This window comes from Stenotrophomonas sp. 112478_Sma, from assembly GCF_056479905.1.
The window spans coordinates 2,122,924-2,237,925 of the sequence record NZ_CM151072.1 but is presented as its reverse complement, the minus strand read 5'-3'; the positions used below and the strand labels follow the sequence as shown (position 1 = coordinate 2,237,925).

Here is a 115,002-nt window from a genome sequence, read left to right as displayed (position 1 = left end):
AGGGCGGCAAGATCACCTCCTACGACGGAGATCGTGTCATGGGCATCTGGGTGGGTGACCGGCAAGCCACGCCGGCGGCTAAGGCCGGGTTGAAAATCAACTATGCGGTCAAGATGATCGTCATGCCAGCGTTGAAACAGCAGTACCCCGACTGGACAGGTACCGTGAGGCATGTCGTCGGAATCGACAGCAGCCCAATCCGAGCTGCTCGCACGGGTATTCGAGGCGGCAACGACATCGTCTGGGTTGGACGCGCGGCCAATCATGCGGCCAAGCTCACGGACCTGGACCTTGCCCCGTCAACCTGGATTACCGATGAGGTGTTCATCCGGTTGGCTGATGAGTTGAAGTACGGTGGAACGCCGCCGACTCTGATGTGGGAGGCGTTCCGCTGGAACCGGCAGGGTGGTCGCCGCATTCACGGATCAGACTGGGCTTGGCGCGTCTAAAGCGCCCTCTGCGGACCCGGCATTCGCAGGGCCAGCATGGCAGGGAAAGGGCGCACTGTTAGAGGCCGATTTCATGGCGCGGGAGTCAGGCAGCCGAGTCCTGCCCTCCGATGAGTGCGCGCCGGGAGAGGAACCCGCTGCCATTGCGGAGCTCTGGCAGAGGTTCATCTACGCACCGGCCCCTAGCGCCGCATTGATCTCAGCGAAGGCCTTCTCAAAGCGCTCCAGCGTTTCATTGATGGCCGTAGTTTCCGCGGCCAGCACGTGCTGATTCTGGATGAGCCAGTTGGCGGGAGTGAAATGATCCAGGGGCGGAACGGAAGCCCCCATGACATTAAACAGTGCTTCGGCCTGTTTGACCTGGCGCGTCAGGGCACCGTCTTGGCTGAACTGCCGGGCGGAAATTTGCCCTTTTCCCTTCAGACCGTAGGCACCGTTGAGGATGTCGGCGAAGACGGCGGGTGCGAAGAAGTCCTCAATGTCGCTCTCCGCCTTTCCGGTGAAATCCGTGGCTACCAAGACGCCGGAAGTCTTCATGATCTGAGACTCCCTCAGCCGCTGCACCTTGCCTTTATCGCCATTGCCGTAGTCACACAAGGCGACCATGTGGATGCCCTTGCCAGAGAAGAGCGAGGCGAACGATTGCACTTTGTCTATGCCGCCTGTGGGGCAGATCACCCACCGGCTGTCCAAGCCTTGGCGCTTGCGTTGCTTGAGCGCGTGCGATGCCGCCTGAAGATAGAGCACATCCGAAGGTCCTTCGACCAACAGGGTATGCGCTCCCACAAACAGGCTTTGGGTAACCTCGTAACCGAGATGGGCCTGAAGGGGGAACAGCGTGTCCTGATCGACGCTCAGGACGTCCGCGGAGACCTGTGTGCCCTTAACGGTGGGGCGGCGACGCTGGTCGTAGGTGACAACGTCCTCGACGACGCGAACGTCCGCAAGACGATCGGCCGGCACCATAAAGGGCGAGTGGGTGCTGTAGATGACCTGGTGGTCGGGGAGTAGACGCTCAATGATGTAGCGGAGCAGATCAGCTTGCGCCTTTCCATGTAGCGTCAATCCAGGCTCATCCAGAAGGATGATCGCACCGGGGTTCCTCTTTCGCATCTGCTTGAACTGCGACAGGAAGGAGAAGAACCAGACGAATCCGGCGCTGCGCTCAGACAGGGGCACCGAAACCTTGTGGTTGTCATTCCGAATGCGGATTTTGGCAACAGTCCCGCTATTGAAGGGGGCGGGATCCTCGGAGAGGCCTTGGGCAAGCGCTATCTCTACACTGAGCGCGTCGTTCTGACTCCAAAACTCGAAGATCTCATCGGTAATTTCATTGGAGGCGGCTTGGCAACGTGCGTTGAGCTCTTCCAGGCGTGTGCTGGACTGCAATTCGCTGACCGACGTCCCGGCGTACTCGAGGAAGTCGAGGAAAATCTGGTCACCCGGGGAGATCGTCGCGCCGCTTTGGGTGTCACGAGACAGCTTGTCCAGCGATATCTCCCCGGACATGCGATCAAAGTGAGAGGTATAGAAGAACGCCGGCATCCTTTTCTGCAGGATATCGATGGCCGCCAGCACTGGTTTCCCCTTGCGGAAGCCGCTGATGGACCGCTTGACCGCCTGCAATTGGTCAGACGGCTCGGGGTGCGCATCTATCTCGACCACGAGTCGATCCAGCAATATCTTGGAAAACTTCTCCCGCTCTTCGCCTGCCACACCGTGCTGGTCGAGCAGAAACGCGCGCACCACGTTGGGATCGACGTGAATGCTCCAAGTGCTGTGGCCACTGTAATCTGTCGTTACGTCAACGGTCGTACTACTTAACGCGCCGGCACCCAGGACGTCGGCGACCGCCTTTTGGTCTTCGTGGCTGAGCTCCCAGGTCAGGGTGGCAACCGGTGCGGGTTCGTCGTCGTGGCGTTCCTCATACCGCGTGAGGAAGCGGCGGGGGTAATCGCGCACCGTGTCGTAAGCAAACTGGTCGGCGATGGGACGGGTACCAAACAACGCCGTCAGAATTGCAGTCTTGCCCGCCTCGTTCTTACCGACCAAGCAGGTCAGCTCTCCGACATCGAACGTTCCGGAATCCTCTGCAGAACGGAAGTTTCGGATCCGTGCCTTGACTAGCTTCATGCTGCCCCCTGATTCCTGCCGTGGATGGTGCGCGTCTTGTGCAGGATAGGGCCCGAGCGGGGCACATTCAACGCGCACTGCTGGCAGCTCGGGCCGGAGGCTCAGTCCTCATCCATCAGGCGCGCGGCGGGGTTGCTGCCGACGCCGCCCTGCTGGAAATATCCGATCACGCTGGCCACGGAGCGGTGATCGGTCATCGCCATCAGCGCCGGCAGGGCCACCCCACGCCGCGCACCTTCGGTAACAAAGCCCGAGCGCAGGCTGTGGCCGGCAAAGTCCCCGTCCAGACCGGCCAACCGCGCCCGGTCCTTAACGATGGCGGCGACCGCCTTGCCGCTGAGCGCGCCGCCCAATGACCGTGGCCAGACGCGCCGGAACAGGGGGCCGTCGGTAATCTCGGCCACGTCCAGCCAGTCCTGCAGTGCGGTGGCTGCCTCTCCCAGGATGGGCTTGTCGGGGCTGCTGCCAACCACTGGCCCGGACTGCAAGGTTTTTCCGTGATCCAAGCGATAGGTGTAGCCGCCTTCGGGCAGTCGGGTGAGGTGATTCACCGTCGCCTCGGCGACTTCGCTGCGGCGGCGCCCGCCGCTAGCAAAGGCAAAGTAGAGCAGGGCGCGATCGCGCTTCCCCTTGAGCGAGGTGTCGCAGGTGGCCGCCATTGCGCGCAGATCTGCGGCTGACAGCGCGGTCTTCTTGGCCGGGCGCTCGCCTCGTTTGTGAGAAGCCCTGCGCCCCTTGGACAGTAGGGTCCTCACGGCGCGATCCTCGCAAGGGTTGTCTTGGCGGGCCTGCTTGTGGGCCGCCGACAAGACCGCCACCCGGTGGACCAGGCTGGAGAACGCCAGCGGCCCAGGCTTCTTCTTCAGGCCCGCATGCACCAAGGCACTATCCAAGTCTGCAGGCAGATCCCAACGAAGCCCCAAATCGCCTGAGCGCCCCATGTGATCCACGATGAACTGAACCACTGCCGCCGGGGGGACGGGTAGGGCGATGGGCCTGCCATAGCGCCCTTCGAACCAGCCCGCCCAATAGCGCAGGGCGCCGGCGTAGCTGCGAATGGTGTTAGGCGCTTCGGCCTCCTGCAGGATGTCTCGCACCGCTTCTGCGGCGGAAGTGGCCAGCCGCTCCGGAACCAGCCCCGAAACGAGTTCCCCTGACGCAGCAGTGATATTATTCATATGTACTATGTATTGTGCACTATGATTAGGTTGAGCTACATCTGATAAATATGCCTTATCAGACATGGCCTGCCAATTCTCACCGTTCCGCAGAAGGACACCCAATGGCCAAGGGCATCAGCGAACTGGATGTGCACCAGGCAGCGGACGACATCATCGCCGCCGGCGAACGTCCCACCGTCGAGCGAATCCGAGCCCACTTGGGCACCGGCTCGCCCAACACCGTCACGCGTTGGCTGGAGACCTGGTGGCAGACCGTAGGCTTTCGCCTGCGCCAGCGCGCCATTGAGGCGGCGGTTCCAGGCATCCCAGAGCGGGTAGCTCACCTGAGCCAGCGTTTGTGGCAGGCCGCGCTGCAGGATGCCGGCGAGCTCGCTCAGACCCAGCTGGAGTCGACCAGGCACGCACTGGAGGAACGCGAGCGCCTGCTGGAGGAGGACCGGGTGGCCCTGACGCTGGCGATTGAGGCCAGCCAGAAGCGCGAAAGGGAGGCTCAGGTCCAGACTCAGGCCGCCGCCACCACCGCGGAGCAGTTGGCGGCACAGGTCTCCCAGATGACGGCACAAGTACAAGACCTGCTGCGCCAACGCGATGGAGCCTATGGACGGGCGGAGCGACTCGAGCAGGAACTGGATGCCGTACGCCGCAGTCTGGGCGAGGCCGCGGCCGCTCACGAAGAAGAGAGGAGGGCGCTCCAGGCGCACGTCAGGGCAGTGGAGGATCGTGCCCATACGGAGGTTGACCGGCATCGCCAGGCGTTGCGGTCAGCCGAGCAGGAGTGGGGGCGGGAGCGCATGGCCTTGGCCACCTCATTGCGAGAGAGCGAGCAACAAGCCATTGCTGCTGCCAACCGCGAGCAACAGGCATTGCGCCGACTGGAAGGCGTGAACGCGCGGGCTGATGGCTTGGAGGCGCAGCTGACGTCACTGAAGGAAACCACTCGGCAAGTTACCGAGGCACTCCGACAAGGGAGAGCGAACACGGCAACGCCAAGCAGGCAAAGCAAGCCACGCCGCACCGCGCCCAGAAGAGTGGGCGAGCCGACACAAGAATCCAATAGCAGGAAATCTAAGACTTGAGGCCATCCATTCGATCAAGGCTTCTTTCCCCGAAAGACTTGGAGGACGTACACGCCCCCCCCCCAAAGTTCATCCTCGACCGCGCCCGAGAGCACGGCGCGACAGGCCCCGTACGAACGGTAGAAACCAGCACGCCGGAGGAGGAACGCCATGAAGCAGGGAAGAACTGACAGAGATTGGGCGGTGGTCGCTGTGATGACCTTTGCCGCAGGAGCCGTCTTGACTTGGGCACTCATGAGCAAGCCGAGTCCCAAATCCGCCACGTTAGCGCTTGACTGGCCGGCGTGGGTGCAAGCGATCGGCAGCATCGCAGCCATCATCGCCGCGGGACTGATCCCCCTTTGGCACGCCAGAGTCAGGAGACGGGAGGTCACACAGTCCCTCATAGAGCTGATTTCCTATGCGCGATTTCCAGCGACACTGATGCTGGCGCAGTTCGAGGGAGGATTCGGCGGCCCCCGGCTGATCTTGGCGCATCTGACCCAGCTTCATAAGGCTTTCGATTCAGTCAACTATGTTGACGTGCCGAACCGATCCTTGGCGATTGCGCTGCAGCAATCAGCAACGGCTGTGAGTGCACTTAAGGAGATCCAGGAACTCTTTCTGAGAAAAGAAGAGATGAAAAAGGGGCGGGGGAGCGAGATCGTTAAAAAGTACCTGCTCATGCTCGATAGAGCCGTCGAAGAAGCAATCAAGGCAACCGGTCAGCGGCCTCGAGACTTCAACTACGACACAATCGTGCTGCCTAATGAATAGCCCATGCAAATGCTGTTCGTTACAACTACGCGGTAATCCACGCATGATGAACGTCAAGTCGATCGGCAGACCCGGGCTCACCGGCCCAGCCATGCCAAGCGATCCGGCCCGGACCCTCGGAGGTAGGAGCCTCATGCTCGACGCATTGAGCCTCCACGGGGAAGCCAAAGGTTTCAAAGTAGAATCGATCCCCGTTTCGCAACAGAGGGCCGGCGCCATCGTGGAAGCGCACATTGGCTGAATTTCCGTAGTAGGTCGGCCACAGACGTGGCTCTTCAAGCAACGGCCAAACATCAGCTGCGGCAAGGCCGAGGACGATCAGCTCATTCGAGACAAAGTTTTCGGTGTAACCAGGAAGGTAGCCTTCCGGCCAACGAATGCCGTTCATTTTCATCATATGCTCCTTAGGGCTAGCGGCGCGGCTCGCCGATGAATCGTTAAAATTACGTTCGCCAGCTTCTAACTTGCAGACCTCTGACTTCTACAGCCGAGACACTTGCTCCGTACCGTCGTGTCTCAGTTTGGCGAGGACTGCCTGGCAGTCGAAAGCTGGCTGAGGGTGTGCGTGGAGCTAGACGTACGCGCCAGCTGAATACGTAAGCTCGTAGCTGTGGCTGTAGATCTCCAGGATGTTGCCCAGCGGATCCTCCATGTAAACCATCCGATAGGGCTTCTCCCCTGGGAAGTACTCTCGAACCGGCATTCGCTGCTTTCCACCAGCTGCCACAATCCGAGCGGCCAGGCCTTCAACGTCCGGATCCTGAATACAGAAGTGGAAGACGCCCGACTTCCAGTACTCGAAGTTGTTCGCGGGACGCTCGGCGTTATTGAACTGGAAGATTTCGACTCCAACCCGGTCACCAGTGGATAGATGTGCAATGCGGAAGCTGCCCCATCCAGGCCCAAACACATCCGTGCACATCACGCCAATTGCGCTTTCGTCTTCAGCAATCCTGGTCGGCGGCATGACGAGGTACCAGCCCAAGACTTCTGTATAGAAGGAAACCGCGGCATCGAGATCGGTAACAGACAGGCCGATGTGGGAGAAGGCGCGAGGGTAGGGAGGGGGTAGGGCAGGCACGGCACACCACTGAAGAGAGGGGTAGCCGCAAGATTAGACCCTGCAACTCAACCATGATCTGATCCATTTTTATCAGATTGATAAAATATTCTTATGCTGAATGAGCATTGGCTCCGATCCTTTCGGGCTATCGCAGAGGTCGGGAGCTTTACCAGGGCCGCAGGCCAGCTGCAGCTCACCCAGGCTGCGGTCAGTCAGCATGTACGTCATCTTGAGCAACAGCTGGGTGCCCTGTTTCTGCGCAGACCACGATTTATTGAACTGACGCCGGCGGGAATGGCTCTATTGCAGTACTGCCAAGAGATGGATTCGGCCGATCGCCGGCTTCAAGCCAAGCTCGCGAGCGCGGACAGCGATCAGGGGGAGTTTGCGCTGATAACCCCCGGGAGTGTTGGCCTTGCTCTTTACCCGGTGTTGCTGGACTTCCAGCGCACCCATCCCGGCTTGATCATTCGTCATCGCTTCTCGCCGGACCCAGAAATCCTATCGGCGGTACTGGAGAAGAAGTACGAGGTGGGTCTACTTGCACTTCGGCCGGATGACCCTCGGCTGCGGGCTGAGCCCTTCACCGAGGAGGCGCTTGAGCTGGTAGTTCCGAGAGGTGCCTGCGCGGACAGCTGGGCGGATCTTCAAAAGTTGGGTTTCGTTGATCATCCAGATGGCCAGGCTATGGCCACCCGCCTTCTCGCCCGCAAGTTCCCAGGAAATCCAGGCGTACGCGCGCTTCCTATACACGGCTTCACCAATCAGGTTGCGCTCATCCTTGAGCCGGTATCGCTCGGGCTGGGATTCACTGTCATTCCGCGACACGCCCGTGAATCCTTCGCTCGGCAAGACGCAATTGAGGTGGTTGACTGTGGATCTCCGGTGGTTGACACCCTCTGGATGATCCATCGATCCGAATGGCCACTGTCTGGGCCAGCTAAATGGTTGACCCAACAGCTTCGAGGCCTGCCTCGATTCAGCGGGAGGAGGGCTCCACCTCTCGCTGGAGCGGACTGAGGCCCCTTCTATACTGGTCTGGGGTCCGGCCAGAGTGTCGCTTGAACATCTCACTGAAAGACGTTGAGTTTGCATAGCCCAGATCGTCTGCAATCTGCGTAATTGATCGGTCTGAACCCAAGGCATCAATTGCCCTCAGAAAACGAAGCCGACTGCGCCACTCTCCGAACCCCATCCCTAGCTCGCGCTTTGCCAAGCGCTCAAGCGATAGCCTTTGCGTCTCGAAGCTTGTGTAGGGCGCAATCCTCCACGTCAGACAGTCGCGCCGAAAGGGTATAGGCCCCGCGACAAGCCCATCGGAGGCATTTAGGGGTTCGCTTTAGCGACCTGTGGAGCTGCTGTGGAGTGGGCCGGAGAAATGTCTTCACATCAACAACTGTAAAGACGTCGCTTCACCCGGATCTACACGAGGGTTCAGACCCCACGGTTCCACAAAACAGCCTAAAGTTTCGACCCGGCACGCCGAGGCCGATCTACGTCAGGGATTTCCGGCAGGGCGTGCCCCTTCCATCCGGTTGGCCGTCTGTCACTGGCGTGTGCGCCTGGTCCCGACCGGCCGGCAAGAAGCGCGAACCTACCGCTACACCCTAAGGGGCTTTAGCCTTTGATTCGCTTCTCAAAGTTTGTGATCAACTTGCCCAGCGAAAGGCCTGTCAGGCGGGCGATATCTCTCAGCTCCACCACATCAACCCTTCTCTTGCCTGTTTCGACGTCGCTGATGAATGACTGGCTGCGGCCCAGCATGCTGGACACCTGGGCCTGGGTCAGACCGGCAGCTAGCCGCGCCTCGCGAACAGCCTCAATGAGGGCAGCGTACTCTTTTCGATGGATGGACTTCGACACGACCGCGCCTTGGCTGAGCGGCCTAGAAAGCTATATCCAGTTCTCCGATATCTAAAAACCCGATATTCTGTCTTCTTCATTGACAGGGGGACGCATGAGCGAACAGCCATACCGCTTCATCACCGCGGCCAGAAGCAGAGCAACACTGATCCTGGCAGCATCAGCACTGCTAGCTGCCTGCAGCGGTCCGACAGACAAGAAGATGGTTACGAATGGAACCCAGCAGCAATACCGGCAGTCAATTGACGCTATCGACGCGGAACTCAATGCCCACGAAAGAGCGGCCTTCAACTGGGCAGTCGCTGGGATGAACCTTGAAGAGGGTCGGCAGGGAATCATTACGTACAGGGCCAAAAGCTGCCTAAGCGACTGAATTTCAAAGTTGATTGCTCGTCTCTCGATCAGGTTCTCCCCATCTATGGGGTCTGTTCAAGCACCTTGGCTGTGTAGCTCAGCGGCGCCACTTCCCTTTCAAGATCCAGGTGGTAGTCGCCGAAGCGATTGATGTGGCTGGTCCGATAAGGCGACAGGCCGGCCAGGATCTCGGGCGTCAGTTCAATCCCCTCCTTCCTCATCTCGGCCAAGGTCCGGCTCATGCCTTCCACGTTGTGGAGGATGATCATGTTGGCCACCAGCTGGCTGTACTTGATGATCTTGCGCTGCTCGTGTTGGACGTTCTCAGCAATGATCCCCTGGCTGCCAAAGAACACCCATTTCACGAAGCCGTTGTATTCCTCGCTCTTGTTGGTGGCAGCATGGATCGTTTTGCGGATCTCATTGTCATCAATGTAGCGCAGCAAGAACAGCGTTCGAACGGCCTTGCCAAGTTCCCGGAAGGCGAAGTACAGCTTGTTCTTCCGGCTGTAGGTGCCCAGCCGGCGCAGGATCGAGGACGCGGTGATCTTGCCCAATCGGAGATCACCACCCGCAGCATGTCGTGGAGATGGGTGGCGATCAGTTGCCAGTCGATGCTGTCCCCGAACAGTGCCTGGATGTTCTTATAAGCCCTACCCGGTTCGGGCCGAAAGAATGTCAGGTCCTTGATGTTCCGGATCCGGGGCATCAGCTGGATGCCCAGCATGTGGGCCAGGCCGAAGACCGGATAGCTTTGGGCCTGCGTGTCGCCATGGACGATCTCAGGCTGGATGTCGGAAGTGTTGGCCAACAGACCGTCGAGGATGTAGATGCCCTCGTGCACGCCACAGGGAATGAAGTGGCTGAACGGCGCTACGTATTTGTCGGACACGTGGCAGTAGCCGATGCCACCGTAGCCGCCGTAGCGGATGTGATACTCCGACAGCAGGTTGTCCTCGTAGACGCTCCACTTCGTGCCATCAGCTGATGCGCTCTTGCCGCTGCCCCAATAGCCAGGCAGGTCGAATTTGTTGTAGGTATTGATGACCTCCACGATGGCCTTCTCAAGCACATCCTCGGTCACGTATTTCAGGTTGAGCCAAGCGACTTGGCGCCGGCTGAAGCCCTTGATCGACCGCGCCGTCTGCGTCGGCCCCAGGTTGCAGCCATAGCAGAATAGCGTGGTGATCACACGTCGGGGCAGATCTTCGACCTGGCTCTCGGTGCCGGCGATCGGGCGGAAGAAACGGTGCAGATCCAGCCATTGGCTGGCATCGATCAGGACATCGACGATGCTGGATTCTGGAAGCCGTTCGGCGATGAGGCGATCCACCGTGGTAATCGCGCTGGAGACTTCGGCGCGTTGCCCCTTCCGCAGCACCAGGCGCCCATCCAGGATGTCCGCATGTACGTTCTCCGGGAAACGCGCGTCGACCTCATCGGCCAGGGAGGTCAGTTGTGCACGTAATCCCGCCACGAAAGACTCGGCGTCGGTGGGCAGGCCTGACACCTGGCCGTAGGCTTCCAGTTCCTGGGCCAAGGTGGCTTCATCGACCAGCTGCTCACGGTAGTCATCAAACCGTTCGCTGCTGGGAATGAAGAGATCTCCGGACTTCAGTTCGTCCTTGACCTGCACCAGCACGGCCAGCTCGAAGTACTTACGGTGCATCCAGCCGGCGCCGGCTGCACTGGCCCGCTTGCCGAACACGTGCTGACACCAGAGCTTGGACATCCAGTCAAAGTCCTTTTCCGGGTCCAAACCGAGGGAGGCGACCTCGATCAGCTCACGGCGCTGGTTGCGCAGCGAGAGCACCGCTGCGATCAGCGGCTCCATGCCGGCGTCGTGGCTGGTCGCCCGAAGTTTCATCAGCTCCAGCCCATTGAACAGCAGCGGCCTGACCGCGCCATAGGGCTGCAGCATGAAAGGCAGGTAGTTCTTCCCGGCGTAGGCCATATGTTCTTCGCATTCGGCCAGCAAGGTCGACACTTCCGCTTCCAGGCTGTTGTCGATGGCATCCACGCGCTGACTATCGCTGCCGTCTAGCTGATAGGCCTGCAGGATTTCCTTGAGCTGGCCGATGAGGAAGTCGGCCCGTTTGGCATGTTCGAGCTGGTAGGCCAGCAATTTCTGCTGGGCCGTGTTCTCCAGCCCGCGCACCTGCTTGATGAACAACTCGGCTGCATCATCCAGTGTCTTGGCATGCTGGGCGCGAATGAAGATGGTGGCCAGCGCATAGCGCTTGTCCGGAGCCAGTTCGGCCAGCTCGCTGGCGTCATAGGCCCGAGCCATTGCACGGAACTGCTTGAGCTTGGGCACCGGCACATCGATGGGAGGCAGCTGGTCGGCCAACTGCTGCAGCATGCGGATGTGCTGCAGGTAGAACCGAACTTCCTTGTTGGTGGGCCGGCCGGGCTCGCGCTTGAGTGATTGCCAGCCGGTGAACCTGGACCCTTCCGGTGCGCGCAGCAGTTCGTCGATGAGCGTGCGCGTGGCAGGCGTCAGCGCGTGGCTGATGCTGCGGTAGTAGCCCAGATTGACCCGCTCACGGGCGCCGATGGCGGCCAGCTCCAGAGTGCGGAACCCGAGCAGCACCAGCGCTCGGTCTCGTTGATGGCGCAGCGCCGCCGGCCCATCGCCCCGGGCATGTGCCGCAGCGATCGCCGCGGCCAGCCAGTCATCGAGCTCGACCAGCCGCCGAATCTGGAGCGGCGCGGCTTGCTTGACCTGGCCCGGGTGCAGGGTCTGGATGCCTTTGAGCACCTTGCGCACCAGCGGCGATCGGGTCGGGTCGACAAAGCCGTGGTCGCGGTGCCAAGAGGCGATGGCCGCCAGACGTTGGCGGAGGGTGCTGGTCGCCAAGGTCTGCGCATAAGCGGCCAGGTACCGGGCCACGCTGTCAGGTGTCGCTGGGAGGTGGCCTTGCCATTCAACCTCGAAGTGCCGCAGCGCCGACGCATAGCTGCGCACCGTGTTCTGGCGCGTGGCCGCATCGAGGTAGCGGTCCAGTTCGGTCACTGGCGCGTGGCCTCCACCGAGGTCGTCTGGCGCAGCGTCGACAGGATGGTGCATTCCGCCCGCTGCCCGCCATGGCAACTGGCAATCACCCGTTCCAGCTCGCTGGCCATGCGCTGCAGGTCGGCCATGCGGGCGCGCACGTCGGCCAGATGGCTGCGGGCCAACCGGTCCACGTCCCCGCACGAAAGCTCCTCATCGCCGGCCAGCTGCAGCAGGCTGCGGACCTCCTCCAGGCTGAAGCCCAGGTCCCGGCCACGCGCAATGAAGCGCAGCCGCTCGATGTCGGCCGGGCCATAGACCCGGTAGCCGTTGCCCGTGCGCCCCGGGCGCGGCAGCAACCCGATCCGCTCGTAATAGCGAATCGTCTCCAAGTGGCATCCGCTGGCGTCGGCAGCCTCACTGATTTTCATTCGTAGTACGCTTGACTCCGTAGTAGCTACGGACTTTACGCTGAACCCGTATCCGCCGCCACTCCGGCCGCGGCGCTGCATGTGACGACCATGCCACTGCCCATCGCCTTGATTCGCTACTGCCTGATTGCCTTGCTGATCGGCTGGGTTCTGCCCGCTTCTGCTCAGGCGGAGCCTGCCGCAGCAGACCTGCGCCAAACCTGGCAGATGCTCGATTACATCGCGGTCGACTACCCCGGCGCGGTCCAGGCCGGTCGCGTAATTGCCCCCAACGAATACGCCGAAATGAGCGAGTTTGCCGGCGCCGTGCGCAGTCAGCTGGCAGCATTGCCCGGTGGCCAGAACCAGCAGGAGCTGACGGCCCAGGCCGACCGCCTGGTCCAGGCGGTGGCAGAGAAGGCCGACCCGGCGCAAGTGGCAACGTTGGCGCGCGGGCTCGGCACGACGCTGTTGGCCCGCTACCCGATCGGCGCTGTTCCGGCGAGCGCGCCGAAGACCTCCCAGGCCGCGTCCATCTACAGCCAGCAGTGCGCGGCCTGTCACGGCCCCACAGGTCACGGTGATGGCCCCGCCGCGCAAGCGTTAAGTCCGCCGCCGATCGCGTTCACCGATGCCACTCGCGCCGCGCAGCGAACGCCGCTGTCGTTGTACGAGGTCATTTCCCAGGGTGTGCCGGGTACCGGCATGGTCAGCTTCTCTGGGCTGTCAGAAAGTGATCGCTGGGCGTTGGCATTCTATGTGGGCAGCTTGGGGTACTCCTCGCAAGCCAAGGCTCAAGGTGAGGCGTTATGGCGCACCAGTGCCGAGGCCCATACGCACATTCCCTCGCTCGAAGCGCTGACACGCACGCGAGAGGCCGATCTTGCCACCACGATGCCCGCCGATCAGGCAAACGCGATCATCGCCTACCTGCGTTCGCAGCCACAGGCAGTAAACGAAGCGGTACCAGGAGCCGATCGCTTTGCGGTGGCGCGGCAGCGACTGGCCGCCAGCCAGCGCGCTTACGCTGATGAGGACCTGGCTCAAGCCAAAAAGCTTGCGCTCTCGTCCTATCTGGATGGTGTAGAGCCGCTTGAACCCACGCTGGCCACGCGCAATCCGTCATTGCTGCGAGAGATCGAGACGGCCATGGCAGGCTACCGCGCGCAGCTGGATCAGCATGCGCCCGCGGCTGACGTTGCCGGGCAGGCAGCGCAAATTGCCCAGCTGTTTGATCGCGCGGACGTGGCGCTGCAGGACACCCGAATAGGCGCCAGCACCGCGTTTCTAGGCAGCTTTACCATCTTGGTACGCGAAGGACTGGAAGCGCTGCTGATCGTGATTGGTATCGTGGCGTTCTTGCGTAAAGCCGAGCGGTCTGATGTGTTGCCGTATGTGCATGCGGGTTGGATCTGCGCGTTGTTGGCAGGCGCAGCTACCTGGGCAGTGGCCACTTACTTTGTTGATATCAGCGGTGCGAACCGGGAAGTCACTGAGGGCGTCTCGGCCTTGTTCGCTGCCGCTGTCCTGCTCAGCGTAGGCATCTGGATGCACCAAAAGAGCCTTGCAGGGCGGTGGCAGGAGTACCTGCACGCCAAGCTGACGACTGCGCTGACACGGCGCTCGGCTGTTTTCCTGTTCATGCTGGCCTTTGTCGCGGTGTACCGCGAGGTGTTTGAGACGATCTTGTTCTACATCGCGATGTGGAGCGATCAGGCGTCCACCGCCATCCTCGCAGGCCTGGTGGCGGGAATCGCGGTGTTGGCTGCGGTGGCGTACTGGATGCTGCGCATGAGCAGGCGGCTGCCGATTGGCCGGTTCTTTTCGATCAGCTCGATTCTCATCGCGGTGATGGCGGTCATCCTGATCGGTAAAGGCGTGGCCGCGTTGCAGGAAGCGGGCTGGATCTCTCAAACACCGCTCGCGTTGCCGCGCATCGAGTGGATCGGCCTGTATCCCACCTGGCAGTCGCTGCTGGCGCAGGTATTGGTAGGCACCGCCGCCATCGTGGGGTTCCTCGCCAATGCCCGTTCCGGTGTGCGTAGACAGCCAGGCGCAAACAAGCAATGAAACAACACAGCAGAGGACCAAGACATGAGTGATTGCGGGTGCCACCACGAAGCCAAGAACAAGGAGGAGCGACGCATCCTCTGGATCGCCTTGGTCCTGAATGCAGCGATGGCCGTGATCGGCGGCATTGCCGGCTGGATTGCCCATTCCACCGGGCTGCTGGCTGACGCGCTGGACATGCTGTCTGACGCCACCGCCTATGCCATTGGCCTGGTCGCTATCGGGCGCACGGCGCGCTTCAAGGCCAACGCCGCGTGGGTCAGTGGCAGCGTGCTGCTGGTGCTGGGCGTAGGCGTGCTGGTCGAAGTCGGCCGCCGGGTGATGTACGGCGCCGAGCCGGTCAGCGGTTGGATGATCGGTACCGCTCTGGTCTCGCTGGCCGTGAACCTGAAGGTGCTCCGTATGCTCGCCCCCTTGAAGTCTGGCGAAGTGCATCTGCGAGCGACCTGGCTGTTTACCCGCGCCGATGTGGTGGCCAACGTTGGGGTGATTCTGGCCGGCCTGTTGGTGTGGTGGCTGGCCAGCCCCTACCCGGATTTCGTGATCGGCGCCCTGATCGGCCTGTATGTGATCAAGGAGGCTTTCGAGATCTTGGGTGATGCTCGCCGGGCGCGTGCCGACGCGCGCAAAACGCCTGCATGACAGCGCTTGGCCGGCTGAGCTGTGGCCTGCGCTGGCTGCTGCTGGCGCACTTGGCCGTGGGCCTTGTGACGCAGCCGGTGCTGGCAGTGGTTGGCGAGCTCCATGCTCAAACCCATCTGGCCGCGGCCGACCATGACCCGGCAGTGGCATCACCAGCTTCCGAGCGTGGCGTAGACGCCGCGCTGCACCGGCTACAGCAGCTGGTGCTGTGCTGTAGCCAGGCCGCGCCGGCTCCAGAAATAGTGTTGGCCATTGCTCATATCGGCCGGCATTGGCCGTCGGCGACAGCCCATGCGGACAGATATCGGCATGAGCACCTGCTCGCGCCGTTCCGGCCGCCGGTCGCAGGGTGATGCGCGCCGGCGTGCGCCGGATCCCTGTTGGCTATCGAAAATTCTGGAGTACTTCATGCATGTGCGATTGGCGGCCCTGGCCGCGTGGCTACTGTTGAGCGCGGCGGCAACGCCGGCGACAGCAGAAGAGCTGATGACCTTGGACGACGCGTTTGCACGCGTGGCCCAAACCCACCCCGAGCTGCGCCTGGTCGATGCGCGAGCCACGGTGCTCGCTGCCGAGCGCGACCAGGCCGTGCAGCGGCCACCGTGGACGTTGGGGGCGGAGGTTGAAAATGCGCTGGGCACGGGCGCGGCCCGTGGCCTGGACAGCGCGGAGTTGACCTTGAGCCTGAGCTCGGTCCTGGAGCGCGGCGGCAAGCTCGACGCCCGCCGCACCTTGGCCCAAAGCCGGATTGATGCACTGGCCGTGCAGCGCGAGACCGGGCGGCTGGACCTGCTCGCCGAGACGGCGCAGCGCTATTTGGCCGTTGTCGGTGCCGACCGGCAACGCAGCCTGGCGAACATGGATGTCGGCCAGCGCCAGCGGACCGTCGCCGCTGCCCGGCAGCGCCTGCAGGCTGGCGCGTCTCCCGAATCGGTGATGCTCACCGCACAAGCAGCACTGGCGAGAGCAGAATTGACCCGTGATCGGGCCGAGCAGCAGCGCATTGCCGCCCGGCAGCACCTTGCTGCCCTCTGGGGCGAACGTGCTCCGAGCTTCGAGGTGGCCGCGGCGGATCCCATGACCCTGCCGGCGATCGCGTCCATGCAGTCGCTGGCCGAGGAATTGGAGCGCACTCCCGAGTTGGCGCAGTTTGCCGATGCCCGCCGGATCGCGCAGGCACGACTGCAGCTGGCGCGTTCGGCGGCCTCGCCGGACTTGTCGTGGCAGCTGGGCGTGCGCCGCCTGCAGGAGACTGACGACACCGCGCTGGTGGCCAGCCTGTCCATGCCACTGGGCAGCCGCAGCCGCGCGCAGCCGGAGATCCGCGCCGGCGAAGCCGAGCTGGAGGTTCTGACGATCGAGCGCGAGGCCAAGGGCCTGTCGCTGTATTCCACGCTGGTCGAAGCCCATGGTCGCTACACCGTGGCGCAGGCCGAGGTGGCACGGCTGCAAGGCGAGGTGCTGCCGAAGTTGGCCCGGGCTGAGCAGGCCGCCGAGCGCGCCTATCGCGCCGGCGCGATCAGCTACCTGGAATGGGCACAGCTGCAGTCCGAACGCACGGCCATGGCCCAGCAGCAGCTGGACGTGGCGCTCGATGCGCAGCGCGCCCTGATCGAAATTCAACGCCTGACCGGCCAGGCGCTTGTCGCGCCGCCGGCGGCTGCTTCCACCGGAGAGACCCCATGAATCGCTTTTCCTGGACCGCACTGGGCATGGCCCTGATGATGCTGGCCGCCTGCAACGCGTCGGCCCCCAACGAAGCGTCCGAAGGCGGCGCCGCCGCTGAGGGCGAAGAGCACGGCGAGCACGAGGAAGCGCCGCTGGAAACCAAGATTGCCGCCAAAGCTGCGCAGGCAGCGGGTATCCAGGTCGCACCGGCAGGCCCCGGTGAGATTGCTGACGAGCATGAGGTGCAAGGGCTGTTGACCCCGATTGACGGTCGCATCGCGCAGGTCACGGCACGCTTCCCCGGACCGGTCCGCTCCGTGCGTGCGGGCGTGGGTGATCAGGTACGGGCCGGCCAGGCACTGGCCACGGTAGAGAGCAACCTGAGCCTGACCACCTATACCGTCACCGCGCCGATCAGTGGCGTGGTCATGGCGCGCACGGCCGCCGTAGGCATGGCCGCCGCTGAGGGCGCGCCGCTGTTTGAGGTCGCCGACCTGTCCACGCTGTGGGTGGACCTGCACATCTTCGGCGCCGACGCCCAGCACATCGGTGCTGGCGTGCCGGTGACGGTTACCCGCTTGAGCGATGGCGTCACCGCACAGACCACCTTGGAGCGCGTCCTGCCCGGCACCGCCACCGCCAGCCAAAGCACCATTGCGCGCGGCACGGTGGCCAACACCGATGGCCTGTGGCGGCCGGGGTCGGCGGTCAAGGCGCGGGTCACCGTGGATCGCCAATCGGCAGCGTTGGTGGTGCCGATCACGGCGCTGCAGACCGCAGAAGACCAGGACGTGGTCTACGTGCAGCAGGGCGAAACCTACCACACCCGGCCGGTGAAGCTGGGGCGCCGCGACGCCGAACGCGCCGAAGTGCTGGAAGGCCTCAAGGCCGGTGAACAGGTGGTGGTGGCCCAAAGCTTCCTGATCAAGGCCGACATCGAAAAGTCCACCGTGGAAGAAGAATGAGGCCCGCCATGCTCGAACGCCTCATTGGGCTGTCCATCCGCCATCGCTGGCTGACGCTAGTGCTCACCGCTGCGCTGGTTGCGCTGGGCGTGTGGAGCTACCGTCACCTTTCCATTGACGCCACACCCGACATCACCAACGTCCAGGTCCAGATCAACACCCAGGCCCCGGGTTACTCGCCGCTGGAGGCCGAACAACGGGTCACCTTTGCCATCGAAACGGCCATGGCCGGTCTGCCCAAGCTGGACTACAGCCGCTCGCTGTCGCGCTACGGGCTTTCGCAGGTCACCGTCGTCTTCAAGGACGGCACCGACCTGTACTTTGCCCGCCAGCAGGTCGCCGAGCGCCTGCAGCAGATCGCCTCCCAGCTTCCCGAAGGGTTGGACCCGGAAATGGGGCCGATCTCCACCGGGTTGGGCGAGATCTTCATGTACACCGTGGAGGCCGAGCCCAACGCTCGCAAGCCCGACGGCACCCCGTACACGGCCACGGACCTGCGCACCCTGCAGGACTGGGTGATCCGGCCGCAGCTGCGCACCACGCCCGGCGTCACCGAGGTCAACACCATCGGCGGCTTCGAGCGGCAGATCCACATCACTCCCGATCCAGCTCAGTTGGTGGCGCTGGGCTTCACGTTGAACGACGTGGTCGCCGCGGTCATGCGCAACAACCAGAACATCGGCGCCGGCTACATCGAGCGCAACGGACAGCAGTTCCTGGTGCGCGTGCCGGGCCAGCTAGCCAATCTGGAGGCAATCGGCAACATCGTGCTGGACCGGCGCGATGGCGTGCCCATTCGGGTGCGCGACGTCGCTAGCGTGGGCGAAGGCAAGGAGCTGCGCACGGGCGCGGCCACCCAGAATGGCCACGAGGTCGTGGTCGGTACCGCCTTCATGTTGTTCGGCGCCAACAGCCGGGAAGTCTCCCAGGCGGCCGCGGCCAAGCTGGATGCCGCCAACGCCAGCCTGCCTGCCGGCGTCCATGCCAAGGCCGTCTATGACCGCACCGCACTGGTGGATCGCACCATCGGCACGGTGTCCAAGAACCTGATCGAGGGCGCGCTGCTGGTGGTGGTGGTGCTGTTCCTGCTGCTGGGCAATGTGCGCGCCTCGTTGATCACCGCGGCGGTGATCCCGTTGGCGATGCTGTTCACCATCATCGGCATGGTGCGTGGCGGCGTGTCGGGCAACCTGATGAGCCTGGGCGCGCTGGACTTCGGCCTGATCGTGGACGGGGCGGTGATCATCATCGAGAACTGTCTGCGCCGGTTCGGCGAGGCGCAGCACGCGCTGGGCCGCCAGCTCAACGATGAAGAGCGCTATGACCTGACCGCCTCGGCCACCGCCGAGGTGATCCGTCCCAGCTTGTTTGGCCTGGGCATCATCGCCGCGGTCTACCTGCCGATCTTCGCGCTGTCCGGGGTAGAAGGAAAAATGTTCCACCCGATGGCGATCACGGTGGTGCTGGCCCTGACCGGCGCCATGGTGTTGTCGCTGACCTTCGTGCCGGCGGCGATCGCCAGCTTCCTGCGCGGCCGTGTGGCTGAGCACGACAACCGCCTGATGCGCTGGTCGCGTGCCCGTTATACGCCGCTGCTGGATTGGGCCCTGCGTCGGCGCGTGGTGGTGCTGGCCGGCGCGGCCGTGCTGGTGGTGGGCTGTGGCGTGCTGGCCACCCGCTTGGGTTCGGAGTTCGTGCCGAGCCTGGATGAGGGCGACATCACCTTGCAGCCCATGCGTATTCCCGGCACCAGCTTGGAGCAGTCGGTGGCCATGCAGGAAACGCTGGAGAAGCGCCTGGCCCAGTTCCCGGAGGTGGCCAACATCTTCTCAAAGATCGGCACCGCCGAGGTGGCCACCGATCCTATGCCGCCGTCGATGGCCGACACCTTCCTGATGCTCAAGCCCCGCGACCAGTGGCCCGACCCGCGCAAGCCCAAGGCCGAGCTGGTGGAAGAGCTGGAGGCGGCGGCCAAGGAAATCCCGGGCAGCAACTACGAGTTCACCCAGCCCATCCAGATGCGCACCAACGAGTTGATCTCCGGCGTCCGTTCGGACGTGGCGGTCAAGGTCTACGGCGACAACCTTGACCAGTTGACGCGCCTGGCCAGCCGGGTCGAGCGGGTCATGCGTAGCGTCCCCGGCGCCGAAGACGTCAAGGCCGAGCAGGTCTCCGGCCTGCCGCTGCTGACCATCATGCCAGATCCGGCGGCATTGGCACGGTATGGCCTGAACCCGGGCGATGTGCAGGAAACGGTGGCCACCGCCATTGGGGGCAGTGTTGCCGGCCAGTTGATCGAGGGCGACCGCCGCTTCGACCTGGTCGTGCGCCTGCCCGAAGCGCAGCGCCAAGACCCCGCTGTGCTGGCAGATCTGCCCATTCCGCTGCCGGCAAGCACCAGTGTCGATGAGTCCAGCCGTCTGGCCGCCGGCGCCAATGGGGGGCCTCGCACGGTGCCGCTGCGGGAAGTGGCGAAGATCCAGGTAGAGCGCGGGCCCAATCAGATCAACCGCGAGAACGGCAAGCGCCGCGTGGTGATCACCGCCAACGTGCGCGAGCGCGATCTGGGCGGGTTCGTCGGCGAGTTGCGCACACGCATCGGCCAGGATGCCGCGCTTCCAGAGGGCTACTGGATCGATTACGGCGGCACCTTCGAGCAGCTGATCTCGGCCACCCAACGCCTGGGCGTGGTCGTTCCGGTGACACTGGCGTTGATCTTCGCTCTGCTATTCATGGCCTTCGGCTCGGCCAAGGATGCGGCCATTGTGTTCAGTGGCGTGCCGCTGGCGCTGACCGGCGGTGTGCTGGCACTGGCTCTGCGCGGGATTCCGTTGTCGATCTCTGCCGGTGTGGGCTTCATCGCGCTGTCGGGCGTGGCCGTACTCAACGGGCTGGTCATGATCGCCTTCATCCGCCGTCTGCGCGAACAGGGCGATCCGCTAGACGACGCTGTGCGCGACGGCGCCCTTGGACGCCTGCGACCGGTGTTGATGACCGCCCTGGTAGCCTCGCTGGGCTTCCTACCCATGGCCTTGAATGTCGGTGCTGGCTCGGAAGTGCAGCGGCCGCTGGCCACTGTCGTCATCGGCGGCATCGTCTCATCCACCGCATTGACCTTGTTGGTGCTGCCGGTGCTCTATCGTTGGCTGCATCGCGACCGAGCTCCCCGCGCCGGTAGCACTGCTTTGGAGTCCCCATGAACGAGCTCAACCTGGAACAGGTCCGTGCGGCGATGTTTACCGACCCGGGCGTGAAAGCGGTGGACGACCTGCGCCTGGTCGCCGGTGAGCATGGCCGTGCGATCGCGGCCACCATCACGGTCGCGGCGCCCTCGGTCGACCTGGACCTGGTACATGCTGTGATTGCCCAGGTCCTGGCCGATCAATTCGGCATCGATCAGATCATGCTGTGTTTCAACGACCCGGGCCCGGTACCGCCGCCGCCCACCGCGGCGCCGTTAAAGAAGATGTGATCGCAGCCCCTGGCTCTATGCGTCTGCGCTGGCAGGCGCATAGAGCTGATGACCCGGCAACGCGCACGCGCCGGCATACACAAAGGCCACGCTTTGCCGCGCCCGGGCGAAGGCCACGTAGTATTTCGGCGGCGCGGTGATACGCGCTGCATCGGCCGTGCGCAGGTACTGCGTCAACGGCCCGTTCGGAAAGATGAGGACCCGACTGTAGGTGCGGCCCTTGCACTGCCCAAAGTTCACCGCCGGCAGTCCGTCGCACGCCTGCCGCCGGTCATGCCGGAGCACGGTGGGGGCGAACTCCTGCATGTACGCGGCCACATCCCCTGGAGCGACGAGGTAGATGCCATCGTGTCCGGTGACCTCGCCATTGCCTGATTGGGTCCGCGGCATCTGCGGATAGAGCGTGTCAGCCATATCGCACAGGGCCTGGACGCAGCGCAGACTGGTGAGGCGGTGATCCAGCCGGCATAAGTCGTCGGCCTCCCAAATCTGAAACAGCGCTGCCAGATTCGGACCACGGTATTGGCTGTACCTTTGCGCATAGTTGGTGGCATACGTGGCTTGGCGCGTATCGCCTACCAACGTGATGGCAATCTCGCTCTTCAACAGCCGTTCGACCAGATCCAGATCAAAGCCGGCCAGATCCTGGACTTCGTCGATGTAGAGCTCGTCGTACATCGCCGCCAATCGCGCCACGACCTGGCCTTGGGTCAGCTCATCGCAGCGCACAGCGAAATCGGCCGCTCGGTCCGAATACATCCGGTTGCCCGCCAGGTAGTGGCGCGCCACCTGGGTGCGTGGGGCGCGGTTGTTGGTGACACCTTCTACGAACAGGATGGTCTCGATGCGAGGCTCAGGGCAAAGCGCAGCTTGGTACGGGCGAATGCACTGGCGCAGCAGAAAGCCATACCAGCTGTGCAAGGTGACATGCGCGGGGACCGCGCCTGCGTGGGCCTCAAACGAGCGCCGGATCTCTTCTAGGTTTTCCAGCGTGTAGGTGACAATCGCGATGCGGCGCCCAGGTCGCTCCAAGGCCTGCCGGACCAGCAACGTGGTCTTGCCCGAGCCGGCTGCCGAGAGCAGGACCCGGTTAGGTGATGGCACGCTGGACATAGTCCGGGAACCTGATCGAGTGCGGGCTATTGAAAATCGCCAAGGCCGTATCGGTCTTATGGCCCTTCATGTACTTGAGCAGCGCCACCTCATCGGCAAAGGCCTTGCCCAGCACGGTATTGAGTTCGGCCAGCGAGTTGGCTTTGATCAGCTGCTCTTCCAGCGAAGGGGCGCTCTCGTCGGAATCGTAATAGATCGCGTTGATGTGCTCGGCATAGCGCTCTTGCACAACTGCGATATCACCGTCGTTGTCGGTGATCACCTTGGCCTGAATCCTCAGTCGATCGGCAATCTGCAAGAAGCGTTTGAATGCCAACGACTTGACCGAAATGATGTCTACGCCGTGAGCCATCGGCGCCACGCCGTGATGGTCACTGTAGGCACGCTGCACGATCAGTTCGTCGGAAGGGCCTTCCACCAGGATCGCCTGCTTGGCCAGGATCAACCGCAGCGTGTCGTGGCCCGGCAGCTTCATGAAATAGTCGTGGGTATCGCTGGGCAGCTGGTCCAGCTTCATCTGGCCTTGCGCGCTGAACAGGATCACGTTGTCCACGCCCAGCTTGTTCAACACGAAGCTGCTGTGGGTGGCGATGATCACCTGCTGGGCGGTGGAGTGGGCCGCAATCTTGTCGATCAGCTGGGTCATGCTGGAATAGGACAGATGGTTCTCCGGCTCCTCGATCAGCAGCACGTGAGCCGCGCCGGCCGCGTGCATCGCCAGCTTCATCTTCACCGCGCTTTGCTCGCCCTTGCCGGCCTGGATGAACGGGAGCTCATCCAGGTAGGGTGACAGGCTGGTTTCCCACGTTGAGCGCGGCGATGTGTCCACGCCTACCGTCAATGCCCTGTGGCTGATGTCCCCGGTGTGCTCGGTCAAGTAGGCATTGATCGCTGCCACATCCGCTTCTTCGGAAAAGCTCTGCCGCATGCGGCGGAAGCTCAGCGACAGCGAGACGCGCTGCGCAGGCGTCAGTGCCTGCTCGATGATGCCGGCGATATAGCGATCGGCACCGGACAAGGTCTTGATGCCGTGCGTGTCGATGATGGTCGAGTCGAACGGAATACTACGGGCGGTGACGCCATTGTTGGCGAAGGAGTACCAGCGCACCGTGTAGTACTCCACCGGCAGGCTGACCGCGCCCTGGTGCTGCTGCAGGTAGGCGTTGAACTCCTCGCGGTAGTCGTCGTTGAGCTCGACCAGCAGCCGGATGCCGGCGGTATCCAGACGCAGGGAGTTGTTGGTGCCGCGTAACGACGCCAGCGCGGCGTCGGCGCCCAAATAGGCTTCGATGGAGATCCGTGGCGGCGAGGCCGGCGTGCCCGTGGCAAGCGCTCCCAAGTACTCCTGCACCATGGGCTGGTGGAACAGGTAGGGCGTGAGCTCGTAGGCAAGATTGCGCCCATGCAGCTGGCCGGTGACCACCGCGTGGATGGCCTCCAGCAGGGTGCATTTACCGACCTCGTTGTCGCCCACCACCAGGTTCATGTGGGCATTGAGGGGCGGGTCCAGATGGCGAAACGACTTGAAGTTGTCGATGACGATACGTTCGATCGGCATGCACAGTCCTTTGATGGCCAACGGGCTCGGTGGCGGAGCCTGCCTGCACCCTGGCTGGCCTCCTTTCCGCTCTGGGCCATACTACCCAGCGATCGCCGGCCCTGGGCGGTTTCGTACTGCTTGGGACGCGGGGAAGGGTCAGAATCCGCCTTACGCGGGATAATTCAATATTATCCCGTATAATTATTTTCGCCGACGAGCGGTCGTCTACCTGCTTTAATAGTATGTAATTACATGGTATGTAATACATTACGAAATAAAGTGAGGTGGCACGATGGCGCGCGCAGGACTCTATAAGAGTGACGTCCAGAAGGCGCGCGACGCGCTGCTGGCCCAACGCAAGAAGCCGTCAGTCGACGCGGTGCGAGTGGCCTTGGGCAACACGGGCTCCAAGACCACGATCCACCGCTACTTGCGTGAACTGGAAGGAGAGGAAGGCGGCGGTCCGGCGAGGACGGTAGCCGTTAGTGATGCTTTGCAGGACTTGGTTGCGCGCTTGGCCTCGCGGCTCCAGGAGGAAGCAGAGGCCATCCTCACCCAGGAGCGTGAGCGCCATCAGGCTGAGCTCCACAGTCGGCAACAGGCGCTTTCCGGTGCCCAAGAGGAGGCTGCCGCCTTGAGCAGTCGGCTGCAGCGCACCGAAGCAAGCCTGCACCAAGAGCAAGCTGCTCACGCCCTCCTTCAACAGAATCTAGGTGACAGGATCGCGGAAATCGCCCAGTTGAACGAGCGCATCGCTGGCATGACGGTGCGGCTGGCTGATCATGAGGCGCATACGCGTTCTCTGGAGGACAAGCATGCCCATGCCCGGGAAGCGCTTGAGCACTACCGCACTTCAACCAAAGAGCAGCGTGAGCAAGAGCTTCGCCGTCACGAGCATCAGGTCCAAGAGCTGCAAGTAGCCTTACGTCAGGCCAATGAAGCCTTGGGCGCGAAGAATCAGGAGCTGTTGGTGCTGAACCGCGACAATGGTCAATGGCTGGAGCGCCACGGGCGGATTGAGCGTAAGCTTGCCCAGCTACGACAGGCCCACGAAGGCCAACACAGCGAGGTCGTGGCGTTGCGCCAGACCGCGACGGACTATTTGGCACTGCAGGAGCGCTGGAAGACTGACGCCAAGACCTTGGATACCATGCGCAACGAGCTAGCTCAAGTTCAAGACACCCTTGCGCGGGAGCGTGAGCGCCGCGAGAGCGCTGAAGCCGATGCGTTGCGTGCCAATGCACGTCTTGAAGCGCTAGAGCCTCTACTGAATCAACTGACGCCAGCACAAAATGCGGTGAAGAAAACTCGGCGCGGCCATGCGCAAGATGGGGGAGCCGACTGACGAGGCTGCTCGTTTGTCTGCTAGCGGCTGGGGTGGCGCTCACCTGTCCAGTACGCCCATTCCATAGGGACGACCCAATCTACAAACAGTTTGGCTACTGAGGACTCCGGTGCCAAATGATAGGGCTTGAACATGCCTTGCTCGGGCGAACTGGTCATCAGGTAGCGCAGGCGCTTCTGGACCTCCTGAAAGATGGCTTCCCGCACATGGGCGCTGTCGTGCACGCCAAGACGCATCGCCACCGAGGCACCTTGGCGTACCGCCGCCCAGCAGCAGTAACGCCACCGCGCGATCGGCAAGCCCCGCGGTCCGGATTGAAAGACGAACCCCACATCACGTGCCCAGCCTGGGTCGAAGTGATGTTTGAGCAATTGCTGCTCCAGAAACTGCTCGGTCTCCCAGAGTGCAAGTTCATCCCACAGCTCCAGTTTCGCGTCCGCCAAGTCTACATCGTGTGCCATATCGCCGAGTTGGTCTTCCAGCACCGGGAGCAGGTGCCTGCGCTCGTGGGTAGACCAGGCGAAAGCCCATTGCAGATCTTCGATGGGCGTGACCTCGGCATCGGGGCGGATCTGCCATCGATCCGCTGGCCAGGGAACTTGGATCAAGGCCAAGTCTCGCAGCGTGTCCAGCACCAGCAAGGTGGAGCGGCGTGTGGGCGCCACCGGTAGGCGTCGTAGCTGCGCGGCTAACAGTGCGGCTAGGAAAAGGGTGCCACGAAGGCCCAACTCCTCGATGCTGGCGACCCCAGATGGCGTCATTGACGAGGTTCCGGGCATGCGGTTTCCGGGGATGAGGGAGCGGCGTGGCTCCTGGGGGGGGGGGGGGCGGCGTGGCTCCTGGGGGGGGGGGGCGGCGCTACCGGTGTCGCCGGTTGCCTCAAAGCTAAGAATATCTTAGTATGCAAGGCAGGGTACATCCGCCATCCTTATGGGGTCTCCATGGGGTGCGCGCGTGACTTTGTCCGTCGACTCAACACCGACCTTCGCTCGACGCCTCAAACAAGCCCGCCTGCACACGGGTTTGTCGCAGAAGGAGTTGGGCATCCGGGCCGGTCTGGATCCTCACGTGGCCAGCCCCCGAATCAACCAGTACGAGCGTGGCAAGCACGAGCCCATGCTGGAGATTGCTGAGCGGTTGGCCCAAGCGTTGGGGATCCCCGCCGCCTTCCTTTACACCGACGATGATCTGCTGGCCAAGTTGCTCCTGCGCTGGGGCTCGCTAAGCAAGCAGCAGAAGCGCGAGTTGGTGAAGCTGATCGAGGCCACGCCCGAGAAGTAAACCGAACAAGCGCTCGCCCTATGGGCAACTCTTCGCCTCAACCCGCCCTTTGGGCGCTTCTGGAGGGAGCTGCAGTGTCCGCGGCTAGTGCGACTGACAAGTCGCGACATCTCAGGCTTACTTGAGATTTTGTTCACGACCGATACACACGCGCCTTGTCTAAAGTGATATACCATGTCGCCCGTGTCAGCCTCCTCACTTCTACTGCGACTGTTCCTGATCGCCATGCTCGTGCTTAACGGCGCGTGGTCGGCGTTTGCGTCCGTCAGTATGAACCCGGTCATGGAAGAGCAGGCCAGCGAAGTGGCTGCCGCGGTGCAAGTCGACGAAGACTGCTTCGCCCATCACAGTGCTGAGCATCATCCCGATGCCACATCGATTGAAAAGGCTGGCACTGGGCATGGCGACCATGCCGGTCCCGACTGTTGCAAGTCTTCTGCGTGCCGGTGCGCCTGCGTACACGCTTGCGCGAGCGCACTTCCTGCGCGCCTGCATGTTTCGGTGCAACTGGCCTTGGGCCTGGATGTCATGCCGCTGCCCCTAGGGCATGCGGCACCTGCCTTGCCTCATCTGATCCGACCACCGATCGGCTAAGCGTCCCTAGGCGCCGCAATGGCGCCGTTGGTGTGGCTTGCATGCCTGTTTAGGCCAGCCGCCCGCTCTGTACCACCGCCCGCCGGTGGCAACACGACGCTTGGAGCATTTTCATGTCGCATGATGATTTTCGTGGTCCACGCGGTGGACCGCTGCTGCCTTCGCGGCGGCGATTTGTCCAAGGCTTGGCCTTGGGAGGCGCAGTCGCAGGATTAGGTTTCTGGCCCAAAGCCAGTTGGGCGCTCAAGGGGCCGGGACAACCCAACGTACTATCGGGCACTGAGTTTGACCTGACCATTGGCGAGACGCCGATGAACTTCACCGGCAAGACCCGCACCGCGATCACGGTCAACGGGTCCGTTCCGGCGCCGTTGCTGCGGTGGCGGGAAGGCACCACGGTCAACTTGCGCGTCTCTAATGCATTGCCCGCTAACTCCATCCATGGCGCGGACACCTCCATCCATTGGCACGGCATCATTTTGCCGGCCAACATGGACGGCGTGCCGGGTCTGAGCTTTGACGGTATCGGACGTGGTGAGACCTACCACTACCGGTTCACCCTGCATCAGGGCGGAACCTACTGGTACCACAGCCACTCAGGGTTCCAGGAACAAGCCGGGCTCTATGGCCCGATCGTCATCGACCCATTGGAGCCGGAGCCCTTCAGTTTCGATCGCGACTACGTCGTGATGCTGAGCGATTGGACAGACCTGGACCCGACGGCCCTGTTCGATCGTTTGAAGAAGATGCCGGGCCATGACAATTACTACAAGCGCACGGTCGGCGATTTTGCGCGCGATGTGAAGCGCAACGGCCTGTCGGCCACGTTGGAAGATCGCAAGATGTGGGGCGTGATGCGGATGACGCCCACGGACCTGTCCGACGTCAACGCCAACACCTACACCTACCTGATGAACGGCACGACCTCACTGGGCAACTGGACCGGTTTGTTCCGCAGTGGCGAGAAGGTGCGCCTGCGTTTCATCAATGGCTCTGCCATGACGTACTTCGATGTGCGTATTCCGGGGCTGAAGATGACCGTGGTGGCGGCAGATGGCTTGTATGTCCATCCGGTTTCCGTCGACGAGTTCCGCATCGCGGTAGCAGAAACCTTCGATGTGATCGTGGAGCCCTCCGGGCAGGACGCATTCACCATCTTTGCCCAAGACTCCGGTCGCACCGGCTACATCAGCGGCACGCTCGCTGTGCGCGAAGGATTACGCGCGCCCGTTCCGTCTGTGGATCCCCGGCCGCTGCTGACGATGGCAGACATGGGCATGGATCATGGGTCGATGGATATGTCTGGCGGCAGCAAGGGCATGGAAGGCGGCTGTGGTGCGGCCATGGGCATGCCTGGCATGACCCCACCTGTCAGCGGTAACGCGACCTCGGCCCATGCAGGCCATGCGATGCCCGCCGCCGGCGATGGTGCCATGGCAGGCATGCAGCACGGGGGCATGCAATCACACCCTGCTAGCGAGACCAACAATCCCCTGTTGGACAACCAAGCCATGAGCGTGAGTTCGCGCTTGGATGATCCGGGCAATGGCCTGCGCGATAACGGCCGTCATGTGCTGACGTATTCCATGCTCAAGAGCACCTTTGAAGACCCTGACGGACGCGACCCCGGTCGCGAGATCGAGCTGCATCTGACCGGACACATGGAGAAATTCTCCTGGGGCTTCAACGGTCAGAAGTTTTCCGATGTCGAGCCGCTGCGGCTGAACTACGGCGAGCGTATGCGCATCGTATTGGTTAACGACACGATGATGACCCATCCCATCCATTTGCACGGCATGTGGAGTGACGTGGAGGACGACAACGGCAACTTCATGGTGCGCAAGCACACGGTGGATATGCCGCCAGGTAGCCGACGCACGTATCGCGTGCGTGCCGATGCGTTGGGCAGCTGGGCGTTCCATTGCCACCTGCTTTATCACATGGAAGCCGGAATGATGCGCACGGTGAGGGTCGACGAATGAACATCAATAGACGCGATACCACCCTGACTGCGCTGACGGCTATCTCGCTGGCCCTGGCCAATGCGGCCAGCGCCCAATCTATGCAGCACGGCTCCATGCAGATGGAGCAGGGCGCGCAGACCCAGACTCAGGATCACTCTGCACATCAGGCACCGACATCAAAACCTGCGCCAGCCCAAAAGCCTGCAACACCGGCCAAGACGAGCGAAGCGACGATCGATCATGCGGCGATGGGCCACGCCGAGCCGCAGGCTAACGCAGCCGAGCCTGCCATGCAGGGCATGGACCATTCGCAGATGGGGCACGGCTCGCCCGCGAGCACACCTGCGGCGCCCACAGCGCAGGCGCAGTCGATGCAGGGCATGGATCACAGTCAGATGGCACAGCCCGCTGCAGCCGACACCTCCGGCACGGCCACGCCTGCGATGCAGGGGATGGACCATTCGCAGATGGGCCATGATTCGCCCGCGCCCGCTACACCAGAAGCGGGAATGCAATCGATGGAGGGCATGGACCACAGTCAGATGGGACACGGGCCTGCAGCGCCAACGCAGCCGCGCACCCCGATTCCCGCGGTGACGGACGCGGATCGCAAGGCGGCCATCGCGCCGGAACACGCGCATCCGGTGCATGACAACTCGATCAAGAGCTACGTGCTGCTCAATCGCCTGGAAACCTGGGATGCCGATCCGGGCACCGGGCTGGGCTGGGAGGGCCAGGGCTGGATCGGTACGGACCTCAATCGCGTCTGGCTCCGCAGTGAAGGCGAACGCACGGATGGTCAGACCGAGTCGGCTGATCTGGAAGTGCTTTACGGCCGCAGTATCTCCACGTGGTGGGATGTGGTGGCCGGTGTGCGTCATGACTTCAAGCCTGGGGCATCGCAGAACTTCGCCGCTATCGGTGTACAGGGCTTGGCGCCGATGAAGTTCGAAGTGTCCGCCACAGCCTATCTCGGCGAAGGGGGCCAGACTGCCGCCAATGTCGAGGCCGAGTACGAATTGCTGCTAACCAACCGGCTGATCTTGCAGCCGCTGGTGGAAGTCACCGCCTATGGCAAGAACGATCCATTGCGCGGGATAGGTTCGGGTCTGAGTGCCGCTGAGGCGGGGCTACGACTTCGCTATGAGTTCACCCGAAAGTTCGCTCCCTACATCGGCGTGGTGTACGAGCGCGCGTTTGGCAATACCGCAGACATGCGACGCGAGCATGGCGAGTCCTTTGAAGACACGCGCTTGGTCATCGGCCTTCGTACCTGGTTCTAAGGGGAACTGACAATGAAATCCAACAAAAAGATGTGGGTATGGCTCGGTGCCGGCGTGGCATTGGTTGCGGTGGTCGCAACCGCCACGCTCTCTCTGGGCGTGTACAACGTGGCCGCCGACGATCCGCATAGTCGCCCGGTGTATGCGCTACTTGAAACGGCGCGCGAGCGTTCCATTGAGGTGCGCGCCGCCAAGCTTCAGCTACCCACGAACCTTGATGATCCTGAGCGTATCCGCCAGGGTGCGGGCAACTACAACGCCATGTGCGTGACCTGCCATCTTTCACCAGACGCGGCGGCCACCGAGATGAGCAAGGGCCTGTACCCCGCGCCACCGAACCTAAGCAAACAGCCGGTCGCTCCAGCTGAGGCGTTCTGGGTGATCAAGCACGGCATCAAGGCCAGCGGCATGCCCGCTTGGGGCGGCAGCATGGACGATGAGTTCATATGGAACATGTCGGCCTTCCTGCAGAAGTTGCCCACGCTGGACGCGACTGCGTACAAGGAACTTGTCGACAGCAGCGAGGGCCATTCGCATGGCGGCGGCGAGACGCAAGGCCACCATGACGACGAAAAGGCCGAGGATCACCCTGCCTTATTCGAGCCGGGCAACAACTCCATGCCGCATGCGCACCCGCCGGGCGTGGACGACGATCACCACGGCCCGACACCCAGCGACACGGAAGTCGGGTTGGTGAGCCACGGCCATCCCGACGGCAAGGTGGAGTCGCACCCTGCACCACACACGCCCGTGGCCGATGACGGCCATGCGCACCCCCATTGATCTTCTTGGAGCCCACGCAATGAACGCAACAGCAATCTCGTTCACCCTCGCACTGGCACTGGCCGTCGTGTCCCCCGCAATGGCGCAGGCGACACAGCCGCACGCACATCACCCCGCTGCCGCGGCATCTGCGGACGTCGACGTCCCAGTCACTGCAGAGGCCGCGGTCGCCGTAGCGGAGCGTTTCAACAGGGCCCTGTCTAGCGGCGATCTGGCCACGGTCGAAGCCCTGCTCGCTGCCGACGTTCTCATCCTCGAGTCCGGGGGCGCCGAACGCAGCCGCGAGGAATACATGGGCCATCACGCAGTCAGCGATGCGGCGTTCCTCAAGGGCGCCCATCGCCAGCTGCTCCGTCAGCGCGCACGAGCCGCTGGCGAGTTCGCGTGGGTCGGAACCGAAAGCGAGTTGCATGCCCAGAAGGATGGCCAGCCACTGACCGTCCAGAGCGACGAGACGATGGTGCTGAAGGAGACCGCGGACGGCTGGCGGATCGTCCACATCCACTGGTCCTCGCGGACCAAGCGCTGAGTCGAGAGATTGAAATGACTACGCTCACATTGCACCGTCTGACTTTTGTGGTCCTTGCCGTGGCTGGTCTGGGTGCTTGCACCCAGGATGCTTCATCCGCGCAACCCACAACCTCGCCCTCCGCACAGGTTGTCGTCCAATCAGCCGACGCGACTCCAGCAGCCCTGCCACGCATGACCGTCCACAAGACCCCGACCTGCGGGTGCTGCGGTGTCTGGATCGACCACGTGCAGAAGGCGGGATTCACCGTGGATGTGCACGACATGGATGACCTGGGTCTGGTCAAGGAGCGGTTGGGTGTCCCCTATGCAAAGGGCTCCTGCCACACGGCCGAGATCGGCGGATACGTCATCGAAGGCCACGTTCCGGCCGCGGACATCAAGCGTCTCCTCGAAGAAAAGCCGAACGCACGCGGCCTGGTCCTCCCAGGGATGCCGCTTGGTTCTCCGGGCATGGAGGTCCCGGAGGGACGCCAGCAGCCGTTCACGGTCGAGCTGATACATCGCGACGGAACCACTGAACCGTTCGCACAGCACTGATCCGTCGCAGCAACAGGGGACGGTGTTGCGGGCGCGCCGATTCTCGCCCGCGAGGAAGAAGGAGAACTACATGACTCACCATTCCGCAGCACACCGGCCCCAGGCCATGAACGAGTGCATCGACAACTGCACGCAATGCCATGCGATCTGCCTGGAGACCATCAACTACTGCCTGACCAAAGGAGGTGTTCACGCGGCCCCGGAGCACATCGCCCTGTTGGCGACGTGTGCCGATACCTGCGCAACCAGTGCCGACGCGATGCTGCGCGGTGCCAGCGTTCACGACGTGGTTTGCGGTGCCTGCGCGGAGATCTGCCGCCAGTGCGCCGATGCATGCGACGCCATGAACGACCCTGAGATGACGCGCTGCGCCGAAGTTTGTCGCCGCTGCGCGGAAAGCTGCAGCGCCATGGCAGCGTAATGCGTCGAGGATCCCGCCTGAGCCGGTGGGATCCTCGTCTCGCGAAAGCGGAAGTATCAAGAAAATCCGACAAATCGTGGTTTCAGTGACAGTCCGACATCTAACGCTTGTCGCATCGAACACAGCGCGGCCCCTCCCGAACGGGCTTTGCATCACATTCCAATGAGGATTTATCCATATGAAGTCGTCCAACGTCATTCGCTCCTTCGCGCTCGTCCTCGCAATCGCGGCCGGGCAGTTTTCGCTGCAGGTCGCGCACGCCCACGCCGCGCTGCAGCAGTCCACACCGGCGGCAAATGCGGTGGTGGCCTCGCCAGGCCAGATCGATCTCGTGTTCAACGAGACATTGATTTCGCGGGCGTCGCGTCTCAAGTTGCTCATGAAGCACGGCAGTTCCACCATGCCGATCGAGAATTTCACGACCGAGATCGTCAACAACGGCAAGACCCTGCGTGCCAAGTTGCCTGGACCGCTGGCTCCGGGCGTCTATACCGTGGAATACCGCGCCGTCGGTGGTGACAACCACCCCATGCCGGGCAGCTTCAGCTTCACGGTGCGCTGAGGAGTCGCGAATGTTCGACCTGTCGGCTTATGCACTGAGATTCTTGGAATACCTTGTCATCATGGTTCTTTTCGGGGTTCCACTCTTCGGTTGGTACGGGTCGCGTCGATCGGCACTCGCCGACGCCTTGGCCGGGTGGTCACTCATGGGCGTTCTATTGGCGGGTGCCGTAGCCGGTCTCGTGCTCACCGGGCTCGATGTCGTCTTCAAGACCGCGGGCATCATGGGAATGCCGCTTGCCGAGGTTGATCGCGCATCGCTTGGCTGGTATCTGCTCGAGACGTCCGCGGGCCGGGCAGCCATGGCGAGAGGCGCGCTGCTGGTCGCCCTGATGTTCGTGCTCGGATGGCATCGTCGCCGCGGGAAGGTGGAGACCGCCTTCCCGCTGGGGGCGATGCTGGCGGGCGGCGCACTCGCTTCGCTGGCATGGAACGGCCACGCCGCCGCTGGCGAGGGCTTGGCAGGCGCGGTCCGGCTTGCTGCAGGCATCGTCCATCTTCTCGCGGCAGGCGGCTGGATCGCAGCGGTCCTGATGTTCCTTGCCATGCTGCTGCGCGGCAAAGAGACGAACGGCAGCGGGCGTCTGCGATCAACGCATGACTTTCTGCATGGTTTTTCGACGCTGGGAACGATCTTCGTTGGTGCGCTCATCGTGTCCGGCATCGCGCACTACGGGGATCTCACCGCGTGGTCGTTTTCGGCCCTGTTCCAGAGCACCTACGGGAAGTTGCTGCTTTTCAAACTGGCCCTGTTCGCTGGAATGCTGGGTTTGGGAGCGCTGCACCGATGGACGCTGGTGCCGCGCTTGGAACGAGCGCTGACCAGCGGAGATCCCGCGCAGGAGGTGCGGGCTTTGCGGCAGAGTGTTACGGCTGAGGCCGCGCTGGCCATCTTGATCCTGATTGTTGTTTCAGTGCTCGGGACGCTCAGCCCCGAATAGCTGTGTAACCCGCAATGGCACACTGCCTTGGCAGTCCATCCCCACTAAAGCGAGCATCGGCATGAACTCACCGTCGTCCCATGACCATCACCATTCTGCAGGCGCAGCCCCTGTCGAGGCTGCGGATGGACGGGTCATCACCAATCCCGTCCGCTATACGGACGATGCTCCCCAGCAAGTTGAAGTGACCGCCCCAGCAGCGGTGGCCCAACCCAGCGGTACCCACGCCACGGTCTACACCTGCCCGATGCATCCGCAGATTCGTCAGCCAGGTCCCGGCACCTGTCCGATCTGCGGCATGGCGCTGGAGCCGGAGATGCCCTCGCTGGAGGAGGACGACAATCCAGAGTTACGCGATTTCACCCGAAGGTTCTGGTGGACGTTGCCTTTGACGTTGATCGTCCTGGTCTTGGCCATGCTGGGACACCGTCTGCCCGGCTTGTCCACGCAGGCGCGCACCTGGATTGAGCTCGTGCTGAGCGCCCCGGTGGTGCTCTGGGCGGGGTGGCCTTTCTTTGAGCGCTGCCTACAGTCCATCGGCAATCGCAGCCCCAACATGTGGACGCTGATCGGCATCGGCGTGGCCGCCGCGTTTGGCTACAGCGTGGTGGCCACCGTGGCACCGGACCTGTTTCCGGACTCTTTCCGCGAGCATGGACGGGTAGGGGTCTACTTCGAGGCGGCAGCGGTCATCGTCTCGCTCACCCTGCTCGGACAGCTGCTGGAACTGCGGGCGCGTTCCAAAACCTCGGCGGCCATCAAGTCCCTGCTGGGATTGGCGCCCAAGACGGCTCGCCGCGTCAAACCCGATGGGGGCGAAGAGGACGTTGCGCTGGATCACGTGCACGTGGGTGATCTGCTTCGCGTACGACCGGGCGAGAAGGTGCCGGTCGATGGGGAAGTCATCGAAGGCCGCGCCAGTGTCGATGAGTCGATGCTGACCGGTGAACCCATTCCGGTGGAGAAGGCTGTCGGTGATCACGTTATAGGCGCCACGCTCAACGGGACGGGCGCCTTAGTCATCCGGGCGGACAAAGTCGGATCCGGGACGGTACTGGCGCAGATTGTGCAGTTGGTAGCCCAAGCCCAGCGCTCCCGCGCGCCGATGCAGCGTATGGCGGACAAGGTGGCGTACTGGTTTGTCCTGGCCGTGCTGGCCACGGCGGTGCTCACGTTCTTCGGATGGGGTCTGTTTGGACCCGAACCGTCCTGGACCTTTGCCGTCCTCAATGCCGTATCGGTTCTGATCATTGCTTGCCCGTGTGCCTTGGGTTTGGCTACCCCCATGTCGATCATGGTCGCCACTGGCCGCGCTGCGCAGGTCGGGGTCCTGTTCCGCGATGCTCAGGCGATCGAGCAGCTACGTCTGATCGACACGTTGATCGTGGACAAGACCGGTACGTTGACCGAGGGGCGTCCAGCCTTTCGCGACACGCTCTCCAACGCCGGCTTCGACGCCGATCAGATCCTTTGTTTGGCCGGCAGCTTGGAGCAGGGCAGTGAGCACCCCTTGGCCGAGGCCATCGTGGCTGAAGCCCAGCGACGTGGCTTGAACCTGGTGGCCGCCCAAGATTTTGATTCGCTCACCGGCCAAGGCGTCCGCGGGCGCGTGTCCGATCAGGATGTCGTGCTCGGCAACCAAAGCCTGATGGCGTCGGTTGGCGCCGATGTAGCACCTTTGCAAAGCAGCGCCGAGCGTCTTCGGAAAGAAGGCGCTAGCGTGATGTTCCTGGCGGTCAATGGTCGGTTGGCCGGCGCCATTGCGGTGGCTGATCCCATCAAAGCCACGACCTTGCCTGCCTTGAACCTGCTACGTGCCGATGGCCTGCACGTGGTGATGGCCTCCGGTGACGCACAGGCGACGGCCGAGGCCGTGGGGCGCACGCTGGGCATCGAGGATGTGCGTGGTGGCGTCAAGCCGCAGGACAAGGCCGACCTGGTCCAGCAACTCAAAGCCCAGGGTCGTCGCGTGGCCATGGCTGGCGATGGCATCAACGATGCGCCGGCCCTGGCGGCAGCCGATGTGGGCATCGCGATGGGGACGGGCACGGATGTGGCCATGTCCAGCGCCCAGCTCACCCTGGTCAAGGGTGATTTGAGGCGCATCGTGCAAGCCCGTGCCATCTCGTCTTTGACGGTGGCCAATATGAAGCAGAACCTGGGCTTCGCCTTCGTCTACAACGCCATCGGCGTGCCTATCGCCGCCGGCTTGCTGTATCCCAGCTTCGGCCTTTTGCTCAGTCCGATGATGGCGGCCCTGGCCATGAGCCTGAGCTCGGTTTCGGTGGTCACCAATGCCCTGCGTTTGTCCGGCTCCACCGTTGTTGCCACCCCCCACCCTGACCGCGCCGATGAGCCTGCGCGCGGCCATTCCTGTCACTGATGGCTCATATCCCACAAGGAGTACTGCAATGAAGCGTTATGCCTCCCTCTCGATGATGGCCTTGTTCCTGATGGCGGGCGCGGCCTTCGCCGGCGGCCAGACCACCACGCCCACCACCGACCACGGTCAGCACAAGCCGGCGGCGGCCGATGCCGATTTCACCAAGCTCGATGCCAACAAGGACGGCTCGCTGTCCAAGGAAGAACTGGCCAAGCACAAGCTGGCGCCGCACTTTGGCATGCTCGATAGCAACAAAGATGGCAAGCTGAGCCCGCAGGAATTCGCTGCCGGCAAGGGTATGTAAGTGTTCTCAGCCCGGGAGCTGTTCCAACAGTTCGCGGGTTCTTCCGCCGTTCTGCCATTCCCACGGAGATTGTTATGTCCTCTTCGCACGGTACGCACGAAAACGCGCAAGACCCGCAGTCCCAGCACGCAAAACCGCACGCCTCACACCAACCTGCCCACCAGGCACAACAAGGGCATCAAGGCCATTACGGCCGCCTGTTGTTGATGATGGGCCTGTCTTTCGTGGCCATGTACGCATTGATGTACGCAATGGTCGATCAGTGGGCTAACGTCTATAACAACGTGAACCAGTTCTACATGGCGGGCCTGATGGCCGCTCCCATGCTGCTGATCGAGCTGTGGCTAATGTCCAGCATGTACCCCGATCGCCGACGCAATCTGATTCTGGCTGGTCTGACGGTGGCGTTCATGCTGTTCTGCTGGTGGGGCATTCGCACTCAAGCAGCGGTCACTGACAAACAGTTCATCCGTTCGATGATTCCCCACCACGCTGGCGCCATCCTGATGTGTGAGGAGAATCGTCTGAAGGATCCTGAGTTGGTGAAGCTCTGCCAGGACATTATTACCTCGCAGACACAGGAGATCGCGCAAATGAAGCAGTTGCTGGCTGAGCGTTCCCATTAGCTCACTGCCTTTTGCCAGCCGATATCACTTCACTGAGCCTGCGCACTGACCATTCGGTGGATCAAACGCGCGGCCACACGTGCGGTGGCTTGATCCGGATCCAGGGGCGGACACAGTTCCGCCACGTCGACCACACGTACCTTGCCCGAGGCCATGACCAGATCCAGCAGGGCTTCCAGGACCTCCAGACTCACCCCGCGTGGGTTGGGGGCGCTCACGCCCGGGGCCACCACCATTGAGTACGCCGGCAAGATCACCAGCGGCTTGGGTAGCTACACCCAGTGGCGTGGCTTGGGCTCACTGCGTATGGGCAAGAACCGTTGGACCGGCGTCTATTCGGCGCAGTACATCGGCAGCGCGGACGACATCATCGCCGTGCCCGACACGATCGGCTCGCATGTGTCCAGCGTGGTGTACCACAGCCTGCAACTGAGCTACGGCATCAAGAAGAAGTGGGATATCTCCGCCGGCGTTGAAAAAGTGCTCGATAAGAAGGCGCCGTTCGTGAAGAACAACCCCAACACCGACACCGACACCATGACGTACGACTTGCTGGGTCGTCGCTGGAATGTCCGCTTTGGTTACCACTGGTAAGCCACGATCACGAGGAGCTACACATCATGAGAAACACGCAACTATCCGCCACACTACTGCTGTTCGCTGTGGCCGGCAGTGCCGGTGCGCACGACCTGTTTGTCGCTTTCTCCAAGCCTGGCACCGCAGCGGGCGAGGCGAACACAGCGTTGGTGAACAATGGCACCTTCGATGAAAGTGCAGGTGCAGTCACCCGAGCGCGTCTACAGGACGTTTCGCTGAGTCAGGGCGGCGCTAAGACTGCACCGGACTTGGCCAGTTGGAAAGAGGTCGGCAAGCAGAGCCAGCTCACCGTGCATCCGGCGGGCGAGGGCACCTATCTGCTGGGGGTCTCGACGATGGCCTCCACCAGCACGCGTACGGCCAGCGAGTTCGGCAAGTACCTGGAGTTGGAAGACTTGCCCGATACCCTGGCCACCTATGATGCGAGCAAGTTTCCCAAAGGGGTCACCTATAGCTATACCAAGCATGCTCGTACCATTGGACAGGTGGGCACAAAACTGACCGACGATTTCGCTGCCTCGCTGGGCTATCCGCTGGAGATCCGCTTGGCCCGCAATCCTGGAAGCGTGAAGGTCGGCGAACAGCTGTCGTTCCAGGTGCTGCAGCAGGGCACGCCAGTGCCCAACCTACGCGTGTACGTCGGTCATCGTGCTGACGCACCGGTCAAGGGTGGGCACGGTAGCGCTACGCTCCTGCGCACCGATGCCCAAGGCCAAGCCAGTTTCCAGGTGACCACCGCCAAGACCTGGTACATCCACACCAATCACATGGTGCCCTCTACACAAAAGGGTTTGGATTTTGTGTCGGATCGGGCGTCGCTGAGCTTTGAGATTTCCCCGCACGCCGGGCACTGATAAGTAAGCATGTAGGCGGTACTCTCCCCTTTGACGCCAGTCATGACTTCTTCCATGACTGGCGTCTTTTTGTGGGGACTTACCTCAAGTGCTCAGTCTGTCTCTCATTGGTCGCCCCGCGCCGCGCGCAATCCACGTCGCCGCACTAGATAGAACGCTGCGGGAATCACCACCATAGAGAGCACCGGTGCGGTGAGCATGCCACCCAGCATCGGCGCGGCGATACGTTGCATGACCTCCGAGCCGGCACCGGCACCGACGAAAAGCGGAAACAACCCGGCCAGGATGACGGCTACCGTCATCGCCTTCGGGCGCACCCGTTGCACGGCGCCTTCGTAGATAGCCTCTTGCAGGGTAGACACATCTTCCGGCGCACCGCTGGCCAAGCGCTGCTCCCAGGCATGACGCAGGTACAGCAGCATGATGACGCCGAACTCAGCCGCAACGCCGCCCAGGGCGATGAATCCGATCATGCTGGCCACCGAAATCGCATGGCCCAGCCCCCAGATCAACCAGAAACCGCCCACCAACGCCAAGGGCAAGCTGAGCAGGATGATGGATACATCGCTAAGCCGGCGAAATACCATCCAGATGACCAGGAAGATGATCGCCAACGCCGCGGGCACCACCCATTGCAGGCGTGCCAAAGCCCGTTGCAGATACTCGTACTGCCCCGACCACGCCAGACCATAGCCGGCAGGCAAACTCACCTGGGTCTGCACCGCGGCTTGCAGTTCCTGGACCACCGATCCCAAGTCGCGATCGGCCACATCCACGTAGATGTAGCCCACCAACCGGCCGTTATCGCTCTTGAGCATCGGCGGGCCTGGGCTGATTGACAGCTCCGCCACCTGGCTCAAGGTCAGTTGCACACCGCCTGGCGCGATCAGCGGCAGATCCTGCAAGGCCTGCAACGAGTCACGCTGGCCACGGGGGTAGCGCAAGACGATGGGATAGCGTTCGCGCCCCTCGATCGTTTCCCCGATTGGATCACCGCCAACGACCGTGGCAATCAGTTGCTGGAGTTGGCCTTGAGTGAATCCGTAACGTGCAGCGATTTCCGGGCGCACCTGTACATCGACATAGCGCCCACCCGTGACGCGTTCGGCCAGTGCCGAACTCACGCCGGGCACAGTCTTGGCCACCTGCTCGATCTGCTGGCTCAGGCGCTCGATCTGCTCCACATCGGGTCCGGAGACCTTGATCCCAATCGGGCTCTTGATGCCGGTGGCCAACATATCGATGCGATTGCGAATGGGCGGGACCCATAGGTTGGTCAGACCGGGAATCTTGACCGCTGCGTCCAACTCCTGGCGTAGCTTCTGGGGGGTCATGCCCGGGCGCCATTGATCCCGCGGCTTGAAGGTCACGGTGGTCTCAAACATTTCGATCGGTGCCGGATCGGTCGCACTTTCGGCACGGCCCGCCTTGCCGAACACGTGCTCAACCTCCGGTACGGTCTTGATCATCCGGCCCGAGAGCTGGAGCAACTGACGGGCCTTGTCGGCGGACAGGCCGGGCAGGGCCGTGGGCATGTACAACAGGCTGCCTTCTTCCAAGGGCGGCATGAACTCACTGCCCAACCGGCTAAAGGGGATCAAGGTGAGCACTAGCAGCAGGCCGCTGAGCAGCAAGGTGACACCGGGATGTTTGAGGACCCACAGCAGGATGGGCCGATAGCCAGCGATCAGGATGCGATTGATGGGGTTCTGCTGTTCCGGGCGGATGCGGCCGCGGATCAGGTAGCCCATCAAGACGGGGATCAAGGTCACCGACAACCCTGCTGCGGCGGCCATCGCGTAGGTCTTGGTGTAGGCCAGAGGCGAGAACAATCGCCCTTCCTGCGCCTGCAGGGCAAAAACCGGCACGAAAGACAGGGTGATGACCAGCAAGCTGGCGAACAGGGCCGGTCCGACCTCGGCCGCCGAGCGGGCCATCAGCTGCCAGCGCTCCTCACCCTGAGGTTCCCGGCCGTGCGCCTCCCGCCAGTGCTCCAGATGCTTGTGTGCATTTTCGATCATCACCACCGCTGCATCGACCATCGCACCAATGGCGATGGCGATGCCGCCTAATGACAGCAAGTTGGCGGAGATCCCCTGGGCGTGCATCACGATGAAGGCCGCCAGGATACCCAAAGGCAGGGTGATGACGGCCACCAACGCCGAGCGTAGGTGCCACAGGAACAGCAGGCATACCAGCGCTACGACCAGAAACTCTTCGCCAAGCTTGTGGGTGAGGTTGCGTACCGCATCCTGGATCAGCTCGGAGCGGTCGTACACCGGCACCACTTCCACGCCCTCGGGCAAGCTGGATTGCAACGCCTGCAGTCGCGCTTTGACGTTCCGAATGGCCCCCAAGGCATCCTTGCCGGTCCGCAGGACGATCACGCCGCCGGCCACCTCACCTTGACCATCCAACTCTGCGATACCACGACGGAAGACCGGCCCGCGACTGATCGTGGCCACCTCGCCGAGCAGGACGGGGATGCCGTCGTTGCCGGTTACCGGCACCTGTTCGAACGCCTCCTGTGTGCGCAGGTAGCCTTCGCTGCGCACCATCAGTTCGGCTTCGCCTTGTTCGATCACCGAGCCCCCGGTAGCGCCGTTGGCCGCATCCACCGCCTCGATGAGCTCGGCCACCGTCAGTCCACGGGCCGCCAACGCCTGCGGATCGGGCTGGATCTGCCAGGCGCGCACCGCACCGCCCACACTGGCTACTTCAGCCACGTCCGGCACGGTTTTTAGCTCATAACGAAGAAACCAGTCCTGCAACGCACGCAGCTGCCCCACATCACGTTGACCTGTCCGATCCACCAAGGCGTACTGGTAGATCCAGCCCAGTCCTGTCGCATCAGGACCCAGCGCCGGATTCACATTCGGCGGAAGTCGATCGCGTACCTGGCTCAAGTACTCGAGCACTCGAGAGCGCGCCCAGTAAAGATCAGTGGCATCGTCAAACAGGATGTAGACGAATGAATCACCGAAGAAGGAGAAGCCGCGTACCGCCTTCACGCCCGGCACGGACAACATCGTGGTGGCCAACGGGTAGGTGACCTGGTCTTCGATGATGCGCGGGGTTTGCCCCGCCCATTGCGTGCGGATGATGACCTGGGTATCGGACAGGTCCGGCAGCGCATCCAGCGGCGTGTTCTTTACCGACCAGATACCGACCACCGCCAGCAGCGCGGCGGCAACCAGCACCAGCACGCGATTGGCGATGCAAGCATGGATCAGGCGCGCGATCATGGTGTGCCCTCCATCGCTTCGGACATGACCTCGCTTGCCTGGCAATCAGCGGCTGCGGCGGGGCCGAACTTGGGTACCAACTGCATATCCATGAACGGTGACTTGCCCGGCTTGTCGAAATGCTTCTCCGGCACCATCGGGTCATACCAGTACTGCACCGGGCAGCGCGGCGGCGTAGAGGTGGAGGTGTCTGGCGCGACAGGCGCCGGCTGTCTGGACGGTGACGGCACGACAGTGCGTGGTTCGTGCCCGGCGTCATGGCGCTCGTGCACACCTGATGCGCTGGCAGGGCGTGTCGGTTGTGCAGCACCCAGGCGCTCCAACGCACCGGAGAGACTGGCTTCGGAGTCGAGCAAGAACTGACCCGAGACGACCACGCGTTCACCACCGGCCAAGCCTGCCACGATCTGCGTGCGCCCTTGCACGCTACGTCCCACACTCACCCGCACTGGCCGGAAGCTCCCGTCCGGATCCTGCACGATGACCCGGCTGTCCCGCCCGGTGGCGATCAGCGCCTCCGTGGGAACGACTGGCAGGGCCTGCTCGGCGTCGGGCTGCACCAGAACCTCGGCGAACATGCCCGGCACCAGCCGACGCTGCGGGTTGCGCAGCACAATTCGCGCCCGCTGCGTGCGACTAGCCATGTCGACCTGGGGAAGCAACGCCTGGATCTGTCCGGCAAAGCGCTCTGCCGGCCAGGCACTGACCGTGGCCTGCACTGAGGTCCCCGGCCGCAAGGTGCCCAGCGCTGCCTGGGGTACCGAGGCCTCCAGCCACAACGTGTCCAGCCCATTGATCTTGAACAGTGGCGTACCGGGCATCACCGTCTGTCCCTCGCGTGCCAGGATCTCGGTCACGACACCACTGTGGTCTGCGCTAAGCACGACGCCACTTCTGGCCGAGGCGCCAGAAGGAACACCCAACGAACGCAACCGTTGTTGCGCCGCACCCTGCAGCTCACGCGCGCCCGCGGACTGAGCTTGGCTCAGGGCATGTGCTTCGGCGATGGCCGCGTTCCATGCCGGGGCCTGCACGGTGGCCAGCGTTTGACCACGACGAACCTCGGTAAACGGCGCCTTTACCTGCACGTGGGTGATCAAGCCTTCCATGCGCGCACTGATCACGCTTTCCTGGGTCAGATCCCACGTCAGTGTGCCCGGCACGCGTACGGCAGTCCCTAGTAACTCTACCGTCACTTCCTGAGTGCGTATGCCCACGTTCTGCTGCAGGCGCGGATCGATCTGCGTTCCGCCCCCTATGGCCTCATCTGCGTATTTGGGCAGCAACTCCATATCCATGAACGGAGATTTGCCCGGCTTGTCGAATCGCTGCTCCGGCGCCATGGGGTCGTACCAGTACAGCACCTTGCGTGCTTGATCTGCGACGCTCGTGCCGGGGGGCGGGGTGGTATCAGAGGTTCGAGTCATCCAGGCGTAGCCGCCGGCAAAGCCGAGCGCCAGCAACCCGAGGGCCACGGCGAGCTGTGTGAGACGCGTCTTGGTCGGGCTCATGGCGTGTTCTCCTCATGGGGTAGCAGATAGGCCAGTGCCGCCCAGGCACGGCCCTGTTCGCCCAGCAGACGGGCGTTCTCCAGGTGCAATTCGATCTCATCGCGCCGCGCTTCCAGCCACGGCTGCAGGTCGGCACCGGCGCCGTAGGCGGCCAACGCCGTGCGTGCACGATCGCGCGCCAAAGGCAGGCTCTGCGTGTTCTGGCGCTCCAACTGGCCGGTTAACCCGCGCCATCGCGCTATCGCGCGTTGCACCGACTCGGCTTGGATGCGCCGGGCCTCATCGCGCTCTGCGGACACCGCCTCCAGCTCGGCCCGCCGTGCCGCGATGCCTCGTGCTTGGCGGTTCTTCTGGAACAGCGGCAGGCCCACACCCACTTCCACCATGAGCATGTCGCTGCGCGCCATGCCGTCGGGTGCGCGCTCGCGACGTCCGTAGGTGAGCTCCACACTCCAATCCGGGCGGGTTTCGGCCACGGCCGCATCCACCTGGGCCTGGGCTAAGCTCTCGCGTGCCTCCCAGCCCAGTAGTGGCGTGTGTTGGTCCAGTTTGGCCAGCAGTTGGGTGGGCTCCAATGGCAACTGCGAAAAATCCGGTGCCGCACCACTGGCCAAGATCGCCTCTGGTGCAATACCCAACCACCGCGCCAGGCCGGCCTGCGCGGCGGCGTGCTCCGCATGTACCTGCTCCAGGCGATTGTCCAACTGCAGTAGGGCGGCCTGGGCGGCAAGCACATCACTGGCCCCGGCCGTGCCGCCTGCCAAGCGAGCACGCGCCGCACGCTCGGCTATACGGGCCGGCTCGCGCAGACCTTCCAACGCATCTACGGCTTGCTGCGTACTCCACAGCTCGATCCAGGCCAGCGCGGCCGCTTGGGCCACCATCTGCTGTTCGGCCATCGACAGTGAGCGCGCTTGCGCCAGCGTCGCTTGCGCCAACGCGTGCTCGGCACGTCGTTTCGCACGCGCAGGAAACTCCTGCATCAGACCGATTTGCTGGGTGGTCATCTCATCGGCCCGCAAGCTGAAGGCATCGGGTCCGCTGACGGGCCAGTTCGCCAGCCCCACGATCAAACGTGGGTCGGGAAGCGCGCCAGCACGCGTGGCTTCTTCGGTACTGGCATCGATCTGCGATCGGCGCACCTGCAGGGTTGGGGCGTTAGCAAGCGCCCGTTGTAGGGCTTCTGTGTAGCTGATCGGGATAGCGGGCGATGCCGCCAGCACAGGACCACTGAGCGCCAGGGCAAACACGAACCCACACGCCATCTTGCGCCTTGCACGCAAGAAGAAAGACATCTCCATAAGACCTCCGGGAAACGACAACGAGCGCGCTGCAACGCATGCAGCACGAGCACGGGTCAATCCAGGAGGGGGCTTAAATCAGCAGGCTACAGAAGCGCTGCAGGGGAGGCGGATCGGACACGCACACCGGAACATCCCGATACAACTGCGCGTGTACCGGTGGCAACAGAGCCTGCACCAGCGCGAAGGCGGCCAGCGCGGGCTGGTAAGGCACTTGAGGGGCCTTCGCATCGGCCGTGGCGATGTGATCGCGCTGGCAATGCTGGTCGCACAACGCCGGAGCATCGGGATCCGGCGTGGACATCTCTTCGCAACCGACCATCAGGGTCGCTTGTCCAGCTTCCACCGATTCCAGCGGACAGGCGTAAGCCACCAGCGCGAGTTGCTGCAGCAGCAGCGCCCACAGTCCCAGCCATGCCAGTCGGGCACGAGAACGGGGTCGCCGCCATCGCCTCAGCAGCCTCACCATGACAGCTCCCGCACGCCCGAAGCAGCGCCTGCGGACGCTGGGCAGATCAGGGCAGGGGACGTGCGAGCTCTCATGATGGCCAGTCTAGCCCTCTTGGGGCCGACTGTCATTGATCAGGATCAAGCCCTCGCGCGGACTCAGCGGTGGCATCCGCCGCAGCAGGAGGATGCGACGGCCGGGGCGGCCGGCGTACCAGCCTCAGAAGGGAGCACCGCAGCGATCACATAGCCTTGCCGCTGGATAGCCTCAACCGCCTGTTCTACGGCAAGCAGGCCCTCGATCTTGACCACGCCACTGCCCAGATCGACGTCCACCTGGGCGTGGGGGTCAAGGGCCTGAATGGCTTGGGTGACCGTTCGGACACAGTGACCACAGGTCATACCTTCAACAACGAGATTCATGGACAACCCTCCAAAAGCATCGGCGGTTTGCCGACGGCGTGACGATGAGCCTTCCCACGGTGGGAAGGTCAAACGACAGGCAAGTTGAGTGGTAATCCGTCCCGCGTTGTTGACCTTCCCATCATGGGAAGGCTCAGGCTACCTGCTCGTTCCTATTGGCCCTCACTCCATGGACATAACGCTCACTTATGCGAATTAAGTTATTGATTATATTACATTAATACAGGAATCGCAAGGTCTGTAGTTGCACCGTGCCCTGGCCGGCCACAAACGCGATAAGCTAAGCATTCCTTAGTGCTAGTCATTCTTGATGTCATGACGATGCCATCTGAGCGCACCCGCAATGTGCTGCAGGCGGGCGCGTTCCTCAGGCAGCTAGCGGCCAGCCAAGCCGTGCCTAAAGAGGTGCGGCAAGAGGCATATCGACTGCTGCGGCACTATCCAACCGTCAGCGACATCGAGGCGATTGCTGAGCACGAAGAGCGGCTGCGAGCGCTGACCCAGTCGGCCTTCGTACGACCCTACCTGAGCAGCGAGATCGAGGCGGATTGGTTCTCCGGGTACCCGCTTGGCCCTCATCGCATCTGACCATGAAGCAACCGAGCAGGCCGCGTGGAAGAGGGACTACGTCTGCGGAGACAGCGCTGGAGGCTTCCTTTGAACGGGCCCGCGACAGTGCGGCCGAGGAACGCGCATTCTTCAAGCGACTGATGGATGCGATCGTGTACGTGCATGCGCCCATCTCGGACGACGCGCAGACACTGCGGCTGGTCCAGTTCCGCCATCCTGACGGTTTCGATGCGATCCCTTTCTTTACCTCGCTCGACAAGGCGCAGGCGGCCAGCTCGTCTGCTGTCAGAATTCTGGGAGTTTCAGGCCGTGAGCTGCTAACCGGTACTCGCGGCGCGACGTTGATGCTCAATCCCAACTACGGCGGCGTTGTCCTGTACCCGGAAGAGGTTGCGACATTGTTGGATACGGGCTTTCTGGCCAGGGTGGAACGTCTGGCGCCGGCGGAGTTCGCGGTGAGACCTGCCCAGGCCGCGCCGGCTTGGCTCGCTCCGGCCATCAGCGGCAGCCTTGAGCACGCCGACTTCGTCTCGTCGGCCTATCTCCTGGAAACTCACTCGTCAGGGGGCGTCGAACAGCCTCCCGGTCTGTTGATCTGGCTGGTGGTGGACCTGGCTTTCGCCGAGCGGGCGGCTCGTCTGGTGACCACCGCCATACAGCCCTTATGCTCAGATTTGGACGTCATCATCGACTTGGCGGTCCACGACGTATCGCTGCCTTTGCCGGCGGGCTTGGATGATCCCCAGATCCTGCCCATATTTTTTCACGAGAATCAAGCCAACTTGAGCACAGCTCATCGGCCTATGAGCCCTGAAGATAAGCTACTAGCACTCCTTCCGGGATTGACCGAGGAAGAGAAGGAACGGCGGACCCGCGAGGGTATGGCCGACGTCGACGCTGGACGTACGATCCCGCACGAGGAACTACTGCAATGGATCAGGCGACGGTCAGAGCCTTCTTGAAGGTTTCCGTTGGGTCAGGAGCGTGGAAACTCTTGAATCCAATATTCAAGAAGGGCACGCGTGCCTGAGCAGTACTCCAGGAATGCCTGTGTCACGCGGCTTCTGGTTCAATCAAGCCTAGGTCTGTAATCCACGAACTGCCTGACGTCGAGGGGTGTTTCCTCGTTGAATCATGGTGTTAGAGACGATTCGGCTGTTTTTCTCACGAATCCCTGCCGACCTTCTTGAAAAACTGAACCAGACCTACCCAAACGCTTCCGTAAGGCAGGTGGTGAGAGGGCAGGTTAAGCACATCAGGGATAGCAATCCCAAGGAGATAGAAGCGCTACGACAGGAGGCCAACGATCAACTTCCTACTATCGCCGAGCTAAAGAGGGTCAGTGCGGTTGATCCAGAGTTCCGGATGGAAAACAGCTTCTTTGGGCCCAAGCCAGTCATCACCGCCCGCATCATCAACCGCTCAACACTGCCATTGAGCGAAGCGAGCTGGAATGCGGCGCTGTACATCAATGGCGATGTACAGCCTGTAGCCACGTCGAAGGTGCGCAGCGATTTCCGTTCCATCGAAGGCCTCAAGCCCGAACACCATGTTACGGCTCGATTCACTGTCGGATTCGTCAAGGGCGATAAGGCCTGGACCACCTTGGCGATTCGTCAAGCTACATCCACACGCGTCGAGCTGGAGATGATCCCTGAGACAGCAATGGACTTTACGGACAAAGCCTATCTAAGTGCCGATCTTCAGAAGCGCATTGATTTCCTTGAGAACCAACTCAAGCAAGCGAGCGAGTTCGAAGATGTCTGATGCTACCAAGCCCCGCCGGCGGATCACCCTCCGGCGGGGCTTGGTAGCGGTACCGACGTTCACCCCCGCCAAAGAGGACCATTACACAATGCGCCCGTCCATCCTCGCCTTGGACTTAGAAGGAACGCTGATTTCCAACGCTGTAAGCCAGATCCCGCGCCCGGGCCTCTACGAATTTCTGGAGTCGGCAAAGTCGCTCTTTGAGGGTCTAGTCATCTTCACCACAGTTCCGGAGCCTAGATTTCGCGAGATTGCCGACCTATTGGCTTGCGAAGGAGCGGCCCCGGGTTGGTTTGCCCGCTTGCCATACATAGACTGGACTGGGCCGACGAAGGATCTTGCCAACGTTTCCCAGCCCATCGGCTCTGCATGGCTACTAGATGATTACGCCCCCTATGTACAACCGGGACAGGAACATTGCTGGGTCCCGGTTCAACTGTTTTGTTCTCCTTACCCCGAGGACGACGCGGGACTGGACGATGCCATCGAGGCAATCCGTAAGCGACTGAACGAGTACTAGAGGGCCATCTCTTGGCCAGCGTCCAATGGGCCACAGGCTCGCCGGTCAACCAAGGTCCAGCGCTTCGTTGGAGAACCGTCGATATAGACCTGGGGGGGCGTTTACCGCGATAGAGTCCTGAGCCCCCTCAAACCATCTCATGGACCCGTGGCAGCTGGTCGGTCTACTCAGACTAGAAGCTAAAGCTGCCAACTGCCGCTAGGTTCCAGCCAGTACGCCATGCCCAGCGGCAGGAAAGTCTCCATTGCAACGTCCAGGATCAACGGCTGACGCCAACCCTGACCAGGCAAGAAGCAAAAATCCTTCCGGGCGAGGGTTCCAGCTTGCTCGCGTCCAGCTAACCAGATGCATCTGCGTTTTATCTCGCGATCAAGTGCTCGCCTCGCGGCATGCTCATCCAAACCGCTTTGTATGAACTCCGAGGCAGAATTTCGCATGCTCGCCCACAGCACGTAGCGCTTACGCCCCAAGCTGAGCGCATTCCATTCAGGCGATCCAATCGACTGAAGCCCGTCGCCTAGCTTCGGGTCCAACCGATGCTTCCGCAGAAGGTTTGCCAAGTACGCTCGAGCTTCGGTGGATGCCAGTGAAATTCCGAGATTCCGCCTCGCACTGGGCGTGCACTCAGCCGCCCACTGGGTGAGCGACCGGGTCAATGCCGACTCAAGGTTCAAGTCACTGCGAGACCACGGAGATTTGTAGGACCAAGCCAGGGGCTCATACAGAGATCTTGCGGCAAGCCGAGAACATTCGACTGGTTCGCGATGGAGGACGCGCAGCGTCGCAAGCGTGTCAAGTGCCTGCGAGGCCAACCCCTCAGCAGCTACCGGCGAACTAGCCGTTCTTGAGCGCTCTAGCGCGCACCACGCGCACGCAAGAAAGGGACCTATTGAACGAACGAAATTGTCCAGTTCTGGCCAGGGCGCGATGAGGGTCGGTTGGCTAACGACATAGGCCACACAGCCCTCAAATCGCGATACCAGTTGTCAGGATATCAACCTGCCCACAGACTGTCTATCTGACTTTCCGATATTGACCCTTAGGTGTTCTCTCCAGTTCAACGATATCTGAACATCCGATATCCTAGCCGTGCAGCGAATGAGCGGGGAGCGCCCCGGCGCACGACGCAGAACGTTACCGCATGTTGGGAGAGCCGAAATGATGCGCACCAGCGCTAGCCACCCGTTACTGATTGCAGAGTTGCCTGTTGGAGCCCATGGAGGCGGCATAGGGGTGACATTTGCGCCAGGCAAGTACCAGGAAGTCGCCATGACTGGAGCATGGGCGAGAGACCTAGATGTGGACGTCTCGGCTATTCAGGACTGGGGTGCCACTCACCTAGTCACCTTGCTTGAGCCTTGGGAGCTCAAGGACCTTCGAATCGAGAGCTTACCGGCGATAGTGGCGGGGAAGGGCATCTCTTGGCATGGACTGCCAATCACTGATGGAGCCGCACCAGACGACAGACTCCTCAAAGATTGGCTACAGCTAAGTGCTGAGCTCGTCGCTGACATGCTGAGCGGTCAAAGGATCGTGGTCCACTGCAAGGGGGGGTTGGGACGCGCGGGAACGGTCGCTGCCATGCTTTTGCTGCAGTCTGGCGAGGCCAAGCGGGCATCGGATGCCATCCACATGGTGCGGCATGCCAGGCCAGGCGCAATCGAAACGATTGCTCAAGAGGAGTTCCTAGAGTACTGGGCGCAGAGCCTTCACCCGGGCGGAGCTTGACCACTCAGGTGCGCAGTCAGGAACTCAAGGACGAGTTGCCTGTGGATCCAGAACTCGAGGGCTTCTTAGGTCTGGATCCAGAAATCGACGGCGTCTCCATAGTGGATCTTCGCGAGGGTTCAGGGCACATCAAAAATTCGCTGCCTCGAAAGCTAAGAACCTTGCTGTCGCACGAATCAGGGTCTTGTGCTGGGGCCGGACCAGCGCTATCGCTGACTAAGGCAGGGCAACCTCCAGGGACTGTACTGCGACGGCGCGATCAATAGACATCTGTCAGATGTATCGCCACCACTATCGATCTAATGAATGCTGACTCAGCCGATGCGTGCTGCCTTAGGAGTTACGATCTGACTGCACTCGTGGCCGAGGCGAAACGCCACGACGTACAGGACCGTGGCATCCATCGGCATACCTGAGCCCATCCGAATGACGACCTTACGCTGACCGTGCGACAGTGATACTCCCAGTTCCCGCAGGACCTCAATGCGCTGCTGCAGCCCGTCGTAGATGTCTAGCTTGTCGACTTCTGAATACAGGTCTTGGCAGTCGCGATACTCACGGTAGTAGTCGACCAGTGCAGCAAACTCGCTCGCCGCCTCGCGCGACAGCTCGAAAGCCGGTTCGGACAGATCCATGTCGCACGAAACGATCAGGCTGGCCAGCTCGCGCCCAGCAGCAAGCGGGGACACCGCCAGGGTGATGTAGTCGCGCTCAAACTGCGCTTGCGCCGCCTGCAGTTCCTCGTCTGTCGGCAGCGAGAAAGGCTTGTTGAGTGCATCGATGTCATTGAAATCGAAGGCGCGCGCCAGTGCGCGACGGGTGTCGAAACTGGCCGAGTCACCCTGCTCAACCCGCTGAACTGTTCGCACGTTCAGGCCCGAGATCTCGGCCAATTGTTCTTGCGACCAATGACGCAACTGGCGGAACTGGCGAATGCAGGCGCCAACCTCAGCAGCGGTAAGCAGGCGAGGCGGGGTCTTGGTGGTCATAGAAGATAACTCCGGAGGGGTAGGGAGCCCAGATTAGGAGGGTGCCGAACTTGGAAACATGACAGTCGCCCGACAGGCCCCCGACACAGATCAACTGCCAGGACTTGCCCCAACGAGAAATCCGGGGCAACTGCTTATGCGCCCGTGATGTTCTCCCCGTGCCCCCAGAGGGGGGCGAGGCCCAACTGCCTAGTCACTCACCACAGACCCCACCCTAGACGCGCAGGCGATCCGGGACAGCTCTATGGCGAGGGCTGATGGGGGGGCAATGGCTCCAACTCTGGCAAAACACCCCCAAATTGATGATGCAGTGCATTCATCCATGCCAGAACTGGTTCGCCTGGCCACAGGTGCGCCAGATTCAGAAGGGTTAGCATGGCAAGCGCATTGCTGTTCATGGCCACCCCCGCCAGAAGCGCGCCCGGGTAGCCATTTAACTGCCTTGCCAAGGGGTGAATCCCGGCATGGAGATAGGAGTTCAAGCCGACATAAAGGCATTGTCTGGCTCTGCCCAACAACTGTGATGCTCCTCGGGGCCCAGAGGACTCAAGCTTTACGAGCATGTCCTGAACGCCAGGGAGCCTCTTTGCCGCTTGCTGACTCTCCAGAGTCAGGGGCGCAAGAAGCTTCTCGATGTCGGTGTCGGTAGCTGCATAACATGCCCAGGTTGCACGCACGAGGGCCTCATACTGGGACCGGACCAGCGAGATTGCTGACTGGGGCAGAGTAGCGATCAGGGACTGTACTGCCACGGCGTGATCAAGGGACATCTGGCAAAGTGCCGCCACCGCCGTCGATCTTCGGTCACGTCCATGCTCTATCTCCATCCAAGCGGCTCGAATTTCACCCAAGAGCTCTAAGGAGCCCTCCAGCACAGACGCCCGATCCTGGTCAGCCGATTGAGGCACAAGTCATCCTAGAATCGTGATCTGCAGGCAAGAGTAACGGCTCGTCCATCGGGCAAAGCCCTCAGTTGGCCGGCTGGGCTGCAGCATCTGTTAGCCGGTAATCTCTGCATTGCATCATCCGTGCATCAGCAATTTCTGCGTTGCGTCAGTCGCAAGTCAAATTTTTCTGCAATGGACCGTCTTGCACTGAAATTTTATTCCTCAAAAGCTGAAATCTCTGCAATGGCACCCTAAGAATGTCTGCGATGAACAGCGTTCTGGTCCGCGCGCGATTGCTTCCTATATTGCAACCATACGCTCAGCCAGCCAACCGCCGGGATCCATGATCGCGCGAGCGGACGATCCCGGTCGCAAATGGCTGGCTGCCGTCACTCTCGTGGCTTTGAGCGATCAAGGGGAGCAGTCTGGCCCACGTGTCGAACAGAAGCCTTGGATCTTGGTGGATCAGAAGCGAAACCCGCAGCGCATCTTCCATCGCCTTGAGGTAGCCGCGGCGTATCTCAAGTGCGTTCTCGCAAGCATTGGGGCGACCAAGAATTTGTGTGATCGCGGAGGCCATAGCAGTCTGGACAGGAGGGGAGGGGAAGGCGATAGTCTGCAAACGTCTAGACGATCCCGCAATGAGCATCCTCAACGTTCTCCTCACTCGTGACCACCTCGTCGTCGCAGCGGATACCCTGGCAGAGGATGCTCTCACAGGGGCGTATTCCGCGGGGGCAAAGCTGCTGCTGATCCCTCAGCACAACGTAGTGCTTGCTGCGCGCGGGTCTACGCAATTCTTCCTCCGCATCTACGAGCTTGCACTGCAGGCCAGCTTCCGCGCAGATTTCACAATAGAACAGCTATCTGCCGAGCTAGGGCTGGTGGTGGACCAACTCTGGCCGAACTTTGAGAAAGCGGTTAGCGAAGCGGGATTGCCGATCGAGCAACTCGGGACCGAGTTGGTGCTTGGTGGATGGTCGTTGAAGAACGGCCGGATGATGGCCACGGCGTATGCGAAGAGTGACAGCCGGCGCCCTTGCGTTGTCCAGCCGATCGGGGGGCAGATGGCGTCGCCGGGCGAACCGCTCCAGGCCGCGACCCCTAGCATGGCCCAGGTGGATCTGCTGGCCCATGCGCGTCTCCAGGTCAGCTACCTCAATGGGCAATTGGGCCGGAAAGTAGCAGGAGGTCGACTGCTAGTTGGGTTTCTGCAGAAGGGGCAAGCCCTGCTCAAGGATCTAGGAGAGATCTAGGTCGCGGGAGTCAAATACGCTAGGGGCTGAAATCGAAGTTCAGGTCTGGCCCTAAGGCAGAAGGCCAAAGCAGACCAAGGTCGTCCGTGGATTTGGGATGTTTATCGAGGGCAGGGTGGATGTCCGCTTCTGGCCGGAAGCGGACATTGGGCGGCGACCGGCCCGGTGATGGCATCCGCCTTCGACCCAAAGCGGGCATCGTTCTCGACACACCTGAGTTGATCCGTACTCCAAAGCCTGTTTCCGCTACCCCTTGTAGTGCTCGACGTAGAGCCCCAAAGCTGCCAACGACGCATACACGGCGGACCCAGCGTTGGTCGCGTACAAGGCAAAGGGAACCGGAGGATCGCAGGGAACTGTTGCGATGAACCACGGAGCTGAGCTCGTCAAGCTCGTCCTAGGTGATGTGAGGAATCCTAGCTCCCTACGCATACCTAGCGCCTCGCGGACGTACGCCTTGTTCCAGCCGCCAGTCTTGCACGAGACCCCAAGAAGTAACTCCGTAAATGCGGGATAGCGACGGGTCTTAATCGGACGATATACACCGACGTCAATCTCGTGACGGTCAGCCGCTTTGACCACCGTCGTGCCTTTCCAGCTATGGCTTAGTGTGGTGACCTGCACTGAAATCCTAATCTCGAGCTTCTCAGTAGACGTAGATCCACTGATGTAATCGTGATCCGGATGGTTTGCTTTGCATGGAGATCCTCCAAACGTCAGGACGCCTGCCATCTTGGGGGTACACGTGAGCTTGTAGCCCGCACTATCGATGATTCGCAGAAGCCTAAGCAGCACCCGAAGTTCGTAAGCCTTTCCTTGCGCGTAGGGAGACCCGCTCGCCTTAGCACGCGAAATGGCTGCTTTCACAGCGTTGAGGATTGCTAACTTACTGATCGTCACAGTCGCGGTCCTCGTGGCGCGTGTTCCTCGCGAGGGTCGTCCGGTGGCAGATATCGAGCGATATAGGCCTCAAGATCTGCCTGCTCGTGATCCGTCAAACGCTGGGGTGATACAGTTGGTAGATGTGACCGGATTGAGCGAACTCGGCGACCTTCTGGTGTCTCAACAGTGTAATGAACGTCCTCCAGTCCGGTGAGACCTTCGACCAGCTTCCCGATCTCACCCAAGGTTTGCGAGAGGGCGTCTTGGGTCGTCACAGGTCTAAAATCGAGAACCGCCGCAAGTGCGGCTGCAGCTTGTGCATTCGTGTCGTCCTCGTAATCAGACATCGCCTGAACAATCGCGGAGCGAAGCGATCTAACAATTTGTGGATCAAGCTCAGACGCAAGGGCTAGCGCCTTCCCTATCTCCCTAATTACCTCTTCACCACCTTGATCTTCTGCCATTCACAACTCCACAGCTGTAGACATTAACGGGCCGCGCGGGATGAACCGCCCGGATTCTCTAAATTCAATTGCCGAAGGTTGCCGTTGGCAATGTTCCTTAAGAGTAAGGCACAGTGCGGTTTGGTTCCATAAGCGGATCGCGCTGGCTGTATCCCGAAGTGTGCGATGACGCCGAAGCTGGATAGTGTCGCTGAATTGGACCATCAGGCACTTAGGTCTGAGCCCTGATACAGATTGATGATATGACTCCAAGTCGCGTACGGGCTGCGAAGAGCACCGGCTACTTTGGTCCGCTTCTGACCGAAAGCGGACATTCGTTTAACCAAGGGTGAAGGAAACTTTTAGGGCCAGGATGGACTTCAACTCTCTCGTTCGCTCGCTTCTATCCGATGCGAAGATGCGCCGTAGCAAGCCTCTGCGAGACTAGTGCGCGAGCCAGGTCGCTGACATTGCTCCATGGCCTATGACGTGCCCCGCACCCGCTGGTCAAATGGAACCGCCCTCGGCACCATGGGCACGACCATCTAAGGAGTTCTTCATGCTCTACCAAGATAAGTACGTCGCCTTCATCGACATGCTCGGGTTCTCCGCACTTGTCCAAGAGTCGGCAGCCGACATGAGCAAGCTTGATGAAATAGCAGAGGCCATCGACAGACTAAAGAACACAGCGTGCTGCAACCCAGCAACAGGACTTTTGTTCACTTACTTCAGCGACTGCATCGTCATATCAAGCAGCCGCTCTCCTGCTGGCCTTGCCGACATCCTGAGCTGCATCAGAATGTTGGCCGAGAACCTGCTAGTGGTTGATATATTGATACGTGGAGGGCTCACAGTTGGAAGCATTCATCATGATTCTCAGATGATCTTCGGACCGGCGATGCTGGACGCCTATCGCATGGAATGTAAGGAAGCACGCAATCCCATGGTGCTCGTGAGCGAAGAGGTGCGATCGGATGCTCGCGCTGCGGGGTTAAGCAACCTGTTGACGTGGGATGACGAAGAGCCAGACCGCCACTATGTCCACTATCTGATCTCGTACAGCGCTTATGACTCTAATCCAAGGGCGGGCGTCGTGATTCTCGATAGCCAGGCCGCTCTCATCCGGCATTTCATCGCCAAGAGGCTGCTAGGCGCTCCGGGTAAGATCCTGGATAAAGCCGAGTGGATGGAACGATATTGGAACGAGAAGGTGGCGACAGGTGGAATTCTCGGACGTGTTGACAGGGTCGCAGACCTTGTTAGGCCCAATGCGCGACCATTTCGCAGCAGACTCGCCGTTCTAGCACCGCAACCGGGCGCCACTAGTGTGGACTAGCGAATCAGGCAAGCAGCTGCCGATTCCTTGCAAAGATTCAATTCAATTGGCCATACGGAAGCACGTGCAATCCCTGATGGCAGTCGGGACCACCATCTCCCCATTGCCAGCCGCGTCTGAACCAGCGCCCGGAACGCTTCAGCGGAAGGGGCTGGTCCCTTCCGCTGGTGCCTCCCCTGGTTGCACCGGCTATGCGCGGCCACCACGTTCCCGGACACGTCTCTGCCCCCGTCCTGTTGGGCCACCAGGTGCTCGGCGGTGCATTGAAAGGCTCGGGCCTTACTGGCCTTCAGCCCGAGCTCTGAGGGTGCAGTGAGCCACATCGGCAGGCCGCAATAGAAGCAACGGCCCGATTGGGCGTAGAAGGCAGAAGTGCGAAGGGATCTGCGGCGTTTGGCGGTCATGGATGGCTCCGGAATCGAAGGATTCCCGTGCCCCCATTGGGTGGACCTCGGGCACCCGGAGCCTATTGGCTATGCGGGCACAACACCGGCGCTTTATAGCGACTGGCTAAGGCGTTATAGCTCAGCGCTTGAGCCGCTACAAGGCCCAGATGCCGACCAGAACGGGAGGGAGTCACCGACGCCCAGTTAAGGTCAAAGCTTGGTCAGGGGGCGAGCGACGCGCTTGAGCAGGTGGAGCGGGGCGTGGCGCGTCACCCAGGGAAGTCGCGGTGTTGTAGTCCTGCTCAACCCGCTGAACTGTTCGCACGTTCAGGCCCGAGATCTCGTCTAATTGTTCTTGCGACCAATGTCGCGACTGGCGGAACTGGGAAGTGCAGGCGACAAGCTCTGACCGATCAGGTGCGCAGTTGGGAACTCAAGGGCGAGCTGGATGTGGAGCCAGAAATCGAGGGCGTCTTAGGTGCGGATCCAGGAATCAAGGGCATCTTTGGGGGAGATCTGGAAATCGCGGGCGTCCTTGTGGGGAAATACGGGCGGACAGCTGTGGGATCTGGGGCGTTTCCGTTGTGGCAGTCAGGCGCAGGCAAGGAGCCGAGCCAGAGGCCCAGCCATTGCCAAGCCGAGCCCACGAACCGGATCAGGCCAGACATTGCATTTCGCATAATGTATATTATGTTCAATGCAGCGTGGCTGCCTGACGCAGTTCTTGCGCCGGCGTCGGCACCTACTGTTGAGCGCTGCGAATTTGGGGCAGCTTGCGCGGCAACTTGTAGCAATTGATGCGCTGAGCTACGTGCAGTCCCAATGACTCGCTGTGATCTTGGTGCATCACCAATGGTGCGTCGCGAATCTGTTGCATCTCCAATGATGTTGCCAAGGCGTTGCAGCCACGCGCTTTCGAGAGCATCTAATTTGGGAGACGGCTATGACCGTCGGCTTCATTTCTGAGCTAGCTCAGCGGCTTGGACCCTCCAATTTTGAAGAGTCCAAGCGAACAATTCACTTGCTGGCTCCGGTGTCGCGGTCCCCGAGCCCCAACCACGTCAGAACCCCTTGGACTTCGGCGGTGTCAGTCAAGGCGCTGACTGATCCATTCCCATGTCGCCTTGCTGAGGTAGCCTTGGTACTCGCCACGGACAAGCTGGGATACAAAAATCCCGTCATTCTTATCGAGCTTCTGTTGAAGATCGGCAGATAGATCGTGAGCGCTCATATCCCCGGACACCCAGCGGACCGACTCCAGATCAGGATCTGCTACGTTCTGGTAGCGCTCCAGGTGCTTGAGGAACGCAGTCCTCTTTGCGTCGTAGTTGGCTTCTCGGTTCAAATTCCAGGTGACAACATAGACGGCCATTTCGATCCTTCGAGACTGACACCGAACGTGTCTCCGTGATCTTAGTAAGTGCGACATATACGGTTCCGATAAGATATATTTATCGGAACTCAGGCTATTTTTAATCCCTACTTTCAACCACTTATGAGCGACCTTCTTCCAGCTCTGACCACCGCGGCTCCTGCCAATCCGACTGTGGCGCAGCTCTCGCAGTCCTCGGCGGACGCGGTGCGCGAAGTCTTCGCCGAAGCGGCCTCGGCCAACACCACGCGCAGTTACGCCACCGCCTTGCGCTACTGGGCGGCCTGGTACCAAGGCCGCTACGGAGCGGTCATCGCCATGCCGGTCGACGCGTCTTGCGTGATCCAGTTCATCATCGATCATCTGGCCCGGCGCTCAGGCGATGCCCTGACCTGGGAGCTGCCGCCGACACTGGATGCGCTTTTGGTGGAAGGCAAATTCAAGCAGCGCCAAGGACCGCTCAAGCTGTCGACCATCGTCCACCGCGTTGCGGTGCTCTCCAGCGCCCATCAATTGCTCAAGCTGGCCAATCCCTGCGAAAGCAGCGAGGTTCGGCAGCTGCTGGCCAAGGGCCGTCGCGCCGCACATAAGCGCGGCGAGCGGCCGAGCAAGAAGACGGCGATCACTGCGACCGAATTGATGGCGATGATTGCGACCTGTGAGGACGATCTTGTTGGGAAACGTGATCGTGCCCTGCTCTACTTCGCCTTCGCCAGTGGTGGGCGCCGTCGGAGCGAGACGGCCCATGCCGTCTTGAGCAAGCTTGCGCCGATCGACGGCGGCTACCTCTACCACCTGGACGTCGGCAAAACGCTTCAGGAGGGCGTCAAAGCAGGCGGCTCGCCGGACAAGCCCTTGTTAGGTCCACCGGCCGAAGCGCTTCGCACCTGGATCGAAGCGGCTGGACTGCAGGAGGGTGCCCTCTTCCGCCAATTGACACGCGGGAAAGTTGGGGCCGGCTTGTCACCCAAGTCGGTGGCCACCATCATCCAGAATCGCGCCCGCGCTGCCGGATTGGTGGGGAGCTTTGGCGGTCACAGCCTACGATCGGGTTTCGTAACGGAAGGTGCTAGGCAAGGAATTGCCCTGCCAGCCATTATGGCAATGACCGATCACCGATCGGTGGTCAGTGTCATCGGCTACTATCAGGCCGGTGCGGCCGAAACGAATCCGGCGGCTCGAATGCTGGAAGCTGCCGCAAGGTCAAGTGCCGAGCGCCCCATAGGGCGGTATGGAGACACGACGAGCGCTGAGTCCTAGGCAATCGTGCGGTCAAACTAGTAGAAGTATCCTTTGATCGTCGCGGCTTCGCTGCGATCTATCACTGTCGGTCTCTGATGATCTCCCGTCGCAGTCGGCCCTCACGTCACGGAGATCGGGTGATCTGTGCCCGATGCTTGAGTCGGCCGTCTCCAGTAAATCGCGCGCGGCTACACCAAAGATCCTGCGATGCTTGGCGGTGCGAAAGGCAATGGCCACTCGACCCTGCCGTCCGATTTGCCGCTCTCGCATGGCAAGAAGAATCCCGTTTATGCGGTCATGGTCGAAGGTCCGGACGGCACCAGATTGCAAGCAGAAGCGGAGCTTCGTCTCGACCACTTTCGACCTGGCGGCTACAAACTGATTGCCTATCTCCCTAGACTCGATAAAGCTGATGTGCCCGTGATTAGCAAAGTCTGGAAGGTGTAAGTCGAGCCTCCGTTTCGGGCCGACAGCTGCCATGCTTCACCCCCGATAATTCCCCCTGCCCCCCCCCTTTGTTCCGTTGATGTCCGCCTGCGGCCACATGCGTCCGATCAGCTCCTACGGACAAATGTCAGCCATGGGCTGAACAGCCGTTCTCGCGTCCGTGCGAGTGACCGATGTGATCGACGACGGATATACTTCGATTCACAATGCCGCTCGATGCGGCGACGGCATACCCGCTGGTGCTCGACGCCCCCGGGTTATGCTGGAGCGGCTCCCTTTTCTCAGGTTCGCACCCACTACCCAATCCATATTTATGGCCTCGAAAGCGCCCAAAAATTCGCAGCCATCCGCTGCTACAGCTCCCGCAACGGCACCGGCGGAGGGCGAACGCCGAGCGCTTCGTGGATACGTCGGCCAGTACGAGCGCGCGGGCGCTGCCATCTATGCCGCGCTTGAGCGCGACGAGCTGCTTTGGATTGGCGTCGCTGACCGCAACGCGGGCATTGCGGACGACCTGGTACTAGGATTCGATGGATTGGTGGTCGGTCACCAGTTCAAGACGTCCAAGTTCCCAGGCACTTTCACTGTTGAGACGCTGTTTACTGGTGCCAATGGTCTCTTGAAGCCCCTAGTTCAAGCTTGGCAGTGCCTGTCCAAGGACAACCCAGGAAGTCGCGTCGAGATTCACTTGGTCGTCAACGACTTTCCATCGGTTACCGACAAGCCAGGCGACGGCAGGCTACGGCACAGCGCTGCATTTCTCGAGGAGTTCCAACAGCATCCAAATCGGTCGCTGTCGGATTGGTCCGCGCGAGGATGGAGCCGACTGATCGACCACCTGCGCCGCGAAGCCGGCTTAAATGATGACGACTTCGAACAGTTCATGCATGCCCTGCGCGTGGTGTGCGGAGCTGCAGCGAACTTCATCCAGTCGCACAAGCTGAATGCGGAGCAGGCGAGACAGGCATGCGAGATTGCCAGCGTGCTGCCCAAGCTAGTCGCCGATGAACGCGACAAGGACAGGTGGACGCGTGACGAGCTGCTTCATGAGCTTGGATGGCGCGATCCCGCCAAGACTTTGCTCATCCATCGGTTCCCGGTCGGCGCCTATGTCCAGCGCAATCGGGACACTGAGGTCAAGCTACTAGCAGCGCTTCATGCCTCCAATCACGGCTACGTCTCACTCATAGGACCACCTGGCTCCGGAAAATCCACTCTCCTGCAGGTTGCGCTGGCCACTGAAGCAAGTGTCCGGCTCGTTCGTTACTTAGCGTACGTGCCGGGCGCGGCTCAAGGCGTGGGTCGTGGGGAGGCCGACAACTTCCTGACCGACGTAGGTACGCAGCTGCGGAACAGCGGTTTAGTTGGGCTTCGTCTTCGCGATGACTCGCTATCTGAGCGCCGCGAACAGTTCGGCGTCCTGCTACGGCAGGCTGGTGAGCGCTTCACTCGCGAAGGGATCCGTACAATCATCGTTGTCGACGGGCTAGACCATGTGCCACGCGAAGAACGGCCGACCAATTCGTTTCTGGGAGAGCTGCCTCTTCCCGCGGCAATCCCAAATGGGGTCGTGTTCGTGCTCGGCACGCAACGGTTGGATCTCGCTAATCTGAAGCCCGCCGTAAGAGCGCAAGCGGAGAAGAGCGAGCGACAGGTTCTCATGGGGCCTCTCGGTCGCGAGGAACTCACCTGGATGGCGGATGCGCTAGGCTTGCCTGCCGAGATTCCAAGATTGGATCTCAGCAATCTCACGCATGGCCACCCGCTGGCAACGCGCTACTTGATTCAGGCACTGCTGCACGCTGACGAAGCTGGTCGCAAGCACCTTCTTAGCGGCGGGATGCCGTTCGACGGCGATATTGAGACTGTATATTCAGCTGCTTGGCGCGAGATCGCAAACGATGTCGATGCCATGGATGTGCTGGGCTTCATCGCTCGGGCTGAGGCACCCATGGACCTGCGACTGCTGGCCACGATGGTCAAGGAGTCCTCGATTGAACGCGCCCTGGTCATTGCGCAGCACCTGCTCCGCAGTTCATCCCGGGGATGGAGCGTCTTCCACAACAGCTTTAGGCTGTTCGTCATCGCTCAACCGCGAACCCGCCTCGGGAGCGTCGACGCTGAATACTCGCAGCGCGTATACCGCAACCTTGCCCAGTTGGCGAAGAGCGCGCCACCTGAATCGGCACAGTACTGGCTTGAGCTGCGCTACCGCGCGCGTGCCGGCGACGGTGCCGATGTACTGGCATTGGCGATGCCCGCTCGCTTCAGGCAGCAGCTGGCTGACGGGCGTTCTATCGCCGAGATTCACGCCGACATCCGCCTCGCCCTGCTGGCAGTGCGTGAAACGCACGACGCGACCGCCTTTACACGACTGCTGCTGTGTCGTGACGAAGTGGATCGGCGCAAATCAGCCCTTGAGTACGCCAACCAACTCCCGCTGGCTATGCTGGCGGTGGGGAACATTGAAGCAGCTGTCTCCCTCGTGCAGGACTTCCCCAGCCAGGGCTACGAGGTCGTCGACGCCCTACTAGCGCGAGGCGACTTCGACCGCGCGAAGGAGCTGTTTGAAAGCCTCGAACCACTATCGCAGCTCCATACGCCCAAGTTCAGAAACTACGGGCACCAGCACAACATCAAGGAATTCGAAAGATGGGCAATGCGCGCCGTCCACTTCCGAGACACCGAGCAGATCCAGATAGCGATTGATCATCTCGCCGCAGAGGGTCTAAGGGAGCCGGAAACGGTGGATCCGCAATCTGCCGTAGCGCTGCGGCTGCATCTTAGGAGGGAAGCCGCAAAGGCGATGCTAGGTCAGAAGGTTGGCTCCGATCCTCAAGAACTATGTAGCAAGCTCGGAGTAGCCAACGAAGATAAGCCGTCGGTGATGGTTCACGCAGGGCTTGCGGCCAGTCGACGTGGCGACGTTGGGCAAGCGCTTGCGCTGTTTGATAGTGCCGTCGCTCTTCCCCGGTTCGGGGAGGTACCAAACGGCTACCGTCAACGGATGGCGCTGATCGCATTCGAAGCTGGCCGTCGTGACCTAGCCGAGGCCCTGTTCGACAAGCTGGTCGCACCGATGATCTCCATGTGCGACGACAAGACGGACCTGGCTGGGCTGGGCAATCTGGTCGGCGCAGTGATGCATCACGCGAGGCTTTGCACGCTGCTCAAGAGGCCACTGCCAAGCGTGACACCGTCGAAGCACACCTTCCTTCATCCACTCCAACAGCACGCTTCGACGATAGGTGTGCTTCTAGCTCGCGCTGCCGGCGTCAACGGGTCCTTATCGGCAGGCGGCATCCAAGGCATAGCCCGCACGTCCCTTGGGTATGTCCTACGTCTCGCATCAGAAGGCGGCAGCGAGTCATACCGTATCCAGCAGTCTTTGAAAGCGATCCCCACGCTCGTGCAAGCGCTGCTGAGGCTCGGCGCCGAGCGCGGTGAGACTGAGTATCGCGCGGTACTTCGGGAGGTTGACTCAGCCATCGCTTCATCGGCGTCGAAGGGAACTGCTTACCTGCGACGCAGATTGGCTGTCGATGCATATCGCGTTGACGGTGATCGTGCGGCGGCGGCGGATCGGCTTAATGCCCTCGTGGCGGAGCTTAAAGAAAGTACACCAAGCGAGCAGATCGACGGGCTAGCGAATCTAGCCATCGGGTTGGCTGCGGTCGGGGAGTTAGAGCGGGCGAATCAGTTGCTGGCGACGGTTCCTGAGCAATGCCTTGGCTATGCCTTGGCTCCCAAGAAAGACCCGCAGTACGCGATCTGGCGAAACACTCTAGCTCTCGCGAACGCGGCTGACCCGGAAAACCGTGTCAAGCGGGTCTCAGACCTGATGCGTCAGGTCGGTGGCATGACCAAAACGGAAGGGTCGTCGGCCGCGCGTCGCCTTACCATGGCACTGATTAAGGAAGCGATGCAGGTTGGACCTCGCTTCGGCTTCGAGGTGTCAAAGACACTGGCGGATTGGCATCTAATCGGCTGGCCGAATCGTGTCGACCTGCTCATGACGGGGATGGTCAGGCGAAACCCTGAACTCGTCTTGGCATGCGCGACCGTCTGGTGCGGTCTCTGCCTGCCATTCTATATGGAACCGCACTACCGGGATCCGTCCCATGTTGGTGACTTCATCGACGCCTCCGCGGACGCAGCCGGCCCTGACCAGATTGAACCGCTCGCTCTGATGCTGCTTGGGGCGGTCGAGGTAGCCAGCAGAGCGCACGAGAGAATCACGCTGCTCCAGCGCATTCACAAGGCTTCCGGAAAGCATGGATTCTCGTCGCCTGAGCTCGAAGCCGCCATCGCCCGGTGGACGCCAGAAGCGCCGGAGCCTCGACACTCGTATACGTCTAACAAGTACGCCTCGGAAGCTACTCTCGCGGATCTTGAACTCGCGTTTGAAGCAGATAGCGACGAGCTGAACCACAACGCCCCGGACCGTTTCGAAGAGCTGGCAGACACAGCTCCGATTCATCTGGCGCGAAGGGTCTTTGAGCGCTGGCAGGTATTGCAGGACAACGCACGCTGCCGTTTCCTGATGGTGAAGCGGTTTGCTGCAGCCGATGAGGTCGATTACGCCAAGAAGCTTATGCAAGGCTACGAGACAAGCAACGACCCCTGGAGTTCCTGGAGCCAAGGGATGGGTGGCGGCAAGTTCTTCTACTTTAAGGCGAAGAAGCTTCTGCACGGATCATCCACATGCCCTGCGGCCTTCGAGAACATAGTCGATTCAGTGACAACGGGCCAGGAGAATACCCAGGCACTGCTCACAGAGCTGGATTCGATACTGCCGGTCATCAGCTTGACGCCAGATTGGCCGGCTATCTGGTCGCTGATTGAGGAGCAGATGACCTGCACTCGCGAGTTCCAGTTGGGGCGACCCTTCCAGTCGAGCGAGCTACCACTCAGCGACACGGACCTTTTGGAGGAGTTGCTGCACTTTGCCTATCGACTTCCCATTGCAGAGGTTCAGCGGCACGCGCGCAATTGCGCCCTGAGCTTGGCAAGGCAAGTCGGACAGGGTCAATCTTTGTTCACATCCCTTATCCGGCGACTTATGGACGGTGACTTGGACGCCCCCTTGCAGGCACTCGGAACGCTGCTCGCTGCCGACAGCGCGAACCTCGAGCCCGTATTGGGCCGCGCCGTAGCTGCAATGGTCAGTCACCGTGACATTGCAGTAGCCGAGTCAGCCACGCTCTTGTCGCATCGGTGGGGGCTGGCTGTCTCTTTTGACGCGACGCCACTGCCGCTCTTCTATCTCCTCGAATTCAGTGACCTGCCAGAGAGCGACCAGGCATTCACGGACGAGAGAACTGGTGCAATGCGCGTCGAATCGCCGCTTGGCTGGACTCGTATGTTGCGCTCGACGGCACGTCACATTGCAAAGGCGGCAGACATCGAGGAGATGACAGTTCGCCGTCGCGCGGCGATGTTCATCCAGGATTGGGGTGGACTTGAGGCCTTCGGGCCCTCTGGTGTCAAAGAGCTTGAGGCTCAGCTTCGTGTCCTTGATATGCAGATCACTTACATGAAGCCACACGCCTACATCGCCATTGCTGCCCTTCGCCACGTCGCAGGGGAGCTGCGCCTGGCCGGCAAGTTGGAGAGCCGGGACAGTCCGATGCTGTTGGAGAGATTGGGCTACCCGCTTCCGCCTCGGCCATTGATGCTCCCGCGAGTTCGTCCCGAGTGGATTCGAAGGCCGCTGATTGACCGAAGTGCCGGTTGGTCCGAGCGAGAGCAGAAGTGGATTGACGAGGTTGACGGCGATGTTGCCCCTTTCCTGGCGCACTGCGACGGCCAAGTCGTGGCCGAGGTGTCTCGCTTCCATATCCACAAGGCACGACTGTCAGAGCACCGCTTCTACCGCTTTAGAGCACCTTGGGCAGAGACTGATAGTGAAGAGTTCGACGATTGTTACGCCAAGCTGCCCATCGCTGTTTGGCTAGGCCAGTACGTCCCACTCGACAATGATCTGGCACCAACGCTGGTAAGGCGAGTTGTCTGCTCCGTGGACATGGGCTTTGACACAGCGGCCAATCCGTTTGCATTATGCCCAAACTGGGTTGAGGGGCTTCGCTGGCGCGCTCATGACGAGACACCGAGCGTATTCTTCGATGCGAGCGGAACGGTGGTCGCAGAGCTTCACTGGTGGCGTGACGCTGGCCCGGTTGGAATCGATGCGGATTCTCTGTGGGGCGAGGGTTGCTACCTCGTTGTGACGCCGGCTGGCCTGGAACAACTCACCGCCGCTTATGGGAAAGAGTCCTTAGCCGTTAATGTGTTCGCAAGCAGGCATATAGAGCAGCCGAGTAATTGCGGGCAAACTCTCCTAAGAACGGCGAAGGGCGGATACTCGGTCTAAGGCCATCCATACTCCGCTTCGATCCTAGACGCTAAACTACAGGCTGTTATCGCTGACGCAGCCCTTCTGGCGTAAGAACTGGAACGACCGCTATGCGTCGGAAGCAGCCATTGCCCTACCACGATAGACACCCCGAATCCATGTTTGGCCTTGAGCCTGCTTCGGTCCATCGCTGTTGGAGCCAAGGCTGAACCTAAAGCCCATCCTTCCTGGGCGCATCGGATAAATCGGGAGAGACTTCAATATCTTCTAGCCGGTCACTCCCAGGATTCGCGCGGAGCCTGGAAAAGAGGCAGAGTCGAATCTTGGCGCTAGTCGAAGTGACACCATTGGTCCAGATCTCTCCTAGATCTTTGAGCGCAGCCTGCACCCACGCTGCCCCGCTGCCCGTTGAGGTAGCCGGCCTGCATACGCCCACGGCCCAGCAGATCCGACTGGGCCATGTTAGGCGTCACAACCTGGAGCGGCTCACCTGGCGATGCCAGCTGGCCCCATATCGGCTGGACCACGCAAAGCGCCGTCTGTCACCACAGGGATACGCCGAAGAACAGCGTTCATCCGGCGGTTCTTCGGCGACCTGCTACCAAGGACTTACTGGGTCCCAAGCTGCTTGAGTGACAGTCCCGCCTGAGTTGCCGCCCTGTTGCTGTTCGGCCACAGCTGATTGTGCCCGCGTAGAACCAATCAGTGTGCACAGGGTCCTTTCATCTATGTACATCGAATTCACAATGAGCCAACAGGACCGAGTATCTATGCGGGGCGCAACACCAAGATGACTAGCCGGCTCCATCTCACCCATACGCATCATTCAAAGCGCTGTTCCCGTCGACTGTGATCTTCCGCCTCCCTCTGTCGCTCTCTTCGCACTGTGAGCTCGATCCGTTCAAGCCTCTCCGCCACAAGATTCCTAACTTCGGCCAATGGATGCTCCAGCAGCTCAGCAAAAGCTTTGGCCCGAATTTCTATGATGTCAGCCAACGAGCTAGACCAACTCATGGGCTGGATTCCGGCAAACATCACATCGACGATGCATTGCTTGTCCACTGCGGCTTCCAGCAAGCCTTTGATGGACGCACTGAGGACAACGCGTTTGGGATGTTCTAGTGGTATATCGGTTGCCTCTACAGTTGAGTAGGCGCAGGTCGCTGCGGCAACACCCACGATCCGATCTTGATCACCTCGACACCAGGTAATCAACCGATCCACCGGCATACTATTGAGTGACGGCGAAGCACCTCCGAAACGACACTTGAAAACGCGATCAATCAAACGACGCTCCCTATCGTCGCCCGTGAAGATCTCTCCAAGGACAATCTCCGGGAAGTTGCGGAATAGCGTTGTCATGAGGACTTCGAAATCAGAGCTGCGAATTCTAAGATCATCCAACCCTTCGCAAAGCAACCTCACGATCTCCTCGACTTCCTGTTCTGGAGCAGACTCAGATAGGCACTGCTGGGCGATCCGCTTGGTCCCTCGGATGCGATTCAATTCAGTCTGTCCGCGCTTCCCCCCGAGTAGAGCGCGAATGGCGTCGCGCCCTGTCGAAAGGAGATCTTCACTCGGCACGTAGTTTCCGCCCCTCCCCGCGAAGAATCGCATTTCTAGCACACTAAGCGTGGTGTAGAAGCCATCATGGCGCTGGTTCAATATGGTGAACAGTTCCGCGAGCTCGCTGTCGGTAAGGGACTCGTGCATGCGGCCATAGGCAAGCTGTCCAAACCGCCACGCTTCGAACTCTTCCCCTCGAGCCAACTCAATCAGCATATTGAACCCCCATGGGCCAATCTTGATGGCGCTGAGCAGGTAGATGAAGAAGGTCCGCAACAAGGGATGATCTAGCACCCGCTCCAACATCACCATGGCCAAGCGGGGGTCGATATCGTTTGCAGCGCTGATATAGCCTTGAAGCACCTGTGGATTGAGCTTCGCAGGCGCCTGCAGTTGCACCAGGCTCAAAAGACGCTCATAAGTGGCAATTAGGTCGACGCTGCCTTGCGCCAGCCCAATGCCGAAAGGATGCAGTGCATCGAACTCGCCCGACCAAAGCCCTGGACCCAATCGCTCTAAGCAACCTAGCTCTGCTGCGGCCATCTCACCAAGAGAGATGACCTTCTCTTTGATCATCTCGTCACTGAAGGCTACTTGCCCCCCCCTACTCTCGATGTGATCCCAAGTATTGGACAGCACATAGGCCTCGATCTCAGAATAGAGGTCGGATGGTGCCGCAACGCGCGAAAGTGACTCCAGCCGAGCCAGTAGATCAGGATGAGCTGAGTCGCCATCGAAGCCAAGCGTCTTCTTTACCGAGACCCACATCTGCGGCCATTCCCCTTTCGAAGCATGACTTCTGACTATCTCCTCGAGATCATCAAAACAGCCCGCAAACGTCCATAGTTCCCGGAAATGACCTGCCAGAAGTGAGCGCGCCCAGTCGCGAAGAGTCAAGTCATCACATGTCAGCACCGGTCGCAGCAAGTTCAAGAAGCCGATATACCACTCGAGCTCTTCGGCACGCGTTCGCGGCTGCCAGCCAGCATCACGTCTACGTGCACCGAAGTCGAACGCAGAGAAAGACGTCCAGTGCGTCGCTTCGAACGCAGCATGGAACAGCTCGGCTGCGATCTCGCGATGCCTCTCGGTGCCCGACTCGAGTAGCTTGCTGACAAACGCACACCGCCGTTCTGGTCGCGCCAGCGTACCTGACAGGTGCAACGAGAACAGATGCCGCATCTGTCCAACTATGCTGTCCCTGTTCTCACCTGACTTCTCGCCCTCGGAGAACTTCAGCATGACCGTCGCAGCACGATCAAACTTATCGTCGTCGTAAGCTAGCTGGTGCAGCAGGCGCACGAACAACCTGAAGTTTCGGTTCTCGCGCGAGGCAAAGCCTGGCTTGGTTGCGGCGTTCTCGATCAGCTGCAGCACGGTCTCCGGGAATACCGGCGCTATGTATAGCAATGCAGACAGCGTGCCTTCGTTACACGATCCAATATCATGCAGCGGTCCGCCGGGGCTCACCCAACTATTTGCCATCCGAACCGCAGGCTCGAAATCGTGCAGGTATCCCAGTCGATGCGCACATGAGACGAAAAGTCGGAGGTTCTCTGGCTTTAGCAGCTCGGCATTGATTGCATCGACAGGGATGTTCTCCAGCGCACGCTTCGCCAAACGATTGGCAAGTGCATGAGGAAGAACTGCTCTCCACTCACCACGACTCTGCGCGAGCTGACGACGCATCAACTCAGCCTGAGCCCGATGCAGACCACGACGATCGAGGCCAACGATGGCACTTAGGACGCCAAGCTCATCATTGAACTCGGACGAGGAGACATTGAAGGAATAGACGAGCGATAGCGCTTCAGCGCATTCCAGAAGTTCATTGGACGCTCCTTTTCGTTGACTGAACAACCTATGGAAAAGGTCCTCGTCGGAGAAGTTTGTCAACGTCTCATCTGCATCTACCCGGCTGGCCAGCGCGATCGCGATGCGCGAATTGCCGCCGGAAAATTCGGCGATTTTGCCCGCGTTCAACTTCCCGATGTCTGGGTGCCGCCGCTGGATCAGCATCGAGACCGTCTCCTCGCTGCACGGCTCGAGGTGGATCACTTCGGTTTCCTCAGGACGATCGTCCGAGATGTCGTACTCGATTGTCAGAAGGCTGAGCATCGCGCTACTTGCGGAGACCTGCTTCTGCAACTGCCGATGCACGTCTGGCGGGCAGTTGTCCAGCACCAATTGAACCGCATGATCGTTAGCAACGATGTATGAAACTAGCTCGGATGCCGTCGGTGTCAAGTTCTCACCCAGGTCGGCGTAGATTGCGCTAGCTGGTGACAAGGCCTCCTCACCAACGTTCGCCTCAAACAGGGCCTGCGCGAATCGCGTCTTCCCCACTCCGGAGAGGCCGGTGATGCGCACCGCACTACCGCGGCGGCGCAACCGTTCTCGAGCTAGATGTATACCCTCAGAAACAGGCATAGGAGTCTTTGCGCTCGAGTTCGCGTCAATCACGCAGGGGTGGTCATCAACAAGGAATGCGTCGTTCTGGGCTGGGGGAGTAGCTGCCCACCTCCCGAAAGGCCTCCAGCCGGACAAGGGGCGGCCGAGGCGCGCACGAACCCACAGCGCAACGCTTGGATGCCGCCGTAGCCAAGTCGCCAATCGATCTCGACCATAAAAGTCAACGCGCAGAGACGCTTTTCCAGGAAGGGTCTCCGCGACCGCCTCCATCGCCCGCACTCGACTCGCCAACATGCTGTCTGAACAATCGTCCTTGCCACTAACGATAATGTAGGCACCATTTCGATCGGCAAGATCTGCAAGTACGAGCTTTGGGGTGCCACCCTCCAACATCTCGTCCCTGCATGCCGCCGCACCCATAGCATGCTTCTTGACCTGGAAACCGCAGATCCCACGAGGAACAAAGCCGTCGTTGGACGGCAAGTCCATAGCCTCAATACGGACATCCAAACCGCCATCAGGTGCCTCCTGCGCACCTCCCCACATAACGCTCTTCGGCCGACGCCCCTGCTGGATTACCTCCGCTTCGCAAAGACGGGCAACCAATTCACGCAGATCGCCAGCACTGAGCGCTGTGATATCTACAGCATCAAGTTCAAAAAATCTCATGATTCCCTTCCCGCAATGATCGGGGCACGCGCATCAAGGCATTAAAGACGGCGCAAAGCAATTTGTCGCCTAGGTCAGACTGCCCAGAATTCTAGGAGCCTGGAAACTGTGGAAGGAGAACCTCCTGCTCCAGCGTCCCCGGATGCGTTTCCACATGAATGGCCAAGTCATTCCACCCGATGGATCGACAAGTTCGAGATATTGCGCTAGACACCGATTCAGCCGTTGGCTTGAGAGCGTAACCGAGACCAATGAGCTCCCTGGGATCCATCAACCACGGCTTCAGGGTGAACCCCGCCTCGGCGGCAGATCCTGCGATGACGGCGCCAATTCTCATCCCCCCTCATCCAAGTCGCCGAAATGAAACGCCTGAGTTGTCTGGCAAGGAAGTGATTTCAAGATCAGCATGTAGACCTGTCTCCAGGATGGGGACGGCATACCACCGGTATAGAGCAGCACGAGGCCGACTTGATCAGATGCAGCTTCAGCAAACTCATGGAATGTCTGTCGATTCTCTATGGTGAGAACACGCCAACTCAACACGGCTGGATTCGGCACGAATCCAGTGATGTGGGCAGGAGCGAAGCCGAGATATGGATGAACCACTCCCACCACCGTAGTCGACGTAACAACCGTAAGCGGACCTGAGATCAGTACGGGCAATGGTTCCTTGTGCAGGCCTATGGCCGAGAAGACCTCGCTACTATCAAGTCCAGATGGTGCAATAGAGTTGAACCAAAGCAAATCGATCCATTTCACGATGCCCTCCACTCGCTTGCTGTCACCAAACATCATGGCCGAAACCCGGCGCAACAGTTCGTCCCTGACGACACCTCGCCTTGCTGAAATGAGTCTGATTGCATCCAGTATTTGCGCTACAGAAGCATCGGTAGCCTCTTGCCCGCGAACCTTATGGCCCAGCGACCAGCGCTCAATGACCTCGGTCAGTACGGGGAAAAGGCCGGTGTGAGTGTCCAGCATGGAACGGGCCTCTGATACGGAATCACGACGAAGTCGTGCGCCCAAGAAGTTCGCCAGCTTTGCGAGGTTCAGTACGGCAACGCCCGCAACATCTAGAGGCGGCTGCACCATCACCTTGGCCTTGATTTCGATGGCTCCAGAGCGCTCAGCCAGTTCAAGTTCGGAACGAAACGCTCTTGCATCCTCGATGCTGCGCAGGCTGAAGAACTCTGGGCATGATGACTCCGTCAGCCTGAGAGCTATTCGCTCATCCTTGCCACGACTCACTGCATTCTGGGAGCGATTGAAAATTGACGTAAGGAAGGCCCGGGCTATAGTCATGCAACGACCCCTTCCCCATGGGGCATTCGACTTGCTTCAACACGCTTGAGCTCCTCCTCGAAAAGCTCGGGATGCTTGCGCCAGTTATCGGAATCCAGAATTACATGACCATCGTCATCAATGCGTACGTGTTTGATGGAGATAAGATCGTCGTCACGGTACATCTCGATGTAGGTATCCACCGATTCGTTGATCTTACCCAAGGCATCGTCCGGTGCCGCGACGATGGGCTGAAGGCCCAATGCCTTCAGGTACTCAAAGACGGCACGGGTATTCACTGAGTCAATCTTGTCACCCAACTCATCGAAAATTATCAGCGACATGCCGCCTTGATCACCGCGCAACTTTCCCAATGCGCGCGCCATCGACGCTGCAGCAACGATGAAAAGAGGCGCGCGGTGCTCGCCCCCGGAACCCTTGTCCATGCGCTTTGAGAAGTCGGTCACCGTCACACCATTGCTGCGAACGTCAATCTCGAAGTTGAAGAAATTGCGATAGTCCTCCAGAAGCCTGTTGGCCTCTGCATCCTTTCCCTCAAGCATCGCCCTGAACTCAGGAGGAGCATCCACCTGTCCAGAGAAGATATCCCCCTCCGGTCCCGCACCAGCCACCTTCAGTATGAATTTGTACAGCGACTCATGATCTTTATTGAGATTGGTGACGAAGTGATACTTCTCGTTGTTCGAGAATGGCGGCAAGCGCTCCATCGTACTGTTCAGCTCATTGAGCGTGCTGCGCATGCTGGCGAAGTGGTCGCTCAGGCGGGCGGCGATCTGCACCTTGAACGTTTGCTCTGCCGCTTCTGCAGCTTCCGCGGAAAGCACTTGGTAGTGATGGAGCTCGGATTCCTCTAGCCGTTGCTTCTCCTGAGCCATCGTCTCGCACATGGCACCCAAGTCGCCCACCGCGATATCCATCTGCGGATCGAATTGGTTTGCGTATGTAGACATGTCACTTGCCAAGGCCTGCACCTGGGAAGACAGCTGATTGCCACTTCTAACCGTAGCGTCACTAATCTTCGCCACAATCGTATGCAGCGATAGGCCGGAACCATCAAACTCATCGCGTTTTGTTTCGAACCACTCATCACCCACGTATTCATTGCGGCGACTGAGAGCCGCCTTTGAGCAGATTCCGTTGGTTCTATCCGCAAGCTCGTCTAGCCGTCTCTGTGCTTGCCGGAAAGCCTCACCATGAGTTCCGACGTCTCTGCTGCTTTCTTCCAGCTTCGACTGTGCTGCCAGGGCAGCTCGCCTTGCCTCTGTGATGAGCAGCTGACGAGCAAGGAGATCAGGTGCGCTTGCGATCTCTTGCATCGCCGCCTTTGCATCAAGCGCGGATTGCTCCTGAATGTGCGAGTTCAGCCATCTTTCAATGTCCTGGATACGTCCTTCAAGTCCCACCAACTTCTCAAGGGCTTCAACCAACTGGCGCGACCGGTTCGCCTCCTGCTCGCATTCGGCTGCGTTCTGCCCCAAAGTGCTGCGCTGCTGCCGAAGCACCGCCAGGCGATGGCTCGCATCTTGGCGTCCCAACACCAGTTCCGTTGCAGACAAGGGGCGTCGACGGCCGAAATCAGCACGTCCAGCCTGCTCGCCAGTACGGGTGAAGCCCTCTGGGCTATCCGTGGTGACGCGCTCCAATCGCTCCAGCCGGCCGAGTCGAAGACGGATATAGTCCACCGCCACTTGATTGTCACCCGCGATCAGGTGCGCGAGACCCATTGGCGGAACCACACCCATATCCGCCTTCGACTTCACCGGGTTCACCAACAGTACTGAATCCGGCTTTGTATCCCACGGAATCTTGTTGAAAACGGACAAGGCATCCTCAAACTTGCCGCTACGGACAACCAGGGCAGTGCGCGAACGACCAAGGAATCCCTCGATTACGGGTGCCCAGTCGGCATCTGTGACTGTAACCAAATCGCAGACGGGCGTGCACAGAAGTCCTTTGTCTCCAAGTATGTTCACAACTGCTTGGACGGCCGGCGGGAGTTCCGCTTTGCCTTCCTGGATGCGTTTGATCTGCTCGTTAGCGATCCTAAGTTCATTTCCAAGCTTGGACAGCCTCTGCTCGTCATGGTCTAGCTGACGCCGTGCCGACTGGATGATCGGAGCAACCCGCATGCTGGACTCGCGCAATGCTGCCGAGGCCTGCGAAACGTCAAGCACAAGCGCATCGGATACGGATGTACTGGAAACCGCATCAAGAAGCTCAACCCACGGCATCGCCAGATGCTGCCAGCCTCCGAGATCGGGTTTCACGCGGTTGGCCTTCTCGAAGCCCGCCACCACCTCGCGAATGGCCTGGGCCACGTTGGTTTTGATAGGTCTAAGTGATCTCTCTCGTTCGCTGGCCAGGTCACGGGCGGCACTGATCGCCGGATCTGCTGCTGATTGAAGCTCTAGTTCGATGTACACGCCGTTGAGTCGATCATGCTCCGCCTTGGCGCTGTCGACTGCATTCTGCGCTGCCTGATGCCTGTCCCGCGCTTCATGCAGCGTAGTTTGTGCCGCATCAACAGCATCCATGTGTTGTTCACGCTCATAGTCATCCAACAGCGCCCTATAGGTCGCTGCGTGCATCCGAGTCTGAGTAGCCTTATGACCGGCTGCGATCAAGCTTTTGACGTTCTCAAGCCTGTCCAGTGTTTCCAGAACCTTGGCTTGAAGCGAGCGCAGATTGTCGAGCTGGGAGCGGAAGTTCTTGAGCTCGATAGGATAGGCATCGACAATGTAATTTCGAACAAAGCTGCTGGTGTCAGGAACTTTCTGCAGATTAAGCGCATTCTTCATCGCTCGCCGAAAAGCTCTCGGGTCGATGCTGCCCCCTCCTTTGGGGCGCAAGGCGAACAACATTGCTTCAACCTGCTTCTCCGCCGACGGAGGCACTGCGAGCCTACCATTCACGCGACTGACTGCGTCCTCCATCAGCTTATTGAACGTTCCCCAGGCCAACGGCAAAAGTTCCGCCTCGGCGTTCGCTTCAAGATGATCATCTAACGCGAGCGCAACCCCTTGGACCACATAGCGCCCGTAGACGTGCAGCTTTGGGTCGCCCACTGACGCGCCCAGGGCCAGGCCAACCGAAACCGGCGGCAATTCGCCCTCAGTGTCGCGAAACACCATGGTCAAATAGGACGTCGCATTCTCACGAATATGCTCGTCACCGCGATAGTAGCCGAGGCAGTATTCGCGCACTGAACGCCCTCGAGTGCCTGATACCCCCCCTGACTGCGCATTGAGATCGATTTGATTCTGATCCCCTCCGTACAAGACGATCTGCATCGCATCCAGAATCGCAGATTTTCCAGATCCGTTAGGCGCCACAATGCCTGTTGCAGGGCTAAAGCTCAGGGTTTCGGCACGGAATAGGAAAAACTGTACCAAGTGAAATTTCTCAAGCAGATACATCGCCATCCTCCGTGACTTCATTCATTGCGTCGAAAGTAGCCGCATCCCCCTCACCTGCCACTTCCTTACGGAAGGATTCCAGATGGCTCAAGTATTCCTTCCGCAGCAGATCTCCGATCGCGGGATGGATGCGAACCTTCGCGAGCTGATTCCGTACATCGTCCTTGTCCTCAAAGGCAGCAATCCCCCAGCGCTTGAACTTGGTCATCAAAGAGCGGAAGTCCCCAGGCGAGGGAAAGTCCCTGCCCGTTTCCTTCTCGTAGTGCTCTTGCAAGTCAGGCAAATCGACGAAAGTTTCGCCATTTGGCTCTTCGCGCCCCTCGAAACGGACGCGATGATGAACGCCGGCGAGCACCAACAGCAGCAGGGTTTCGTCCTTGCTGGCTCGCTGTTGGGTCAGTACGTGCACGGGCCGCGCCACGATGTACTGGTAGTTGGTGTCGTGCAACAGCTCGATGCCAAGGGGACGAACTGCCTGCTCAAAGTCATTGATATTTCGGCTGACAATGCCGTAATCCTTCCGGGTCGCCCGGTCAGAGGCGGACAAGACCTGATGGGTTACTAGCCGATAGGCCGCCTGCTCGTAGTCCTGCTCTTCGTACATAGTGTCGCGGCTAAGCGCCTTTTCCCAGTGGCGTGCCATGTCATTTCACCTTGGTGATGTAGAAGTCCGGCATGTCCAAATACGGCCCGGCAATTCGTTCATCACCGGCGCTTTGGAAGCGATATCCAGGTAGTCGCTTTGAAATTCCTTCATGGTGCTTCTTTCCGAGGCCTGTCATTGCTTCCTGTGCGTAGGTGGACAGCGTCTGCACCATTCGAAATTGCTTGATACCGGTGATGGGAAGCTGAGACGCCCGGATCTGCCTACCTCCTCCCATGACACCCTGCAAGTACACCCTCACCTCTGTTGGCATGGCGGTACGCGCATCACGCGCACGCCTGTGCAGGTTCATCCGCGCCTCCTGCTCGGCTGTCATCTGCCGCGGAGAATCCGCGGTCCTGGGAATGGGCGGACGGGCGATGCGTGGTTGAAACAGGAGTTCACCGGAAAGCAATGCTCCGGGCCCAACGGGCATGGAGGCGTCGAAGTTCTCCGCAGCATTGACTCCGGCGATAGCCTTTTTGATCCGTCTCTCGAGCTGGCCCGGCGCGCGAAGCTGGTACTCGATCATGGCCAGCATGCGACGCTCGATATGGCGCTGATCCTGGCCCAAGCGATCGAAGTAGTCTTGCAGACGATAGACATTGCTCAATCGCCTGATCGCCTTCTCATAGACAGCCTCAGCCGTGCCTTTATCACCTTTGTAGCGTCGCTCGGCCAACCACACGATGATCCGTTCCCGATGATCCCCGTAATGGATTTCCTGAGTTAGGCTCAACACCTGCGCCTTTCGTGCGAGGGGGTGATCGGCGCCAGCCAAGTCCGCATAGTCAGCCATGACGTGCTTGGAAATGTAGTCTTCAAACAACCGACGGATAGCCGCCCCGGGGGTCGCAGACTTGAATATCTCGCGCTGCAGGGTACGCACGTTCAGACTCATGGCGGCAATCCCGGACAGAAGCGCATGGGCGCTGTCGCCGGCGTTTACGAAGTCGTCACCGTAGACATTGCTTGCAGGATCAAGCACCCGACGTAATGTGTCTTCAATGGAACGCATCTTCGCGCCCACCATCGCCGGCGTGTCTTCTGTGAAGACCTGCAAGGTGGCAAGGAAACGGCTTACCACAGCAGTCATGGACAGAGTGCGCGTGAGTCCCACCTGCTCTTCTTCGAACCAGCCATTCTCCGTGAGATGGCTCAAGTACATGTTGGCGCGAATGTTGAGCGGAGTGAGCTGGCCTACCCCCTCTTCTGCCTGCCAAGCGTCATCGTGTTCGAGGTAGTTCTCGATGAACTGCGTCAACTGCCGCCGTTCCCAGCCGGTCGCCGGGGGAACCTCAGCCTCTGGCCCGAAGAATTCTTCGTACAGACCCAAGAGCAGCCGCCAGTAGTTCTCCCGATTTGCCGAGGCCAATGGGCGAAAGAGTTGCGATGGCAGTACCTCAAACAGAGAGCTGGACACTGTGCAACTCCACAGAAGTTGGGCTATCTACTTCACATTAGCATAAACGCTAACATATCATAAACGCTAACTTAGCATCAATGCTAAGCTGCGTGTCATCTGACCCCGGCCCAGCCCCATGCCCCGCCCCCGCCCCAATCCAAACAAAAGTCCGGAAACACTTCGAGCCATCGAAACGCTGCTCCTCTGGGAGGGGCAAGTCACCAATGAGCGAGTACGCCAAGTGTTTGATCTGCATATCACCACGGTAAGTCGATTGCTAACCCAATATGCTGAACTCAATGGAGGCGGCCTTGAGTACCGAAGCCATGTGCGCGGATACGTGGCGATGTCTGGCTTCAGACCCCTCCTAACCGAAGGGCTGATCGAAGAGTACCTTGCGTTTGAGCGCCCCCAGGAAGCTACAGGCTTTATCGAGAGCTCCCAGCTTATCCTCGGCGGCGTTGAACGACGCCACTTCGCACTGCTTAATCGTGCCTGCAGAGAGGGCAAGGGGCTCGTTGGCGAGCACCGGTCCATGCGCAACCCAGCACCTCGCACCAAACGACTGTTCCCTCATGCGCTGGTGCAGGCAGGCAGGCGCTGGCATGTTCGCGCATTTGTCATCGCCGAGGACGAGGCGGAAGCCGGACGCTTCCTGGACCTGTCTATAAATCGGCTGAGCGGCTTGAAACAGCTGGCTGATCCTCGGCCAGAGCGGGCCGAGCCTAGCCAGGACGCCGCCTGGCAGACACAGGTAGAGCTGTCGATCGTCCCCCATCCGCATCTGACACCAGATCAGAAGGATATGGTGCGTATCGAGTATTTCGGAGGTAAGGCAGCCTACAGGTTAAGAACCCGTGCCGCACTACTCCAATACCGACTACATGAACTGCGCTGCGCCACCGATGCAGAGAAGGAGCCGCCGAACGAATTTCACCTCTGCGTCGACGATCCAACCGCGATCCAACCGTGGCTATTTGGCGAGCTGAATTAGCGGATGGCATGATCGTAGCCAAACTTGAGGCCCGGCACGGATACCGCGCTACCCCTGCCTGGGTAGCTACCCTACATAGGAACCGTATCAGATGGACGCCATTGGCATTCAAAGCCAATTCTCCGTCTGTACCTCAATGATCAGGTCGATGAGCCGTGCCCTCGTGTCCCTATCGATCGAGCGCCAAATGCAAACTACCGCCCCAGCTGCGGCATGGTCCGGGGCATTCAACTCTAGCCCTTCGCTTACTCGGCATTGAGGTGACCAATCCCTACCTAGGCGATTACTGATTGCCCACTTCATAAACTCATGGCACTCTGGGTTGGCATCATTCTGGTCACAGGGGGCCAGGTATGGGCAGTCTGCATCAAATCCACAGTCGCAACGGCCGTATCGGTGCCGGAACCGATACGAAGCCAGAGGATATCGACGCTATCGTCACGGCGCTTCGTAAGGACGGGCGTGGTCATTTGCTGCTTTACTTTCACGGGGGCCTGGTCGACAAGGCCGCGGGTATCGGTATTGCCCAGCGACTTGAGGGGCGCTTTTCTCAATCGGCCTATCCGGTTTTTTCCGTGTGGGAGTCGGGTTTCGTTGAAACGATCCGCAACAACCTGCGCGAGCTGCCGGATGAGCCGGTATTCAAGAATCTGGTGCGCAAGGCGCTAGAGTACGCGCTCCGCCGCTTGGGAGGTAGCAACGGCGCCCGGACCATCACGCCGGGCAACGTCGATGCAGGGAAGGTCCGCCAGGCAGTTGATACATATTGGAGCGATCCCAGTCGCAATCACGTGCCCTACCGTGATTTCAAACCTGTAGTGGGGCCCTCAGGTGCGCGTGCGGCGAGTGCGCTGATCGACGACGCCGAGATCGAAGCCGACTTGCAAACCGACAGCGAGTTTGTGGTCGCCATGCAAACCCTGCCAACCGCGTTAGACGAAGCACGCGATGCATTCATCGGGGGCGGAGCGAGCGTTCGAGATACCCCGTTCTCGCAGGCGGTATCAACGCAGGTCGCCGGGGTCGAGGGAGGCCGCGGGTTGATCGTCTGGTTCAAAGTTTCCCTTCTGGTGAAGCGCATCCTGCAGGGTGTTCTGCGTCGGTACGCGGATCAACGCGATCACGGCCTGTATGCAACGGTCGTAGAGGAAGTGTTGCGTGGTGTTCATTTTGGTGGCAGTGGACTCAATGAATGGGGCAAGGCACTCCAGTGGAACCGCATGAAGCAGGACTCACTCGATGCGTTCGGCGACGGCTCCGACCTGTATGCCGGAACTGCGCTGCTGGAGCGGCTGCGTGCCGCCCATGCCTCTGAAGGGCTGCTATCGAGGATCACTCTAGTCGGCCACAGCACTGGCGCCGTCTACATCGCCAATTGGCTTGACAAGGCATCAGAGCTTCTGCCGGCCGAGATTGCATTCGACGTCGTGTTCCTGGCGCCCGCCATCACCTACGAGCGCTTTGCCGCCACGATCACCCAACATGGCGATCGCATCCGTCACTTCCGCTTGTTTGGCATGCGCGATGAATTCGAACGGGACGATCAGGTCGTCGGAGACGACTCTAAATTTCCCAATGGGCAGGACTGGAAGCGCTTCATCTATCCCAGCTCCCTCCTCTATCTGGTGTCGGGTGTCCTCGAATCGCGCCCAAATTCCGACGGAACGCTCGTCGACGAACCGGACATGCCGCTGCTGGGCATGGAACGCTTCTTCGCTTGGCACCACATCTACTCAGATAGCAAGTTTCCCGAAATAGGTGCAGTCCGCGCGTGGCTCGGAGCTGCACCGAACCGTACGATCTGGTCCAAGTCCCAAGGACAGACAGCAGGCTTGAACAGCACAAGCATTGATCACGGAGCTTTCGACGACGACGAAGATACGCTGCTCAGCGTTGAGAGCCTCCTCGGCGGATGGTGACATCTTCGAGAGCACGCCAAAGGTGCCCTTGTGTACGCAACAGGGAGAGATGTGGACATGCCGCGAGATGATCACTACGCGATCGTGCTGACAATTAACCGTTATCCCGGCCTGAGTGACCTCCATGGACCTGAGAACGATGGCGAAGAGTTCCGGCAATGGCTCCTCGATCCGGAGTACGGCGACCTGGACACCCGACGTATCCAAGTCATACGGTCGCAGGATTATGGCGTGGCAGCGACCCCGGACGACGCAAACCCGACCGAGAAGGAGCTCAAGAAGGCGCTTAATCTATGGCTGCGCACCCCGAACGGATGGCATGACCGCATTGGACAGCGCTTGTATCTGTTCTTCGCCGGACACGGGTTCACAGCCGGTTCGGCGATTCACGACCCGGCACTATTCTCGGCCGTCGCGCAAAACGGCGACACGGCGCATATCGCCGTCCTGCGTTATGCGTCGAAAATCGCCAACGCGGGTTTCTTTGATGAAATCATCCTGGTAACGGACTGCTGCCAGGACGTACTCAAGGCGAGCCAGGTGCTCGAGCCGACTTGGACCCCGCCGGACCGGCAACGAACGGCACACGTCCGATTGTTCCAGGCGTATGGAGCGCCGCGGGGACGTCAGTCCTTTGAGCGCAACATTGGCCCGGCCGGGCAGTCTCGCGGCCTGTTCACTAGCGTCCTACTGGACGCGCTGCGCAGCGCACCGCCTGACGCCGACGGATGGGTGACGGATCGCGCCGTCGCGGACTACTTCCAGGTGCTATGGGCCGATCGCTACGAACAGGAAACCGGATACACGCCACCACTGACTCCCGCAACGAAGCGGATTCGAATATATCAGCGCCCGGCGTCGGCGCCAGCTTCCGCGCTCCCACGCCGGGTTGCCGTCGACCTGAGCCGCATCATTGCTAAATTCGCGGCCATCGACCGGCAACCGGATCCTGACATCTCACCTTACCCACCCGCGCCGCCCACCGACATGACGCCAAATGGGCAGCTACGCAGTAGCCAGCTTCGCCAGCTCGAGCATCCCATCGTGGAGCTGACCCCGGGTCTGCATCTCGTCGTTACACCAGGGAATCTACCCGACGTCGCCTTCGAGGTTCCCTACCCGGTGCTGCCAGCTGCAGGCAACACCCCTCCCGTTGCTGCACCTATCGACATGCCCGCTTTGCGAACCGACGAGGTTGCAGCGCAGCCGGTGGTGTTGAGGACGGACAATCCCAACGCGCAGATCACGGTGCTCGATGCTAGCTACGCTCGTGTCAGCATCGGTACGGGAGTGGTCTCGCTGTCCTTAGCTCCGGGACTCTACAAAGCCCTGGTGCACGTCGGGGCCGAATCGGCGCAATCGCTGTTCGTTGTTGCGGATGCGCCCCTCGACCAGCGGTTGCCCGGGCCCGAATTTTCCGCGGCTGCGCCCGTCATCGGCACGTCAACCACGCACCAAAATCAGTCCCTTCATGCCGCTGAATACTCGATGATTCCGACGGAGCCAAGCCGCGATCTCAGCGAAATCGGTGAGGTCTTTGTCTTCGCGCGCGACTCCAGTTTCAGTCCCGACGGCTCTCTAAACCCCGCGCCACCGTGGCGGCAGTGGCACCTCAGTTCCCTTGTAGGGGCAACCTTGGAGGAGCGCCTCATCCACAGTGGTACGGACGACAGGCTCGGCTACGCCTACCTCAAATTAGCAGCAACAGCTGGCAGCCTCGCACTGCGAACGGCCAGCCCTTGGGACGAGTCGAATGAAGACGGACTGGTCGTCCCGGTGATTAAGGGGTGGCGTACCGAGATCTACCTTGACTGTACCTCAGCTCCGCCAACCCCTCCGATGGTGGACACTCAGGGCGCACGAATGCTCGACTTGGCGACTGCCTCCATCCATCTGGTCCGGATGGGAAGTGCGTCACTGCTGTTCGATCCGATCGGGCTTGCGACGGAGGCGGCGCGAGCGCAGCTTACAGTCGGCCGGGAGGTGGCGGTGCCATCAACCGAGCAAGCAATGGCCAGCCCGATGTGGGCCTTGTACGCGGCCCTCGCTGCCTTCCAGCGGGGCGGGCAGCACATCGATACCGTTGGACAATGCGTTGCAGCCGTTCCTAAGGAAATCAGGGAGGGTCTATCCGATTTTGCGGTGCTCGCGCAATGGCTAGGCCTATCGAACGTGGCCCATCCGCTCCGTAACCCACCCGCGCTGGCGGCCTCATGGAGCCTTGCCTCAAAGCTGGAGGCGCGAGGCGGACTGGCCTCCGAACTGTTCGAGGAGATCGGCCAATGGCGGTCCGGTGGGAGTCTATGGACTCTCTGGCAGCGTTCAGTTGATGACCGCTGGTTGTTGCGAAATCGGCTTTCTGACCAGGCTATGGGCACTCTGAAGGGTAATGCACAGGGGATTGACGACGCGGCAACCCCGCAAGTGCTCGCCCCCGCCTGGTCACTGGACACCTGGGTTCCGGTCGAAGACGGCCTGAGGTGTCCTAATCCCACCCATAGCCCCTTCCAGCAAGCACTCCGTCGGCGTCTTCTGGATGCGCTGGCTGAGCGCCACACCGATGCCGACAGCGGCGCCTTCACCACTGTGTCGCTGCCACCCGAGTCCGATGTCTTCGCCTTGGCAGCGGAGCTCATGCTGTCGCCGATATACGCCATGGCCGCCTATAGCAAGCTGTATGCGGAAGCCCGCCGCCAATCCGACCTGGGCCCTCTCATCGAGTGGGTAACGGTGAACGGAGATGAACCCGACCCAGACTCGACAGCCACCAAGTCGAAGCGCAGCACTCACCTGCAATCAATGGACGACTACTGAGAGGCGAATCGTAAGCGCGGCCTTCACGCGAACCCCATCCAAGTATTCTTAGCGGTGTCTAGGCAAAGTTGTCCCAAGTCACTGCCGACCTGCGTTGCCAGCCCGAAGCGGTTATAGGTCAAGAATCTAGATGAGGTGCGACGCCCGGCCTACAGGATGACATCCTCCCGCGTGTTAGGCGGCTCTCAAGTAGCGCCATTTCTTGGTGGTCCTTGTGCCTTCGCTGTGGCAGTTTGCGATTCGGACCTCACACTACTCACATAGAATGCTGAAATGCCGGTAAGCGCCAATCTCGCCTACGACCTTCTCAAGACCGTGAGCAAACTGGAATTCCAGCTCCGACGGCACGGGGACTTCTTCCGGAAAGACCGGACGGGGCAACCGACGTCCGACGTGGCTTGGCGCAAGGTGCAAGAGCGCGTCCGAAAGTTGGGCGACGATTTCGCGTCAGAGGTTCCTGAGTCGGCGCGTGCGCGCCTTCTCTGTCAACGCGATGAGCGCCCCATGAAGCAGATGATTATTGAAGAGAACGGGAACTTGGTGGCCCGCTTTTGCCCCTGCCCATTGGATGCCGAATCGGATGCGGTCGCGCTGGTGGAAGCCATGCGGCAAGTCCGCAACAACCTCTTCCATGGTGGCAAAGAAGATTCGGAAGTGGATCCGTACGAAGAAGACAACGATTGGGTCTACGCCGCGACGCAGGTTGCGATTGCTCTCCAGCATGCGTTGTCTAACGGACGGCTCGACAATCGCGAATGAAACCACCTCACGAAACTCTCGGGACGGCCCTAGGCCGTTGACGAGCGTGCAGCAAGGGGCGACGCGGCGATTGGCATAGCGCTAGCTAAGGCGAGGGGTGCCGACTAAACGCAGCATTGGCCGGGGGCATTCATGGTAGGTCGGTCACATCAGATCCGTAATTCTGAGATCATCTGGGTCCGATCTTCTGAACCAGGCACGCTTGCGCGCCAAAGGCCGATGCTCGAATGATCGCGCACCTCGTCGAACTATCTCTCGCCCAAGGAGCTCAATAGCTGACTGCTTCCATGATCCTCTGGATGTAGTGACTAGTACGACCTTTTTCCCAGGGAACATGTTGCTCCTAACAAACTCCCAAGCCGGCGGCGCTGGGCAACCACGCCAGATGGGTGTTCCCAAATAGATAGCGTCATAGGGAGCTAGATCCATCCACGCGGGATTTATCCACGCGTCATCAAGACCCCCATCAGCCATAGCATTCACCCACCCGGCCAAGCCCAATGAGTAGTCAAATGCTTCGACAGCACGCAGATCGGCGTGTAACTGGTTCGCCAGATAACTAGAGGCTAAGGCGGTGTGCCCAGAGCGAGAGTAGTAGACCACCAGGGCATCGGGTAAAGGAGATCTCGATGGGGCCGGCGCCTTTAGCTTCTGAAGTTTCTCCAGCCTTCGTCGCGCTGCCCACACGACACAGCAATCAATCACCTTGATCCCAGCGGCAAGCGCGACGATGACTACGACGAGCTTGGTGATTAGCATCATTCAGTACTCTCCATCATGCACTCCCGCGTTACTTCTGTAGTCGCTCTGCGAGGTACTGCACTCAAGGACATTGCATGGTCGAACACCCGCGATCGTCGCCACCTACTATAGCGAGCGGCTAATAGTGAAGCTTCCGAACACCGGCGACTGGCGCTGGCCATAGAACTCCCGGGTGCTGTGGTAACGCGCCATTGCGAATCTCCAGCGCCCGCGCATCACCGCGATGCCGTAGCCGCCTTGGGCGACCACGTGGCGCTTGTCCACGCTGTGGCTGTTGCGGAAGGTATTGCCGTCCAGAGTGATGTCGCGGATTACCCATGCCGCGTCGGTGGTCGCAAACAAGTGCCAGGACCAGCCGCTGAGGCGGCCACCACGGGTCGGCGCGGTGTTCTCGCCGGCCGGGCGCAGCGGCGTGCTGCCGAAGTCGTCGGGCAGCTTCCAGCCGAAGCGCACTTCGCCACCGGCGTTGGCCTTGGTTTCCAGGTTGCCGATCGCACCGCCATAGTGACTGATCGCATCCCAGCCCCAGCCGCCGGCATTGACACTGGCATCGGCCGGCCAGCGGCGCATGCGCTCGTGGGTCAGCATGAACACCGGCTCGTTGTGCAGCTGGTTGTCCCAACCCTTGAACTTCTCGTCCCCTAGCGCGTCGTGCACGGCGTTCTGCACCTGCCTGCCCTGGGCCCAGGGCCCGACCACGCCCACGGCCAGCTGGGTGGTCTGCAGGCGGTCGCCGCTGCGTGCGTTGAAGCCGAAGCTGGCCAGCAGCACGCCGGCATACGGCCGGTCATCCTCGATCAGGTCGCGGCGGGTCGGGTCGGTGGGGGTGAAGATGGCCTGGCCGATGCTGAAGATCATGTTCTGCTGCTCGAACCTGCCGGGGTGCAGGCCTTCCAGGTACTGGTTCACCCAGCGCGCCATGCGCGGCAGGCACGGGTCGGCGGTGTAGTCGACCAGGTTCGGCGAGACCAGGGTCAGCTGCGCGCCGTTGGTATAGCCCTGGTCTTGGTGGCGGCCACCGAACAGGTCGTTGTCGACGCGGAAGCTGATCTGCGGCGGGTGATCGCGCATCGCGTCCGGGCCACATTGTTCGGCCGCCTGGGCCACCGGGGCTCGGGCAGCGGCCAGGAACACGAGTGCCGCCATCACAGACAACCGACTAAGCGCCAGTCTTTTCATGGGCTTGCTGCCATTTGACTCAATGTGAGGTTCAATTGAAGATCTAATGCGCTGTCGCAGTAGACCCGGAGGAAGGGGTTTGAGCCATACACCAGGCCATCAGCCGGCCGCACGCCAATTGCTTTCAAAGGCGGCGCATCCCTGCAGCAGTATCTAGCGCTCTTGGGCTCGCCAAGACGTTCGCCTGAGCAAGAGATCGTCCAGGCCCTCCCCTAGTGCCGCAACAGCCGGCGCCCCAGGTACTGACCTAGACTGAAGGGCACGTCACCTCGCTGCGAAGCAACGTCAGCCGCTCAAGATGGACGTTTCAGAATCACAGTCAGTTTGTTGATCTCTGACTGAGAGAATGGCCACCCCGCCAGCAACTCCGCATCATGTGAGGTGGGGCATATGCGCTCAGCGGGCTCGCCAGATGCGTCCAGGAATGACTCCGGTCGCAGCGAGTTTTGTGGAAGGCTCCCAATCGCAGGGCTAGCCTCCGTGCTGAGCACGGAGGCACCACCGCACTAGCTACTTACGCCGACCTATCCACGCCGAAATGGAGCTACGAAGCAATCTAATGGCCCAGACTGCGACAACCGACGCTCCGATGAGGCCTGTGACTGAGTCCAGCCACGTCACGTCCCAGATCATCCCCACGACAAGTGCAGTAATTGCGAGTGCCGTTACAGCGGTGTCCGTAGCGACGTGAAGATAGGCCGCACGAAGATTGGGACTCCTGCGCGCATCGGCCCCCTTCTCGTCAGCATGGCGCTCATGCGGAACGTGGCAGTGATCAACCGCAGCACCTTCGCGATGGTAGGCAGAATGTAGCCACCGCGCTGAGAATATATTTGTAATCAAACCCGCAACGGCGATGGCAAGCGCTTCTGAGTACTGAACAGCCTCTGGCGCATGGAGACGCTCCGTCGATTCATAGGCCATCGAAGCGGCAATCCAAAGCATGATCATCGCGCTTACGCTCGCCGCGATGAGCTCAACCGCTAGCACCCGAGCCGCGCGCTCTGGGCGGCTCTGATTCCGCTCAGCGTACCAAGCGATAGAAAGTGCGAACAGGAGTACCAGCACGTGAGAGCTCATGTGCCAGCCATCTGCGAGAAGAGCCATCGAGTTGAAGGCCCATCCTCCAGCAATTTCGACGGACATCATGACCGCAGTGAGAGTCGCGGCCTTCGTAATTGCCCGTGCGTTGCCGGTGCTCTGTACGCCCTGCAGAGTCCGCTCGTGCATTGCGTTGGGGGGAAGCAAGGACATGGTCGAAGACTCCAGGCTCTGAGCGAAAATGTATACGCCGGTGGCGTACTGTCAGGAAGTACCGCCCCTTGCATGCAAGGGGCGGCATTTACACTGCTTAGGAGAGAACGCCGCTGAGTCGTGCAGCATGCGCGGACAGCGCATCCATGAGCGGCGGGTTCAACACGTCGTACGGCTCCAGGGACAGAGCCTTCAGGCGGCTACGGACGCCGTCCATCTGTTCCGGCCTTGCGCCGCCGCCTTCGATGATCGAAGACACGAATGCGGCGAAGCGCGGTTCTTCCCAGCCCTTCTGTTCGGACAGTTCAACGTGAATGAAGTCCAGGCCGTAGAAGGCATGGGACTTGTTCTCGATGCGGCCAAACATGTGGACACCGCAGTCCTTGCACGCGTGGCGCTGGATGGTCGCAGCCGGATCGACAATCGCCAGCTTGTCGGCATTCGCCGTGATCGAAACGGTATCGCGGGGAACGACACCGACCACGGAGAAGATGGCGCCTTCCGGCTTCCAGCACTTGGTGCAACCACAGGCATGGTTGTGGGCCACATTGCTTGCGACGGAGATCTCAACCGGCTTGTCAGAGCACAGGCACTTCAGCGTGCCGCCCTTGAAGCCGGCGGTTCCGGCAACGACGCCGGAATCGACCGAGGGATGGATAGTTTGGTGTTGCATGGACTTAAACTCCTATTGTTGGAAGTGCAGCACCGGTTGCCCGGTGCTGCGGTGCATCAGTAGTTGATGACAGTACGAATGGACTTGCCTTCGTGCATGAGTTCGAAGGCTTCGTTGATTGCTTCCAGGCCCATCGTATGGGTCACGAACGGAGCCAGATCGATCTCACCCCGCATGGCGTCTTCGACCATGCCAGGCAGCTGGCTACGGCCCTTCACACCACCGAAGGCGCTGCCAATCCAGCGACGACCGGTCACGAGCTGGAACGGACGGGTGGAGATCTCCTGACCAGCACCGGCCACACCGATGACAACGCTCTGGCCCCAGCCGCGGTGTGCACACTCCAGCGCCGAACGCATCACATTGACGTTGCCGATGCACTCGAAGCTGTGATCGACGCCCCAGCCGGTCATCTCAACGATGACTTCTTGAACCGGACGGTCGTAATCCTTCGGGTTCACGAATTCGGTTGCGCCGAACTGCTTGGCCAACTCGAACTTGGACGGGTTGGTGTCCACTGCGATGATGCGACCAGCCTTCGCCTGACGAGCACCCTGGATCACCGCCAGGCCGATGCCACCGAGGCCGAACACGGCCACGCTGTCACCTTCCTGCACCTTGGCCGTGTTGTGCACCGCACCAATGCCAGTGGTGACACCGCAACCGAGCAGGCAGACGTGCTCCGGATTCGCTTCCGGATTGATCTTGGCCAGAGAGACTTCGGCCACGACGGTGTACTCGCTGAAGGTCGAGCAGCCCATGTAGTGATACAGCGGCTGGCCGTTGTAGCTGAAGCGGCTGGTGCCATCAGGCATCACACCCTTACCCTGGGTGGCGCGTACGGCAACGCACAGGTTGGTCTTGCCGCTCTTGCAGAACAGACACTCACCGCATTCTGCGGTGTACAGCGGGATGACGTGATCGCCGGGCTTCACACTGGTCACGCCCTCGCCCACTTCGACAACGATGCCGGCGCCTTCATGGCCCAGCACCACCGGGAACAGGCCTTCAGGGTCATTGCCCGACAGGGTGAATGCGTCGGTATGGCAGACACCAGTGCTGGTGATCTTCACCAGTACTTCGCCCTTCTTCGGCGGAGCAACATCGATTTCGACGATCTCGAGCGGTTGACCGGGACCGAATGCAACGGCTGCACGGGATTTCATGTGAGTTCTCCTTGGGTGTAACGAGATAAGTGCGACAACGGTCTTTGGGGCGAGCTTGATCAGTGGTACATCGGGCGCGCCGCCCCTGGCGCCGGCTCTAGAACGCGTTTCAATCAGGTCGAATGCGCCTACAGCATTCTTCTTGGCGAGCTGTTGGGACCAAGTATTGGACTTCGATGGATTGCTGTATATGGAACAGATTGGATTTCATAATTCCTTGCGTTGGAATTGTTGACTCGCAGCTCCGCCCCTCAGCTCGCCCGCATCAATGCAACTTGAGGCGAGGCTCCGTACTCCGTCCCAATGCGTCTGCCAGCATGCGCGCAACCACCCGGCGTGTACCGAACAGGCTCCTCTGGTGCATGCGATACAGTGAGATGTAGAACATCCTGGCCAGCCAGCCCTCGACCTTGAATGACCCCATGAGGTTACCCATCAGCGTGCCAACGGCGCCCTCCCTCGACAGGGACACCAGCGATCCATAGTCTCGATAGGTGAAGCTGGGCAGCGGGCGTCCCTCGATACGGCGGGTAATCGCCTGCGCAAGGAAGTGAGCCTGCTGATGAGCGGCCTGTGCCCTGGGGGGAACGTTTGTACCGCTGTGTCCATTCGGGCAGGCTGCACAATCCCCGAATGCGAAGATGTTCGGATCCTGCGTTGTCTGCAGCGTTTCAGATACCTCGAGCTGGTTGATGCGATTGGTCTTTAGGTTCCCGAGGGATGCAAGGAAGACGGGAGCACGGATGCCCGCCGCCCATACCTTCAGCCTCGCAGCAACCTTGATGCCATTGGCGAGTTGCAGGCCCTCTTCATCCACTAGGGTCACAGCCGAGCCACACATGACACGAACGCCTTCATGTACAAGTCGCTCGGCGACCGGCAGGCTCACGCGCTCTGGCAGAGCTGGCAGCACTCGCGGACCAGCCTCGATAAGCGTGATTTTCAGATTCTCGGGAGAGATCTTGTCCAGCCCATAAGCGCTAAATTGCCTTGCAGCATCACGCAGCTCGGCCGCCAGCTCGACACCGGTGGCGCCGGCGCCGACGATCGCAACCTCCAGTGTTTCTGACTTGCCGCGCGCTTGCGCGCCCATGTACTCGCTCAGCAGCCGCTTCTGGAAAGCAATGGCGGCATCGGGATCGTCCAGGAACAGGCAATGATCCGCTGCACCGGGAGTTCCAAAGTCGTTCGTTCCGCTACCCACGCTGATCACCAGGGTGTCGTAGGAGATCGAGCGACGGGGCGCAATAACGTTGCCCTCCTCATCGTACAGTGGGGCAAGCTCGATCTTTCTGGACTTCTGATCCAAACCCGTCATCCGCCCCAACTGAAACTGGAAGTGATTCCAGCTAGCCTGGGCGAGATAGTTGAGCTCACTTTCTGCGGCATCCAACGCGCCTGAGGCAACCTCGTGAAGAAGTGGCTTCCACAGATGCGTCATCCGAGCATCGACAAGAGTGACTTTTGCTCGCCCTGAGCGCCCGAGCTTCCGGCCCAGCTGCGTAGCCAGCTCCAGCCCTCCGGCCCCACCACCAACAATGACAATACGATGCATTTTGATTCCCCAGGTATTTGAGTTGCCAGCGACGCCCACGAGCACTTCATGGCCCAGGCATCTAGACGTTGGTTAGTTCAGGACCTCAACGGAATGGAAGCGGAGCTGACCATCCCAATCCTTGTCGACGGCTACCTGCGCTCGTGCACGGCTTGCTTCGAGCGCTGCGAAGTCAATGTCAGCAATCGCCCACTCCTGATCGTCGGAGGTCGCTGCGAGCACGCCGTCACTGGGGAAGCCATGGTCCATCGGTGAGAGGATCATTGCCTCACCGGTGTTGACATCAAGCGCTTCACTCCAGTCGGCGACGCCAGCGGTGACCGCCTTTGCCACGAACATCCGATTCTCAAGCGCTCGCGCTCGGCACCCAACATCGACACGGGTGGCACCGGCGTCGGTGTCGGTGCAACTTGGCACCAACAGCAAGCGCACCCCTGCCTCCTGCTGGAGGCGAACAGGAAGCGGAAATTCGCTGTCATAGCAAACCGCAATCCCGACACGCTTTCCGTCCTGCTCAAACGCCGCGATGCGATCGCCAGGCTCGATGACAACTGCCTGCTTCTCGAAGCCAGTAAGCTGAAGCTTGTCCTGCCATCCGCTGCGACCATCAGCTGTGAACCACCAGGCACGGTTGCGATACATCCCATGGGATGTTGCGGTGAGGAACGTTCCTGCCTGGATGGTCATTCCCAGTTCGACAGCCAAGGTGCTATAGAGCTCACACCATGCGCTCTGATAGATCTGGAGCGACTCCAGGGTGGACCTCAGGCTAAGCTGAAGAGCTTCTGGAAGAGTCGAACCCAGTTCCAGCGACAGGTATTCCGGAAGTACTGCAAGCTCAACTCCTTGTTCCCGTGCGTCATTCAGAATTCGGCGCTGGCGCGCAGCGAACTCGGCAAAGGTCTTCGGACGACCGATCACGTACTTAGCTGCTGCAATCTTCATGTAACGTCCTCCAAGGAACGGAGCCAAAGTGAAAGTGTCTGCTCGGTTTCGTGCGTGGCCCCATGCTGCCGCCAAGGAAGAGCGACCTTCATCGCGCTCTGTTGTGCATACCCACGGCGAGTCCAGAAGCCTTCATTGCTTCGATATCCAGGTGGCCTAAGCGGATCAGTCTCCGACCGAACCACCGACGCGAAAGAAGACCACTTGAAGCCCTTTCGTCGGGCTTGCTCCTCTCTTCGATCAAAGAAGACGTGGCCCAAGCCAGCTCCTCTGTACTCCGGCCTCAGTACGGACTCCCCGCAGTAGAAGACTTCTTCTGGCCGGGGACCGTGCTCCTGGAAGGGACGAATGAAAGCGGCATCGGCGCTCAACAAAGGAAGGCCAGTCGATGCACCTACAACGTCCCTTCCATCCCTGGCCAGGACAACGATGCCCCCGTCAGACGTCGCATAATTGCGGAGGTAGTGACGCTCATAGTCCATGTCTCCTTCGTACAGGTAGGGATAGCTACTGAATATCTCGATCCGCAACTGAGCGACGCGATCGAGCCAGTCCTCGATTTCGGTGCCGACCAGTACCTCTACTCGCACGTTGGTAGCCATTTCAGGGCGCCTTGTGGACCTGGGAAATCCAGTCCTCCAGGTTGTAGTAGTTGGTGACGCGCGCAATCTTTCCATCACGGATGTCAAAGAACGCGCCACCGGGAAGAACATAGATCTGCCCTGCCGCTGCAGGGAGACCTTCGTCCGTGTGGTGGTAGAGTCCGTGCACCACGTACTCCGCGCCGGCACGCGCACCATCGCTGCTGTACATCACCACGATGTCGTGAAGCTGCTCGCTGTAGCAGGAATCCATGCGGCTCAGGAACGCGCGGAATGCGTCGATCCCTACTTCGCGACTCCCCTGATTTAGATCGTGCACAACGTCATCAGTGAGCATCGAGAGCATCGCGTCGCGATCACCGCGGTTGAATGCCTGGTAGTACTCTTCGATGTAGTTGAACTTGCTCATCAGGTTCTCCGGTCAGGTGAGGGTGTGGAGGAATTCTGGAGACCTGAAGAATTGTTGTATATGGAATTGATAGGATTTCATAATTCCCTGAAATGGAATAATATGAGCCCAACGACCATGGGGGCCTTGAGATGAACAGCGAGCTGGATCTTCTAAAGACGTTTAGGGCCGCGGCTGAGGCGCCGAGCTTTCGTGAGGCCGCTGTTCGACTGGGAAGCTCTCCTCAGGCCATCACCCGAGCGATACAGGCCCTTGAAAGTCATTACGGGGAGCTGTTGTTCCACCGAAGCACACGCCAGGTTCGCATCACGGCCTTTGGGGAGGATCTCTTACATCAGCTGCGGCCGGCGCTTGAGGGCTTAGACAAGCTGTGGCGCCCGCGAACCAAGGCGACGGCCTCACAGATTGTGGGCACAGTCCGAATTAGTGCCCCTCACAGCATGGGCTCCAGGGCAGTTCTTGCCGCCTTGGATACAGTGACCCAAAGTCACCCGGGAATTGTCTTGGACGTTCGCTTAAGCGATCGGGTTGCAGACGCTGTCGATGAAGGGATCGATGTCGGAATCCGCGTCGGCTTCATGCGTGATAGCAGATTCATTGCGAAGAAGGCAGGAGAGATGCGACTGCACATCGTTGGCTCCCCCGCACTTGTAGAGAGAATCGGAGCACCAGCGGAGACTAGCGAGCTCTCGCGGTTTCCACTGGTTGCATCGGTGGACATCAATACAGGCAGGCCCTGGCCCTGGTACCTGGCTGGAGGCGTACAGGTGGCGCCGACAGCACCGGTCTTCATTGCAGACAATGCCGACATGGAGATGGCAGGGGTCATTGCGGGCTTGGGGTTTGCCCAACTTGCTGATTACATGGCTGCCCCACTCATTCAGTCAGGTGTTCTGCAGCGTGTGATGGAAGAATTCGATCCTGCGCCGTGGGGCTTGTACGTCTATCGGCCTCAACGCGGCCCAGTCTCACCTCGCGTCAGAGTAGTTTTCGATGCACTCCATTCCGCCGTCGGAGCACTACCAAGCCTTACGCAGATGGCGCCCTCCCCCACCTCGGCCCTAACGCCATCCAAAGCAGGGAAGCGCTAATGCCGAGTCGCTTGGCCGCTCTCTGATACGGGATCTGGCCGCCATGAGCGCCAGGGACGCTCATGGTGGCCAAAAGAGCGTCGGGTCAACCCGCGCGGGCGAGTTCCTCAGCCAAGAAGGGGGCGGTACGGCTTCTCTTCACGCGAGCGACCTGTTTTGGAGTTCCTGCCGCCACGATCTGCCCGCCCGCATCACCGGCACCTGGACCCACGTCGATTACCCAATCCGCCTGAGCAACGGCACGCATGTCGTGCTCAATCATGACCACCGTATTGCCGGCATCAACGAGCCGCTGGAGCTGCACAAGCAGCCTATCCGCGTCCGAGGCATGGAGGCCCGTAGTGGGTTCATCCAGGACATACAGTGTCCGCCCGCGCTGGCTTCGTTGAAGCTCTGTGGCCAGCTTGATGCGCTGCGCTTCACCACCCGATAGCTCGGTAGCCGGCTGGCCCAGTCGAAGGTATCCAAGGCCAATCTCCTTCAGCAACTGAAGTGGGCGAGCGATCGCGTCCTCATCGCCAAAGAATTCACGTGCATCCTCGACAGTCATCCGCAGAACGTCTGCAATGTTCTTACCGTTCCAAAGCACCTTCAGCGTAGCTTCGTTGTATCGCGCACCGTGGCACGTTGGGCACGGTGCATAGACGCTAGGCATAAACAGCAGCTCGACGCTCACGAACCCCTCCCCTTCGCACGTCTCACAACGTCCCTTGGCCACGTTGAAGGAGAATCGACCTGCGTCGTAACGTCGACGCCGCGCATCTGGTGTTGCGGCAAACAGCTTTCGAACATGATCGAAAAGGCCGGTGTAAGTCGCGAGATTCGATCGCGGCGTCCGTCCGATTGGCTTCTGATCAACCTGGACGAGACGCTGAATAGCATCGACATCTCCGCCGAGGTGTCCCCCTGTCGTCTCGATGACGGTTGGCCCGTCTGCTGCCCCCGTTTCCACCGCGTCGTCTTCAGGCTCGTGTCCAAGTTGAAGCATCATCAGCTCCGGCAACGCTTGGGCGACGAGGCTGGACTTGCCCGATCCCGAAATCCCGGTCACCGCGGTGAGGATGCCCAGAGGTATCTTCGCATCAATGCGCTTCAGGTTGTGACGCTGGATGCCCTGAAGTTCCAGCCAACCACTCGCTTGACGCTCTTGGCCACTAGGGGGCGGGACCTTGTCAAAGAGGTACAACGCGGTACGTGACTCGTCGATGTCACGAAGACCATCCGGCTCTCCGCTGTAGAGCACTTTGCCGCCCCGCTCTCCCGCCTCAGGCCCAACATCCACCAACCACTGGGCACGGCGCATCAGCTCCAGATCGTGCTCCACAACAAATACGGAATTACCACCGTCGCGGAGGCGGTCCAAGGCGTCATAGAGAGCCTGGCTGTCGGAGGGATGAAGACCTGCCGACGGCTCGTCCAACACGTACACCACGCCAAAGAGCAGCGAGCTCAACTGCGTGGCGAGTCTCAATCGCTGCAGCTCGCCAGCGGACAATGTCGGCGTAGCGCGATCCAAAGTTAGATAGCCAAGCCCAAGGCCACGCAACTGACTGATTCGGCTCATCACTCCACTAGCGAGGCGCTGCGCGGCCAGGCGCTTCTCCTCCGACAGCGCTGAGGTGCGGCGGACGTCAGGAGACACCGCGTGGACCGCCCGCCCACTGGCCGCCCTATCGGCGCGATCACGACGGGTGGCTTCCTTGTTCGCCTTGCCCCCGCCAGCATGAGCACTGAAGTCTCCTTGAGAAATGGGCTCGAGCAGGGAAGCCAGTTGGTCAAGAGGCATCTGCATGAATTGACCAATGTCCACACCCGCAAATGTCACTGACAGCGACTCTGCCTTAAGGCGCTTGCCATGGCAGGTGGGACAAAGCTTACCCTCCATGTATCGCGATACGCGGCGCCTCATCAGGGCACTTTGCGTGTTAGCAAACGTGTGCAGGACATACCTACGGGCGCCAGTGAAGGTTCCCATGTAGCTCGGCTCAGTTTTACGCTTCAGGGCCGCACGCGTCTCCGCCGGCGTGAACCCAGCATAGACCGGCACAGTGGGCGACTCCTCGGTAAACAGAATCCAATCGCGGTCTTTCTTGGGAAGGTCCTTCCAAGGCCTATCAATGTCGTAGCCCAGCGTCACCAGAATGTCGCGAAGGTTCTGCCCGTGCCATGCAGGTGGCCACGAAGCAATGGCACGCTCACGGATGCTCAGCTTTGGATCCGGCACCATGAGGGCCTCTGTCACCTCGTACACATGGCCAAGGCCATGGCAGGTCGCGCATGCGCCCTGGGGAGTATTGGGTGAGAAGTCCTCGGCATAAAGCATAGGCTGATCAGCCGGATATGCTCCCGCGCGGGAATACATCATACGAATGAGGCTGGATAGCGTGGTGACGCTACCCACCGAAGATCGCGCATTGCTGGCACCACGCTGCTGCTGCAGCGCTACTGCCGGCGGGAGTCCATCGATGGAGTCAACATCAGGGACGCCTGCCTGATCGATTAGGCGTCGAGCATAGGGAGCAACGGACTCAAAGTACCTCCTTTGAGCTTCCGCATAGATTGTCCCGAATGCAAGAGATGACTTCCCGGAACCGGATACACCGGAAAAGACGACCAGTGCGTTGCGAGGAATTGAGACATCAACGTCTCTAAGGTTGTTCTCACGCGCACCGCGCACCTCTACAAGGCCGCTTGCTGCGACACTGCAGGAAGCTTCACCGAATGTGGCGTTTGGCATGTGCATGTCTCTGTAGGTTGTAGACGTTAAGTTCAGCTGGATCACTGGCCCGAAGAGGGATCGGCTTCGGTTTGCGATGCCTCTTCATCCAAGGCTCGCTGCCATGCCTGTCTCTCAGCCAAGGCGCGCTCAGCTCCCCGATCAGTGGGCCGATACCAGTTCGGCCTCTCCACACCCTCCGGCAGGTACGTCTGTCCAGCTGCGTAGCCGTCTGGCTCATGATGCGCGTAGCGATATGCTTGTCGATACCCCATCTGCCTCATAAGCTTCGCTGGAGCATTCCGAAGATGCATGGGAACTGGTAATGATCCGTGCTCCTTGACGAAGGCCCTTGCTAGATCCCAAGCCGCATAGGACGCATTCGACTTGGGGGAGAGCGCCAGATAGGTCGCAGCCTGGGCCAAGACAATTTCACCTTCAGGAGAGCCAAGTCGCTCATACGCCTGCGCAGCGTGGATGGCCAAGTGCAGAGCGCCCGGATCAGCATTTCCGATATCTTCGCTTGCCATAACAATCATTCGACGTGTGACCTGGCTCACGTCCCCGCCCCCATCCAGAATGCGCGCTAGCCAGTAGAGGGAGGCGTCGGGATCAGAGCCACGCAGTGATTTGTGAAACGCGGAGAGCTGCCAATAGAACTCGTCCCCGCCCTTATCGAATCGACGCAGTGACGGGCTGGTGGAGCGCTTGGCAAACTCAAGATCCACCTCTTCCACCCGCTTCTCAGAGGCCGCAGTTGAGACCTGCTCGAGAAGATTCAGGAATCTGCGGCCATCACCATCAGCGAAGCCCTTCAGCAGCTGCAATGCGGGATCGGAGAGGTCAACGCCTCGCAAGTGAGGTCTGGCGCGTTCGTAGAGCTTCTCAAGATCTGCGTCAGACAGAGGCTCAAGTGTGTACACCTGCGCGCGCGAAAGCAGCGCCGAGTTAACGGCCAGTCCTGGATGCTCTGTGGTGCCGCCCACCAGCGTGAGTAGCCCTGATTCAACGTGAGGTAGCAGCGCATCCTGCTGGGCCTTGTTGAACCGGTGAATTTCGTCGACGAAAAGTACCGTGGAGCGACCGCGGACGTCGAGTTCGGCCCGCGCATCATCAATGGCCTGCCTGATGTCCTTTACCCCGGCGAGTACGGCGGAGATCGCAATGAAGTGACTGTCAGTCACCATCGCTGCGAGGCGCCCCAGGGTGGTCTTACCGACGCCCGGGGGCCCCCACATGATGAAGGAGTGCAGACTTCTTGCTTCAAAGGCAAGACGCAAAGGCTTCCCCGGCCCCAGCAGGTGTTGCTGCCCAACGAACTCGTCGAGAGACTTCGGTCGTAGCAGTTCGGCCAGTGGTGCCCTTGGTTTCGCTGTGAATAGATCTGCCAAGGTGTTCTCCTTCGGGAAGTCAGTTGCGAGTGTGCATTCAGAGCGTCTTGGCCCCTATTTCAGCTTCCCATCCAATGAGCCGCTTGTGGCATTGCTTGCTTTTTCACGGAGGATGATGCGAGCCCCTCTGTATCCAACGCTGTGATTCCATACCCAGCTCATTGCGACGCTCAGGCGATTTCGCACTCCGATAAGGAAGTAGATGTGAGCGAGCTTCCAGATCCACCATGCGATTCCTCCGCTCAGCTTTAGCTTCCCCATATCGATTACTGCAAGGCTGCGTCCAATCGTGGCGAGGTTGCCCTGGTGCCGGTACTTGAATGCAGCGGTCCTCCGCGCCCCTGTTATCAGCCCTTCAATCTGGCCCGCGACGTACTTGCCTTGCTGCTTGGCCGCCGGCGCGATTCCAGGAACGGTCTTTCCGTCCGCAGTGGCTGATGAAGCAGTGTCCCCGATCACGAAAATGTTGGGGGAACCAGGCACCGTTAGATCAGGGCCGACGATTGCGCGCCCCGCCCGATCTGATTCGGTGTCGAGCCAACGTGCGGCTGGAGACGCCTGAACTCCCGCTGCCCAGACGATTGTGGATGCCGCCAGCTTCTTGCCATTGAGCATCACCCCATCAGAGGCGCACTCGGTGACAGGGGCCCCCAACAAAACGGATACCCCAAGCTTCTCGAGGGCGCGCCTCGTGTACTCGGAGAGCTTTTCAGGAAAGACGGGGAGCAGCCGCGGACCCGCCTCAATGAGAAATACCCGGGTTTTGCTGGGATCAACTGACCGAAAGTCATCCTGCAGCGTGCCACGCGCCAGCTCCGCGATGGTTCCGGCAAGCTCGACACCTGTAGGCCCACCACCAATGATCACAAAGGTTTGAAGGGCCTCTCGAACCTCGGGATCATTGCAGAGCTCCGCTTGCTCGAACGCGCTCAAGATCCTGCCTCGAATGGTTGTTGCATCCTCCAGGCTCTTCAGGCCTGGAGCGTACTTCGACCATTCGTCATGCCCAAAGTAGGCATGTGTTGCTCCCGTAGCGAGCACAAGGGTGTCGTAAGGGTATCGAGTGCCGTCCTGAAGGATCACTTGGCGGGCAGCTTTATCCACACCCTCGACCTCCGCCATGAGGGTTCTGACCTCCGGGCGGTCACGGAACAGATAGCGGATCGGCCATGCGATCTCCGACGGTGACAGTGACGCACCAGCCACCTGGTAGAGCAGCGGCTGGAACAAGTGATAGTTCCGCCGGTCAATGATTGTTACATCGACATCCACTCCTTCAAGGTGCGTGGCGGCCTCCAGTCCGCCGAAGCCCGCCCCAACGATCACAACTTGATGACGATTTCTGGAGGTCTTGATCACGGCAGCACTCCTTGGTTAGGTGTTCAGCGCCGATGCGTGGTGCTTGAGATGATCGGCAATGAAGCTGGAGATGAAGTAGTAGCTATGGTCGTAACCATCGCGAAGGTTCAGCGAAAGCGGATGATTCACCTTGGCGCATGCATCTTGAAGCAGTTCGGGGCGGAGCTGATTCTGCAAGAAATCATCGCTGAGCCCTTGATCCACGAGCAGGGGCAGGCGCTCCTTTGCATCTGCAATCAGCTCCACGGCGTCATACTGCCGCCACTGCTCCTGATCTCCCCCCAAGTAGGCCGAAAACGCCTTCTGGCCCCAAGGAGCCTGGGTGGGTGCCACGATCGGAGAGAAGGCGGATACGCTGCGATAGCGACCTGGATTTCGCAAAGCGATGACCAAGGCACCGTGGCCGCCCATTGAGTGGCCGCTAATTGAGCGAGCCTGGCTAACAGGGAAGTTCTTCTCAACGAGAGCAGGCAGCTCACTTACAACGTAGTCATACATGCGGTAGTGGTCGGACCACGGTGCCTCGGTGGCATTGACGTAGAACCCCGCACCTTGGCCGAGATCGTAAGCTGGATCATCCGCGACGGACTCTCCGCGCGGACTTGTATCCGGAGCAACGATGGCAATGCCATGCTCAGCAGCGAGCTGCTGCACTGCAGACTTGGTGATGAAGTTCTGCTCTGTGCACGTCAGGCCAGAGAGCCAGTAGAGAACAGGTACCGGGCCGCTGGACGCCTGCGGAGGGAGATAGACTCCAAACTTCATGGTGCAACCAAGGCTGGATGATTCATGCTGGTAGACGTCCTGCCATCCACCGAAGCTTGCGTGACGCTCAATGCGTTCCATTGTTCTTTCCTCTGAGTTGAATTTGATAGGCCATCTATCGCGAATCGAATGTGGCCTTAAGCGAGGCTTTAGGCCTTGTCCTCGACTGCCGAGTCACCGTGTGCATGCCTGATCCTTCGGACAATCCACCAAATCAGCAGCAATACAGCGGGAACCAAGATCGCAGTGACGGTTGCTGCGATGTCATGCGTCCCAGGCAAACCCTTGAGCAGGTATGCGAGAAGACTCACGACGTAGTACGAGATGGCGGCCACCGACAAACCTTCCACCGTCTGCTGCAGGCGCAGCTGAACCTTCGCCCGTTCATTCATGGACGCCAGTAGGTCGCGGTTCTGCCGCTCGAGCTCAACATCAATCCACGACCGGAGGAGCGAGATCGAGCGCGTCAACTTGTCTGAGAGCTTCCCCTGTCGCTCCTTCACTGACTGGCAAGTTCGCATGGCCGGTGCAATCCTTCGATACAAGAAGTCCGCCCAGGTGCTATAGCCGGCAACTTGATCCTCCGCCAACGCATCCAGTCGCTCTTCAACAATTTCGTAGTAAGCCCGACTTGCACCAAACCTATAGAGATTTGCCGCGGCGTCCGCCTCCAACTCTGCAGCCAGGCTGGTCAAATCCGAGAGGAGCACGTCACTGTCACGACGTCCGCCGGAGGCCCTGCGCATCTCTTCAGTAATTGCAGCCAGACGCGCCTCCATGCGACGAAGATTCGACGTCATGGAACGAGTCAGCGGTAGCGCTAGGAGGGCAAGCGTTCGGTATGTCTCGACCTCGAGCAGTCGTTGCGCCAGCGCTCCTGCCCGCGCCGGAGTCAGGTCGCGATCAAGGATGAGCATGTGGGTTAGCCCTTCCTCGTCTTGACGGAAGTCGGTCACAATGGCCGCGGCACCGTTCTCAACCAGCGAGTAGCAGCGGCTGACGGGATCAAAGCAATCTATTTCCTTCTCCGCCTCCGCGGTCCAAGGCAAAAGCCTGACGCTAACAGCCGAGATCACGGGTCCTGGCGGCTTGAATCCCTGTCTAAACGGGTTGTCCCCACAAGGCTCACCTGTTTCTGAGCTCAGTGGTGCGCTCCAGAGGTAGGAAGAGAACTCAGTGTGCTTCTCGCAGTGCAGATCACCCTCATTCCACGTAAGCGCGTGATGAGGTGTGGTGTGATCCTCGACTGCAGCCCCCATACGACCTGAAAGATCGTCGATCGCGGCACGATCTCGACTCATGTCCCCTTCTGTCATGAAGGAGAGCTGGAGAAGGCTTCGCGGAGACTGGGTGAGAAGGTGCGGTCGCGCATGGACTTCCTCAACGGCGGCGCGGCGGTCCGCGTGCGCCGGCATCCCATATACGTAGCCTTCTGCTGGCGTGCCTGCAGCTTGGCTCAGGCCGGATGGGTCATTCATACATAGCCTCAAGAATGGATGATCTTCTAAACACCGCTCACGGGAGGTCTATCACTTGCTTGTGCGATAGCTCAGCGAAAGGTCGTGTGGTGGAGCCGGCTCTGGTGTAGGGCGGTAGTGGGAACCACAACAAGCTGGGAGGACAGCACCGCATAGATCGCAGGCCCTTGCTCTCCCACCTTCCAGCCAGGCGCGGACCGCATGGGAGTCGCAACGAGGCTGGAAGCTCACTTCAAAGGGCCTCCCATGACTCAGTCAGATGCCGAAGGCAACGATGCCGACAGAGATTGCCCGCTCCAAGAAATACAGACAGGCGCAACTCGACTGACATCATCCAGCATGCCTTGGAGCCTCCTGGAAAGGCCTCAACGTCCTAGTCGTGACGCCCTAACCCACGAAGGGGTTAGGAATGGCGGGTTCTACTTGGAAATGAAGTAGTTCGGACACCCATAGATTGCCTCCTCTACTTAGTACTAGCGCCATCAAGCAATGTCGCGAACTGACTAACGGAGATAGGAGCGGACAATAGAGATGGTCTCGTCAATCGACTTCCTTTGAGAGTCGGTGTGGGTGTCGCTATGCGGGAACTCTTCACGCAGATAGCTCTCCAGAACCGTCGCCATCAAACCATTGACCGCCCCGCGCACAGCAGCAAGCTGCTGAAGTACTGCAGCACATTCCGCCCCGCTCTCCAGAGCCTGCTCCAATGCAGCCACCTGTCCGCTGATCCGACGTACGCGGGTAAGGGCCTGCTTTTTCTCCCGAGGGCTGTGAGGCATTGCGCACCTGTCCGTATCACATGAGGGAACGATACTATACTCCCCGATAGTATGCAAGCTAGCAATCTGCGAGGGTCTTTAACTCCGTCAACTGAGTCTGCGCCTGATTTCGAGCCGCCGCCAGAGGCCAGTGACAGACCCCTCCCGCCCCACCCCCACACCACAAAAGGCGGGCTCCTGTAGGAGCCACGCCCCACCACTCGAAAGAGTGGTTACATGTAGATGAATTGGCGGTATAGCTTGTCTAGCTCCAGCCTGACGAACTCGATCTCCTCCTCGTCCCCGGCATCAGAGAGCTCCAGAAGCTGTCGCTCCTTTGATGTAATTCGATCACAGAGGTCTTTTAGGTTGGCGCAGAACTCCGCTGAATGGGCTTGCGACCGGTCAGGTCGAGCCTCTGTTGATCCCAACATTCCGCGAGACGTTGACGGGGTGATGCCGAACTCCTCATTGAACGCGATCTGATGCTGTCGCCTGTCATCAGTCTCAGAAATGGCCTGCCGCATCGCACTAGTGATCGTATCGGCATACATGATCGCCTTACCGCGCGAGTTTCTTGCGGCTCGTCCAATCATCTGAATGAGGGCCTGGCTCGACCGAAGGAAGCCCGCCTGGTCCGCATCAACGATAGCGACCAGAGAGGCCTCAGGAATATCGAGCCCCTCTCTCAGCAGGCTGATACCCACTAGCACATCGAACTCGCCGGCCCTCAGCCCATTGATGATCTCAACTCGATCCTCTGCCTTGATATCCGAGTGCATGTACTTCGCACGCACCCCTTGATCCTCGAGGAACTCGCACAGCTCCTCAGCAGACACCTTTGTCAGCGTGGTCACCAAGACCCTGTCGCCCTCTCGTACACAACGGGCGATCTCTGACAGAAGATCGTGCCTGTAGCCCTCCCTCGGCCTCACCTCTACCAGCGGATCGAGCAAGCCAGTGGGCCTGATGAGCTGGTCAATCAATCTTCCCTTGGATCTCCCAATCTCATAGGCGCCAGGCGTAGCCGAAACGAAGATCGTCTGGGGCTTGATGGCTTCAAACTCAGAGAAGCTAAGCGGTCTGTTGTTCATCGCCGAAGGTAGACGGAACCCGTACTCGATTAGAGTATCCTTCCTGCTCTGATCGCTCCTGAACATCGCCTCGATCTGAGGAACCATGACGTGCGACTCATCAACAAATAGCAGGCCATCCTTCGGGAGGTAGTCCATGAGTGTCGTCGGCCTAGCTCCTGAAGGCTTCGAGTTCAGGTAACTGGAGTAGTTCTCCATGCCAGAGCAATATCCCAGCTCCCTCATCATCTCCACGTCGTTCGTGATCTTCTCGTAAAGCCTATTTGCCTCAACGATTCGACCAGATGCGTTGAGCTCCGTCACCCTGGCCTCCAAATCCTTGAGGATGGCCTTCGTAGCCTCATTGATTTCTGTTTTGGGGCTTGCGAAGAGTGTCTTTGGAGAAACGAGGTAGCGCGTCTCATCGCCAAGCTTCTTCCCTGTAACCGCATCAATCCAGGTGAGCGACTGCACTCTCCCCTCGTCCGTGAGCTCTACTCTAATTGCCTTGTACTCAGAGTCGGCGGGAAAAATATCGACCACATCGCCAGACACACGGAACGTGCCACGCTTCAGGGTCCGCTCAGTCCTGTCGTACTGAAGCGATGCAAGCCGACGCAGGAAGTCCCTCTGATCCAGTTCGATTCCAAGCGCAAGCTCAACCTGCAGATCCCGGTAGCTCTGTGGGTCTCCCAGTCCATAGATTGAGGACACCGAAGCGACAACAATCACGTCTCTACGCTCAATCAGAGACTTCGTAGTCGATAGTCGAAGCCTCTCAAGGTGATCATTGATGGCTGAGTCTTTCTGGATGTAACGATCGCTACCTGGGATATAGACCTCTGGCTGGAAGAAGTCGTAGTAGGAAACGAAATACTCCACGGCGTTCTCGGGGAACAGCGCCTTCATCTCCCCGTAGAGCTGAGCAGTCAACGTCTTGTTTGGCGCAAGAATGAGCGTGGGTCGCTTCAGCCGATGGATCACATTGGCCATCGTGAAGGTCTTCCCTGACCCTGTAATTCCCTTCAAGGTCTGATGTGTTGCTCCCTCCTCGATGCCAGCAATTAGCCTGGCAATCGCTTCGGGTTGATCCCCGGCCGGCGTATGATCCGAATGCATTACGAACATATCTGTTGACATCACTTACGCTCCTACTGGCTCATTCTTGATCGTTAGAGGAACTATTCCCGTCTCACAGACTCCATCCCATATGTGCGAGCGGAACCAAGGGGGCTGTACGAATGCTATCTTTGGGCGAGTTCCTTTCAGGTGAGCCTGGCAACCCATGCCTGACTAGCGCTAGGGCGTGAGCTGGCATGTCGTTACATGCCGGAGCGGCCTCAGAAGTGCACCCGCCGCCCTCCGCTCACGCCTCACTCCTCCCTACCTGGCTGCTGTACCGACTCCTGATCGACCGCAGTCAGAGCCAGCGTTGACATTAGCTCTGTCTCGATCGTCCTCTGCATTGAGTAGATCGGGAGCGCGTTCGGCGCGGAACTGAATGGCTCCTCCAGCTGACGGCCCAGCGCATCGAGACCAAAAAACGTGTACGCCACAATGAGCACCGGTAAAAAGGTCCACCACCCCAATGTTCCTGCCAGCGCAAAAGGAAGTGTTGTGCAGAATACGATCGCAGTCCGGTGAAGCAGCAGCGAATACGAGAATGGAATCGGAGTATTGAGTATCCTCTCGCACCCCCCCTGGATACGAGCCAAGTTGGCAAGCTGCTTATCCATCACCGAGTACTGAATCGAGTCGATCCTTCCCTCATGAGCCAGATGGGCAAGCTTCAAGCCAATGCCCTGGAGCACAGCGTCCGTCGGATTCGGGCCTTGTGATGCCTTGCCAATATCCCACCAAGGTGCGATCGCATGGGCTTCGTCGGCCCGGCGCAGTCGAGAATAGAGGCCAGCACTGAAGCCACACAGGCCTCGCAGGATCTGTGCTCGGCTGTTTGGATCCAGCAGGGACGTCTGCCTGGCTATTGAGCGACACGCTATGACCAGGTCACCCCAAAGGTGCCTCGCCTCCCACCATCTGGAGTAGCAAGCGTTGTTTCGAAAGCTCATGAATACGGAAAGTGCGATACCAATGAGCGTGAACGGAACGGCACTGAAGCGAGCAAAGATTCCTGGATGCTCCGTTGATGCGAGCACCGCTCCTGCGGTCACAATGCTAATCAGTAGTAGATGCAATGCGATCCTGGGCAGGATGGTACCCCTGACGGCAAACGCAACGTCCCACAACGTCGGCTGCCTTCGCATTCTCGTTTCAACATCTGGGAGACGGTGTGTCATGCCAACCTCTGATTCATTGATCGACTGCTGGCGTCGATACGCCTAGGCAACAAATTCCTTCCACTTGAGTTCGAAATGCGAATGACATCACGCCGTTCGCATGACACTGCTACAGCAGGTCTAAAGCAGTTCATCGTCGGCAGCCTCGGGCATCCATAGTTCAATGACCGTCCCTGTCAGGCCGGTTCTCACTACCGACAGGCTGCCACCGTGGCGGTTGGCAAGCATCTGACTGATGGAAAGACCCAGCCCAGTACCTTGACGATGTTTGGTCGTAAAGAATGGCTCAAAAATTCGGACCAGAATGTCCTGAGGAATGCCGCTTCCAGTATCTGAGACTCGCAAAGCGACGCCAGGGTGACCATGAACGTCGTCAACGTCCAACGTCGCCAATCCCAGCGTTCCGCCCTTCTGCATGACATAGATTGCATTGATCAGGAGGTTCACAAGAATTTGCTGCAGCTCGCCCCGATTGCCCGTTACGAGCCGTGTGGACAGGAAGTTCTTCTCTATCTTCACGGGATGGCGCTTGATGAGGTGTTGAATCAGGGGCAGCGTCTCCAACATCAGCGTGGCAGGCTCTAACAGCTCACTATGACCGGAGTACTCACTGGGCTTGGAGAACTGCAGCAACTTGGAAACAATGGTGCTGATACGCCCAATTTGATCCTCAATGAGGTCAATCTCTTCTCCAAACCCTTGACCCTCGGGCTCCCTGATCGAGTCACGCAGAAGCTCGAGGTTCCCCTGCATGACGGCAAGCGGATTGTTGATCTCGTGCGCTATTCCTGCTGCGATCTCGCCAATTGTTGCCAGCTTCTCAGTGACAATCAGGTGCTGGGTCGTCTCTTCCAACCGTCTATTGGCTAGTGCGAGACCAGCAGTTCGCTCCTCTACCCTGGAATTGAGCTCCTCGTTCCAGGCGACCAGCTGCCGTTCCTTCTCTTCCAGCTGACAGAGCAGCTGGTCCAAGTGCGAAGCGACACGTCCGATTTCATCATTGGATGCCCCTGCTCCGGAGCGAGCACTGCGGTCGCCCGCCTTGACCCGTCCAATTGCCTGATCCATCCGCTCAAGTGGCTTGAACACGCCGCGAGCGATGTACAGAAAAAGGGGTACGGTGATGACTGCAACAAGGAGGCAACCGAACACGATCGCTCCGATGGAATTTCGACGGGCGGTGGTGAATGGCTCCTCCAGAAAGCCCACGAAGAGCATACCAATAGGTACGCCCCGGCCATTGAGAATGGGCATATAGCCGGCAATGTACCAATCATTGACTACGTAGGCTCTCGCCTGCCAGGTCTTTCCCTGGCCCAGCACGGCCTCGGCCACTTCAGAAGACACCCGTGTCCCCGACGCTGGGTTCCCTCCCGCCAACAACGCGTTGGTGCTGATGCGGGTATCACCAAGGAAGATGGAGGCTATCCCTGTTGCGCCAGTACGCAGGGCCTTATCTCGGTAGACAAGATCAGTGATCTGCTTGATGAACTCGGTGTTGTGGTTCAGCAGAGTACCCGCAATCAAGACGCCAACCTGATTGTTTGGAAGTGCAACCGGCGTTGCAGCTTGAATCATTAGGCCCCGCTTCTCACTCTGGGCCGAATCGACAGGATTCCTTGCGTTATGCGGACGAATGACCTCGGCCCGTGCGGCGAGCTTTGGGGAGATCTCCATCAGATCGTCCCGGCTTACCACCCCCACCTCCACGCTGGACGCTCCCTTCAGGGCCTTTTCGATGACTGACCAGTCCAAGTCAAGCTCAGCTGGCGAGGCCGGCTCACTACTAGCCAACAAGCGACCGTTTGAATCCAACAGTGCGATGAAGTCTAGTGAACCACCTTGGGCTTTCGACGCTAGTAGGCTGCCAAGCTCTGCATTCTTGTTGACCCCCTGGCTAATGACGCCATGGAAGCTCTGCGAATCAGCAATCGCAGCCAGCGTCGCGCGGTCGTTGACGAGCAGCTGGTTCATGTACTGTCCCGCAACTTTCAGGTCCCCGCCAACCTTCGAGGCGAGCAGTCGGTCGAAGCGCAAATCCCATTGGTAGATGAGTCCGCCGACGATAGCCGGCAGGATCACAAACATTGGAAGGATCGCGATTAGAAGCAGGCGGAAGCGAACTGAGCGCGCTCGGTTCATTGCAGATTCCTAGGCTGATACATTCCAACTGGAGCACTTACGATCAATCGTCTTTCGCGATATGCCCAAGATCGTGGCCGCTCTTTCGCGATCTCCGCCAGTCTCACGAAGCACTGCAAGGATGTGCCTGCGCTCGACCTCCGAGAGCAGCCGGCTTCGTGGGTCAGAGAGTGACTCCAACCGCTCAAGCTGAGTCGGAAAGTGTCCGAGTATCAGGCTACGCTCAACGTAGTTGTGAAGCTCGCGGACGTTCCCGGGCCACGAGTAGCTCTGAAGATATGCCCGGATCCTTTCGTCGATCGGAATCGGTTGAAGGCCAAGCTGCAGCCCCAGCTCACGCATGAAGCCCGCCGCCAGCTCCAACACATCAGCGCCGCGGTCATGAAGGCGAGGAAGCGACACCTCGAGAACGTTGATGCGATAGTAGAGATCCGACCGGAATGTTCCATTCTTCACTTCCGCAACCAAATTCTTGTTGGTTGAGAAGATGAATCTGACATCGATCGGAATCTCCCGATCTGCGCCAACTGGTCGTATCCGTCTATCTTCAAGCATCCTTAGCAGCTTTCCTTGGAGAGCCAAGGGAAGATCAGCGACTTCGTCAAACAGCAATGTTCCGCCTTCTGCATAGGCGACCAGTCCTTGGCGAGACGAGTTCGCTCCACTGAACGTTCCTTTGAGACTCCCGAACAGTTCAACGTCAATCAACTCGCTGGGAACAGCTGCACAATTTATTGGAATGAAAGGATGAGATGCCCGTGCGGACAACGCGTGCAGCGATCTTGCGGCAACCTCCTTTCCAGAGCCGGATTCTCCAGTGAACAGCACGCTACTGGGCAGTGGTGCGACCTTCGCGATCAGATCCTTGGTGGCCTGAATCGCACGCGAGCTACCTGTGAGCCTGTCTCGAAGCGCAGCTGGTGCACCGGAGCCATGTAGCTCGTGACGGAGAATGGCATTCTCCCGCCGTAGGCGACCGCGTTCCAGGCAGCGCGATATAGCGGCCAGCAACTGATTGGTTCTGAAAGGCTTGAGAAGAAAATCAGCCGCTCCCGCGCGGATAGCGCCGATAGCGGAATCCAAGTCTGCGTACGCAGTAATCAGAATGAAGTCGGCCAAGACCCCTCCCCTGCGCTGGTCCTCCAGCCACGCGATGCCACTCTTCCCTGGCAACACGTTGTCCACAATCACGATGTCAAAGTGGCGCTCCGTCAGATGCTGCTCCGCTTCAATGGTGTCAGCTGCAGCTTCCACAACTTTGCATCGCGGTCGCAAGGCACGAACCAAGAAGCTACGCATGCCAGGTTCGTCGTCAACGATCAGTATCGATGAGCGCGCAAGGTCCGGCCATGCAAGATCGCCGTTTGCGCGCTCTTCGGAAGATTGGTTGGCGCTCTTTGGCGTCATGTTTCCCTCAGTACAATTGAAGCGTGGCTAGTTCCGTCGATTCGTGTTCGAGTTCATTTCGATCTTTCGACCGCTAGATGACGGGTGACATATCGAACAAAACACCCCCTCTCACGACGTAGGACGTTGTGCACCAAAGGCCAGTCTGAGACGTTCAATGCTGTCGACCTCAGTCATATGCCAATCCGGAACTCTTGCCCTACGAGCCTAGTATCGACCTCTTGGTGGCCAAACGGACCGGGGGCTCCTCGCCATATTGCCCAGAGCGCCAATGGCCTCCGTGCCCCTCCAAGCCCCTCGGCGGTCGGTCGCCACGGGAGGCTGGAGAAGTCTCGCTCCCTTCGAGCGGATCATTACGCCAATTCGGCCATATGGGAAGCGCTGGGTGCGCGTTGTCCCCGCCTCGGCCGGAGCCACGCAGCGCGGCCAAGCGCGGGCGAGTCGATCCGCCTTGCAAGAAGGTCCAGGCCCTACCGCTCGCCTACCGGCATAGAGATGCCTATGCACCAGGGTCGTCTCCCATTTGCGCGGCTCGCGGGCAGATGTATCGTGGCTTTGGACTCTCTGAGTCTCCGACTGACTGATGGTTGCTCTTCCCCTCAAGACCCGGGCTTGTTGGGGAGCCGACTAAGGATGGTAGAAGGCGGGGCTGACGGGTCGGCCTCTGACGCGAGCCGGGAGGAGAGATCAGTCGCCCATTTTCGATGCAGGCGATCTGGCCCCCAAATATCTCAATGTCGTTGGGATCATGGCTGATCAGCAGCAGTGGAATACCGGCCCCGTCCAGCACGGCCTCCAGCTCCTGCCGCAAGTGCTGGCGAAGATCCTGGTCCAGCGCGGAGAACGGTTCATCCAGCAGCAGCGCCTGCGGCTGCGTCACCAAGGCGCGTGCCAAGGCGGTACGCTGGCGCTGGCCGCCGGACACCTGCGAGGGCAGCAGATCACCCACCGTATCGATGCGGAATGCGTGCAACCACTGCTCCACCGCATCGAAGCGCTGGCCGACCCGCGGATTCAACCAGCCCTTCTGCAGACCGAACGCCACGTTCTGGCGCACGCTCAGGTGTGGGAACAGCGCGTAATCCTGGAACACGTAGCCCAGCCGGCGGTGCTGCGGCGGCAGATCCACACCGGTGGCCGCATCGAACAGGGTCTGCCCCTGTAGGCGCACATGACCCTGGCCCGGCCTCAGCAGCCCGGCCACCGCCTTCAGGGTCAGGCTCTTGCCCGCGCCCGAGGGCCCGAACAGCACCACCTGCCGCTGCGTGCACTGCAGCGACACGTCCAATACGAAATCCTGGCCGGCCGCCTGCAGGCGACGCTGCACCTGCAGGTCAAGCCACATCACGCAGCTCCCGGCGACGTCCGCCCACCAGCCGCGCGGCCAGCAGCAGGATCACGATGCACACCACCGAGGTCAGGATCACCAGCGCATTGGCCTTGCCGTCCTGGCCGGCCTGCACCGCTTCGTAGATGGCGATCGACAGCGTCTGCGTGCGGCCGGGAATGCTGCCCGCCACCATCAGCGTCGCGCCGAACTCGCCCATCGCGCGTGCAAACGCCAGCAGCAGGCCGGCGAGGATGCCGCGCCACGCCAGCGGCAGCGTGATGCGGAAGAACACCGCTGCTTCGGACACACCGAGCGTGCGTGCGGCCTGCTCCAACTGTCCATCCACTTCCTCGAACGCCGCGCGTGCCGGCTTGAACACCAGCGGCAGCGAGGCCACCGCCGCAGCGATCACCGCCGCCTGCCAGGTGAACACCAGGTTGATGCCGAACCACGACTGCAGCCACGCGCCGATCGGGCCGTTGCGGCCGATCAGCACCAGCAGGTAATACCCCAGCACGGTCGGCGGCAGCACCATCGGCAGGGTCAGCAGCGAATCCAGCAGCTCACGGCCAGGAAATCGCCGACGTGCCAGCAGCGCGCCCAGTGCCACGCCCAGCACCAGATTGATCGCGGTGGCCCAGCCGGCCACCTTCAGCGACAACCACAGTGCGCTCCAGTCGAGATCCATGCCTCAGGGCTTGCCGAACCCATGCTTGGCCAGGATCGCCTGGCCCTGTGCCGAACGCACGAAGGTGGTGAAGCGCTTGGCTTCAACCGGTTGCGCACTGGCCTTGGTCACCGCCAACGGATAGGCAATGCGCCCCGCCACCGGCACCGCGAAGGCACGGCGCACCCGATCAGGCATCGCCTGCGCATCGGTGGCATAGACGAAGCCGGCATCCACTTCACCGCGCGCCACGTAGTCCAGCGACTGGCGAACGTTCTGCGTGGTGATGGTCTTGCCCTGCACCGACGGCCACAGGCCCGCCGCTTCCAGCGCGCCCTTGGCATAGCGGCCGACCGGCACGCTGTCCGGGTTGCCCAGTGCGATGCGCTGCACACCGGCACCGGCCAGGTCCTTCAAGGTACGCGGCGCAGCCTTGGCCTGCGGCGGCACCACCACCCACAGCGCGTTCACCGCGAACACCTCGCGGGTGCCGGCCGCCAGCAGGTCCTGCTGCTGGGCCTGGTCCATCGTGGTTTCATCGGCCGACGCGAACACATCCACCGGCGCGCCGCGGCTGATCTGCTGCAGCAGCACGCCGGACGCGGCGAAGTTGAAATCGACCTTGGTTCCCGGGTGTGCCTTCTCATAGGCGGTGCCCAGTTCGCGGAAGCTCTCGGTCAAGCTCGATGCCGCCGACACCGTCAGGTCGGCCGCCAAGGCCGGCACCGTGGCCAGCAGTCCCAGCAACAACAGTCCAACTCGTTTCATCATTGGTTTCCCCGTTTGGTTGGGTTTAGATCGGTTTCACCGCCTATCCTTGGCATCGCAGGCGCTACATAGCTGGCCCGCCCAGAGCTAGGTAGAGGGTGCACGACGGTGCGGACCTCGTTGGCGCAGGCTGTCTCGTACATCCACATCGAATTGAAGCTGCAGCGAGATGTCATCATCCAGCGCAATGCCAAAACCCAGACCATCACGACAGGGCAAACGTAATGCCAAGGACTGAACCGCTTCGCGAGGAAGCATCAACCGGCAGTACTCGCTCCCCTCCAGAAGCACCGCCTGTTGCCCTGCATGCAGTGATAGCACCATGCCCCAGCCGCGATCGCCGCCGAACCGCGTCAGGTTCTCCACCGATTCGCCGGCCAGCAACTGCGCTAGCTCCTCTTCATCAACGCGCAGACGAACTGCCTGCCGCTGTAGCTGGACTTTCATGATGCAATGAACTCGAGCTCGGTTGAGGTGTTGCAGTTGAGTAGCTGGTCGTATTCGCTATCCGCCAGTGGCAGCTCGATTGCGCCCAAGCGTTCTCGCAGGGCGTGTAGCGAGCGGTGCGCCGCCGGATTCTCGATCAATTCCCGCAACACATGCCGGCAATGGTCATCAATCTGCAACCGCATCGGCAGGGGTTCTTCCGCAAACAGCACACAGGCAGCCGAAGGCGCATCACGTAACCGTTGTAGTAACGCCGGGGTCACATTGGGCGTATCCACCGGAAGCACCAGAGCGGCAGCGTCCGGCATGCACATGGCCACACTGTAGAGCCCGCCCAACGGGCCGCAGCGTGCCACGCGATCAGGAATGCCACCGAAGGCCGGGTAGTTGCCACTCACCCATACCCTTTCCGCACCTGCCTGTCGCAGCAGGCCACGCATGTGCTCTAGCAGGGTTCGCCCGTGCCACGGTAGCAGCGCCTTGTCACGGCCCATCCGGCTGGAAAGACCACCGGCCAGCACGATGCCGTCAGTGGGAATGTTCGTGATCGTGTGCACATTCATGGGCATTGTCATGAGCTTGCGTGGGTTCGTTATCCGCATGGCAGAGACTGCAGCCTTCGGTCCACTCGCTGTCGCCGTCCTCGTAATGCTCCTGCTTCCAGATCGGGCACTGGTGCTTGACCACCTCGATCAACTGCCGGCAGGCCCGGAATGCCTCGTCTCGATGCGGGCTGCCGGCGGCCACCACCACCGCCACATCGCCAATGCCCAACCGGCCCTTGGCGTGGGCCACATACAGCTTCAGCTTCGGACCGAACGTCGCCTCGACCTCTGCCGCCAGGCGCTTGAACTCGTTCAGCACCAAAGGTTCGAACAGGTCGTACGTGATCCCGGTCACCGGCCGGCCGATGTTGACGTCGCGCACCTTGCCGATGAACACGTCGATGCCGCCGAAGCCCGGATCAGATACCGCCGCGATGCCTTCGGCCGGATCGATCGCCGCCTGCGCGCGGTCCACCACCGTCGCGATGATCTTCTCGCTCATCGCTCAGCCCCCGCTCACTGGTGGCAGGATCGCCACGCGGCCATCGTCGGGCAGCGCCTCGTGGTCGCGCAGCACGCGTTGCTGGTCGGCAAACGCCGAGTAGTCCAGCAGGCCCGCGCGGAAACCCGGCCAACGCACCGGCAGCAGCTCGCGCAGCGCCTGGCGCAGATCGGCCACGGTGCCACCGGCCACATCGACGGCGATTTCGCGGCTGGCATCCAGATCGGAAAACGCACCGAACAACTGCAGATTCACCTGTTTCATCATGACTCCTGGCTCACCAGCTGCACCGGTTCGTGGTGACCCCAGCCCTGCACGCGCACGAAGGTGCCAGCGCTGGCCAGGTCTCCCTCGGCCTCCAGCACCACCCAGGCGTTGGCCTGCAGCATGGACATCAAACGGAACGACTCCTGCCCGGACAGTACGCGCGCACTCAGGCGCCCCTGCCCGTCCATTTCCACCCGCGCCCGCGCGTGGAAGCGCAGACCGGGCGGCTTGCGCACGTCGGCCTGCAGCGGCAGCCGCAACACCGGTTCCGGTGCAAGCCCCAGCAGGCGGCGCAGTACCGGCTCGACGAAGAAGCGCTGGCCCACGGCAGCCGAAACCGGGTTGCCGGGCAGGCCGAAGTACAGCGCGCCATTGGGCAACACCGCGAACAACAACGGCTTGCCGGGGCGGATCGCCACCTTATGGAAGACGATGCGCGCACCACGGCCACGCAGCGCATCGGGAACGAAGTCGTAGCGGCCGGCCGACACCGCGCCGGTACTGATCAGCAGCTGCGCGCCAGCGGCCAGCGCTTCATCCAGCACCGCATTGAACGCGGCCACGTCGTCGCCCACCGTGCCCTGCCAGACCACCTCGGCACCGGCCGCCTGCAGGCGGCCCACCAGGTAGGGGCGATTGCTGTCACGGATCTGGCCCGATTCCAGCGCCTGCGCCGCCTCGGTCACCAGTTCCTTGCCGGTGGCGATCACCGCCGCCCTCGGCCGCGCCACCACCGCCACCTCACCCACGCCCAGGGCGTGCAGCAGGGTGCGGGCATTGATATCCAGCACCTGGCCGGCGCACAGCACGCGCTCACCCTCGCGCACGTCCTGGCCGCGCAGGCGCACGTTCTGGCCCGGCTTCACCGTCGCGGTCAGCGCGATGCGGGTCGGGCGGCCGTCCTCGCTGGCGAGGATCTCCACGTTCTCGACCGGCACCACCGTATCCAGGCCAACCGGCATGCGCGCTCCGGTCATGATTTCCCAGGCACCCTCGCCGCCTTCGGCGCCGGCATCGCCGGCTGCCTGCCAGCCCTGCACCGCGAATTCGGTACCGGCCTCGAACGTCGCGCCGTTGGCGCGCAGCGCAAAGCCGTCCATCGCCGAATTGTCGAACGGCGGCAACGACTGCCCGCTGTGGATGTCACTGGCCAGGGTACGGCCGCCGGCTTCATGCAGCGGCACGCGCTCGGCCGGCAGCGGCGTGGCCGCGTCCAGCAGGTGCTGCAAGGCTTCGCAATAGGGAATCATGAGTGGCCATCCCCCTCGACCATCGCCAGGGCGTGGCCCAGTACCGGCGCCAGGATATCCAGGCACTGCGCCGCCGCCTTCGGGCTGCCGGGCAGCGCGAACACCAGCATGTTGCCCAGCTGCACCACCTCGGCGCGGCTCAGCCAGGCCATCGGCGTGTGCTGTGCACTCAGCGCGCGCACCATCTGCGCCAGGCCATGTACCGGCCGCGCGTTCAGGGAACGGAGCGCCTCCGGGGTCAGGTCACGCGGGCCCAGTCCGGTACCACCGGTACACAGGCACAGGCGCACGCCCTCGGCGGCCAAGGCCTGCAGGCGACCCGCCAATGGCTCGATGCCATCGGGCAACACCTCAGCGGCCACCACCTCGCCGCCCAGCTTTTTCAGGCCGGTCACCAGGGTCGGGCCAGAGATATCCTCATAGGTGCCGTCGCTGGCGCGATC

The 115,002-nt window shown here is 60.6% G+C and carries 97 protein-coding genes and 3 pseudogenes (2 of these 100 cut by a window edge); 42 read left to right on the top strand and 58 right to left on the bottom strand.

The features are described 5' to 3' along the window. Positions 1-449, top strand: the 3' portion of a protein-coding gene (locus tag ACZK08_RS10330) for an adenylate/guanylate cyclase domain-containing protein (protein WP_197467664.1). It extends 253 nt beyond the left edge of the window; the window shows 449 of its 702 coding nt (coding positions 254-702); its start codon lies off the left edge, out of view; the stop codon is at positions 447-449. A 168-nt stretch (positions 450-617) separates the two neighbouring features. Here ACZK08_RS10330 and ACZK08_RS10325 read toward each other — a convergent pair whose 3' ends face one another. Then, on the bottom strand, positions 618-2,582 hold the full coding sequence (locus ACZK08_RS10325; protein WP_024956865.1) for an AAA family ATPase: 1,965 nt from the start codon (positions 2,580-2,582) through the stop codon (positions 618-620). 101 nt (positions 2,583-2,683) lie between these two features. After that, a complete protein-coding gene (locus ACZK08_RS10320) occupies positions 2,684-3,760 on the bottom strand; it encodes a site-specific integrase (protein ID WP_049453654.1) in 1,077 nt (358 codons plus the stop codon). Between the two features lie 104 nt (positions 3,761-3,864). Between ACZK08_RS10320 and ACZK08_RS10315 the strand changes: the two genes are divergently transcribed. After that, positions 3,865-4,839, top strand: a complete 975-nt coding sequence (locus ACZK08_RS10315) for a DNA-binding protein (RefSeq protein ID WP_049453653.1) — start codon at positions 3,865-3,867, stop codon at positions 4,837-4,839. Between the two features lie 150 nt (positions 4,840-4,989). After that, entirely contained in the window at positions 4,990-5,595 is a 606-nt protein-coding gene (locus ACZK08_RS10310; protein WP_033836002.1) for a hypothetical protein, read from the top strand. 25 nt (positions 5,596-5,620) lie between these two features. Here the strand turns inward: ACZK08_RS10310 and ACZK08_RS10305 are convergent, their stop codons facing one another. Next, positions 5,621-5,989: an SRPBCC family protein gene (locus ACZK08_RS10305; RefSeq protein WP_229295632.1), complete on the bottom strand. Its 369-nt coding sequence runs from the start codon at positions 5,987-5,989 to the stop codon at positions 5,621-5,623. 177 nt (positions 5,990-6,166) lie between these two features. Further along, positions 6,167-6,676 (bottom strand): lactoylglutathione lyase family protein, encoded by a 510-nt coding sequence (locus tag ACZK08_RS10300; RefSeq protein ID WP_033836000.1) that lies wholly within the window; start codon positions 6,674-6,676, stop codon positions 6,167-6,169. 93 nt (positions 6,677-6,769) lie between these two features. On the opposite strand from ACZK08_RS10300, the gene ACZK08_RS10295 reads away from it, so the two are divergent. After that, positions 6,770-7,678, top strand: coding sequence for a LysR family transcriptional regulator (locus tag ACZK08_RS10295; protein WP_033835999.1), 909 nt, complete (start codon positions 6,770-6,772; stop codon positions 7,676-7,678). On the opposite strand, the gene ACZK08_RS10290 is transcribed toward ACZK08_RS10295, so the two are convergent. Continuing rightward, positions 7,638-7,853 (bottom strand): helix-turn-helix domain-containing protein, encoded by a 216-nt coding sequence (locus ACZK08_RS10290; protein ID WP_080353455.1) that lies wholly within the window; start codon positions 7,851-7,853, stop codon positions 7,638-7,640. The genes ACZK08_RS10295 and ACZK08_RS10290 overlap by 41 nt on opposite strands. 422 nt (positions 7,854-8,275) lie before the next feature. Continuing rightward, a complete protein-coding gene (locus ACZK08_RS10285) occupies positions 8,276-8,521 on the bottom strand; it encodes a helix-turn-helix domain-containing protein (RefSeq protein WP_033835998.1) in 246 nt (81 codons plus the stop codon). A 94-nt stretch (positions 8,522-8,615) separates the two neighbouring features. Between ACZK08_RS10285 and ACZK08_RS10280 the strand changes: the two genes are divergently transcribed. After that, a complete protein-coding gene (locus tag ACZK08_RS10280) occupies positions 8,616-8,894 on the top strand; it encodes a hypothetical protein (RefSeq protein WP_033835997.1) in 279 nt (92 codons plus the stop codon). A 43-nt stretch (positions 8,895-8,937) separates the two neighbouring features. Here the strand turns inward: ACZK08_RS10280 and ACZK08_RS10275 are convergent. The 3 genes and pseudogenes from ACZK08_RS10275 to ACZK08_RS10265 form a co-directional block, all read right to left on the bottom strand. Then, positions 8,938-11,465 (bottom strand): annotated as a pseudogene (locus ACZK08_RS10275) (Tn3 family transposase); the annotation flags it as partial. Continuing rightward, positions 11,454-11,891 (bottom strand): annotated as a pseudogene (locus tag ACZK08_RS10270) (site-specific integrase); the annotation flags it as partial. The pseudogenes ACZK08_RS10270 and ACZK08_RS10275, both read right to left, overlap by 12 nt. Next, complete coding sequence (locus ACZK08_RS10265) at positions 11,888-12,301, bottom strand: MerR family transcriptional regulator (RefSeq protein ID WP_012480230.1); 414 nt, start codon at positions 12,299-12,301, stop codon at positions 11,888-11,890. The gene ACZK08_RS10265 and the pseudogene ACZK08_RS10270, both read right to left, overlap by 4 nt. A gap of 90 nt (positions 12,302-12,391) precedes the next feature. On the opposite strand from ACZK08_RS10265, the gene ACZK08_RS10260 reads away from it, so the two are divergent. The 6 genes from ACZK08_RS10260 (at position 12,392) to ACZK08_RS10235 (ending at position 21,097) form a co-directional block, all read left to right on the top strand. Beyond that, entirely contained in the window at positions 12,392-14,350 is a 1,959-nt protein-coding gene (locus tag ACZK08_RS10260; protein ID WP_021201907.1) for an FTR1 family protein, read from the top strand. Positions 14,351-14,374: 24 nt separating this feature from the next. Further along, on the top strand, positions 14,375-14,992 hold the full coding sequence (locus ACZK08_RS10255; RefSeq protein WP_005413376.1) for a cation efflux transmembrane domain-containing protein: 618 nt from the start codon (positions 14,375-14,377) through the stop codon (positions 14,990-14,992). Positions 14,993-15,400: 408 nt separating this feature from the next. Further along, positions 15,401-16,678 carry a TolC family protein gene (locus tag ACZK08_RS10250; RefSeq protein ID WP_012480227.1) on the top strand — a complete coding sequence of 426 codons (1,278 nt, stop codon included), beginning with the start codon at positions 15,401-15,403 and terminating at the stop codon, positions 16,676-16,678. Continuing rightward, the gene (locus ACZK08_RS10245; RefSeq protein ID WP_021201906.1) at positions 16,675-17,625 is read left to right on the top strand and encodes an efflux RND transporter periplasmic adaptor subunit; all 951 of its coding nucleotides are present in this window, start codon (positions 16,675-16,677) and stop codon (positions 17,623-17,625) included. Before ACZK08_RS10250 ends, ACZK08_RS10245 begins: the two co-directional genes overlap by 4 nt. A gap of 8 nt (positions 17,626-17,633) precedes the next feature. Further along, positions 17,634-20,825: an efflux RND transporter permease subunit gene (locus ACZK08_RS10240; protein WP_033835656.1), complete on the top strand. Its 3,192-nt coding sequence runs from the start codon at positions 17,634-17,636 to the stop codon at positions 20,823-20,825. Further along, on the top strand, positions 20,822-21,097 hold the full coding sequence (locus tag ACZK08_RS10235) for a hypothetical protein (protein WP_019184735.1): 276 nt from the start codon (positions 20,822-20,824) through the stop codon (positions 21,095-21,097). The genes ACZK08_RS10240 and ACZK08_RS10235 overlap by 4 nt, the downstream gene beginning before the upstream one ends. 15 nt (positions 21,098-21,112) lie before the next feature. Here the strand turns inward: ACZK08_RS10235 and ACZK08_RS10230 are convergent, their stop codons facing one another. Both ACZK08_RS10230 and ACZK08_RS10225 read right to left on the bottom strand, forming a co-directional pair. Next, positions 21,113-22,210 carry a UvrD-helicase domain-containing protein gene (locus tag ACZK08_RS10230; protein WP_033835655.1) on the bottom strand — a complete coding sequence of 366 codons (1,098 nt, stop codon included), beginning with the start codon at positions 22,208-22,210 and terminating at the stop codon, positions 21,113-21,115. Beyond that, positions 22,188-23,768, bottom strand: a complete 1,581-nt coding sequence (locus ACZK08_RS10225) for an ATP-dependent nuclease (RefSeq protein WP_478452167.1) — start codon at positions 23,766-23,768, stop codon at positions 22,188-22,190. Before ACZK08_RS10225 ends, ACZK08_RS10230 begins: the two co-directional genes overlap by 23 nt. A 274-nt stretch (positions 23,769-24,042) precedes the next feature. Here ACZK08_RS10225 and ACZK08_RS10220 point away from each other — a divergent pair, with 274 nt between their 5' ends. Then, the gene (locus ACZK08_RS10220; RefSeq protein WP_033835653.1) at positions 24,043-25,095 is read left to right on the top strand and encodes a DNA-binding protein; all 1,053 of its coding nucleotides are present in this window, start codon (positions 24,043-24,045) and stop codon (positions 25,093-25,095) included. A gap of 20 nt (positions 25,096-25,115) precedes the next feature. On the opposite strand, the gene ACZK08_RS10215 is transcribed toward ACZK08_RS10220, so the two are convergent. Then, positions 25,116-25,874 (bottom strand): hypothetical protein, encoded by a 759-nt coding sequence (locus ACZK08_RS10215; RefSeq protein ID WP_223224790.1) that lies wholly within the window; start codon positions 25,872-25,874, stop codon positions 25,116-25,118. Positions 25,875-26,025: 151 nt separating this feature from the next. On the opposite strand from ACZK08_RS10215, the gene ACZK08_RS10210 reads away from it, so the two are divergent. The 13 genes from ACZK08_RS10210 to ACZK08_RS10150 all read left to right on the top strand — a co-directional run bounded on the left by ACZK08_RS10210 (position 26,026) and on the right by ACZK08_RS10150 (position 37,304). Next, positions 26,026-26,376 (top strand): helix-turn-helix domain-containing protein, encoded by a 351-nt coding sequence (locus ACZK08_RS10210; protein WP_043033515.1) that lies wholly within the window; start codon positions 26,026-26,028, stop codon positions 26,374-26,376. A 174-nt stretch (positions 26,377-26,550) separates the two neighbouring features. Then, on the top strand, positions 26,551-26,970 hold the full coding sequence (gene copL, locus ACZK08_RS10205; protein WP_012480218.1) for a transcriptional regulator CopL: 420 nt from the start codon (positions 26,551-26,553) through the stop codon (positions 26,968-26,970). A 113-nt stretch (positions 26,971-27,083) separates the two neighbouring features. Continuing rightward, entirely contained in the window at positions 27,084-28,952 is a 1,869-nt protein-coding gene (locus ACZK08_RS10200) for a copper resistance system multicopper oxidase (protein ID WP_012480217.1), read from the top strand. Further along, entirely contained in the window at positions 28,949-30,217 is a 1,269-nt protein-coding gene (locus ACZK08_RS10195; protein WP_005413421.1) for a copper-binding protein CopB, read from the top strand. The genes ACZK08_RS10200 and ACZK08_RS10195 overlap by 4 nt, the downstream gene beginning before the upstream one ends. Positions 30,218-30,229: 12 nt before the next feature. Then, positions 30,230-31,000: a c-type cytochrome gene (locus ACZK08_RS10190; protein WP_005413420.1), complete on the top strand. Its 771-nt coding sequence runs from the start codon at positions 30,230-30,232 to the stop codon at positions 30,998-31,000. Beyond that, positions 30,984-31,529 carry a nuclear transport factor 2 family protein gene (locus ACZK08_RS10185; protein WP_223224792.1) on the top strand — a complete coding sequence of 182 codons (546 nt, stop codon included), beginning with the start codon at positions 30,984-30,986 and terminating at the stop codon, positions 31,527-31,529. Before ACZK08_RS10190 ends, ACZK08_RS10185 begins: the two co-directional genes overlap by 17 nt. 14 nt (positions 31,530-31,543) lie before the next feature. Continuing rightward, positions 31,544-32,068, top strand: coding sequence for a DUF411 domain-containing protein (locus tag ACZK08_RS10180; RefSeq protein WP_012480214.1), 525 nt, complete (start codon positions 31,544-31,546; stop codon positions 32,066-32,068). 70 nt (positions 32,069-32,138) lie between these two features. Further along, complete coding sequence (locus ACZK08_RS10175; RefSeq protein ID WP_012480213.1) at positions 32,139-32,489, top strand: four-helix bundle copper-binding protein; 351 nt, start codon at positions 32,139-32,141, stop codon at positions 32,487-32,489. Positions 32,490-32,667: 178 nt separating this feature from the next. After that, a complete protein-coding gene (gene copC / locus ACZK08_RS10170) occupies positions 32,668-33,051 on the top strand; it encodes a copper homeostasis periplasmic binding protein CopC (protein WP_033835139.1) in 384 nt (127 codons plus the stop codon). Positions 33,052-33,061: 10 nt separating this feature from the next. After that, complete coding sequence (copD, locus tag ACZK08_RS10165) at positions 33,062-33,991, top strand: copper homeostasis membrane protein CopD (RefSeq protein WP_017354978.1); 930 nt, start codon at positions 33,062-33,064, stop codon at positions 33,989-33,991. Between the two features lie 247 nt (positions 33,992-34,238). Continuing rightward, positions 34,239-36,374 (top strand): copper-transporting P-type ATPase, encoded by a 2,136-nt coding sequence (locus ACZK08_RS10160; RefSeq protein WP_024957401.1) that lies wholly within the window; start codon positions 34,239-34,241, stop codon positions 36,372-36,374. 28 nt (positions 36,375-36,402) lie between these two features. Further along, positions 36,403-36,678 carry a hypothetical protein gene (locus tag ACZK08_RS10155; RefSeq protein WP_005413412.1) on the top strand — a complete coding sequence of 92 codons (276 nt, stop codon included), beginning with the start codon at positions 36,403-36,405 and terminating at the stop codon, positions 36,676-36,678. A gap of 74 nt (positions 36,679-36,752) precedes the next feature. Next, on the top strand, positions 36,753-37,304 hold the full coding sequence (locus ACZK08_RS10150) for a DUF305 domain-containing protein (RefSeq protein WP_031269107.1): 552 nt from the start codon (positions 36,753-36,755) through the stop codon (positions 37,302-37,304). A gap of 29 nt (positions 37,305-37,333) precedes the next feature. Here ACZK08_RS10150 and ACZK08_RS10145 read toward each other — a convergent pair whose 3' ends face one another. After that, complete coding sequence (locus ACZK08_RS10145; RefSeq protein WP_187756563.1) at positions 37,334-37,522, bottom strand: arginase family protein; 189 nt, start codon at positions 37,520-37,522, stop codon at positions 37,334-37,336. Positions 37,523-37,610: 88 nt separating this feature from the next. On the opposite strand from ACZK08_RS10145, the gene ACZK08_RS10140 reads away from it, so the two are divergent. Together ACZK08_RS10140 and ACZK08_RS10135 are read left to right on the top strand one after the other, a co-directional pair. Further along, the gene (locus tag ACZK08_RS10140) at positions 37,611-37,898 is read left to right on the top strand and encodes a TonB-dependent receptor (protein ID WP_005413409.1); all 288 of its coding nucleotides are present in this window, start codon (positions 37,611-37,613) and stop codon (positions 37,896-37,898) included. Positions 37,899-37,924: 26 nt separating this feature from the next. Beyond that, positions 37,925-38,755 (top strand): DUF4198 domain-containing protein, encoded by an 831-nt coding sequence (locus ACZK08_RS10135; protein WP_033835137.1) that lies wholly within the window; start codon positions 37,925-37,927, stop codon positions 38,753-38,755. Positions 38,756-38,859: 104 nt separating this feature from the next. Here the strand turns inward: ACZK08_RS10135 and ACZK08_RS10130 are convergent, their stop codons facing one another. The 5 genes from ACZK08_RS10130 to ACZK08_RS10110 all read right to left on the bottom strand — a co-directional run bounded on the left by ACZK08_RS10130 (position 38,860) and on the right by ACZK08_RS10110 (position 45,661). Beyond that, positions 38,860-42,000: an efflux RND transporter permease subunit gene (locus tag ACZK08_RS10130; RefSeq protein ID WP_033835136.1), complete on the bottom strand. Its 3,141-nt coding sequence runs from the start codon at positions 41,998-42,000 to the stop codon at positions 38,860-38,862. Further along, positions 41,997-43,511, bottom strand: a complete 1,515-nt coding sequence (locus tag ACZK08_RS10125; protein ID WP_005413406.1) for an efflux RND transporter periplasmic adaptor subunit — start codon at positions 43,509-43,511, stop codon at positions 41,997-41,999. Before ACZK08_RS10125 ends, ACZK08_RS10130 begins: the two co-directional genes overlap by 4 nt. Further along, entirely contained in the window at positions 43,508-44,806 is a 1,299-nt protein-coding gene (locus ACZK08_RS10120) for a TolC family protein (protein WP_238381452.1), read from the bottom strand. The genes ACZK08_RS10125 and ACZK08_RS10120 overlap by 4 nt, the downstream gene beginning before the upstream one ends. Positions 44,807-44,885: 79 nt before the next feature. After that, positions 44,886-45,281, bottom strand: a complete 396-nt coding sequence (locus ACZK08_RS10115) for a hypothetical protein (protein WP_005413404.1) — start codon at positions 45,279-45,281, stop codon at positions 44,886-44,888. A gap of 137 nt (positions 45,282-45,418) precedes the next feature. Then, entirely contained in the window at positions 45,419-45,661 is a 243-nt protein-coding gene (locus ACZK08_RS10110; RefSeq protein ID WP_224482004.1) for a heavy-metal-associated domain-containing protein, read from the bottom strand. Positions 45,662-45,976: 315 nt separating this feature from the next. Between ACZK08_RS10110 and ACZK08_RS10105 the strand changes: the two genes are divergently transcribed. The 5 genes from ACZK08_RS10105 (at position 45,977) to ACZK08_RS10085 (ending at position 50,267) form a co-directional block, all read left to right on the top strand. Then, positions 45,977-46,270: a BPSL0761 family protein gene (locus tag ACZK08_RS10105; protein ID WP_223224794.1), complete on the top strand. Its 294-nt coding sequence runs from the start codon at positions 45,977-45,979 to the stop codon at positions 46,268-46,270. Positions 46,271-46,272: 2 nt separating this feature from the next. Then, the gene (locus tag ACZK08_RS10100) at positions 46,273-47,214 is read left to right on the top strand and encodes an SseB family protein (protein WP_049401588.1); all 942 of its coding nucleotides are present in this window, start codon (positions 46,273-46,275) and stop codon (positions 47,212-47,214) included. 172 nt (positions 47,215-47,386) lie between these two features. Continuing rightward, positions 47,387-48,019: a hypothetical protein gene (locus ACZK08_RS10095; RefSeq protein WP_021201832.1), complete on the top strand. Its 633-nt coding sequence runs from the start codon at positions 47,387-47,389 to the stop codon at positions 48,017-48,019. Further along, the gene (locus ACZK08_RS10090) at positions 48,012-48,539 is read left to right on the top strand and encodes an NIF family HAD-type phosphatase (RefSeq protein WP_021201831.1); all 528 of its coding nucleotides are present in this window, start codon (positions 48,012-48,014) and stop codon (positions 48,537-48,539) included. The genes ACZK08_RS10095 and ACZK08_RS10090 overlap by 8 nt, the downstream gene beginning before the upstream one ends. A 1,098-nt stretch (positions 48,540-49,637) precedes the next feature. Beyond that, positions 49,638-50,267, top strand: a complete 630-nt coding sequence (locus ACZK08_RS10085; protein ID WP_306341171.1) for a cyclin-dependent kinase inhibitor 3 family protein — start codon at positions 49,638-49,640, stop codon at positions 50,265-50,267. Positions 50,268-50,581: 314 nt separating this feature from the next. Here ACZK08_RS10085 and ACZK08_RS10080 read toward each other — a convergent pair whose 3' ends face one another. The 3 genes from ACZK08_RS10080 to ACZK08_RS10070 all read right to left on the bottom strand — a co-directional run bounded on the left by ACZK08_RS10080 (position 50,582) and on the right by ACZK08_RS10070 (position 52,723). Next, positions 50,582-51,256 (bottom strand): helix-turn-helix domain-containing protein, encoded by a 675-nt coding sequence (locus tag ACZK08_RS10080; RefSeq protein WP_005413401.1) that lies wholly within the window; start codon positions 51,254-51,256, stop codon positions 50,582-50,584. A 242-nt stretch (positions 51,257-51,498) separates the two neighbouring features. Beyond that, on the bottom strand, positions 51,499-52,026 hold the full coding sequence (locus ACZK08_RS10075; protein WP_478452166.1) for a DUF6988 family protein: 528 nt from the start codon (positions 52,024-52,026) through the stop codon (positions 51,499-51,501). 436 nt (positions 52,027-52,462) lie between these two features. Continuing rightward, complete coding sequence (locus ACZK08_RS10070; protein WP_049401600.1) at positions 52,463-52,723, bottom strand: hypothetical protein; 261 nt, start codon at positions 52,721-52,723, stop codon at positions 52,463-52,465. A gap of 61 nt (positions 52,724-52,784) precedes the next feature. Between ACZK08_RS10070 and ACZK08_RS10065 the strand changes: the two genes are divergently transcribed. Further along, entirely contained in the window at positions 52,785-53,399 is a 615-nt protein-coding gene (locus ACZK08_RS10065; RefSeq protein WP_033835133.1) for a hypothetical protein, read from the top strand. Between the two features lie 896 nt (positions 53,400-54,295). On the opposite strand, the gene ACZK08_RS10060 is transcribed toward ACZK08_RS10065, so the two are convergent. After that, the gene (locus tag ACZK08_RS10060) at positions 54,296-54,745 is read right to left on the bottom strand and encodes a hypothetical protein (RefSeq protein ID WP_141653545.1); all 450 of its coding nucleotides are present in this window, start codon (positions 54,743-54,745) and stop codon (positions 54,296-54,298) included. Positions 54,746-55,283: 538 nt separating this feature from the next. Between ACZK08_RS10060 and ACZK08_RS10055 the strand changes: the two genes are divergently transcribed. Next, complete coding sequence (locus tag ACZK08_RS10055) at positions 55,284-56,060, top strand: hypothetical protein (protein WP_032966761.1); 777 nt, start codon at positions 55,284-55,286, stop codon at positions 56,058-56,060. Here ACZK08_RS10055 and ACZK08_RS10050 read toward each other — a convergent pair. The 3 genes from ACZK08_RS10050 to ACZK08_RS10040 form a co-directional block, all read right to left on the bottom strand. Next, the gene (locus ACZK08_RS10050; protein ID WP_323162603.1) at positions 56,057-56,383 is read right to left on the bottom strand and encodes an HNH endonuclease; all 327 of its coding nucleotides are present in this window, start codon (positions 56,381-56,383) and stop codon (positions 56,057-56,059) included. The genes ACZK08_RS10055 and ACZK08_RS10050 overlap by 4 nt on opposite strands. Before the next feature lie 253 nt (positions 56,384-56,636). Beyond that, the gene (locus ACZK08_RS10045) at positions 56,637-56,786 is read right to left on the bottom strand and encodes a hypothetical protein (protein ID WP_324615445.1); all 150 of its coding nucleotides are present in this window, start codon (positions 56,784-56,786) and stop codon (positions 56,637-56,639) included. A gap of 747 nt (positions 56,787-57,533) precedes the next feature. Beyond that, on the bottom strand, positions 57,534-57,818 hold the full coding sequence (locus ACZK08_RS10040; RefSeq protein WP_017354460.1) for a hypothetical protein: 285 nt from the start codon (positions 57,816-57,818) through the stop codon (positions 57,534-57,536). A 123-nt stretch (positions 57,819-57,941) separates the two neighbouring features. Between ACZK08_RS10040 and ACZK08_RS10035 the strand changes: the two genes are divergently transcribed. The 3 genes from ACZK08_RS10035 (at position 57,942) to ACZK08_RS10025 (ending at position 65,880) form a co-directional block, all read left to right on the top strand. Continuing rightward, entirely contained in the window at positions 57,942-59,078 is a 1,137-nt protein-coding gene (locus tag ACZK08_RS10035; protein ID WP_017354461.1) for a site-specific integrase, read from the top strand. 189 nt (positions 59,079-59,267) lie between these two features. Beyond that, positions 59,268-59,507 (top strand): hypothetical protein, encoded by a 240-nt coding sequence (locus ACZK08_RS10030; RefSeq protein WP_146027648.1) that lies wholly within the window; start codon positions 59,268-59,270, stop codon positions 59,505-59,507. A gap of 313 nt (positions 59,508-59,820) precedes the next feature. Beyond that, on the top strand, positions 59,821-65,880 hold the full coding sequence (locus ACZK08_RS10025) for a DEAD/DEAH box helicase family protein (protein ID WP_026070503.1): 6,060 nt from the start codon (positions 59,821-59,823) through the stop codon (positions 65,878-65,880). A gap of 804 nt (positions 65,881-66,684) precedes the next feature. On the opposite strand, the gene ACZK08_RS10020 is transcribed toward ACZK08_RS10025, so the two are convergent. The 5 genes from ACZK08_RS10020 to ACZK08_RS10000 form a co-directional block, all read right to left on the bottom strand. Next, positions 66,685-70,509, bottom strand: coding sequence for a hypothetical protein (locus ACZK08_RS10020; protein WP_051008550.1), 3,825 nt, complete (start codon positions 70,507-70,509; stop codon positions 66,685-66,687). 333 nt (positions 70,510-70,842) lie between these two features. After that, entirely contained in the window at positions 70,843-71,811 is a 969-nt protein-coding gene (locus ACZK08_RS10015) for a hypothetical protein (protein WP_478433961.1), read from the bottom strand. Further along, positions 71,808-75,227, bottom strand: coding sequence for an SbcC/MukB-like Walker B domain-containing protein (locus ACZK08_RS10010; RefSeq protein WP_158704768.1), 3,420 nt, complete (start codon positions 75,225-75,227; stop codon positions 71,808-71,810). Before ACZK08_RS10010 ends, ACZK08_RS10015 begins: the two co-directional genes overlap by 4 nt. Beyond that, positions 75,214-75,870 (bottom strand): DUF4194 domain-containing protein, encoded by a 657-nt coding sequence (locus ACZK08_RS10005; RefSeq protein WP_017354467.1) that lies wholly within the window; start codon positions 75,868-75,870, stop codon positions 75,214-75,216. Before ACZK08_RS10005 ends, ACZK08_RS10010 begins: the two co-directional genes overlap by 14 nt. Before the next feature lies 1 nt (position 75,871). After that, complete coding sequence (locus ACZK08_RS10000; protein WP_049400904.1) at positions 75,872-77,293, bottom strand: Wadjet anti-phage system protein JetA family protein; 1,422 nt, start codon at positions 77,291-77,293, stop codon at positions 75,872-75,874. A 118-nt stretch (positions 77,294-77,411) separates the two neighbouring features. Between ACZK08_RS10000 and ACZK08_RS09995 the strand changes: the two genes are divergently transcribed. From ACZK08_RS09995 to ACZK08_RS09980, 4 genes are all read left to right on the top strand, one after another. Further along, positions 77,412-78,269 (top strand): BrxR family helix-turn-helix transcriptional regulator, encoded by an 858-nt coding sequence (locus ACZK08_RS09995; protein WP_146027645.1) that lies wholly within the window; start codon positions 77,412-77,414, stop codon positions 78,267-78,269. A gap of 353 nt (positions 78,270-78,622) precedes the next feature. Then, positions 78,623-80,188: a hypothetical protein gene (locus ACZK08_RS09990; RefSeq protein WP_017354470.1), complete on the top strand. Its 1,566-nt coding sequence runs from the start codon at positions 78,623-78,625 to the stop codon at positions 80,186-80,188. 57 nt (positions 80,189-80,245) lie between these two features. Then, positions 80,246-83,002, top strand: a complete 2,757-nt coding sequence (locus ACZK08_RS09985; protein WP_017354471.1) for a caspase family protein — start codon at positions 80,246-80,248, stop codon at positions 83,000-83,002. Between the two features lie 273 nt (positions 83,003-83,275). Then, positions 83,276-83,761 carry a hypothetical protein gene (locus ACZK08_RS09980; RefSeq protein ID WP_017354472.1) on the top strand — a complete coding sequence of 162 codons (486 nt, stop codon included), beginning with the start codon at positions 83,276-83,278 and terminating at the stop codon, positions 83,759-83,761. Positions 83,762-83,905: 144 nt separating this feature from the next. Here ACZK08_RS09980 and ACZK08_RS09975 read toward each other — a convergent pair whose 3' ends face one another. The 9 genes from ACZK08_RS09975 to ACZK08_RS09935 all read right to left on the bottom strand — a co-directional run bounded on the left by ACZK08_RS09975 (position 83,906) and on the right by ACZK08_RS09935 (position 92,306). After that, the gene (locus ACZK08_RS09975; protein WP_157804745.1) at positions 83,906-84,520 is read right to left on the bottom strand and encodes a flavodoxin family protein; all 615 of its coding nucleotides are present in this window, start codon (positions 84,518-84,520) and stop codon (positions 83,906-83,908) included. Positions 84,521-84,628: 108 nt separating this feature from the next. Continuing rightward, complete coding sequence (locus ACZK08_RS09970; RefSeq protein ID WP_017354473.1) at positions 84,629-85,669, bottom strand: lipid A deacylase LpxR family protein; 1,041 nt, start codon at positions 85,667-85,669, stop codon at positions 84,629-84,631. Positions 85,670-86,212: 543 nt separating this feature from the next. Beyond that, a complete protein-coding gene (locus ACZK08_RS09965) occupies positions 86,213-86,848 on the bottom strand; it encodes a cation diffusion facilitator family transporter (RefSeq protein ID WP_429001131.1) in 636 nt (211 codons plus the stop codon). Positions 86,849-87,053: 205 nt separating this feature from the next. Beyond that, positions 87,054-87,629 (bottom strand): S-(hydroxymethyl)glutathione synthase, encoded by a 576-nt coding sequence (gene gfa, locus ACZK08_RS09960; protein WP_005413334.1) that lies wholly within the window; start codon positions 87,627-87,629, stop codon positions 87,054-87,056. Positions 87,630-87,685: 56 nt separating this feature from the next. Continuing rightward, the gene (locus ACZK08_RS09955; protein ID WP_005413335.1) at positions 87,686-88,795 is read right to left on the bottom strand and encodes an S-(hydroxymethyl)glutathione dehydrogenase/class III alcohol dehydrogenase; all 1,110 of its coding nucleotides are present in this window, start codon (positions 88,793-88,795) and stop codon (positions 87,686-87,688) included. Positions 88,796-89,060: 265 nt separating this feature from the next. After that, positions 89,061-90,350, bottom strand: coding sequence for an NAD(P)/FAD-dependent oxidoreductase (locus ACZK08_RS09950; protein WP_037590709.1), 1,290 nt, complete (start codon positions 90,348-90,350; stop codon positions 89,061-89,063). Positions 90,351-90,422: 72 nt separating this feature from the next. Further along, positions 90,423-91,295, bottom strand: coding sequence for a carbon-nitrogen hydrolase family protein (locus tag ACZK08_RS09945; protein WP_017354476.1), 873 nt, complete (start codon positions 91,293-91,295; stop codon positions 90,423-90,425). Beyond that, positions 91,292-91,897, bottom strand: a complete 606-nt coding sequence (locus ACZK08_RS09940) for a GNAT family N-acetyltransferase (RefSeq protein ID WP_017354477.1) — start codon at positions 91,895-91,897, stop codon at positions 91,292-91,294. The genes ACZK08_RS09945 and ACZK08_RS09940 overlap by 4 nt, the downstream gene beginning before the upstream one ends. A 1-nt stretch (position 91,898) precedes the next feature. Next, entirely contained in the window at positions 91,899-92,306 is a 408-nt protein-coding gene (locus ACZK08_RS09935) for a ketosteroid isomerase-related protein (protein ID WP_017354478.1), read from the bottom strand. 131 nt (positions 92,307-92,437) lie between these two features. On the opposite strand from ACZK08_RS09935, the gene ACZK08_RS09930 reads away from it, so the two are divergent. After that, positions 92,438-93,397, top strand: coding sequence for a LysR family transcriptional regulator (locus ACZK08_RS09930; protein WP_017354479.1), 960 nt, complete (start codon positions 92,438-92,440; stop codon positions 93,395-93,397). An 85-nt stretch (positions 93,398-93,482) separates the two neighbouring features. Here the strand turns inward: ACZK08_RS09930 and ACZK08_RS09925 are convergent, their stop codons facing one another. The 19 genes and pseudogenes from ACZK08_RS09925 to moaCB form a co-directional block, all read right to left on the bottom strand. Beyond that, the gene (locus ACZK08_RS09925) at positions 93,483-96,134 is read right to left on the bottom strand and encodes an excinuclease ABC subunit UvrA (protein ID WP_026070507.1); all 2,652 of its coding nucleotides are present in this window, start codon (positions 96,132-96,134) and stop codon (positions 93,483-93,485) included. Positions 96,135-96,175: 41 nt separating this feature from the next. Then, positions 96,176-97,504, bottom strand: coding sequence for a replication-associated recombination protein A (locus tag ACZK08_RS09920; protein WP_005413341.1), 1,329 nt, complete (start codon positions 97,502-97,504; stop codon positions 96,176-96,178). 54 nt (positions 97,505-97,558) lie between these two features. Continuing rightward, positions 97,559-98,863 carry an NAD(P)/FAD-dependent oxidoreductase gene (locus ACZK08_RS09915; protein ID WP_026070508.1) on the bottom strand — a complete coding sequence of 435 codons (1,305 nt, stop codon included), beginning with the start codon at positions 98,861-98,863 and terminating at the stop codon, positions 97,559-97,561. Positions 98,864-98,878: 15 nt separating this feature from the next. Beyond that, entirely contained in the window at positions 98,879-99,709 is an 831-nt protein-coding gene (fghA, locus tag ACZK08_RS09910) for an S-formylglutathione hydrolase (protein WP_017354482.1), read from the bottom strand. A gap of 68 nt (positions 99,710-99,777) precedes the next feature. Continuing rightward, positions 99,778-101,106, bottom strand: coding sequence for a DUF3422 family protein (locus ACZK08_RS09905; protein ID WP_026070509.1), 1,329 nt, complete (start codon positions 101,104-101,106; stop codon positions 99,778-99,780). Between the two features lie 503 nt (positions 101,107-101,609). Beyond that, the gene (gene frmR, locus ACZK08_RS09900) at positions 101,610-101,885 is read right to left on the bottom strand and encodes a formaldehyde-responsive transcriptional repressor FrmR (RefSeq protein ID WP_017354484.1); all 276 of its coding nucleotides are present in this window, start codon (positions 101,883-101,885) and stop codon (positions 101,610-101,612) included. A 212-nt stretch (positions 101,886-102,097) separates the two neighbouring features. Next, positions 102,098-104,077 carry an excinuclease ABC subunit UvrB gene (gene uvrB, locus ACZK08_RS09895; protein WP_017354485.1) on the bottom strand — a complete coding sequence of 660 codons (1,980 nt, stop codon included), beginning with the start codon at positions 104,075-104,077 and terminating at the stop codon, positions 102,098-102,100. A gap of 233 nt (positions 104,078-104,310) precedes the next feature. After that, complete coding sequence (locus ACZK08_RS09890; protein WP_227832955.1) at positions 104,311-105,234, bottom strand: bestrophin family protein; 924 nt, start codon at positions 105,232-105,234, stop codon at positions 104,311-104,313. 120 nt (positions 105,235-105,354) lie between these two features. Continuing rightward, positions 105,355-107,376, bottom strand: a complete 2,022-nt coding sequence (locus tag ACZK08_RS09885) for a cache domain-containing protein (RefSeq protein WP_017354487.1) — start codon at positions 107,374-107,376, stop codon at positions 105,355-105,357. Positions 107,377-107,385: 9 nt separating this feature from the next. Continuing rightward, positions 107,386-108,783 (bottom strand): sigma-54-dependent transcriptional regulator, encoded by a 1,398-nt coding sequence (locus ACZK08_RS09880; protein WP_026070510.1) that lies wholly within the window; start codon positions 108,781-108,783, stop codon positions 107,386-107,388. Positions 108,784-109,468: 685 nt separating this feature from the next. Beyond that, positions 109,469-110,128, bottom strand: a pseudogene (locus ACZK08_RS09875) (ATP-binding cassette domain-containing protein); the annotation flags it as partial. After that, the gene (gene modB / locus ACZK08_RS09870; RefSeq protein WP_005413347.1) at positions 110,118-110,801 is read right to left on the bottom strand and encodes a molybdate ABC transporter permease subunit; all 684 of its coding nucleotides are present in this window, start codon (positions 110,799-110,801) and stop codon (positions 110,118-110,120) included. The gene modB and the pseudogene ACZK08_RS09875, both read right to left, overlap by 11 nt. Positions 110,802-110,804: 3 nt before the next feature. Continuing rightward, positions 110,805-111,548, bottom strand: a complete 744-nt coding sequence (gene modA, locus ACZK08_RS09865) for a molybdate ABC transporter substrate-binding protein (protein WP_026070511.1) — start codon at positions 111,546-111,548, stop codon at positions 110,805-110,807. 87 nt (positions 111,549-111,635) lie between these two features. Further along, a complete protein-coding gene (locus ACZK08_RS09860; RefSeq protein WP_017354491.1) occupies positions 111,636-111,995 on the bottom strand; it encodes a hypothetical protein in 360 nt (119 codons plus the stop codon). Further along, complete coding sequence (gene mobA / locus ACZK08_RS09855; RefSeq protein WP_026070512.1) at positions 111,992-112,558, bottom strand: molybdenum cofactor guanylyltransferase; 567 nt, start codon at positions 112,556-112,558, stop codon at positions 111,992-111,994. Before mobA ends, ACZK08_RS09860 begins: the two co-directional genes overlap by 4 nt. Next, positions 112,524-113,042, bottom strand: coding sequence for a molybdenum cofactor biosynthesis protein MoaE (locus ACZK08_RS09850; RefSeq protein WP_017354493.1), 519 nt, complete (start codon positions 113,040-113,042; stop codon positions 112,524-112,526). The genes mobA and ACZK08_RS09850 overlap by 35 nt, the downstream gene beginning before the upstream one ends. Positions 113,043-113,045: 3 nt before the next feature. Continuing rightward, positions 113,046-113,306 (bottom strand): MoaD/ThiS family protein, encoded by a 261-nt coding sequence (locus ACZK08_RS09845; RefSeq protein WP_017354494.1) that lies wholly within the window; start codon positions 113,304-113,306, stop codon positions 113,046-113,048. Beyond that, on the bottom strand, positions 113,306-114,559 hold the full coding sequence (locus tag ACZK08_RS09840; RefSeq protein ID WP_017354495.1) for a molybdopterin molybdotransferase MoeA: 1,254 nt from the start codon (positions 114,557-114,559) through the stop codon (positions 113,306-113,308). The genes ACZK08_RS09845 and ACZK08_RS09840 overlap by 1 nt, the downstream gene beginning before the upstream one ends. Then, positions 114,556-115,002: the end of a bifunctional molybdenum cofactor biosynthesis protein MoaC/MoaB gene (moaCB, locus tag ACZK08_RS09835; protein WP_026070513.1), read on the bottom strand. It continues 552 nt past the right edge of the window; 447 of the gene's 999 nt are visible here — the last part of the coding sequence; its start codon lies beyond the right edge, outside the window — the gene reads right to left on this strand; its stop codon occupies positions 114,556-114,558. The genes ACZK08_RS09840 and moaCB overlap by 4 nt, the downstream gene beginning before the upstream one ends.

Excerpts from the sequence above, each read along its gene's own strand:
- ACZK08_RS10325 (WP_024956865.1), bottom strand. The coding sequence starts at position 2,582 with ATGAAGCTAGTCAAGGCACGGATCCGAAACTTCCGTTCTGCAGAGGAT.
- ACZK08_RS10320 (WP_049453654.1), bottom strand. The coding sequence starts at position 3,760 with ATGAATAATATCACTGCTGCGTCAGGGGAACTCGTTTCGGGGCTGGTT.
- ACZK08_RS10315 (WP_049453653.1), top strand. The coding sequence starts at position 3,865 with ATGGCCAAGGGCATCAGCGAACTGGATGTGCACCAGGCAGCGGACGAC.
- ACZK08_RS10310 (WP_033836002.1), top strand. The coding sequence starts at position 4,990 with ATGAAGCAGGGAAGAACTGACAGAGATTGGGCGGTGGTCGCTGTGATG.
- ACZK08_RS10305 (WP_229295632.1), bottom strand. The coding sequence starts at position 5,989 with ATGAAAATGAACGGCATTCGTTGGCCGGAAGGCTACCTTCCTGGTTAC.
- ACZK08_RS10295 (WP_033835999.1), top strand. The coding sequence starts at position 6,770 with ATGCTGAATGAGCATTGGCTCCGATCCTTTCGGGCTATCGCAGAGGTC.
- ACZK08_RS10290 (WP_080353455.1), bottom strand. The coding sequence starts at position 7,853 with ATGGGGTTCGGAGAGTGGCGCAGTCGGCTTCGTTTTCTGAGGGCAATT.
- ACZK08_RS10280 (WP_033835997.1), top strand. The coding sequence starts at position 8,616 with ATGAGCGAACAGCCATACCGCTTCATCACCGCGGCCAGAAGCAGAGCA.
- ACZK08_RS10265 (WP_012480230.1), bottom strand. The coding sequence starts at position 12,301 with ATGAAAATCAGTGAGGCTGCCGACGCCAGCGGATGCCACTTGGAGACG.
- ACZK08_RS10260 (WP_021201907.1), top strand. The coding sequence starts at position 12,392 with ATGCCACTGCCCATCGCCTTGATTCGCTACTGCCTGATTGCCTTGCTG.
- ACZK08_RS10255 (WP_005413376.1), top strand. The coding sequence starts at position 14,375 with ATGAGTGATTGCGGGTGCCACCACGAAGCCAAGAACAAGGAGGAGCGA.
- ACZK08_RS10250 (WP_012480227.1), top strand. The coding sequence starts at position 15,401 with ATGCATGTGCGATTGGCGGCCCTGGCCGCGTGGCTACTGTTGAGCGCG.
- ACZK08_RS10245 (WP_021201906.1), top strand. The coding sequence starts at position 16,675 with ATGAATCGCTTTTCCTGGACCGCACTGGGCATGGCCCTGATGATGCTG.
- ACZK08_RS10240 (WP_033835656.1), top strand. The coding sequence starts at position 17,634 with ATGCTCGAACGCCTCATTGGGCTGTCCATCCGCCATCGCTGGCTGACG.
- ACZK08_RS10235 (WP_019184735.1), top strand. The coding sequence starts at position 20,822 with ATGAACGAGCTCAACCTGGAACAGGTCCGTGCGGCGATGTTTACCGAC.
- ACZK08_RS10230 (WP_033835655.1), bottom strand. The coding sequence starts at position 22,210 with ATGTCCAGCGTGCCATCACCTAACCGGGTCCTGCTCTCGGCAGCCGGC.
- ACZK08_RS10225 (WP_478452167.1), bottom strand. The coding sequence starts at position 23,768 with ATGCCGATCGAACGTATCGTCATCGACAACTTCAAGTCGTTTCGCCAT.
- ACZK08_RS10220 (WP_033835653.1), top strand. The coding sequence starts at position 24,043 with ATGGCGCGCGCAGGACTCTATAAGAGTGACGTCCAGAAGGCGCGCGAC.
- ACZK08_RS10215 (WP_223224790.1), bottom strand. The coding sequence starts at position 25,874 with ATGCCCGGAACCTCGTCAATGACGCCATCTGGGGTCGCCAGCATCGAG.
- ACZK08_RS10210 (WP_043033515.1), top strand. The coding sequence starts at position 26,026 with ATGGGGTCTCCATGGGGTGCGCGCGTGACTTTGTCCGTCGACTCAACA.
- copL (WP_012480218.1), top strand. The coding sequence starts at position 26,551 with ATGTCGCCCGTGTCAGCCTCCTCACTTCTACTGCGACTGTTCCTGATC.
- ACZK08_RS10200 (WP_012480217.1), top strand. The coding sequence starts at position 27,084 with ATGTCGCATGATGATTTTCGTGGTCCACGCGGTGGACCGCTGCTGCCT.
- ACZK08_RS10195 (WP_005413421.1), top strand. The coding sequence starts at position 28,949 with ATGAACATCAATAGACGCGATACCACCCTGACTGCGCTGACGGCTATC.
- ACZK08_RS10190 (WP_005413420.1), top strand. The coding sequence starts at position 30,230 with ATGAAATCCAACAAAAAGATGTGGGTATGGCTCGGTGCCGGCGTGGCA.
- ACZK08_RS10185 (WP_223224792.1), top strand. The coding sequence starts at position 30,984 with ATGCGCACCCCCATTGATCTTCTTGGAGCCCACGCAATGAACGCAACA.
- ACZK08_RS10180 (WP_012480214.1), top strand. The coding sequence starts at position 31,544 with ATGACTACGCTCACATTGCACCGTCTGACTTTTGTGGTCCTTGCCGTG.
- ACZK08_RS10175 (WP_012480213.1), top strand. The coding sequence starts at position 32,139 with ATGACTCACCATTCCGCAGCACACCGGCCCCAGGCCATGAACGAGTGC.
- copC (WP_033835139.1), top strand. The coding sequence starts at position 32,668 with ATGAAGTCGTCCAACGTCATTCGCTCCTTCGCGCTCGTCCTCGCAATC.
- copD (WP_017354978.1), top strand. The coding sequence starts at position 33,062 with ATGTTCGACCTGTCGGCTTATGCACTGAGATTCTTGGAATACCTTGTC.
- ACZK08_RS10160 (WP_024957401.1), top strand. The coding sequence starts at position 34,239 with ATGCATCCGCAGATTCGTCAGCCAGGTCCCGGCACCTGTCCGATCTGC.
- ACZK08_RS10155 (WP_005413412.1), top strand. The coding sequence starts at position 36,403 with ATGAAGCGTTATGCCTCCCTCTCGATGATGGCCTTGTTCCTGATGGCG.
- ACZK08_RS10150 (WP_031269107.1), top strand. The coding sequence starts at position 36,753 with ATGTCCTCTTCGCACGGTACGCACGAAAACGCGCAAGACCCGCAGTCC.
- ACZK08_RS10140 (WP_005413409.1), top strand. The coding sequence starts at position 37,611 with ATGGGCAAGAACCGTTGGACCGGCGTCTATTCGGCGCAGTACATCGGC.
- ACZK08_RS10135 (WP_033835137.1), top strand. The coding sequence starts at position 37,925 with ATGAGAAACACGCAACTATCCGCCACACTACTGCTGTTCGCTGTGGCC.
- ACZK08_RS10130 (WP_033835136.1), bottom strand. The coding sequence starts at position 42,000 with ATGATCGCGCGCCTGATCCATGCTTGCATCGCCAATCGCGTGCTGGTG.
- ACZK08_RS10125 (WP_005413406.1), bottom strand. The coding sequence starts at position 43,511 with ATGAGCCCGACCAAGACGCGTCTCACACAGCTCGCCGTGGCCCTCGGG.
- ACZK08_RS10120 (WP_238381452.1), bottom strand. The coding sequence starts at position 44,806 with ATGTCTTTCTTCTTGCGTGCAAGGCGCAAGATGGCGTGTGGGTTCGTG.
- ACZK08_RS10115 (WP_005413404.1), bottom strand. The coding sequence starts at position 45,281 with ATGGTGAGGCTGCTGAGGCGATGGCGGCGACCCCGTTCTCGTGCCCGA.
- ACZK08_RS10110 (WP_224482004.1), bottom strand. The coding sequence starts at position 45,661 with ATGACCTGTGGTCACTGTGTCCGAACGGTCACCCAAGCCATTCAGGCC.
- ACZK08_RS10100 (WP_049401588.1), top strand. The coding sequence starts at position 46,273 with ATGAAGCAACCGAGCAGGCCGCGTGGAAGAGGGACTACGTCTGCGGAG.
- ACZK08_RS10095 (WP_021201832.1), top strand. The coding sequence starts at position 47,387 with ATGGTGTTAGAGACGATTCGGCTGTTTTTCTCACGAATCCCTGCCGAC.
- ACZK08_RS10090 (WP_021201831.1), top strand. The coding sequence starts at position 48,012 with ATGTCTGATGCTACCAAGCCCCGCCGGCGGATCACCCTCCGGCGGGGC.
- ACZK08_RS10085 (WP_306341171.1), top strand. The coding sequence starts at position 49,638 with ATGAGCGGGGAGCGCCCCGGCGCACGACGCAGAACGTTACCGCATGTT.
- ACZK08_RS10080 (WP_005413401.1), bottom strand. The coding sequence starts at position 51,256 with ATGACCACCAAGACCCCGCCTCGCCTGCTTACCGCTGCTGAGGTTGGC.
- ACZK08_RS10075 (WP_478452166.1), bottom strand. The coding sequence starts at position 52,026 with ATGTCCCTTGATCACGCCGTGGCAGTACAGTCCCTGATCGCTACTCTG.
- ACZK08_RS10070 (WP_049401600.1), bottom strand. The coding sequence starts at position 52,723 with ATGGCCTCCGCGATCACACAAATTCTTGGTCGCCCCAATGCTTGCGAG.
- ACZK08_RS10065 (WP_033835133.1), top strand. The coding sequence starts at position 52,785 with ATGAGCATCCTCAACGTTCTCCTCACTCGTGACCACCTCGTCGTCGCA.
- ACZK08_RS10060 (WP_141653545.1), bottom strand. The coding sequence starts at position 54,745 with ATGGCAGAAGATCAAGGTGGTGAAGAGGTAATTAGGGAGATAGGGAAG.
- ACZK08_RS10055 (WP_032966761.1), top strand. The coding sequence starts at position 55,284 with ATGCTCTACCAAGATAAGTACGTCGCCTTCATCGACATGCTCGGGTTC.
- ACZK08_RS10050 (WP_323162603.1), bottom strand. The coding sequence starts at position 56,383 with ATGTGGCTCACTGCACCCTCAGAGCTCGGGCTGAAGGCCAGTAAGGCC.
- ACZK08_RS10040 (WP_017354460.1), bottom strand. The coding sequence starts at position 57,818 with ATGGCCGTCTATGTTGTCACCTGGAATTTGAACCGAGAAGCCAACTAC.
- ACZK08_RS10035 (WP_017354461.1), top strand. The coding sequence starts at position 57,942 with ATGAGCGACCTTCTTCCAGCTCTGACCACCGCGGCTCCTGCCAATCCG.
- ACZK08_RS10030 (WP_146027648.1), top strand. The coding sequence starts at position 59,268 with ATGCTTGGCGGTGCGAAAGGCAATGGCCACTCGACCCTGCCGTCCGAT.
- ACZK08_RS10025 (WP_026070503.1), top strand. The coding sequence starts at position 59,821 with ATGGCCTCGAAAGCGCCCAAAAATTCGCAGCCATCCGCTGCTACAGCT.
- ACZK08_RS10020 (WP_051008550.1), bottom strand. The coding sequence starts at position 70,509 with ATGAGATTTTTTGAACTTGATGCTGTAGATATCACAGCGCTCAGTGCT.
- ACZK08_RS10015 (WP_478433961.1), bottom strand. The coding sequence starts at position 71,811 with ATGACTATAGCCCGGGCCTTCCTTACGTCAATTTTCAATCGCTCCCAG.
- ACZK08_RS10010 (WP_158704768.1), bottom strand. The coding sequence starts at position 75,227 with ATGTATCTGCTTGAGAAATTTCACTTGGTACAGTTTTTCCTATTCCGT.
- ACZK08_RS10005 (WP_017354467.1), bottom strand. The coding sequence starts at position 75,870 with ATGGCACGCCACTGGGAAAAGGCGCTTAGCCGCGACACTATGTACGAA.
- ACZK08_RS09995 (WP_146027645.1), top strand. The coding sequence starts at position 77,412 with ATGCCCCGCCCCCGCCCCAATCCAAACAAAAGTCCGGAAACACTTCGA.
- ACZK08_RS09990 (WP_017354470.1), top strand. The coding sequence starts at position 78,623 with ATGGGCAGTCTGCATCAAATCCACAGTCGCAACGGCCGTATCGGTGCC.
- ACZK08_RS09985 (WP_017354471.1), top strand. The coding sequence starts at position 80,246 with ATGCCGCGAGATGATCACTACGCGATCGTGCTGACAATTAACCGTTAT.
- ACZK08_RS09980 (WP_017354472.1), top strand. The coding sequence starts at position 83,276 with ATGCCGGTAAGCGCCAATCTCGCCTACGACCTTCTCAAGACCGTGAGC.
- ACZK08_RS09975 (WP_157804745.1), bottom strand. The coding sequence starts at position 84,520 with ATGCTAATCACCAAGCTCGTCGTAGTCATCGTCGCGCTTGCCGCTGGG.
- ACZK08_RS09970 (WP_017354473.1), bottom strand. The coding sequence starts at position 85,669 with ATGGCGGCACTCGTGTTCCTGGCCGCTGCCCGAGCCCCGGTGGCCCAG.
- ACZK08_RS09965 (WP_429001131.1), bottom strand. The coding sequence starts at position 86,848 with ATGTCCGTCGAAATTGCTGGAGGATGGGCCTTCAACTCGATGGCTCTT.
- gfa (WP_005413334.1), bottom strand. The coding sequence starts at position 87,629 with ATGCAACACCAAACTATCCATCCCTCGGTCGATTCCGGCGTCGTTGCC.
- ACZK08_RS09955 (WP_005413335.1), bottom strand. The coding sequence starts at position 88,795 with ATGAAATCCCGTGCAGCCGTTGCATTCGGTCCCGGTCAACCGCTCGAG.
- ACZK08_RS09950 (WP_037590709.1), bottom strand. The coding sequence starts at position 90,350 with ATGCATCGTATTGTCATTGTTGGTGGTGGGGCCGGAGGGCTGGAGCTG.
- ACZK08_RS09945 (WP_017354476.1), bottom strand. The coding sequence starts at position 91,295 with ATGAAGATTGCAGCAGCTAAGTACGTGATCGGTCGTCCGAAGACCTTT.
- ACZK08_RS09940 (WP_017354477.1), bottom strand. The coding sequence starts at position 91,897 with ATGGCTACCAACGTGCGAGTAGAGGTACTGGTCGGCACCGAAATCGAG.
- ACZK08_RS09935 (WP_017354478.1), bottom strand. The coding sequence starts at position 92,306 with ATGAGCAAGTTCAACTACATCGAAGAGTACTACCAGGCATTCAACCGC.
- ACZK08_RS09930 (WP_017354479.1), top strand. The coding sequence starts at position 92,438 with ATGAACAGCGAGCTGGATCTTCTAAAGACGTTTAGGGCCGCGGCTGAG.
- ACZK08_RS09925 (WP_026070507.1), bottom strand. The coding sequence starts at position 96,134 with ATGCCAAACGCCACATTCGGTGAAGCTTCCTGCAGTGTCGCAGCAAGC.
- fghA (WP_017354482.1), bottom strand. The coding sequence starts at position 99,709 with ATGGAACGCATTGAGCGTCACGCAAGCTTCGGTGGATGGCAGGACGTC.
- ACZK08_RS09905 (WP_026070509.1), bottom strand. The coding sequence starts at position 101,106 with ATGAATGACCCATCCGGCCTGAGCCAAGCTGCAGGCACGCCAGCAGAA.
- frmR (WP_017354484.1), bottom strand. The coding sequence starts at position 101,885 with ATGCCTCACAGCCCTCGGGAGAAAAAGCAGGCCCTTACCCGCGTACGT.
- uvrB (WP_017354485.1), bottom strand. The coding sequence starts at position 104,077 with ATGTCAACAGATATGTTCGTAATGCATTCGGATCATACGCCGGCCGGG.
- ACZK08_RS09890 (WP_227832955.1), bottom strand. The coding sequence starts at position 105,234 with ATGACACACCGTCTCCCAGATGTTGAAACGAGAATGCGAAGGCAGCCG.
- ACZK08_RS09885 (WP_017354487.1), bottom strand. The coding sequence starts at position 107,376 with ATGAACCGAGCGCGCTCAGTTCGCTTCCGCCTGCTTCTAATCGCGATC.
- ACZK08_RS09880 (WP_026070510.1), bottom strand. The coding sequence starts at position 108,783 with ATGACGCCAAAGAGCGCCAACCAATCTTCCGAAGAGCGCGCAAACGGC.
- modB (WP_005413347.1), bottom strand. The coding sequence starts at position 110,801 with ATGGATCTCGACTGGAGCGCACTGTGGTTGTCGCTGAAGGTGGCCGGC.
- modA (WP_026070511.1), bottom strand. The coding sequence starts at position 111,548 with ATGAAACGAGTTGGACTGTTGTTGCTGGGACTGCTGGCCACGGTGCCG.
- ACZK08_RS09860 (WP_017354491.1), bottom strand. The coding sequence starts at position 111,995 with ATGAAAGTCCAGCTACAGCGGCAGGCAGTTCGTCTGCGCGTTGATGAA.
- mobA (WP_026070512.1), bottom strand. The coding sequence starts at position 112,558 with ATGAATGTGCACACGATCACGAACATTCCCACTGACGGCATCGTGCTG.
- ACZK08_RS09850 (WP_017354493.1), bottom strand. The coding sequence starts at position 113,042 with ATGAGCGAGAAGATCATCGCGACGGTGGTGGACCGCGCGCAGGCGGCG.
- ACZK08_RS09845 (WP_017354494.1), bottom strand. The coding sequence starts at position 113,306 with ATGAAACAGGTGAATCTGCAGTTGTTCGGTGCGTTTTCCGATCTGGAT.
- ACZK08_RS09840 (WP_017354495.1), bottom strand. The coding sequence starts at position 114,559 with ATGATTCCCTATTGCGAAGCCTTGCAGCACCTGCTGGACGCGGCCACG.